The sequence below is a fragment of the Pollutimonas rozaliensis genome (genome assembly GCF_048751585.1).
GTDB lineage: Bacteria > Pseudomonadota > Gammaproteobacteria > Burkholderiales > Burkholderiaceae_B.
Map to the genome: position 1 here is coordinate 1 of NZ_JAZHOB010000011.1, position 113,624 is coordinate 113,624.

General features: G+C 60.0%; 111 protein-coding genes and 2 pseudogenes (1 of these 113 running past the window's edge). 61 read left to right on the top strand and 52 right to left on the bottom strand.

The genetic code is table 11. The features are described from left to right. Window positions 1-76: 76 nt before the first annotated feature. The 6 genes and pseudogenes from V0R37_RS23395 to V0R37_RS19490 all read right to left on the bottom strand — a co-directional run. Window positions 77-479 (bottom strand): annotated as a pseudogene (locus V0R37_RS23395) (transposase); the annotation flags it as partial. A 60-nt stretch (window positions 480-539) separates the two neighbouring features. Continuing rightward, a pseudogene (locus V0R37_RS23400) lies at window positions 540-701 on the bottom strand (IS3 family transposase); the annotation flags it as partial. Window positions 702-762: 61 nt separating this feature from the next. Beyond that, window positions 763-1,554, bottom strand: a complete 792-nt coding sequence (locus V0R37_RS19475; RefSeq protein WP_420376132.1) for an enoyl-CoA hydratase/isomerase family protein — start codon at window positions 1,552-1,554, stop codon at window positions 763-765. Continuing rightward, a complete protein-coding gene (locus V0R37_RS19480; protein WP_420376133.1) occupies window positions 1,551-2,555 on the bottom strand; it encodes a Bug family tripartite tricarboxylate transporter substrate binding protein in 1,005 nt (334 codons plus the stop codon). The genes V0R37_RS19475 and V0R37_RS19480 overlap by 4 nt, the downstream gene beginning before the upstream one ends. Window positions 2,556-2,665: 110 nt before the next feature. Further along, window positions 2,666-4,165: a tripartite tricarboxylate transporter permease gene (locus V0R37_RS19485; RefSeq protein WP_420376134.1), complete on the bottom strand. Its 1,500-nt coding sequence runs from the start codon at window positions 4,163-4,165 to the stop codon at window positions 2,666-2,668. Window positions 4,166-4,174: 9 nt separating this feature from the next. Next, window positions 4,175-4,627 (bottom strand): tripartite tricarboxylate transporter TctB family protein, encoded by a 453-nt coding sequence (locus V0R37_RS19490; RefSeq protein ID WP_420376135.1) that lies wholly within the window; start codon window positions 4,625-4,627, stop codon window positions 4,175-4,177. A 207-nt stretch (window positions 4,628-4,834) separates the two neighbouring features. Between V0R37_RS19490 and V0R37_RS19495 the strand changes: the two genes are divergently transcribed. From V0R37_RS19495 to V0R37_RS19520, 6 genes are read left to right on the top strand one after another with little or no spacing between them, the layout of a single operon-like run. Beyond that, window positions 4,835-6,298: an NAD-dependent succinate-semialdehyde dehydrogenase gene (locus V0R37_RS19495; RefSeq protein WP_420376136.1), complete on the top strand. Its 1,464-nt coding sequence runs from the start codon at window positions 4,835-4,837 to the stop codon at window positions 6,296-6,298. A gap of 26 nt (window positions 6,299-6,324) precedes the next feature. Beyond that, window positions 6,325-7,137: an HpcH/HpaI aldolase family protein gene (locus tag V0R37_RS19500; RefSeq protein ID WP_420376137.1), complete on the top strand. Its 813-nt coding sequence runs from the start codon at window positions 6,325-6,327 to the stop codon at window positions 7,135-7,137. A 33-nt stretch (window positions 7,138-7,170) separates the two neighbouring features. After that, the gene (locus V0R37_RS19505; protein WP_420376138.1) at window positions 7,171-8,358 is read left to right on the top strand and encodes an acyl-CoA dehydrogenase family protein; all 1,188 of its coding nucleotides are present in this window, start codon (window positions 7,171-7,173) and stop codon (window positions 8,356-8,358) included. Beyond that, window positions 8,355-10,121 carry an FAD-binding protein gene (locus V0R37_RS19510; RefSeq protein WP_420376139.1) on the top strand — a complete coding sequence of 589 codons (1,767 nt, stop codon included), beginning with the start codon at window positions 8,355-8,357 and terminating at the stop codon, window positions 10,119-10,121. The genes V0R37_RS19505 and V0R37_RS19510 overlap by 4 nt, the downstream gene beginning before the upstream one ends. Before the next feature lie 18 nt (window positions 10,122-10,139). Then, window positions 10,140-11,387, top strand: coding sequence for a CaiB/BaiF CoA transferase family protein (locus tag V0R37_RS19515; RefSeq protein ID WP_420376140.1), 1,248 nt, complete (start codon window positions 10,140-10,142; stop codon window positions 11,385-11,387). Further along, entirely contained in the window at window positions 11,388-13,082 is a 1,695-nt protein-coding gene (locus V0R37_RS19520; protein ID WP_420376141.1) for a GMC family oxidoreductase, read from the top strand. It begins immediately after the preceding gene. A gap of 21 nt (window positions 13,083-13,103) precedes the next feature. Here V0R37_RS19520 and V0R37_RS19525 read toward each other — a convergent pair whose 3' ends face one another. Next, window positions 13,104-13,892 (bottom strand): alpha/beta fold hydrolase, encoded by a 789-nt coding sequence (locus V0R37_RS19525; RefSeq protein WP_420376142.1) that lies wholly within the window; start codon window positions 13,890-13,892, stop codon window positions 13,104-13,106. A 156-nt stretch (window positions 13,893-14,048) separates the two neighbouring features. Here V0R37_RS19525 and V0R37_RS19530 point away from each other — a divergent pair, with 156 nt between their 5' ends. The 9 genes from V0R37_RS19530 to V0R37_RS19570 all read left to right on the top strand — a co-directional run bounded on the left by V0R37_RS19530 (window position 14,049) and on the right by V0R37_RS19570 (window position 23,629). Then, window positions 14,049-14,498 (top strand): Hsp20/alpha crystallin family protein, encoded by a 450-nt coding sequence (locus V0R37_RS19530; RefSeq protein ID WP_264131809.1) that lies wholly within the window; start codon window positions 14,049-14,051, stop codon window positions 14,496-14,498. 192 nt (window positions 14,499-14,690) lie between these two features. Then, complete coding sequence (locus V0R37_RS19535; RefSeq protein ID WP_420376285.1) at window positions 14,691-15,620, top strand: quinone oxidoreductase family protein; 930 nt, start codon at window positions 14,691-14,693, stop codon at window positions 15,618-15,620. Between the two features lie 158 nt (window positions 15,621-15,778). Further along, the gene (locus tag V0R37_RS19540; RefSeq protein WP_420376143.1) at window positions 15,779-16,804 is read left to right on the top strand and encodes an Ldh family oxidoreductase; all 1,026 of its coding nucleotides are present in this window, start codon (window positions 15,779-15,781) and stop codon (window positions 16,802-16,804) included. Window positions 16,805-16,840: 36 nt separating this feature from the next. Further along, window positions 16,841-17,488 carry a GntR family transcriptional regulator gene (locus V0R37_RS19545; protein WP_420376144.1) on the top strand — a complete coding sequence of 216 codons (648 nt, stop codon included), beginning with the start codon at window positions 16,841-16,843 and terminating at the stop codon, window positions 17,486-17,488. Between the two features lie 36 nt (window positions 17,489-17,524). Further along, a complete protein-coding gene (locus V0R37_RS19550; RefSeq protein ID WP_420376145.1) occupies window positions 17,525-18,259 on the top strand; it encodes an ABC transporter substrate-binding protein in 735 nt (244 codons plus the stop codon). A gap of 51 nt (window positions 18,260-18,310) precedes the next feature. Beyond that, window positions 18,311-19,228, top strand: a complete 918-nt coding sequence (locus V0R37_RS19555; RefSeq protein WP_420376146.1) for an SMP-30/gluconolactonase/LRE family protein — start codon at window positions 18,311-18,313, stop codon at window positions 19,226-19,228. 50 nt (window positions 19,229-19,278) lie between these two features. Then, complete coding sequence (locus tag V0R37_RS19560) at window positions 19,279-20,280, top strand: Bug family tripartite tricarboxylate transporter substrate binding protein (RefSeq protein WP_420376147.1); 1,002 nt, start codon at window positions 19,279-19,281, stop codon at window positions 20,278-20,280. A gap of 45 nt (window positions 20,281-20,325) precedes the next feature. Next, the gene (gene acnA, locus V0R37_RS19565; RefSeq protein WP_420376148.1) at window positions 20,326-22,959 is read left to right on the top strand and encodes an aconitate hydratase AcnA; all 2,634 of its coding nucleotides are present in this window, start codon (window positions 20,326-20,328) and stop codon (window positions 22,957-22,959) included. Window positions 22,960-23,065: 106 nt separating this feature from the next. Beyond that, window positions 23,066-23,629 carry a YkgJ family cysteine cluster protein gene (locus V0R37_RS19570; RefSeq protein ID WP_420376149.1) on the top strand — a complete coding sequence of 188 codons (564 nt, stop codon included), beginning with the start codon at window positions 23,066-23,068 and terminating at the stop codon, window positions 23,627-23,629. Between the two features lie 32 nt (window positions 23,630-23,661). Here the strand turns inward: V0R37_RS19570 and V0R37_RS19575 are convergent, their stop codons facing one another. After that, a complete protein-coding gene (locus tag V0R37_RS19575; RefSeq protein ID WP_420376150.1) occupies window positions 23,662-24,549 on the bottom strand; it encodes an ATP adenylyltransferase family protein in 888 nt (295 codons plus the stop codon). 223 nt (window positions 24,550-24,772) lie between these two features. Here V0R37_RS19575 and V0R37_RS19580 point away from each other — a divergent pair, with 223 nt between their 5' ends. From V0R37_RS19580 to V0R37_RS19650, 15 genes are all read left to right on the top strand, one after another. Beyond that, window positions 24,773-25,318: a hypothetical protein gene (locus tag V0R37_RS19580; RefSeq protein ID WP_420376151.1), complete on the top strand. Its 546-nt coding sequence runs from the start codon at window positions 24,773-24,775 to the stop codon at window positions 25,316-25,318. Between the two features lie 259 nt (window positions 25,319-25,577). Beyond that, complete coding sequence (urtA, locus tag V0R37_RS19585) at window positions 25,578-26,828, top strand: urea ABC transporter substrate-binding protein (RefSeq protein WP_420376152.1); 1,251 nt, start codon at window positions 25,578-25,580, stop codon at window positions 26,826-26,828. A 21-nt stretch (window positions 26,829-26,849) separates the two neighbouring features. After that, window positions 26,850-28,481, top strand: a complete 1,632-nt coding sequence (gene urtB / locus V0R37_RS19590; protein WP_420376153.1) for an urea ABC transporter permease subunit UrtB — start codon at window positions 26,850-26,852, stop codon at window positions 28,479-28,481. Beyond that, window positions 28,478-29,617, top strand: coding sequence for an urea ABC transporter permease subunit UrtC (urtC, locus tag V0R37_RS19595; protein WP_420376154.1), 1,140 nt, complete (start codon window positions 28,478-28,480; stop codon window positions 29,615-29,617). The genes urtB and urtC overlap by 4 nt, the downstream gene beginning before the upstream one ends. After that, window positions 29,614-30,459, top strand: coding sequence for an urea ABC transporter ATP-binding protein UrtD (gene urtD / locus V0R37_RS19600; protein WP_420376155.1), 846 nt, complete (start codon window positions 29,614-29,616; stop codon window positions 30,457-30,459). Before urtC ends, urtD begins: the two co-directional genes overlap by 4 nt. 1 nt (window position 30,460) lies before the next feature. After that, window positions 30,461-31,159, top strand: coding sequence for an urea ABC transporter ATP-binding subunit UrtE (gene urtE, locus V0R37_RS19605; RefSeq protein WP_420376156.1), 699 nt, complete (start codon window positions 30,461-30,463; stop codon window positions 31,157-31,159). Continuing rightward, window positions 31,156-32,004: an urease accessory protein UreD gene (locus V0R37_RS19610; protein ID WP_420376157.1), complete on the top strand. Its 849-nt coding sequence runs from the start codon at window positions 31,156-31,158 to the stop codon at window positions 32,002-32,004. Before urtE ends, V0R37_RS19610 begins: the two co-directional genes overlap by 4 nt. Window positions 32,005-32,042: 38 nt before the next feature. Beyond that, a complete protein-coding gene (locus V0R37_RS19615; RefSeq protein ID WP_420376158.1) occupies window positions 32,043-32,345 on the top strand; it encodes an urease subunit gamma in 303 nt (100 codons plus the stop codon). A 44-nt stretch (window positions 32,346-32,389) separates the two neighbouring features. Further along, window positions 32,390-33,010, top strand: coding sequence for a HupE/UreJ family protein (locus V0R37_RS19620; protein ID WP_420376159.1), 621 nt, complete (start codon window positions 32,390-32,392; stop codon window positions 33,008-33,010). A 35-nt stretch (window positions 33,011-33,045) separates the two neighbouring features. Next, window positions 33,046-33,351 (top strand): urease subunit beta, encoded by a 306-nt coding sequence (locus tag V0R37_RS19625; RefSeq protein WP_420376160.1) that lies wholly within the window; start codon window positions 33,046-33,048, stop codon window positions 33,349-33,351. After that, a complete protein-coding gene (gene ureC, locus V0R37_RS19630) occupies window positions 33,351-35,066 on the top strand; it encodes an urease subunit alpha (protein WP_420376161.1) in 1,716 nt (571 codons plus the stop codon). Before V0R37_RS19625 ends, ureC begins: the two co-directional genes overlap by 1 nt. Before the next feature lie 3 nt (window positions 35,067-35,069). Continuing rightward, entirely contained in the window at window positions 35,070-35,693 is a 624-nt protein-coding gene (ureE, locus tag V0R37_RS19635) for an urease accessory protein UreE (protein WP_420376162.1), read from the top strand. Continuing rightward, complete coding sequence (locus tag V0R37_RS19640; RefSeq protein WP_420376163.1) at window positions 35,690-36,388, top strand: urease accessory protein UreF; 699 nt, start codon at window positions 35,690-35,692, stop codon at window positions 36,386-36,388. Before ureE ends, V0R37_RS19640 begins: the two co-directional genes overlap by 4 nt. 10 nt (window positions 36,389-36,398) lie before the next feature. Beyond that, complete coding sequence (gene ureG / locus V0R37_RS19645) at window positions 36,399-37,076, top strand: urease accessory protein UreG (RefSeq protein ID WP_420376164.1); 678 nt, start codon at window positions 36,399-36,401, stop codon at window positions 37,074-37,076. A gap of 261 nt (window positions 37,077-37,337) precedes the next feature. After that, the gene (locus V0R37_RS19650; RefSeq protein ID WP_420376165.1) at window positions 37,338-37,709 is read left to right on the top strand and encodes a DUF4168 domain-containing protein; all 372 of its coding nucleotides are present in this window, start codon (window positions 37,338-37,340) and stop codon (window positions 37,707-37,709) included. Window positions 37,710-37,712: 3 nt separating this feature from the next. Here V0R37_RS19650 and V0R37_RS19655 read toward each other — a convergent pair whose 3' ends face one another. The 4 genes from V0R37_RS19655 to V0R37_RS19670 form a co-directional block, all read right to left on the bottom strand. Beyond that, window positions 37,713-38,378, bottom strand: coding sequence for an alpha/beta hydrolase (locus tag V0R37_RS19655; protein WP_420376166.1), 666 nt, complete (start codon window positions 38,376-38,378; stop codon window positions 37,713-37,715). Continuing rightward, window positions 38,379-38,537: a hypothetical protein gene (locus V0R37_RS19660; RefSeq protein WP_420376167.1), complete on the bottom strand. Its 159-nt coding sequence runs from the start codon at window positions 38,535-38,537 to the stop codon at window positions 38,379-38,381. It abuts the gene before it with no gap. 72 nt (window positions 38,538-38,609) lie between these two features. Further along, window positions 38,610-40,736: a methyl-accepting chemotaxis protein gene (locus V0R37_RS19665; RefSeq protein ID WP_420376168.1), complete on the bottom strand. Its 2,127-nt coding sequence runs from the start codon at window positions 40,734-40,736 to the stop codon at window positions 38,610-38,612. A 291-nt stretch (window positions 40,737-41,027) separates the two neighbouring features. Continuing rightward, the gene (locus V0R37_RS19670) at window positions 41,028-42,464 is read right to left on the bottom strand and encodes a YdgA family protein (RefSeq protein ID WP_420376169.1); all 1,437 of its coding nucleotides are present in this window, start codon (window positions 42,462-42,464) and stop codon (window positions 41,028-41,030) included. 152 nt (window positions 42,465-42,616) lie between these two features. On the opposite strand from V0R37_RS19670, the gene V0R37_RS19675 reads away from it, so the two are divergent. Continuing rightward, window positions 42,617-43,216, top strand: a complete 600-nt coding sequence (locus tag V0R37_RS19675; protein ID WP_420376170.1) for a 2-hydroxychromene-2-carboxylate isomerase — start codon at window positions 42,617-42,619, stop codon at window positions 43,214-43,216. Between the two features lie 79 nt (window positions 43,217-43,295). Here V0R37_RS19675 and maiA read toward each other — a convergent pair whose 3' ends face one another. From maiA to V0R37_RS19690, 3 genes are read right to left on the bottom strand one after another with little or no spacing between them, the layout of a single operon-like run. After that, complete coding sequence (maiA, locus tag V0R37_RS19680) at window positions 43,296-43,940, bottom strand: maleylacetoacetate isomerase (RefSeq protein ID WP_420376171.1); 645 nt, start codon at window positions 43,938-43,940, stop codon at window positions 43,296-43,298. Then, window positions 43,937-44,905, bottom strand: a complete 969-nt coding sequence (ispH, locus tag V0R37_RS19685; protein WP_420376172.1) for a 4-hydroxy-3-methylbut-2-enyl diphosphate reductase — start codon at window positions 44,903-44,905, stop codon at window positions 43,937-43,939. Before ispH ends, maiA begins: the two co-directional genes overlap by 4 nt. Further along, window positions 44,905-45,381, bottom strand: a complete 477-nt coding sequence (locus V0R37_RS19690) for an FKBP-type peptidyl-prolyl cis-trans isomerase (protein WP_420376173.1) — start codon at window positions 45,379-45,381, stop codon at window positions 44,905-44,907. The genes ispH and V0R37_RS19690 overlap by 1 nt, the downstream gene beginning before the upstream one ends. Window positions 45,382-45,431: 50 nt before the next feature. Here V0R37_RS19690 and radC point away from each other — a divergent pair, with 50 nt between their 5' ends. Further along, window positions 45,432-46,109, top strand: coding sequence for a RadC family protein (gene radC, locus V0R37_RS19695; protein ID WP_420376174.1), 678 nt, complete (start codon window positions 45,432-45,434; stop codon window positions 46,107-46,109). A 19-nt stretch (window positions 46,110-46,128) separates the two neighbouring features. Here radC and V0R37_RS19700 read toward each other — a convergent pair whose 3' ends face one another. The 11 genes from V0R37_RS19700 to V0R37_RS19750 form a co-directional block, all read right to left on the bottom strand. Beyond that, entirely contained in the window at window positions 46,129-46,836 is a 708-nt protein-coding gene (locus V0R37_RS19700; RefSeq protein ID WP_420376175.1) for an IclR family transcriptional regulator, read from the bottom strand. 84 nt (window positions 46,837-46,920) lie between these two features. Beyond that, window positions 46,921-47,808: an NAD(P)-dependent oxidoreductase gene (locus V0R37_RS19705; protein WP_420376176.1), complete on the bottom strand. Its 888-nt coding sequence runs from the start codon at window positions 47,806-47,808 to the stop codon at window positions 46,921-46,923. An 83-nt stretch (window positions 47,809-47,891) separates the two neighbouring features. Beyond that, window positions 47,892-49,367 (bottom strand): aldehyde dehydrogenase, encoded by a 1,476-nt coding sequence (locus tag V0R37_RS19710; protein ID WP_420376177.1) that lies wholly within the window; start codon window positions 49,365-49,367, stop codon window positions 47,892-47,894. Window positions 49,368-49,462: 95 nt separating this feature from the next. Further along, a complete protein-coding gene (locus V0R37_RS19715) occupies window positions 49,463-50,281 on the bottom strand; it encodes an N-acyl homoserine lactonase family protein (protein ID WP_420376178.1) in 819 nt (272 codons plus the stop codon). A gap of 4 nt (window positions 50,282-50,285) precedes the next feature. Further along, window positions 50,286-50,999, bottom strand: a complete 714-nt coding sequence (locus tag V0R37_RS19720; RefSeq protein WP_420376179.1) for an ABC transporter ATP-binding protein — start codon at window positions 50,997-50,999, stop codon at window positions 50,286-50,288. Beyond that, the gene (locus tag V0R37_RS19725; RefSeq protein WP_420376180.1) at window positions 50,986-51,768 is read right to left on the bottom strand and encodes an ABC transporter ATP-binding protein; all 783 of its coding nucleotides are present in this window, start codon (window positions 51,766-51,768) and stop codon (window positions 50,986-50,988) included. Before V0R37_RS19725 ends, V0R37_RS19720 begins: the two co-directional genes overlap by 14 nt. Next, the gene (locus tag V0R37_RS19730; protein ID WP_420376181.1) at window positions 51,765-52,739 is read right to left on the bottom strand and encodes a branched-chain amino acid ABC transporter permease; all 975 of its coding nucleotides are present in this window, start codon (window positions 52,737-52,739) and stop codon (window positions 51,765-51,767) included. The genes V0R37_RS19725 and V0R37_RS19730 overlap by 4 nt, the downstream gene beginning before the upstream one ends. 1 nt (window position 52,740) lies before the next feature. Further along, window positions 52,741-53,610 carry a branched-chain amino acid ABC transporter permease gene (locus tag V0R37_RS19735; protein WP_420376182.1) on the bottom strand — a complete coding sequence of 290 codons (870 nt, stop codon included), beginning with the start codon at window positions 53,608-53,610 and terminating at the stop codon, window positions 52,741-52,743. A gap of 15 nt (window positions 53,611-53,625) precedes the next feature. Then, the gene (locus tag V0R37_RS19740; protein WP_420376183.1) at window positions 53,626-54,795 is read right to left on the bottom strand and encodes an ABC transporter substrate-binding protein; all 1,170 of its coding nucleotides are present in this window, start codon (window positions 54,793-54,795) and stop codon (window positions 53,626-53,628) included. Window positions 54,796-54,877: 82 nt separating this feature from the next. Beyond that, window positions 54,878-55,729, bottom strand: coding sequence for an alpha/beta fold hydrolase (locus tag V0R37_RS19745; protein ID WP_420376184.1), 852 nt, complete (start codon window positions 55,727-55,729; stop codon window positions 54,878-54,880). After that, window positions 55,726-56,355, bottom strand: coding sequence for a hypothetical protein (locus V0R37_RS19750; protein WP_420376185.1), 630 nt, complete (start codon window positions 56,353-56,355; stop codon window positions 55,726-55,728). The genes V0R37_RS19745 and V0R37_RS19750 overlap by 4 nt, the downstream gene beginning before the upstream one ends. 20 nt (window positions 56,356-56,375) lie before the next feature. Between V0R37_RS19750 and kynB the strand changes: the two genes are divergently transcribed. From kynB to V0R37_RS19775, 5 genes are all read left to right on the top strand, one after another. After that, window positions 56,376-57,014, top strand: coding sequence for an arylformamidase (gene kynB, locus V0R37_RS19755; RefSeq protein WP_420376186.1), 639 nt, complete (start codon window positions 56,376-56,378; stop codon window positions 57,012-57,014). An 11-nt stretch (window positions 57,015-57,025) separates the two neighbouring features. Next, window positions 57,026-57,883: a tryptophan 2,3-dioxygenase gene (gene kynA, locus V0R37_RS19760; RefSeq protein ID WP_420376187.1), complete on the top strand. Its 858-nt coding sequence runs from the start codon at window positions 57,026-57,028 to the stop codon at window positions 57,881-57,883. 89 nt (window positions 57,884-57,972) lie between these two features. Continuing rightward, window positions 57,973-58,239 carry a type B 50S ribosomal protein L31 gene (locus V0R37_RS19765; RefSeq protein WP_420376188.1) on the top strand — a complete coding sequence of 89 codons (267 nt, stop codon included), beginning with the start codon at window positions 57,973-57,975 and terminating at the stop codon, window positions 58,237-58,239. 93 nt (window positions 58,240-58,332) lie between these two features. After that, window positions 58,333-60,087 carry an ArnT family glycosyltransferase gene (locus V0R37_RS19770; protein ID WP_420376189.1) on the top strand — a complete coding sequence of 585 codons (1,755 nt, stop codon included), beginning with the start codon at window positions 58,333-58,335 and terminating at the stop codon, window positions 60,085-60,087. After that, entirely contained in the window at window positions 60,084-61,496 is a 1,413-nt protein-coding gene (locus V0R37_RS19775) for an MATE family efflux transporter (protein ID WP_420376190.1), read from the top strand. Before V0R37_RS19770 ends, V0R37_RS19775 begins: the two co-directional genes overlap by 4 nt. A gap of 3 nt (window positions 61,497-61,499) precedes the next feature. Here V0R37_RS19775 and V0R37_RS19780 read toward each other — a convergent pair whose 3' ends face one another. The 4 genes from V0R37_RS19780 to V0R37_RS19795 all read right to left on the bottom strand — a co-directional run bounded on the left by V0R37_RS19780 (window position 61,500) and on the right by V0R37_RS19795 (window position 66,279). After that, on the bottom strand, window positions 61,500-62,693 hold the full coding sequence (locus V0R37_RS19780; RefSeq protein ID WP_420376191.1) for a quaternary amine ABC transporter ATP-binding protein: 1,194 nt from the start codon (window positions 62,691-62,693) through the stop codon (window positions 61,500-61,502). 1 nt (window position 62,694) lies between these two features. Next, entirely contained in the window at window positions 62,695-63,546 is an 852-nt protein-coding gene (locus V0R37_RS19785) for an ABC transporter permease (protein ID WP_420376192.1), read from the bottom strand. Window positions 63,547-63,654: 108 nt separating this feature from the next. Beyond that, window positions 63,655-64,716 carry an ABC transporter substrate-binding protein gene (locus V0R37_RS19790; RefSeq protein ID WP_420376193.1) on the bottom strand — a complete coding sequence of 354 codons (1,062 nt, stop codon included), beginning with the start codon at window positions 64,714-64,716 and terminating at the stop codon, window positions 63,655-63,657. Between the two features lie 309 nt (window positions 64,717-65,025). Then, window positions 65,026-66,279, bottom strand: coding sequence for a class I SAM-dependent methyltransferase (locus V0R37_RS19795; RefSeq protein WP_420376194.1), 1,254 nt, complete (start codon window positions 66,277-66,279; stop codon window positions 65,026-65,028). 210 nt (window positions 66,280-66,489) lie between these two features. Between V0R37_RS19795 and V0R37_RS19800 the strand changes: the two genes are divergently transcribed. The 14 genes from V0R37_RS19800 to V0R37_RS19865 all read left to right on the top strand — a co-directional run bounded on the left by V0R37_RS19800 (window position 66,490) and on the right by V0R37_RS19865 (window position 81,007). Next, window positions 66,490-67,635: a Bcr/CflA family multidrug efflux MFS transporter gene (locus V0R37_RS19800; RefSeq protein ID WP_420376286.1), complete on the top strand. Its 1,146-nt coding sequence runs from the start codon at window positions 66,490-66,492 to the stop codon at window positions 67,633-67,635. Between the two features lie 150 nt (window positions 67,636-67,785). Next, entirely contained in the window at window positions 67,786-68,022 is a 237-nt protein-coding gene (gene rpmB / locus V0R37_RS19805) for a 50S ribosomal protein L28 (RefSeq protein ID WP_420376195.1), read from the top strand. Between the two features lie 46 nt (window positions 68,023-68,068). Next, window positions 68,069-68,236 carry a 50S ribosomal protein L33 gene (gene rpmG / locus V0R37_RS19810; protein WP_003810296.1) on the top strand — a complete coding sequence of 56 codons (168 nt, stop codon included), beginning with the start codon at window positions 68,069-68,071 and terminating at the stop codon, window positions 68,234-68,236. Window positions 68,237-68,453: 217 nt separating this feature from the next. Then, window positions 68,454-71,111 (top strand): leucine--tRNA ligase, encoded by a 2,658-nt coding sequence (leuS, locus tag V0R37_RS19815; protein WP_420376196.1) that lies wholly within the window; start codon window positions 68,454-68,456, stop codon window positions 71,109-71,111. 20 nt (window positions 71,112-71,131) lie between these two features. Then, on the top strand, window positions 71,132-71,788 hold the full coding sequence (locus tag V0R37_RS19820; protein ID WP_420376197.1) for an LPS-assembly lipoprotein LptE: 657 nt from the start codon (window positions 71,132-71,134) through the stop codon (window positions 71,786-71,788). Window positions 71,789-71,791: 3 nt separating this feature from the next. Next, the gene (gene holA, locus V0R37_RS19825) at window positions 71,792-72,856 is read left to right on the top strand and encodes a DNA polymerase III subunit delta (RefSeq protein WP_420376198.1); all 1,065 of its coding nucleotides are present in this window, start codon (window positions 71,792-71,794) and stop codon (window positions 72,854-72,856) included. Window positions 72,857-72,930: 74 nt separating this feature from the next. After that, a complete protein-coding gene (locus V0R37_RS19830; protein WP_420376199.1) occupies window positions 72,931-74,220 on the top strand; it encodes a glutamate-5-semialdehyde dehydrogenase in 1,290 nt (429 codons plus the stop codon). Between the two features lie 10 nt (window positions 74,221-74,230). After that, the gene (locus tag V0R37_RS19835; protein WP_420376200.1) at window positions 74,231-74,647 is read left to right on the top strand and encodes a CopD family protein; all 417 of its coding nucleotides are present in this window, start codon (window positions 74,231-74,233) and stop codon (window positions 74,645-74,647) included. 11 nt (window positions 74,648-74,658) lie between these two features. Then, the gene (locus V0R37_RS19840; protein ID WP_420376201.1) at window positions 74,659-76,167 is read left to right on the top strand and encodes a THUMP domain-containing class I SAM-dependent RNA methyltransferase; all 1,509 of its coding nucleotides are present in this window, start codon (window positions 74,659-74,661) and stop codon (window positions 76,165-76,167) included. An 82-nt stretch (window positions 76,168-76,249) separates the two neighbouring features. After that, on the top strand, window positions 76,250-76,480 hold the full coding sequence (locus V0R37_RS19845; protein ID WP_420376202.1) for a hypothetical protein: 231 nt from the start codon (window positions 76,250-76,252) through the stop codon (window positions 76,478-76,480). Between the two features lie 164 nt (window positions 76,481-76,644). Beyond that, a complete protein-coding gene (locus tag V0R37_RS19850; protein ID WP_420376203.1) occupies window positions 76,645-77,160 on the top strand; it encodes an RDD family protein in 516 nt (171 codons plus the stop codon). A 131-nt stretch (window positions 77,161-77,291) separates the two neighbouring features. After that, complete coding sequence (locus V0R37_RS19855; RefSeq protein WP_420376204.1) at window positions 77,292-78,965, top strand: acetate--CoA ligase; 1,674 nt, start codon at window positions 77,292-77,294, stop codon at window positions 78,963-78,965. A 60-nt stretch (window positions 78,966-79,025) separates the two neighbouring features. After that, the gene (gene hslO / locus V0R37_RS19860; protein WP_420376205.1) at window positions 79,026-79,949 is read left to right on the top strand and encodes an Hsp33 family molecular chaperone HslO; all 924 of its coding nucleotides are present in this window, start codon (window positions 79,026-79,028) and stop codon (window positions 79,947-79,949) included. A 74-nt stretch (window positions 79,950-80,023) separates the two neighbouring features. Further along, a complete protein-coding gene (locus tag V0R37_RS19865; protein ID WP_420376206.1) occupies window positions 80,024-81,007 on the top strand; it encodes a TadE/TadG family type IV pilus assembly protein in 984 nt (327 codons plus the stop codon). A gap of 38 nt (window positions 81,008-81,045) precedes the next feature. Here V0R37_RS19865 and ftsB read toward each other — a convergent pair whose 3' ends face one another. The 5 genes from ftsB to V0R37_RS19890 form a co-directional block, all read right to left on the bottom strand. Further along, complete coding sequence (gene ftsB / locus V0R37_RS19870) at window positions 81,046-81,372, bottom strand: cell division protein FtsB (RefSeq protein ID WP_420376207.1); 327 nt, start codon at window positions 81,370-81,372, stop codon at window positions 81,046-81,048. 42 nt (window positions 81,373-81,414) lie between these two features. After that, a complete protein-coding gene (gene eno, locus V0R37_RS19875; RefSeq protein ID WP_420376208.1) occupies window positions 81,415-82,701 on the bottom strand; it encodes a phosphopyruvate hydratase in 1,287 nt (428 codons plus the stop codon). Between the two features lie 153 nt (window positions 82,702-82,854). Continuing rightward, a complete protein-coding gene (locus V0R37_RS19880) occupies window positions 82,855-83,280 on the bottom strand; it encodes a MarR family winged helix-turn-helix transcriptional regulator (protein ID WP_420376209.1) in 426 nt (141 codons plus the stop codon). Beyond that, a complete protein-coding gene (locus V0R37_RS19885; RefSeq protein ID WP_420376210.1) occupies window positions 83,273-84,889 on the bottom strand; it encodes an MFS transporter in 1,617 nt (538 codons plus the stop codon). The genes V0R37_RS19880 and V0R37_RS19885 overlap by 8 nt, the downstream gene beginning before the upstream one ends. A 153-nt stretch (window positions 84,890-85,042) precedes the next feature. Beyond that, on the bottom strand, window positions 85,043-85,327 hold the full coding sequence (locus V0R37_RS19890) for a DUF1330 domain-containing protein (protein ID WP_420376211.1): 285 nt from the start codon (window positions 85,325-85,327) through the stop codon (window positions 85,043-85,045). Between the two features lie 210 nt (window positions 85,328-85,537). On the opposite strand from V0R37_RS19890, the gene V0R37_RS19895 reads away from it, so the two are divergent. From V0R37_RS19895 to V0R37_RS19910, 4 genes are all read left to right on the top strand, one after another. Then, window positions 85,538-86,170, top strand: coding sequence for a helix-turn-helix transcriptional regulator (locus V0R37_RS19895; RefSeq protein ID WP_420376212.1), 633 nt, complete (start codon window positions 85,538-85,540; stop codon window positions 86,168-86,170). 63 nt (window positions 86,171-86,233) lie between these two features. Beyond that, window positions 86,234-87,112 carry an alpha/beta hydrolase gene (locus V0R37_RS19900; protein WP_420376213.1) on the top strand — a complete coding sequence of 293 codons (879 nt, stop codon included), beginning with the start codon at window positions 86,234-86,236 and terminating at the stop codon, window positions 87,110-87,112. Next, complete coding sequence (locus V0R37_RS19905) at window positions 87,109-88,110, top strand: Bug family tripartite tricarboxylate transporter substrate binding protein (protein WP_420376214.1); 1,002 nt, start codon at window positions 87,109-87,111, stop codon at window positions 88,108-88,110. The genes V0R37_RS19900 and V0R37_RS19905 overlap by 4 nt, the downstream gene beginning before the upstream one ends. Window positions 88,111-88,162: 52 nt before the next feature. Beyond that, window positions 88,163-88,576, top strand: coding sequence for a RidA family protein (locus V0R37_RS19910; protein ID WP_420376215.1), 414 nt, complete (start codon window positions 88,163-88,165; stop codon window positions 88,574-88,576). 82 nt (window positions 88,577-88,658) lie between these two features. Here V0R37_RS19910 and kdsA read toward each other — a convergent pair whose 3' ends face one another. The 3 genes from kdsA to V0R37_RS19925 all read right to left on the bottom strand — a co-directional run bounded on the left by kdsA (window position 88,659) and on the right by V0R37_RS19925 (window position 91,786). Further along, window positions 88,659-89,501, bottom strand: coding sequence for a 3-deoxy-8-phosphooctulonate synthase (gene kdsA / locus V0R37_RS19915; protein ID WP_420376216.1), 843 nt, complete (start codon window positions 89,499-89,501; stop codon window positions 88,659-88,661). Between the two features lie 2 nt (window positions 89,502-89,503). Beyond that, window positions 89,504-91,165, bottom strand: a complete 1,662-nt coding sequence (gene pyrG, locus V0R37_RS19920; RefSeq protein ID WP_420376217.1) for a CTP synthase — start codon at window positions 91,163-91,165, stop codon at window positions 89,504-89,506. Between the two features lie 201 nt (window positions 91,166-91,366). Further along, entirely contained in the window at window positions 91,367-91,786 is a 420-nt protein-coding gene (locus tag V0R37_RS19925; RefSeq protein WP_420376218.1) for a type II toxin-antitoxin system HicB family antitoxin, read from the bottom strand. Window positions 91,787-91,930: 144 nt separating this feature from the next. Here V0R37_RS19925 and V0R37_RS19930 point away from each other — a divergent pair, with 144 nt between their 5' ends. Beyond that, the gene (locus V0R37_RS19930) at window positions 91,931-92,743 is read left to right on the top strand and encodes an arylamine N-acetyltransferase family protein (RefSeq protein ID WP_420376219.1); all 813 of its coding nucleotides are present in this window, start codon (window positions 91,931-91,933) and stop codon (window positions 92,741-92,743) included. Window positions 92,744-92,843: 100 nt separating this feature from the next. On the opposite strand, the gene V0R37_RS19935 is transcribed toward V0R37_RS19930, so the two are convergent. From V0R37_RS19935 to V0R37_RS19960, 6 genes are all read right to left on the bottom strand, one after another. Then, a complete protein-coding gene (locus V0R37_RS19935) occupies window positions 92,844-93,536 on the bottom strand; it encodes an HAD family hydrolase (protein WP_420376220.1) in 693 nt (230 codons plus the stop codon). Between the two features lie 150 nt (window positions 93,537-93,686). Continuing rightward, window positions 93,687-94,643 carry a sensor domain-containing diguanylate cyclase gene (locus V0R37_RS19940; RefSeq protein WP_420376221.1) on the bottom strand — a complete coding sequence of 319 codons (957 nt, stop codon included), beginning with the start codon at window positions 94,641-94,643 and terminating at the stop codon, window positions 93,687-93,689. Between the two features lie 204 nt (window positions 94,644-94,847). Then, window positions 94,848-96,641, bottom strand: coding sequence for an aminopeptidase P family protein (locus V0R37_RS19945; protein WP_420376222.1), 1,794 nt, complete (start codon window positions 96,639-96,641; stop codon window positions 94,848-94,850). Between the two features lie 184 nt (window positions 96,642-96,825). Continuing rightward, window positions 96,826-97,479 (bottom strand): 3-oxoacid CoA-transferase subunit B, encoded by a 654-nt coding sequence (locus V0R37_RS19950; protein ID WP_420376223.1) that lies wholly within the window; start codon window positions 97,477-97,479, stop codon window positions 96,826-96,828. Then, a complete protein-coding gene (locus tag V0R37_RS19955) occupies window positions 97,479-98,189 on the bottom strand; it encodes a CoA transferase subunit A (RefSeq protein WP_420376224.1) in 711 nt (236 codons plus the stop codon). The genes V0R37_RS19950 and V0R37_RS19955 overlap by 1 nt, the downstream gene beginning before the upstream one ends. Window positions 98,190-98,310: 121 nt before the next feature. Beyond that, a complete protein-coding gene (locus V0R37_RS19960) occupies window positions 98,311-98,754 on the bottom strand; it encodes an acyl-CoA thioesterase (protein WP_420376225.1) in 444 nt (147 codons plus the stop codon). A 178-nt stretch (window positions 98,755-98,932) separates the two neighbouring features. Between V0R37_RS19960 and V0R37_RS19965 the strand changes: the two genes are divergently transcribed. Continuing rightward, window positions 98,933-100,579: an electron transfer flavoprotein-ubiquinone oxidoreductase gene (locus V0R37_RS19965; protein ID WP_420376226.1), complete on the top strand. Its 1,647-nt coding sequence runs from the start codon at window positions 98,933-98,935 to the stop codon at window positions 100,577-100,579. Between the two features lie 24 nt (window positions 100,580-100,603). Here the strand turns inward: V0R37_RS19965 and V0R37_RS19970 are convergent, their stop codons facing one another. The 4 genes from V0R37_RS19970 to V0R37_RS19985 all read right to left on the bottom strand — a co-directional run bounded on the left by V0R37_RS19970 (window position 100,604) and on the right by V0R37_RS19985 (window position 105,539). Continuing rightward, window positions 100,604-101,500, bottom strand: coding sequence for a DMT family transporter (locus V0R37_RS19970; protein WP_420376227.1), 897 nt, complete (start codon window positions 101,498-101,500; stop codon window positions 100,604-100,606). A 191-nt stretch (window positions 101,501-101,691) separates the two neighbouring features. After that, a complete protein-coding gene (gene acs / locus V0R37_RS19975; RefSeq protein ID WP_420376228.1) occupies window positions 101,692-103,671 on the bottom strand; it encodes an acetate--CoA ligase in 1,980 nt (659 codons plus the stop codon). A 126-nt stretch (window positions 103,672-103,797) separates the two neighbouring features. Continuing rightward, window positions 103,798-105,135, bottom strand: a complete 1,338-nt coding sequence (locus V0R37_RS19980; protein ID WP_420376229.1) for an MFS transporter — start codon at window positions 105,133-105,135, stop codon at window positions 103,798-103,800. After that, window positions 105,132-105,539, bottom strand: coding sequence for a GlcG/HbpS family heme-binding protein (locus tag V0R37_RS19985; protein ID WP_420376230.1), 408 nt, complete (start codon window positions 105,537-105,539; stop codon window positions 105,132-105,134). Before V0R37_RS19985 ends, V0R37_RS19980 begins: the two co-directional genes overlap by 4 nt. 365 nt (window positions 105,540-105,904) lie before the next feature. Between V0R37_RS19985 and V0R37_RS19990 the strand changes: the two genes are divergently transcribed. Then, the gene (locus tag V0R37_RS19990) at window positions 105,905-106,483 is read left to right on the top strand and encodes a C40 family peptidase (RefSeq protein WP_420376231.1); all 579 of its coding nucleotides are present in this window, start codon (window positions 105,905-105,907) and stop codon (window positions 106,481-106,483) included. Between the two features lie 40 nt (window positions 106,484-106,523). Here V0R37_RS19990 and V0R37_RS19995 read toward each other — a convergent pair whose 3' ends face one another. The 4 genes from V0R37_RS19995 to V0R37_RS20010 all read right to left on the bottom strand — a co-directional run bounded on the left by V0R37_RS19995 (window position 106,524) and on the right by V0R37_RS20010 (window position 110,909). Then, window positions 106,524-106,946: a DUF2325 domain-containing protein gene (locus V0R37_RS19995; RefSeq protein WP_420376232.1), complete on the bottom strand. Its 423-nt coding sequence runs from the start codon at window positions 106,944-106,946 to the stop codon at window positions 106,524-106,526. A 133-nt stretch (window positions 106,947-107,079) separates the two neighbouring features. After that, window positions 107,080-108,030: a CysB family HTH-type transcriptional regulator gene (locus tag V0R37_RS20000; protein WP_420376233.1), complete on the bottom strand. Its 951-nt coding sequence runs from the start codon at window positions 108,028-108,030 to the stop codon at window positions 107,080-107,082. A gap of 72 nt (window positions 108,031-108,102) precedes the next feature. Next, window positions 108,103-109,596 carry a CoA-acylating methylmalonate-semialdehyde dehydrogenase gene (locus V0R37_RS20005; RefSeq protein WP_420376234.1) on the bottom strand — a complete coding sequence of 498 codons (1,494 nt, stop codon included), beginning with the start codon at window positions 109,594-109,596 and terminating at the stop codon, window positions 108,103-108,105. Between the two features lie 101 nt (window positions 109,597-109,697). Continuing rightward, entirely contained in the window at window positions 109,698-110,909 is a 1,212-nt protein-coding gene (locus V0R37_RS20010) for an ABC transporter substrate-binding protein (RefSeq protein ID WP_420376235.1), read from the bottom strand. A gap of 188 nt (window positions 110,910-111,097) precedes the next feature. Between V0R37_RS20010 and V0R37_RS20015 the strand changes: the two genes are divergently transcribed. The 3 genes from V0R37_RS20015 to V0R37_RS20025 all read left to right on the top strand — a co-directional run. Continuing rightward, window positions 111,098-112,018 (top strand): LysR family transcriptional regulator, encoded by a 921-nt coding sequence (locus V0R37_RS20015; protein WP_420376236.1) that lies wholly within the window; start codon window positions 111,098-111,100, stop codon window positions 112,016-112,018. An 85-nt stretch (window positions 112,019-112,103) separates the two neighbouring features. Beyond that, window positions 112,104-112,712 carry a TetR/AcrR family transcriptional regulator gene (locus tag V0R37_RS20020; protein ID WP_420376237.1) on the top strand — a complete coding sequence of 203 codons (609 nt, stop codon included), beginning with the start codon at window positions 112,104-112,106 and terminating at the stop codon, window positions 112,710-112,712. Window positions 112,713-112,760: 48 nt separating this feature from the next. Further along, window positions 112,761-113,624: the 5' portion of an alpha/beta fold hydrolase gene (locus tag V0R37_RS20025; protein WP_420376238.1), read on the top strand. 81 nt of this gene lie beyond the right edge of the window; 864 of the gene's 945 nt are visible here — the first part of the coding sequence; its start codon is at window positions 112,761-112,763; the stop codon falls past the right edge of the window.

The window sequence follows — 113,624 nt, forward strand, 5'->3', positions numbered from 1 at the left end:
GCGTTGGCCATGAAAACCCCGGCCGAGGCATTTGCTTTAGCCGCATAATCTGAGCAGATTCTGCTGGGTCATTACACAGACGCTGATAGAAATATGTACTGCATGCCGGCTTTAGACCTTGCAGAAGTTGTGCAAGGGGATAGCGATCTTTGAGGGCATCAATCACCATCGTTTTTTCCCGGCTTGTCAGCCCGTGGAGGTTGATACCCATGTCTTTTTTATGAGTTCACTAGCCTTCTCCAGAATGTAGTGCTCCAGGCGAAGTTTGCGAACTCGGGCTTCCAGATCAGTTAACTCCTTGAGCAGGTCATCGCGCTGTTGTGCTAGTGGAACCGTATTTGTTTTGTTTGGCATGGGCTTCAAAGAGGCATGGCCAAGTAGCTGATGGTGCCAACTATATAACGTTTCCCGGGTCACACCGGGGCATCAGCCACCTCCTTTGCTGAGCCGAAGCGTGTATTCAACGCGATAATGGCCTGCTGCTTCGTGGCACGAGGCCGAGGCATATTGTGCGGCGTACTACTACCGGTGATTACCCGTTGATAGCCTCTGCGAAGATCCCGATTCTGTTCAAACGCCGCACACCAGGCCTTGAGCGAATTCTTGTTGGAATATCCCAGTTGACGCAACGTGGCATTTATCCGACGGCCGAGCTTCAAGTAGAGCATTACGGCGCGCAGACGATCCTCGTATGAATACATGAACTACTCCCAAAGTAGTCCGAGATTTTGTCCGCATCCCCGTTATCCACAAGAAGAAAACTTAATCATAGTCTTGCTGCCAACAAGGCACGCGCTTTTCGAAGAAGGCACGGTATCCTTCGTGCGCATCGGGTAATTGATATGCCTGCACAAACCGTTCAAGCTCGAATTTCAAATGCTCACGAAACTCGTCTCTGTAGCGGTGATCGGCAAGCTCGGTCAGAGTACGGATAGATGCAGCTGGCTGTTGCGCAATTTGAAAAGCCAGCTCTTGCGTCCGAGCATCGAGAAGCTCATCTTCCACGACTTCATCCACAATGCCCAAGGCCAGAGCTTCCTGAGCATTCAAAACTTCCCCTGTATACAGCAGACGCTTGCTTGCCGATGGGCCAATCAGCCGGGTGAGCAGGGCGACTCCCCCCGTTCCCGGCCATACACCTCGATTCACTTCTGGAAGCCCCAACCTGGCAGACTTCCCTGCTATTCTATAGGTACAAGCTAGTGCCAGTTCAAGCCCTCCCCCCATGCAGGCCCCGCGCAAGGAGGCGATGACGGGCGTATCAAGCTCCATCAAAGCCAATATCATACGATGTGCGTTCTTGCCATGAGCCAGTGCTACATTGGGGTCAAAGCGATCAGAAAATTCTTTTAAGTCAGCCCCCGCACAGAAGGCCTGCTCTCCGCTTTCCCAAATAACGCAGCGAACAGTAGCATCGCTCTTCACAGCATTGAAAAGAGTTCCCAGCTCTGCACGTATCACTTGCGTAAGAAGGTTCAGCGGTGGTTTATTGATCGAGCACCTCAATATGCCACCGTTTTTCCGTACCTTCAGTGTTGTAGAGTTTTCGATCATGTCTTCAGTAGATCCAGACCACGCAGCACGGGTTCCATTCTGGTCCCAAATGCATTGAAGTACTGCGCAAGGTCATCGCCAGCCTCCCAGACTTTTATAAAGCCTCGTTCTTTCAAGAAGTCGCTAAAGGCCTTCGACTCTTGGGCCTTTTTTGCTGATGCAATTAGTCTTTCCGTGACATCCTTAGGCATGCCTGCAGGGCCGACCAAGGCCATCCAACTACTCATCTCCCAATCTGTTCCATATATTTCCTTCAAGGTCGGCACATTGGGAAACATGTCGACACGTTCGCTATGTGTTAGCGCTAGTGGACGCACACGGCCAGCCTCGATTAGCGATCGGCCTTCGGCCGGAGATGCAGTGACAATATCGATACTACCGGCCATCAGCTCCTGATAGGCTGGGGCTGCTCCCTGGCTAGGTACCCATCTTAGGTAGTTGGGTTCCAATCCTATCGAACGCATCCAACCTCCCGCGTTTATATGCCAGCTGCCTCCGACACCTACGCCGGATGCCGTAAACGTGCCTTTCGGAGCCTTTTTAATCGCTGTCACCAGTTCTTGTATGGTTTTATAAGGCGAGGTCGACGAAACGGAAATACCGCCGGGCACAAAGCCCATGCGCGCAATAGGAGTAAAGTCGGCAGGCGTTATGTTCGCAAGTCCCATGAACTTGTAGAGCGTGATTTCCAACGTAGCCATGCCTAACGTATAACCGTCCGGTGCCGCATTGACGATTGCCGTATGCCCGACGATCCCCCCTCCCCCCGAGCGGTTCACAATATTAATAGGCCTATCCAAATCGCGCTCAAGCTCGAAACCCACTACACGTGCAATAGCGTCAGTCGCCCCCCCGGCTCCCCAAGGAACAATCATGCTGATGGGGCGATCTGGCCAGGCGGCATAAGCCGATCCGGACCATGCGAGTGTTGCTGGAAGCGCTGCTGCAAAACCTGCCTGCTGCAGGAAACGACGTCGGCTTGGAAGATGCTGTAGTTTCATTTTTTGTCTCCTTGAGTTTTATTGAAGTTGAATATGCGCAATCATCGAATCAGCCCGGCATTGCGCGTCAGGCAACATGTGTCTGGAAATAATTACATCAAATTGCGACATCAGCTTATCGGCGCAAAATCTTTGGACAAACCTTGGCGCAGGGCTTTTAGCAAAGGCAGAAGCCATATCAACGCACATACGGCCGCAAGAGCCGCTGCAATCGGTCGCTCGACCAATCCGAGCACGCTGTCGGACTTGATCATCGACGTGATGAAAGACTGCTCTAACAACGGCCCTAACACCATGGCCAAGATGGCTGGCGCTACCGGAAAACCATAGCGCTCCATACATAAGCCTATGACACCGAATACCAGCATCAGAACCACGCCATAGTTGGAGTTGGTGGACGCGTAGCCGCCGACAATGCAGAACAACAAAACCAATGGCATAAGCGCACTGTATGGGACGGAAAGAATATGCCTCGCGGCCTTGATCAACAGCCATCCAAGCGGAATCATCAATAGATTGGCAAGTATGAAGATCAAGAAAATCGCATACATACTTTCTGGATGATTGATAAACAAGGTCGGCCCAGGATTCAAACCCTTCATAAAGAGCACGCCGATAACGATGGCGGTAATGGAATCACCCGGGATGCCGAACACCAAGGCAGGAATCCAGGAGCCGCCCAACGCTGCATTGTTAGCCGATGTGCTTTCTATAATCCCTTCCACATGTCCCTTACCGAATTTCTCGGGAGTTTTAGAGAATTTTTTGCTAACGGCATACGCCACCCACGCCGCCACATCGGCACCCGCTCCGGGCAGTGCACCAATGAGAGTGCCTGTTATGTTGCCCCTGATCTGCTGACGCCAATATGTCTTCGCAAGAGTCCATGTGCTCTTAAAAATATTGCCGATATGCTGCTGAATAGGCGCAAGGGCGCTGTGATCGCTCATGGCATAGCGCAAGACCTCGGAAACGGCGAACATGCCTATCATGGCCGGTATAAATTCAATACCTGCAATCAAGTCCGTGTTGCCCATCGTAAAGCGAGGCGTACCGGCCGGATTATTAATGCCAACCATTGCAACCAGAAGGCCAAAGCAAAGACTAACGAGACCCTTGATGGGGTCCGCCCCAGCCATGAATGCAGCACACGTTATGCCCAGCATGGCAAGCCAAAAATACTCGAAAGAACTGAATTTTATGGCCACTTCCGCCAAAGCTGGAGCGGCAAAAATCAGCACAATGGTGCCAAAAATCCCCCCAAGTGCCGAAAAAATGACATTTGCGCCCAGCGCCAGGCTGGCTTGGCCATTGCGTGTCATTGCATACGCTTCGTCTGTATAGGCGGCAGAAGCTGGGGTGCCTGGCATGCGCATTAGGGTTCCCGGCACATCACCGGCAAAAATGGCCATGGCCGAGCAAGCCACCATGGCCCCCACAGCCGCGATAGGCTCAAGAAAAAAAGTAACAGGAACAAGCAAGGCCATGGCCATGGTTGCAGTCAGGCCAGGGATGGCGCCTATAAGCAGGCCAAACACCGAGGCCAGCACAAGAACAATAAGCGTTTGAGTCTGAAACACGATTGGAAGAGCATCTATTAACGGATTCATGGCTCTTTCCTACCAGCTAACGGTGCGAAGAATGCCCCAGGGAAGCGGCACTTTAAACAGGTTGTAGAACGTCAAATGAGTCACGATCACGGCAACTACTGCGGTAAGCAGAGACGACGTTATGCGTCGTGAAAATGCATAAATCAATATCGCTGTGCCTACGCCAGCCGTCAGGTGAAACCCAACTATGTCAGCCAGGGTTATATAAGCCACCAGCATGGCGACGATCAATACTCCTCCCAACCAATGTAACGGCGCCGGACGCAACGCTTGCTCGCCGGTTCGGTAAAAAGTACGCAACGCCAATGCCATTCCGGCAACGATCAATACGCCCGCTACCAAAGCCGGTAAAAATCCCGCTCCGTAAGATTGCCCTGGTGTCAATGGCATGCTGACCGCTCCAATCAGGAAGGCGCTTCCTAGCGCCACCGCCACGCCTGCCGACATCAAATCCTGCTTCATAGTGTCTCCTTTCTAAAATGACCTGTATTTCTTATTTGTGGACAAATTTTAGATTTAAATAAAATATAAATCAATGAATGTTTACAACATACACTAAAATTATCTTGATTAAATATGGCGATTGTTTACACTTTAACGAAATTCAGGAACAATGCAAGAATAAATTAGACGCCTTAACGGGCCACTCAAAACATATGGAGGATGAGCATGGAGCTTCAGGATATTTACACCAACCAAGGCCAATTGATTGGTGGCCATTGGGTGCAAGGCTGCGGTGAAACAGCACAGAACCAAGATCCGGCCACTGAGGAAAGTCTGGGTAATCTGAAGCAAGCTTCAGTCGCTCAAGTCCAAGAGGCGGTTGCGGCTGCGGACAATGCGCGCAATGCGATGCGGGCCCTTACCGCCTGGGATCGCTCAACTCTACTGCGCCATGCCGCCACCTTGATTCATCAGCGTGCACCCGCCATAGGTCGCCTAGTTGCTCTGGAAACGGGCAAGCCGATCAGTCAAGCAATAGGAGAAGCCAAGGTTGCATCGGAATCAGTGGATTGGTTCGCCGACGAAGCGCGCCGAATATTTGGCCTAAGTTATGAAAGCCGCGTGAAAGGCGACCGTTATCTAATCCATTACGAGCCATTGGGAGTAGTGGCGGCATTTGTGCCGTGGAACTTCCCGCTCGTTCTGCTGGCACGCAAACTTGCACCTGCCCTAGCCGCCGGCAATACAGTGGTAATACGTCCGTCCAGCGAAGCCGCCGGTGCGACCATGGCATTGGTGCAATGCTTTGTCGATGCAGGCTTTCCACCAGGAGCTATTAATTTAGTCATTGGCAATCCCGCCGACATTACACCAACCATCATGGATGATGCTCGCGTCGCAAAAGTAAGCTTTACCGGCTCGGTGTCGATCGGACGCCAGATTGTCGCAGCCTCAGCCCGAACATTGAAAAAAGTAAGCATGGAGCTCGGAGGACATGCGCCGGTCATCGTGCATTCGGATGCGGATGTCGAAGCATTCGTCGCCATGGCCGCATCTGGAAAGTTCCGCAATGCAGGGCAGGTCTGCGCCTCTCCTACACGTTTCTATGTACATGAATCCATTATTGAAGACATCGGCCAACGATTAACGGATGCCACTCGTGCCCTGCGCATAGGTACCCCCTTGGACAGTGGTACTGATATAGGCCCTCTAACCACCAATCGTCGCCGCGACGCCATCGAATGCTTGATCGACGAGGCGCGTGACGGCGGCGCAAAGGTTCTATGCGGCGGTGCACGGCCATCCCAAATCAAGAAAGGCTTTTACTACGAACCTACCTGGCTGCTCCGGCCCTCTGAAACGCTACGCATCATGAACGAAGAGCCATTTGGGCCAGTAGGCACCCTTACCCCTTTTTCGTCACTCGACGAGGTGGTCGAACAAGCGAATCGCCTGCCGTTTGCTCTAGCCGCATACGTTTTCACCCAGTCTCTTCGCCTTGCACACCTTACAAATGAAAGAGTCGAAGCCGGCGTAATTGGAGTCAACACCTTTGTTGCATCAAATGCGGAAACGCCGTTCGGTGGCAACAAAGATAGCGGGTTCGGGCGCGAGGGTGGCCCCACAGCTATTCGCGATTATCTCAACACCAAATTCATCAATCTGTCCCTGCCAGCCGAAAGAGCCTGACTAAAACACATTAAGGAAGCATCGCAATGAAAGTTGTCCAAAACTATGCAAAACAAAAATTGGCCCAAGGCAAGCTGGCGCTAGGAATGGGCTTGCGCCAGGCGCGCACGGTAGATATCGCCCAGATAGCCAAAAGCTGCGATTTCGACTGGCTATTCATTGACATGGAGCATAATTCGATGAGCATGGATACCGCCGCGCAGATTTGCGCTGGCGCATTGGCAGTCGGCATCGCCCCTCTCATTCGCGTACCTTCGCATGAATCATTCCACTCGACACGCTTGCTCGATACAGGAGCCCAAGGGATTGTCATCCCGCATGTGAACAATGCCAAGGAAGCCAGGCTCGTCGCTGATTTTTGCCGTTTCCCTCCTTTAGGCCATCGATCCATTCCAGGCGGCTTGCCACAAACCTATTTTGCGACGCTGCCGGTCACGGAAACGGTTAGGCTCATCAATGACGAAACCTTAGTGGTGGTCATGATAGAAACCCTAGAAGGCCTGAAGAATGTCGATGAAATTGCCGCCGTCCCCGGTGTCGATGCGCTCTTAGTCGGTTGCACGGACATGGCAGCGGAACTCGGCGTCACCGGGCAATTGGGTCACGCCTCGCTTCGCAATGCAATTGACGCCGTCAACAAAGCCTGCCAGAGCCACGGCAAAATAGCCGGAGTCGGCGGCGTATACGACGAGGCCCTGATGGCCGAATACGTAAATAAAGGAGCCAGACTAATTCTTTCCGGCTCCGATCTGGCATTTATGATGGCCGGTGCCAAAATGCGGTCTGCCGCACTGCGGTCTATCGAATCGACAATGCAAGCCGAGTGCAAGGTCGCCTGATTAACAACCTTCCCCGACCAAGGAAATATATTCATGAACCCGCAATACATCCTCGCTATGGTGGACCGCGCTGATTTGCGTCCCTATCTTAACGACGAGCATTTTGAGTTTCGCCGTAGCGTGGCGCGCGTACTCAGCAAACATGCAAACGCCGATTACATCCGCGAATGCGATGAGCAAAAGCGCTTTCCAGAAGAACTCATACGCGTCGGCGTCGAACAAGGCTGGTTTGCGCTGACCCTTCCCGAGGAGTATGGCGGAATCGGAGACTACCTGGATATGACGGCATTCCTGGAAGTCGCCGCCTATCACAGCATCGCACTTAGCCGCTTTTGGAACGCCAATATCAACATGGTGGGCGGTGCCGTCGCCCGCTTCGCAAATGAAGATATCAAAAGCGAAATCCTGCCCGACCTCGCAACGGGTCGAGGCTGGCTGGCCTTTGCCCTGAGCGAGAATGGGTCGGGCTCCGACGCGGCATCGCTGACCACCCGCGCCGTCGAAAGCGGAGATGACTTCATTATCGATGGAACCAAAATGTGGATAACCGGCGCGCTGCAAGCCAAATACATCTTGACCGCAGTACGTACAGACAAAGACGCCACGAAACATGATGGCATCAGCCTCTTACTCGTGCCTACCGACGCTGCAGGACTGGAGATTCGCCCGATAGACTTATTAGGCGGCAGCGCGATACGCACCTGCGAAGTCAATTATGTAGGCGTTCGAGTACCCCGCCGATTAATGGTCGGCGAGCTGCATTATGGCTGGAGGCGATTGACCGCCGTGCTTGCCAAAGAGCGGGTCGCTTTAGCCGCCATGTGTGCAGGCGCGGCACAGGCGGCCGTCGACCTGGCACGCTGGTACGCCAATGATCGCAAGCAATTCAGTCAATCCATCATCGATTTCCAGGCCGTCTCCCATATGCTTGTCGATATGCAGACACAGGTGGATGCTGCGCGGATGATGGCCTATCGAGCCGCCAAGATGCTGGCCGATGGCCTCCCCTGCGACAGCGAATCCTCACAGGCAAAGTACTTTGCTTCAGATGTTTACGTCAAAGTAGCGACCGACGGCTTGCAGATCATGGGAGCCAACGGCTACGCCATGGAATATCCAATGCAACGCCACTACCGCGAGTCCAAATTATTTCAGATATTCGGCGGCACCAATCAGATTCAACGCAACATCATTGCGCGCACATTAAAGGAACGAGCATGAGCCTGGTTCAAGAATTGAACAGCCTGGGCCTGGAAACCGAAGAATTGCACACAGATGTCGTAATCGTCGGCGGTGGAGGCGCAGCCTCGCGTGCGGCGCTCTCCGCTAGGCTTGCGGGAGCTAATGTGCTGCTGCTAGCCAAAGCTCCTTTAGGAGTGGGGGGTAGCACTGTGCACGGGGCAAGCGAAATCATGAGCATGGGAGCTTCGGGCTACGGTAGCAAAAACGATAGCCCCGAAATCCATTATCGCGATACCATGTCCGCTGCTGCCGGTTTTATAGACCCCAATCTGGTCCGGGTTCTGGCCGAAGATGCACCAGCCCGAATAAAAGACCTAATTGATTATGGCGTTGCATTCGATAAGGCCGGCTACGGAGCCATCCACGGCGCACAACCCGGCGAAGAGCGGGATTACAAGTTAATCCGAAGCGACTTCGGCAGCTACGCGAGAGCAATGGGCGTTTCTGGAAAGACCGGGAAAGCGTTCGTGACTGCTCTGGCGGAACAGGCCCTGATGCGAGGCGTCGTTGTCCGGACACCGGCGGCGCTGATCGATCTATTGTTCGATACGCAGGGCCATGCTGCAGGAGTCCTGGCATTCGACAGTGAAAAAAACCGCTGGCTGGTTGTACATGCACGTTCAGTAGTGCTGGGTACCGGCGGTGCCCATGGCCTGTTCTCGCAGCAGGTTTCCACCTCGGAAATGACGGGCGATGGCCAGGCCGCTTGTTGGCGCGCCGGTGCTGAGCTCGTCAATATGGAGTTCCATCAATTTGGTCCTGCCCTTATATATCCCTATATCCAGTTATTCAGTAAGGCTTGTTTCGTCCTCCATCCCAAGATGACCAACGCCTTGGGCGACGAGTTCCTAGCCGGCTATCTGCCTTCTGGCACGAGTATCAATGAGGTGCATGACGAGAAAGTATTCCCGTTCACGGTCAGCAATGCATCCCGATGGATAGACATCTCCATAGCACGGGAAATAGCTGAGGGGCGAGGAACCGCCCGGGGAGGCGTGCACTTTTCTTTCTCTCATGTAGATACCGAGCGACTGGAAAAGACGATGCCTAACACTAGCCGCTGGATGAACGAACGCGGACTGGATCCCCAGAATGACCTCTTGGATGTCGGCATCGCCTTCCAATGCCTGAATGGCGGGGTGCGCATGATGGATGCCGACGCTCGCACATCGCTTGCCGGTGTGCATGTTATCGGCGAGTTGGCGGGCGGGATTCGCGGACCAGATAGGCCTGGTGGCAATTCGCTAGCCGAAGGACAGGTATTCGGCCACCGGGCGGGTAGTGCAGCCGCAAGAGATGCGCTCGAATCCGGGCCGCCGCGGGTACCTGTCGCCGATGGCATTGCCGACAGGCTGCATCGCGCATTGAAAAAGAATGCCGGCTTCGATGCGGAGCATGCAGTTCGTGATTTGCAAACTGCAATGCAGCGCCATGCGCTGGTCGAGAAAAATGAATCGGGCCTACAAAAAACACTCGATCTCGCAGAACGGATCGAGCACACGCTCAGCATAGGCGGCAACGCCTCAACAAACCAACTGCAGCAGGTTCTTACTCTAGACAACATGGCGACGACCGCTCAAATAATCCTGCGGGCTTGCCTGGAGCGGCGCGAAACCCGCAGCGGACATTATCGTACCGACTACCCGGAACGCGACGATACCAAGTTCGGCCATGCCCTCTCCTTAAAACGCTTAGACAATACGTTCACTTTTAGCGCTATTGCATACCCAGCGCACACCTGAAGAGACCAGGAGATACACTTGAACAACCCAGCGAAACCCAGCCCGATGGGCGGAATACGTATTCTGGACCTGACCGTCATGACGGCCGGCCCGGTCGGAACAATGCTATTGGGCGATCTTGGCGCCGACATCATCAAAGTCGAAGAACCCACGCACGGCGACTTGGCTCGCGATCTGGGCACACAGTTCGTCAACGGCGAGAGCGTGCAGTTTCTTGCCCAGAATCGCAATAAGCGCAGCATACGCCTGAATTTGAAATGCGAAGCCGGCAAGGAGGTCTTCTTGCGGCTCGCAAAGAACGTCGATGTCATCGTCGAGAATTTCCGGCCTGGAACGGTAGATCGCCTGGGCATCGGGTACGACGCAGTCAAAGCCATCAATCCGCAGATTATCTATGCGAGTGTCTCGGCTTTTGGCCAAACCGGACCTTATTCAGGGTGGCCTGCGAACGACCCGATCGTACAGGCCGTGTCTGGTTTGATGGACATGACCGGCGAAGCCGATGGGAGGCCAACCCGGGTAGGCGCGCCTTTACCAGATTTCGGTGCCGCAGCCATGCTGGCCTTCGGCATCAGCGCCGCCCTGCTCCATCGCGAACGCCACGGAGTAGGCCAGCGACTGGATACATCGCTACTCGGCGCATCGCTATTTAGCACTATACCGCGCGATGGCGAGGCCATCCGCAGCGGCAAGCCGCCGGCACGTTTGGGTAGCGGGCATCCCACTATGGCGCCCTATCGCAATTATCAGGGGTCCGATGGAAGGTATTTCTTCGCCGCAGCTTTTACGGAAAAATTCTGGATAAATCTGTGCAAGGCCATCTCACGGCCGGACTTGCTTGAGGATGCCCGATTTGCAAGCAATACAGCCCGCACGACAAATCGAGAAGCGTTGGACGGCATCCTAGAAGGTATCTTTATCCAGGCTCCCGCTGCTCAGTGGGTGCAACTCCTTTCGGAACGCGATGTACCGTGCGCTCAAGTCCAGGACTACCACACAGCCCTGACCTCGGATCCGCAGGTTTGCCACAGCGGAGCAGTCATGCATTTTCACCACCCAGTCGCCGGCGATATGACCAATCTAGCCAATCCGGTGAATCTGCATGCCAGCCCGGCCACCGTTTACCGCCCTCCCCCGATCCTGGGTCAGCACACCGAGGAGGTCCTCCAGGAGCATGGCTTTAATACGGACGAAATTTCGGAACTATTGCATACAGGCATTGTGCAAGGCTCGCGTATAGAAGTGGCTAAAGGAGCGAATAACTAAATGAACGATCGTACCGAAGAACCTGGGGAGGTCATTAGCGCAGACTACGTGATTATCGGAGCAGGTACAGCAGGCTGTGTACTGGCCAACCGCTTGTCTGAAAATGGGCGCTATCATGTCTTGCTGATCGAAGCAGGTGCGCGTGACCTTCATCCGTTAATACATATTCCAGCGGGCTTTCTACGCCTGCTGGATCATCCCAGTATCACCTGGAAATACAGGACGGCGCCTGAACGTCATGCGGCAGGGCGAGAAATTGTTTTTCCACGTGGCAGGGGATTGGGAGGCTCCAGCTCGATTAACGGCCTGCTCTATGTAAGACCCTTTGCTGAAGATATCGATGCATGGGAAAAATCCGGGGCTAAAGGATGGAGTTTTTCCGAATGCCTGCCGTATTACAGTCGATCGGAGACATGGACCGAAGATCAACATATAAACCGTGGCAGCAATGGGCCGATACAAGTTGCCCGCGTATCAGCGCCGCCACAGGTATGTGATTATGTCATGTCGGCAGGCCAAGAAATGGGGCTGGAGAAAATCGATGACCCCAATGCGGATACCCGTGGCCCATCAATCTGGTACTACCAGCAAACGCGCGATGGCCGCCGCAGATCGAGCGCCGCACGCGGATACCTAAAACCGGCCAAGGGTCGCCGCAATCTGCGGATACTGACCAATGCTTACGTCAAACAGCTCATTCTCGAAGACAAGACTGCAATAGGTGCTTTATGTCTTCAACACGACGGAAAACAAATAGAAGCGAAAGCAACGCGCGAGGTCATCATCTGTGCGGGCGTTATCGGTACCCCAAAATTATTGGAATTATCCGGCATCGGCGATCCCGATGTGTTGGACAATGCAGGCATTCGCACACATCACGTTTCGCGAGAGGTTGGAAAAAACTTCCAGGATCATTACGTCGCGAGACTATGCTTCCGCCTTAAAGACACGAGTACAGCCAACGAGCGATCACATGGTATGGCGCTACTAAAGGAGTTAGGCAAATACGTGCTGTCAGGACAAGGAATCCTGACCTATAGCGCAGCCGTGGTCGGCGCTTTTGCTTCCACCGGCTTTTCCAACCGTCCCGATGTGCAATACGTTATTGCTCCTGGCAGTTTCCAAAGCGGGCGAATCGGCGAACTGGAGAAAGAACCCGGTATTTCCTGCGGCGTATGGCAGATGAGACCGGAGAGCCGCGGAACCGTCCATATAGGAAGCAAGCATCACTCCGCCGCTCCGGTGATTATGGCCAATTATCTTGACAATGAAATCGACGGTCGTAGCCTGGTGGCAGGCTTGCAAATAGGTCGGAAACTATTCGAACAATCGTCCATAAGCCGCTATGTCATCAACGAAACAGTGCCCGGTAAGCACGCAACAAGCGATGCTGAACTTCTGGAGTATGTGCGCGAGAATGGCTCCACCGTGTACCACGGTGTAGGAACTTGCCGCATGGGTGGCGATCCAGATTCAGTAGTGGATGAAAAATTGCGTGTAAGAGGCATCAAGCGATTACGCATCATCGACGGCTCAATCATGCCGACAATTACATCAACCAACACCAATGCGACGGTATTGATGATAGCCGAGCGAGCCGCCGACTGGCTGCTGGAATCCGCAACCGTTCCACTTGACGAATCTCAACACTCGATAGCCTCAAATAACGACACGGGCCGCTGCAACGGAGACTGAAACAAAGCCGGCAGTATGGCGCTACCGCGCCAAGAACTCCTTTACCAAACGCACGAATTCATCGGGCCGCTCCAGCGGCGCCAGATGTCCGGTTGGCATTTCGGCGTAGCGCGCGCCCGGCACGGCGGCGGCCAGCGCCCGCGCATGAGACGGCGGCACCATGTGGTCGTGCGTGCAGCCTATTACCAGGGTGGGCGCGACGATGCGCCCGACGTAAGCGCTCATATCCAATGTCAGGTCCAGCTCGACCTGGCGCAGCATGCCTTCCCACCAGTTGGTGGCCATGATCATCTCCAGCGTTTCATCGACCTGCTGCCGGCTCCAGCCGGCCAGAAAATCGGGACTGAAGCCCGTTAGAAGCACCATGCGGGCCAGGGCCCGACGATCCGTGGCGATAAGGTCGCGCCACAGTTCGAATTGCAGCTTCAGCCGGCTGTCGGCGCCCGCCGCCAGGCCGGCCAGCAAGACCACCGACCGGACCTGCTCGGGATGCTCGGCCGCGATGTATGCCGCGATGCAAGCCCCCAGCGAATACCCCACCAGATCGAAGGGCGCCTTTCCGCCCGCGTTGGCCGCCCCCAACACCTGATCGGCCAGCATTGGCAGCGTCAGGACGCCGTCGCCGTCCCGCGTTTCGCCCGAGCCGGAATAATCGGGGCGGACGACCGTCCATTGCCCGGCAAACTGGCCCACCAGGTGCCCCCAGTTGGTCTGCGAATCCGCGCCGGTTCCATGCACCAGCACCAGCGTGGGTCCTTCCCCATCCACCCGGTATGCGACTCGCGCGCCCGCCACGTCGACCATTGCCATCCTGTTTTTTCCTCTTGAAATTTTTGCGGCCGATCTTATATATCACAACAGGAGGCGGGATGTCTTTCCCGCCCTGCGGAGCAAGGCTGCGTTCCCTGGAATCGGGCCCGTGCTCTGTGGATATCAAAGGTAAGTCATCTTATAGCGAGGTTGAAAATGGCAAACAATCTGATGCGCTTCAATCCATTCGGCGAACTTTCCCGTTTCGACGCATTCCGCGACTTTGACGAGATGTTCAAGAATTTCCGCCTGAGCGGCCCGCTAGGCGAGCAGGCGGCTCCACGCATAAACCTGGACGTTTCCGAAAGCGAGCAGGCTTACAGCGTGAAAGCCGAAGTGCCCGGAGCCCGGAAGGAAGATGTAAAGGTCACGCTGGACGGAAACACGGTCTCGATCCGCGTCGAGACGCGAAAGGAAAGCGAGCAAAAAGACGGTGAAACCGTCCTGCACAGCGAACGCTATTACGGCGTGCAATCGCGCAGCTTCGTGCTGGCGCAGGACATAGACGATGCCCAGGCCAGCGCTCGGTATCAGGACGGTGTACTGGAGCTGACGCTGCCAAAAAAGTCGGGCGAGAAAGGCGCGAAAGTGCTGGAAATAGCTTGATCGAAGCCCCGCGCCGGGACACTGGCGCGGGCCGGCTTCTGACCGATCTATCTCTGTGTTTCAAGTAAAAAGCGGTAAAGTTGGCCGATGCCGTCGAAAGCATCGGCCTTTCTTTTCGATAACAACAATGGAGCGTAGACAGTGTCCAAAACAAGAGTAGTCAGAATCCAGGACTTCGGTCCCGAGTCGGTCATGCAGGTGCTAGAGGAAGACCTGGCTGCGCCCGCGGCGGGCCAGGTTCAGGTTCGCCAGGAAGCCATCGGCTTCAACTACATCGATATCTATCAACGCCAGGGCGTCTATCCGCTGCCTCTGCCTACCGGTCTCGGCCACGAAGCCGCCGGCGTGGTCGTGGCGGCCGGCCCGGGCGTATCCGATTTCAAGGCGGGCGATCGCGTGGCCTATATGAACGCCGGCGTGGGCGCCTACGCCAGCCTGCGCAATGTGCCGGCTGACAAGCTGCTGGCCCTGCCGGACGATATCTCCGGCGAGGATGCGGTGGCCGTGCTTTTCAAGGGCATGACGGCTCAGTATCTGCTGCACAAGACCCACCGAGTCCAGCCTGGCGATATGGTGCTTGTGCACGCGGCCGCCGGCGGGGTCGGCCAGATACTGTGCCGCTGGGCCAAGCATCTGGGCGCCTTCGTCGTGGGAACGGCCGGCTCCGCGGAAAAGTGCCGACTGGCGCGCGAGGCCGGCTGCGACATCGCCATCGACTACAGCTTGCCCGACTGGCCTGCAACGCTATTGGCCGAAACGGGCGGCCGCAAGGCGCGCGTCGTCTACGACTCGGTGGGCCGCGATACCTTCCTGCACTCGCTCGATTGCGCGGCGCCCTTCGGCCTGGTCGTTTTGTACGGTGCGGCGTCAGGACCGGCCCCCGAAATTTCTCCCGAATTGCTCAACAAGAAAGGATGTCTCTTTCTGACCCGTCCGTCGGTTTTTCCCCATAACGCCGATCCGGCGACGTTTCGGGCGAATGCCAGGGTGCTGTTCGACGCGATGTCTTCGGGCGCTGTGCAGGCCGGCATCGGCGCCCGTTATCGCCTTGACGATGTGGTGCAGGCCCATGAAGCCGCCCAAGCGCGCCGGACCAGTGGCGCCATCGTTCTAATCCCCTGATTTCCCGCCCCGGCTTTCCCGGATTTCGAGAGCAACTTGAATTCGGGAAAAATCCGGGGCATAATTTCATTCGTTTATGTATACAAAAGAATTCATCCACACACAAAATAAGAATACGGATTTCACATACCTATTTTCAACTTGAAGAAGAGCTATTGATGACGCTGGAACGAGTAGAACAAAGCCGCCTGACCGATATCACGGTCAAAGCCCTGCAAACCTATGGGCTCAGCGAGCCGGATGCCCGCAGTACCGCCGAAATCCTGGTGCTGGCCGACATGTTCGGCTTGCATACCCACGGGGTCAGCCGCGTGGAGTCGTACGGCGAGCGCCTGGATTTGGGCGGCATCAAGGCATCGGCGGAAATGAAGATTGAAAAGTCGGCCCTCGCCATCAGCAAGGTCGACGGGGACAACGGCATCGGCCCCCTGGTTGGCCAAACCGCCTTGAAAGAAGCGATGGCATTGGCTCAGCAGACCGGCGTGGGCGTGGTTTTTGCGCGCGGCAGCAATCATTTCGGGCCGATTTCCCCCTACGCCTTCCTGGCGGCCCAGCAAGGCTATGCCTCATTCATCTGCAGCAACGCCACGACCACCATTGCGCCATGGGGCGGCCGCGAGGCGCGGCTGGGCAACAGTCCGCTGGGTTTCGGCATACCCAATCCCGGCGGCGACCCTTTCCTGCTCGACATGGCGCTAAGCGTCGTGGCCAGGGCCAAGATCCGGCAGGCCTTGCAGCAAGGCGCCTCCATCCCATCCACCTGGGCAACCGACAAGGAAGGCCGCCCCACCACCGACCCCAAAGCGGCGCTTAGCGGTTTCCTGATGGCTATCGGCGGCCACAAGGGCTACGGCCTGGCCCTGGTCGTCGATCTGCTGGCGGGCCTGTTGTCGGGCGCCTCCTATCTGACCCGCATCCAGTCATGGGTCGACAACCCCGAGGCGCCGCAAGATCTGGGCCACTTCTTCCTGCTGATCGACACCGCGCGCCTGGGCGGCGCCGATTGGTTGAGGGAAAGGATGGAGGATTTTCGCGGCATTCTGCACGACACGCCCGCAGCCGATCCGGCCATGCCCGTCATCGTCCCCGGCGAGCTGGAGCTGAACAAATATCGACTGGCGCAAACCAGCGGCGTCGAAGTCGAGAAGGCCTCTATGGAACACCTTTTAAAGCGAGTGGCGTGATAATTGGGGCGACTCAATCTTCAAGCGACCAATTCCATGCCTATAAAGAAAAGCAACACGCAGGCCGGCCAGGCCTACATCGAACTGAAGCAGCGCATCGTGTCGGGCGAATTCGGTCCCGAGGACAGGCTGCGTGAAGTCGAACTGTCCGAGCGCCTGGGCATGAGCCGGACCCCCGTCCGCGAGGCGCTCAAGCGCCTGGAGGACGAGGGCCTGCTTACGCACCAGCCCCGCAAGGGACTGCTGATCACAACGCTGGACCAGCAGTCCATCACACAGCTGTATTCCTTGCGGGAAATCCTCGAAGGCGGCGCGGCGCGCTTCGCCGCCAAGCATGCCGACGACATCGAAATCGACAATATGCGCGCCATACTGGAAGACAGCAAGAACGGCGCGGATCCGATCAAATCGAACTACGATTTTCATCAGGCCATTTATGCCGCGTCGCATAACCAGTTCCTGATCAAAGCCATCAACAACCTGATCGATTCCACCGCGCTGCTCGGCCAGAGCACGCTGGCGCATACCGGTCGGCCGGCGCTCGCCTACCAGGAGCACATGACGCTGTTTAACGCCATTGCGGCACGCGATGCGGACCATGCCGAACAAGAAGCGCGCAGCCATATCAGGCAGGCTCTGCTGGCCCGCCTGAAACAGCAACGGTCAACCCCCGCCGGCGGCTGACATACAAACATTAACTTTCCAGCCAGGAACCATTCCATGAACACCAATCTATCCGACGCCCGCGCCGTATTGCTGCCTACCGGCAAACTCAGAGCCGCCATCAATTACGGCAATCCGGTGCTGGCCCAGAAAAACGCCGCCGGCCAGCCTCAAGGCGTTTCGGTCGCTCTAGCCAAGGCCCTGGCGCAGCGGCTGGATGCCGAACTGGAAATCGTCGCCTTCCCCGCAGCGGGCAAGGTGGTTGATGCCGCCAAGGACGACGTCTGGGATATCGGCTTCCTGGCCATCGACCCGCTGCGGGCCGAAGAGGTCATGTTCACATCGCCCTACGTCATCATCGAAGGCACTTACCTGGTCAAGCAAGACAGCGGACTGAATGCGCTGGAAGATGTGGATGCGGTCGGCCTGCGCATCGCGGTCGGTAAAGGCGCGGCCTACGATTTGTTTCTTAGCCGCGAACTGAAACACGCCGGCATCGAGCGCGCGGAAACCTCGGCGGGCGCCGTGGATTTATTCCTGGCGCAAGGGCTGGACGCCGCCGCAGGCGTCCGCCAGCCGCTGGAGGCCGCGGCGCGGGAGCACGCAGGGCTGAAGGTGCTGCCCGGCTACTTCACAGCCATCCGCCAAGCCATGGCCACCCCCGTCAAGAACAAGGCGGCGCATGCCTACCTGCAATCCTTCATCGAAGAAATGAAGGCCAGCGGCTTCGTGGCGCAGGCGCTACAGGAAAGCGGCCAGGGAGAGGCCACAGTGGCTCCCGCCGGGAACTGACATCTGCAAGGCCTTCAACCAGAAACATTCAAACCGAATCAAGGCACACCTATGTTCGCTGCTCCTCCTGAAACCACCGCGCGCGTTTTTGCCACCTTACCCAAAGAGCTCGAAGGCGACGCACGCCAGTCGTATTGGCTGCAACAACAGCACAAGGGCCGCCAGCTTCCCGCCTTTTTCGAAGGCCCGTCCTTCGACAGGGAAGGCAATCTTTACTGCGTCGATGTGGCCTATGGACGCGTCTTCCGCATAAACCCGCAAGGCCAGTTCCACCAAGTCGTTCAATACGACGGCGAACCCAACGGCCTGAAAATCCATCAGGACGGCCGTATTTTCATCGCCGACTACCGGCATGGAATCATGGTGCTCGATCCGCATAACGGGCGCATAGAGCCTTACTTCACACGCCCGATGTTCGAACGGTTCCGTGGCGTGAACGACCTTCATTTCACGTCCAACGGCGATCTCTACTTTACCGACCAGGGCCAGAGCGGACTGCAGTCTCCCAACGGCCGCCTGTTCCGGCTAAGCGCCGGCGGCAAGCTGGACTGCCTGTTGAACAACATTCCCAGCCCCAACGGCCTGACCTTCAACGCCGCCGAAACCGATCTGCTGCTGGCCGTTACCCGGGCCAACGCCATCTGGCGCGTGCGCTTCTTCCCCGATGGCAACGTTTCAAAATCGGGAACCTTCATCCAGATGTCGGGCGGATTGGCCGGACCGGACGGGCTGGCGCTGGACGAACAGGACAACCTGCTGGTCTGCCATATGGGCATGGGCAGCATCTGGAAGTTCAGCCGCCTGGGCGAGCCCGTGCTGCGCATCCGATCACCCAAGGGCATTCTTACCAGCAATTGCGCCTTCGGCGGGAAGGACAACAAGACCTTGTTCATCACCGATTCGGAAACCGCGTCGATACTTGCCGTCGACCTGGATGTTCCAGGCAGGAAAACCTACGCGCTAAGTTAATTTCACACCTCATTCCATATCGAATCGCCTTAGATTTCAGGACATCCAATATGAAACATTCCACACTCATTGCCAAACGCAAACTCCTGGCAGCCGCCATGGCCGGCTGCCTGTTGGCCGCGGCGCCCGGCCTGGCTTCGGCCCAGGGCTCGTATCCGGACGGCCCCATCACGCTCATCGTGCCCTTCCCCGCTGGTGGCGGTGTGGATGTGGTCGGACGCATCCTTGCCAAAAGCCTGGCAGCCGAACTGAAGCAATCGGTCGTCGTCGAAAACAAACCCGGCGCCAGCGGCATGATAGGCGCCGGCTACGCGTCCAGCGCGAAACCGAACGGACAGACGCTGCTCCTGGCCAGCTCCGGCGAGGTCGCCATCAACCCGCATCTATACAAGAAGATGTCCTACGACCCGGCGACCAATTTGGCCCCCGTTACCCTGGTTGCCAAGATCCCGAACATTCTGGCTATCAGCAACAAGCTGCCGGTCGACAATCTGGCCGAGTTCGTCGATTACGCAAAGAAGAACAGCCAGGACCTGTCCTACTCGTCCAGCGGCATGGGCAATATCCAGAACATCTCCGGAGAATTGTTCAACAAGCTGGCCGGCACCCAGATTCTTCACGTTCCCTACAAAGGCTCTGCGCAAGCCGTGGCCGATGTCGCGGGCGGGCAGATCAGCGCCACGTTCGCCAGCGGAGCCGCATTGCTGCCGTTCATACAGGCCGGCAAGGTCAAGGCCGTGGGTGTTTCTTCGGACAAACCCATGAGCGCGTTTCCGAATGTCCCACCCATCAGCAGCATCCCGGGGCTGCAGGATTTCGTATTGGTCAACTGGTTCGGCTTGTTCACCACAGCCGGTACTTCGGATGCGATCATCGCCAAGCTGAATGCCGCCACGGTAAAGGCTCTTAACGATCCAGAAGTCGTGAAGACGCTGGAGAACCAGGGCGCGCAACCGGCACCGATGACTCCCGCCGAGTTCGGCAAATTCCGCGCGGAGCAGTCGGAGCTTTTTGGCCGGATCATCAAGGATGCCGGCATCAAGATCGAATAAGCACCACCACCCACGCCGCCCTATCATCCACGCCGTAGTCTCATCATGCATACAACACCCGCTCGCTATCGACAACAGATCGACATTGAGGGAGACGCCTACACCGCCGTCGACTTCCGTGGAATCGACCCGGCATCGCTTGCGCGCTTGCCCACTGTCCTTCTGCTGCTGCTCGAAAATGTGTTGCGCAATACGCAGGGCGAGGATCGCGACCAGGCCGTCTCCGCGATACTGGCCTGGCTCGATCAGGGCAGCAGCGTTGCAGAGGTTCCCTTTCTGCCGAACCGGGTGTTGATGCACGATACGACGAGCACACCGGCGCTGGTCGATATCGCAGCCATGCGAGACTACCTGGCGCGCGAAGGCGGCGATCCGTCCGCACTGACGCCTACCCTGCCGGTCGATGTATCCATCGACCATTCGCTGGCGGTCGAGGCATTCGGCCAGACCGATGCGGCGGAATTGAACATGGGGCATGAAATCCGGCGCAACTCGGAACGCTACCGTTTCCTGCGCTGGGCATCATCGGCCTTGCCCACGGTGCGCATCAATCCGCCCGGCACCGGAATCATGCACACCATCAACCTGGAGCAGTTGGCCACCGTGGTGACAACGCAGCAACGGGAAGACGGCACATGGATTTTCCCCGATATGCTGCTAGGCACCGACAGCCATACGCCCATGATCAATGGCATAGGCGTGCTGGGCTGGGGTGTGGGTGGTCTGGAAGCACAGACCGTGATGTTCGGCATGCCGACCATGCTGCGCATCCCCGATGTCATTGGGGTGCGCCTGATTGGCGCGAAGAACGACGTGGCGCAAGCCACCGACATCGCCTTGGCGGTGACGGAGCGGCTGCGCAAACTGGGCGTGGCCGGCGAATTCGTCGAGTTCCATGGGCCGGGTGTCTCCACCTTGTCCGCGGGGGACCGCGCCGTGATCGCCAACATGGCGCCCGAATACGGAGCGACCACCGGATTTTTTCCCGTGGACCGGCACACGCTGGACTATCTGCGAACAACCGGGCGCAGCGAAACGCACATTCGGCAAGTGGAAAGCTATATCCGGCAAATGGGACTATGGTTCGACCCAGACCGCCGGCCCACATACACCCAAACCATTGAGATCGACCTGAGCGCCATCGGCATATCGGTGGCCGGTCCCCGACGCCCGCAGGATCGCCGCGATTACTCCGAAACCGCGCAGGCCCTGGCAGAGATTGCGCATGACTTCGCTCCGGACCAGGCGAAAGAACTGCCCAGATACCCGGTGGGATTGGCGGCCATCACCAGCTGCACCAACACGTCGGATCCGCGCCTGCTGATCGCCGCCGGCCTGCTTGCCAGAAAGGCGCGGCAGCTTGGCCTGAAGGTGCCTGGCTGGGTAAAGACATCGCTGGCGCCCGGCTCGCCCGCCGCCGCCAGGTATCTGGAGCGCGCCGGCCTCTTGCCTGACCTGCATGCGCTGTGCTTTGACATCGTCGGCTACGGCTGCACCACCTGTATTGGAAACTCGGGACAGTTGCTGCCCAGCGTGCAGCAGGCGATGGATCTGAACCAGGCCAGGCCCGTCGCCATCCTGTCGGGCAACCGGAATTTCCCGGGGCGGGTCCATCCGGACCTGGATCTGGGCTTCCTGATGTCTCCGGCACTGGTGGTGGCCTTCGCGCTGCATGGCGATGCCAAGGTCAATCTGCGCGAACAGCCTGTGCAAATCACCGATGAAGGGCGGGAGATTTATCTGAAGGATATATGGCCCTCTGAGCAAGAGGTGTCCGAGGCGCTGCGGCTTTCGCAAGATCCCGGCGATTACGCATCCGCATTCCGGCAAGCTTCGCACAACCCCTTGTGGGATGGCCTGGAAGCGCCTGAAGGCCAGCTTTTCCCCTGGAGCGATGACTCGAACTATCTGCAGCCTCCTCCCTTTGCGGCAATGCGCGGGCAAAGCTTGCTGGGCCGCTATACGGCCTACCCCTTGATGATGGTGGGCGACGATGTGACCACGGATCATATTTCGCCGGCCAGCGCCATACCGTCCAAGAGCTTCGTGGCCGACTACCTGGTGGAGCGCGGGGAAAACCGCGCAGACCTCAATGTGTTCGCGGCGCGGCGGGGCAACTGGAAAGTCATGCTGCGCGGCGCCTTCCATAGCCGCGCCCTGAAGAACCTATTATGTCCGGAATGCCCGGTCGGCCATACGCTGCATATTCCCAGCGGGAAAATCCGCCCCCTGCACGAGGTGGCTGATCTCTACAAGCAGGATAAGCAATCGACGGTGCTGATTGCCGGCGAACGCTATGGCACAGGATCCTCGCGCGATTGGGCCGCCAAGGTTCTGCGCTTGCTGGGGGTGCGCGCGGTGCTGGCCCTTAGTTTCGAACGCATACACCGCTCCAATCTGATCGGCATGGGCGTCGTCCCCATCAAGCTGCCCAAGTCCTTGTCCGAAGGACCGTTGCGGATGATGCCCGGCGATACCGTGGAGCTGGATCTGGATCCCGCGACGCTCAAGCCGCGCTGCGCCCTGCAAGTCCTGATTCGGCGCGTCAATGGCACCACGGAAACGATCAAGGCGACCGCCGCCATTGAAACCATGCTGGAACGGGATTTCCTGCGTATCGGAGGCGTCATGCCAATGATACTGGACCGGGCTTTCAAGGAGCACGCCGCCCAGGACTAGAACATTCGCATACCGGCAAGCGGGGCTGATTTACCGAAATTCCGGTATAGTCACGGCATGCATATTGCGTGAATTGATCACGCTTGCACTTGCACATTGCCCGACCATGACCGATAAGCGCAAACGCCCTGCGCAACTGACTGTTACCGGCATCGACGATGCCCGGATCAGCCTGGCCGGCACGACCATCACGGCCGCATCCGGAGTTCAGGCACATCCCCTTCCTTCCAGAATCGCCTCGCGGCGGCGCGCGGCGGCGAACGATACGTCCGCGGCCAACCCCTGCCTGAGCTGCGGCGCCTGCTGCGCGCACTTCCGTGTCTCTTTCTATTGCGGCGAAGTCGCCGGCGAAAGCGGCGGCACCGTGCCGCCCGAACTGGTCAGCCAGGTCGGGCCCTTGCGCGCCTGCATGAAAGGAACCGAATACGGCGGACAGCGCTGCGTCGCCCTGCGCGGAGAACTGGGTCAGGAAGGCATCCATTGCGCCATCTACGAACAGCGCCCATCACCCTGCCGGGAATTCCCCGCCTGGATGGAAGACGGTTCGCCCAATCCGGATTGCCAGCGGCTGCGCAAAGCCATAGGCTTGCCGCCGCTGCCGCATCGCTCGGACGATGACGACCAGAATCCTACCAACACGCCTCCGCGCCGCGGCGACGTAGCGGCATAGCCATCAACGCTGGCTGCATGAAGCCAGCAGGGTTATGACCCCGGGATCGGCGCATGGCCCGCCAACGCCAGCACCGCCAGCGGTCCGACTGATCGGATGGGCTCGACTTGCTCCGGATGGCGGACGTAAAGCGTTCCGCCATACGACAAGGCATTGACTGAAACGTCGTAGGCGTGTTCGCGGCTACGCGGCACAATCAGCAGCCAATCGTCCTCGGCCAGCATATTGCAGGGCGGCAGCAGGCCGGCCTTGTCCGGCAGCAGATCAAGCTTACGACATGCCTTGTCAAATGCCGCATGCATGCTGGCGGCGGATTCTTCGACATCCCTGCCGGCCCCGCAAAGCGTACGCACAAAAAGATGCCTGGCCCGCAGCTCGGACTGCATGGCCGTCGCCAACCGCTCCGCTGCTTGCGGCAAATCACGCGTCAGGTAATGCAGGCTGGCATTGCCTGGCGCGGAAGGTATCCACTGAACATGCTTGTGACGCTGGCTTGCACCCGCCTCGGGGCCGCCGTTATAGAAACCCAGCCCGCCGGAATCCGACATGACCGTCGCAAGCGCCTTGAAGTCGTCCAGGGTCAAGGGCAGGCGCTGCTCTTCGAATTCGCGTCGGGCCAGCACCAAGTGGCGTTCGCAAACAGGGAACTTGTTCAAGATGGCCAGATGATATTCCCCGACAGGCCCGACGGTCAGGGCCGGTTCAGGCGACAGGAAAGGATTGAAATCCGGGTCGCGCGGGCCGCCGGGCATGGCGACTTTTGCCGCATCCTTGGCCGACAGCGAAGACACCCACCGCAAGGTAAAAGGCAGGTCCCGATCGTGCATCAGTATTTCTTGCGCATCGATGGGCTGCAGCGCGCCCTCGGCACGCGCCTGGGCGCTGCATCGGTCGACGGTTCGCATGAAAGCGGTGGCCATGTTGTCTCCCTTTCCGGTTGTTTATGGATGCCGGGGCATTGTAGGCCAGCGTGGCGGCTTTTGGAGCCGTCCCGGCTGCGGAGCTTGCCAGTCCGGCTTACCGATTCCCGAGAACGGCACCCCGTATTAACCCTGGTTTTCGCGCGTACAATTCTGGATTCCGGTGCGTCTTCGTCTTGTTTGGCCCGCCGGATTCAGACAACATTTTTGGAAGCAATGCATTTTGAGCACAAAACGAAGTAAACGCTGGAACGGCGAACTGGACTCGCTGGCACCGGAGTTCCTGAAAGAGGTTCTGGGCAAAATGGAAGCCTACGGCGATCGCGTACAGTTCGAGCAGCCGAACAAATCACCCCGCCCCAATTATCAGGTCATCAATCCATCGAACCGAAAGATGGGATTCGACGCCAAGCATCTCTTGCTGCGCCTGAATGAAGAGGGCAATGTGGGCGAACATCTCTCGTCCGAATTCACATTGGAAGCCATAAAGGCGGCGATCAGCGGCGCCGGCAGGAAGCCGGCAAGCAGCCGGACCTCAGCCGTTGCCCGGCGGCCCGCCGCAAGCGGCGGCGCCTCCCGCGCTGCGCCGGTTACGGCCGCCGCCGCGGCGGCGGACGAAATCGAACGCGGCAAGTACGCTTACTTCAAGACGAACCGCGAGTACCTTCCCGAAGGCATCACCCAATACTCGCAGCAAATCAGCGAGCTGATGCGGGGCGGAATGTCGGCGGAAAATGCCTTCGACACCATCGTCAAGCAGAACTTCTGACGTAGCGGCTCCAACGCGACACCGACCCGCTGCACCGCGCAGCGGGTCCATGCTCCCCGCCACGCACCGTTCCGGCGCGCGCCTGATGTCCCTTCTCCCTGTTTTGCACCACCACGACGCATAACGCGGCGCGGCTCGATGCCGCAATGTCCACGCAAACCAAGCTCCGGCTCCGTATCACAGCAAATAAAAAATTGGCACGGCTTTTGCTTTAAGCCTTGGGGAACACCACCGATCCCTTTTCCTATCCGGAGCCAAAATGAAACGCAGATTCATCCTTAAGCAAATCGCCGCCGCCAGCCTGCTTGCCGCCTCGGGCTGGGTGCCCCAGGCGCTCGCCGCCGACACGATCAAGGTGGGCATACTCCATTCCCTGTCCGGAACGATGGCCATATCCGAAACGTCGCTGAAGGACGTGGCCCTGATGACCATCGAGGAAATCAATGCCAAGGGCGGGGTCATGGGCCGGCAACTGGAGCCCGTCGTTGTCGATCCCGCATCCAACTGGCCCCTGTTCGCCGAAAAAGCCCGGCAACTGCTTGCGCAGGACAAGGTGTCGGTCGTTTTCGGGGCCTGGACATCGGTATCGCGCAAGTCGGTGCTTCCGGTCTTCAAGGAACTGAACGGATTGCTGTTCTATCCCGTGCAATACGAGGGTGAAGAGCTGGAGAGGAATGTGTTCTACACCGGCGCGGCGCCTAACCAGCAGGCCATACCGGCGGTGGAGTATTTGATGAGCGAAGACGGCGGCGGCGCGAAGCGCTTCGTCCTGCTGGGCACCGATTACGTCTACCCGCGCACCACCAACAAGATCCTGCGCGCCTTTCTGCACTCCAAAGGCGTAAAAGACAGCGATATCGACGAGGTCTACACCCCTTTCGGCCATTCCGATTATCAAACAATCGTGGCCAACATCAAGAAATTCGCCACCGGCGGAAAGACGGCCGTCATATCCACCATCAACGGGGACTCCAATGTGCCCTTCTACAAAGAGCTGGGCAATGCCGGACTGAAGGCGACCGACGTGCCGGTCGTTGCCTTCTCCGTCGGCGAAGAAGAGTTGCGCGGTGTGGATACCAAGCCGCTGGTCGGCCACCTGGCCGCCTGGAATTACTTCCAGTCGGTCAGGAACCCGGTGAACGCGGACTTCATCGCCAAATGGAAAGCCTACGCCAAAGCCAAGAACCTGCCCAATTCCGACACTGTGGTCACCAACGATCCGATGGAAGCGACCTACATCGGCATCCACCTGTGGAAGCAGGCCGTCGAGCAGGCAAAGTCGACCGACGTGGACAAAGTCATAAACGCCATGGGCGGCCAGACATTCGTTGCCCCCGACGGCTTTACCATCCAGATGGACAAGACCAACCACCATTTGCACAAACCTGTCTATATCGGCGAGATCAACGGCGATGGCCAGTTCAATATCGTGTGGAAGACGAAGGGCCCCATCAGGGCGCAGCCGTGGAGTCCGTATATCGCGGGCAACGAAAGCAAACAAGGGCTCTGAATGCGCGGGCTCTCCGGAGGTATGGAAACACTGCGCATGGTCGGGCTGCGCCTGGCCCTGGCGCTGCTGATGCTGATTCCGGCGCCCGCCGCGCTTGCGCTTGATGCCGGTTCGATCGACCAGGCGGTGCTTGCCCCGCTGATCGACGGCGATACCGCAGCCAGGCTGGAGATCATTTCCCGGCTTGGCCAGTCGCCCCTGCCCATGGCGGCCCAGGTACTGGAAGCGCTGGGCGGCGGCATGGCCTACGCCGATCCCCAAGGCCGGTTTCTGGTGCTGGACGCCGACAAGCTGGCAACGGACCCGGAAACCGGCCGGAGGACGGAACTGCCCGCCGACGCCAACGCCGTCATCGTCAACAATCGTTTAAGGCGCGCCATCAGCCAGGCCCTGGCCCTTGCGCACTTATTCGCGGCCGATCCGCAAGTACGCCTGTCCGCGGCGCGCCGCATGCAGCATGGCGGCGACCCGTCGAATATAGGCCTTATAACGCAGGCGATGGACAAGGAAGCCGACGGCGAAGTGAAGAAGGCGCTGCTAGTCGCACTGGCCAGCCTTGAGCTGAAGAGCCCCGAGGCGGAGGTACGCCTGCATGCCGTGCAAACGTTGGGAAATACCGGCAATGCCGAGTTTCGCCCCATCATGGCCAACCTGCTGGCCCGCCAGGATGCCGGCGCCTACACCGAAAGCAGCGAGGCCGTACGCGCCGCGGCGGCCGCCGCGATCGAGCGTATCGACAGCCGCCTGAAAAAAATCGAATGGGCAGGAAATCTTTTCTACGGCATCAGCCTGGGCAGCGTGCTCCTGCTTGCCGCGCTGGGGCTGGCCATCACCTTTGGCCTGATGGGGGTCATCAACATGGCGCATGGCGAGCTGCTGATGATAGGCGCCTACAGCACTTATGCCGTTCAGGTCTTGTTCCGGCAGATGGCTCCCGCATGGATGGACTGGTATGTTCTTGCCGCGCTCCCTGTCGCCTTCTTCATTACCGCGCTGGTCGGGATGGCGCTGGAACGGACCGTGATCCGCTGGCTGTACGGCCGCCCGCTGGAAACGCTGCTGGCCACATGGGGCATCAGCCTGATCCTGATGCAAGCGGTCCGGACCCTGTTCGGCGCGCAGAATGTGGAAGTCGGAAATCCTTCATGGATGTCGGGCGGCGTGACAGTGCTGGGCGGGCTGGTGCTGACCTACAACCGCATCGCCATCATTGTCTTCGCCTTGCTGGTCGTGTTCCTGATATGGCTGCTGCTCAATCACACCCGCCTGGGCCTTTTCGTCAGGGCCATTACCCAGAACCGCCGGATGGCCGATTGCGTGGGCGTGCCTACCGGCCGTATCGACATGCTTGCCTTCGGCCTGGGATCAGGCATAGCCGGGCTGGGCGGCGTAGCGTTATCGCAGCTCGGAAATGTCGGCCCCGACCTGGGGCGCAGCTACATCGTGGATTCCTTCATGGTGGTCGTCCTGGGCGGTGTCGGCCAGCTTGCGGGCACCGTGATCGCCGCGCTGGGCCTGGGAAGCGTGAATAAATTCCTGGAGCCCTGGACGGGTGCCGTCCTGGCAAAAATTACCATATTGGTGCTTATCGTGCTGTTCGTTCAAAAACGCCCGCAAGGGCTATTCGCTCCGCGCGGCAGGAGCGTGGAATGAGCGCCCTGCCAGCCTTCCCGCCGCCGCATTCCCTTCCCGCGGCGCGGCGGCGCCTGTTTTCGCCGCGCATATGGACAGGCCTGATCGCCGCGATGGTCTTCCTGGCGCTGCTGCCCTTGCTTAACCTGGTCTTTCCGCCCGGCCATCCCTTGCACATCTCGTCCTACGCCGTGGCCTTGATGGGGAAATTCATGTGCTATGCCATGGCGGCGCTGGCGCTGGATCTGGTCTGGGGATACACCGGCATCCTGTCGTTGGGGCACGGCCTGTTCTTCGCGCTGGGGGGCTATGCTCACGGCATGTACCTGATGCGCTCCATCGGCGGCGATGGCGTCTACAAGAGCCACGTGCCGGACTTCATGGTCTTCCTGGACTGGAACGACTACCCCTGGTACTGGGCGTTTACCGATCATTTCCTGTACGCCATGCTGCTGGTGGTCCTGGTCCCGGGCATCCTTGCCTTTGTCTTCGGCTATTTCGCCTTCCGCTCGAGAATCAAGGGGGTCTACTTTTCCATCATCACGCAGGCCTTGACCTTTGCCGCCATGCTGCTCTTTTTCCGCAACGAAACCGGCTTTGGCGGCAATAACGGCTTTACCGATTTCAAGCGCATTCTGGGCTATGACATTACGGCATCCGGCACACGCGCCGCGCTGTACTGGATCACCTTGGCGCTGCTGGCGGCTTCTCTGATATTTGCGCGCGCGCTCACCCAATCCAAGCTTGGGCGAGTCCTTACCGCCATACGGGACTCCGAAAGCCGCTTGCGCTTCATCGGCTATGAACCCCTGGGATTCAAGCTATTCATCTGGACGGTATCAGCGGTCATGTGCGGTATCGCGGGCGCTTTGTACGTCCCACAGGTCGGCATCATCAATCCCAGCGAAATGTCCACCGAAACGTCGATTGAAATGGTGATATGGGTGGCGACCGGCGGCCGCGGCACTCTGATAGGTCCGATCATCGGCGCCGGCGCGGTCAATGGCCTGAAAACCTGGTTCACCAGCGTGCTGCCGGAATTCTGGCTCTATGCCCTGGGCCTTATTTTTGTACTGACGACACTGTTCCTGCCTCAAGGCCTGGTGGGGCTTGCGCGCCAACTGCGCGTCCGGTATCTTAAGAGAAGCGCTATATGAAACTGCTTAGTGGAAATAAACCGGCGCCGGCGCCCACGGACGGGCCTGGCTCCGATGCCGCCTACGGTCATGTGGCGCAGCGCGACGTGGACCTGCGCCACGGGGTCATCCTTTATCTAGAGGGCATTACGGTCAGCTTCGATGGATTCAAGGCGCTGAACAAGCTCGACCTGGACATCAGTACAGGCGAATTGCGCTGCATCATTGGACCCAACGGGGCGGGCAAGACCACGATGATGGACGTAATAACCGGCAAGACCGCGCCGACGGCGGGCAGCGCTTTTTTCGGGCAGAACATCGACTTGACCAAGCTGGACGAGTCCCAGATTGCGCGCGCCGGCATCGGCCGGAAATTCCAGCGCCCCACCGTCTTTGAAAATCATACAGTCTTCGAAAACCTGGAACTGGCCCTGAAGACCGACAAAGGCGTTCGGCCCACGCTGTTTTCCCGGATTACCGCCCAGCAAACGGATGATATTCACGCCACCCTCGAACTCATACGGCTCAAGTCCGAAGCCCGGCGTCCGGCCGGGCTGCTTTCGCACGGACAAAAGCAATGGCTGGAGATCGGAATGCTGCTGATGCAGAAACCTTTGCTTTTGCTGCTGGACGAACCCGTCGCCGGCATGACCGACGCTGAGACCGAACGCACCGGAGAACTGCTCAACGAATTGAAAGGCCGCCACTCGCTGGTCGTCGTCGAGCACGATATGGATTTCGTCGCCAATATTGCCGGCGAAGGCAAAGTCACCGTGCTGCACGAAGGATCGGTGCTGGCCGAGGGTTCCATGGCGCAGGTGCAGGCCGATCCGCGCGTCGTCGATGTCTACCTGGGGCGCTGACATGCTTAACGTCCATAACATCAATCAGTACTATGGCGGCAGCCATACGCTGCGCGGGATTTCGCTAAGCGTGCGGCAAGGCGAATGCCTGGCTTTGCTGGGCCGCAATGGCGTCGGAAAGACGACCTTGCTCAAGTGCCTCATGGGTGTTCTGCCGGTTGCATCGGGCGGCATTGAGCTTGCGGGCGCCGACATTACCCGAATGGCCCCGCATCAACGAGCCGCGCTCGGTATCGCCTATGTTCCCCAGGGCCGCGAAATCTTTGCGCGGCTGACCGTTGAAGAAAACATCCTGATGGGCATGGCCGGCAAGCCGGCGTCCTCCGCGCGACGAATCAAAGAAGATGTCTTCGAGCTCTTCCCCGTGCTTAAAACCATGCTGGCACGCCGTGGCGGAGACCTTTCGGGCGGACAGCAGCAGCAATTGGCTATTGCGCGGGCCCTGGTGCAGGAACCCAGGCTCATCATCCTTGACGAACCCACGGAAGGCATACAGCCTTCCATCATCAAGGATATCGCCAAGGTCATACGCTTGCTGCGCGAACGCGGCGATATCGGCATTTTGCTGTGCGAGCAATACTTCGATTTCGCCCGCGGGCTGGCGGATCGCTTCATCGTTCTTTCGCGCGGCGAAGTGGTGGCGCAGGGAGACCGAACTGAAATGGACGGCGATGACGTGCGCAGGCATCTATCGGTATGAACATGCGTGAATGGCACGGCAAGCTGACGCTTGCTTTCTCGTATCCGAATTCGCGCGGCACCGTCCTTTCGGAGCGCCGGCACGAAGGCCCCCTGCTTGTACAAAAAGCCCTGTACCCCGAAGGCCCCGAGATCTGCCATGTAACCATACTTCACCCCCCTTCCGGTATTGCGGGCGGAGATTTATTATCAATCGACATTACGGTGCAATCGGGAGCCCATGCCTTGCTGAACACTCCGGGAGCCACGCGTTGGTACAAGGCGAACGGCAAAAGCGCTACCCAGAACACGAACATTGTCGTGAAGGCCGGAGCCTGCCTGGACTGGCTGCCGCAAGAGAATATTTTTTTCGAACAGGCCGATGCCCACACCAGCACACAGGTCCATCTGCACACAGGGGCGCGCGCAATAGGATGGGAAATCGTCCAACTGGGCAGCATAGAAAAATCTTCGCATTGGGATGAAGGCCGGATCTTGCTGAACACCGTGCTGACCCTGGATGAATGCCCCCTGTGGCAGGAAATCGGAGAGCTGCATGCGGATAGCGCCGTGCGCCACAACGTGAACGGCTTGGCCGGCTTCCCGGTACTGGCCACCTTATGGGCTTTCGGCCCCGCCATCGGCCGCGACGAGGCCGACCGCCTTTCCATGGATCTGCCATGGCAGGAAGAACTGCGGGCCGGCTTGACCCATATGCCGCTGTCCGACGGGCAAGGCCTTAGCCTGCTGCGTGTTCTTGGCACGCATGCGCAAGACGTGAAGGGGCTGCTCATCGCGCTATGGATGCAAATGCGCCCCTTGCTGCTGGGCGTCCAAGGCCGCCATCTGCGACTGTGGAATACCTGAAAAAAACCCGATAACCTTACCTGCGCGAGGATCGCATCATGAACCTGACCCCAAGGGAAAAAGACAAGTTGTTGATTTTCACCGCGGCTCTGCTGGCAGAGCGCCGCAAGGCGCGTGGTGTAAAGCTCAACTATCCCGAGTCGGTTGCCCTGATCACCGCCGAACTGATGGAAGGAGCACGCGACGGCCGCAGCGTGGCCGACCTGATGCATTACGGCACCACCATCCTGACGCGCGGGGACGTCATGCCAGGGGTCCCGGAAATGATCACCGATATACAAGTCGAAGCCACATTTCCGGACGGCACAAAGTTGGTGACCGTGCACAATCCCATCGTCTAAATGTATTCCAAGCCCTACGAAGCCACTTTCATCAGGAGCCTCAGATGACTACTCGTTCCACCTTGCAAACAGCGGGCCTGCATGCCGTCCGCATTGTCGCTCTTGCCCTGCCATCGAGCGCCACCCTCGCGCATCCGGGGCATGAGTCGGTCATGGGCGGCAGCATGTTCGCGGCGGGCATGCTTCACCCCTTGACGGGAACCGACCATCTGCTTGCCATGCTGGCGGTGGGCTTATGGGCTGCCCTGGCTCACAAGAGCCTTCGAGAGGCCATCTGGACGCCCATAAGCTTTCTTTGCCTATTGCTGGTGGGCGCGCTGGCGGGCATTGCGGGCATGAGCCTGCCGGCCGTCGAACCCATCATCATGGCGTCTTTGCTGGTGCTTGGCCTGCTGACCGCAAGCCGGATCGCCCTACCCGGCTGGGCGGGCGGCGCACTGGTCGGCTTCTTCGCCCTGTTCCACGGCCTGGCGCATGGCGCCGAACTGCCTGCCGGAAATGGCGTGGCCGCCTACATAGCCGGCTTCATGCTGGCTACGCTGATGCTGCATGCCGCCGGCCTGACCGCGGGCCTGGCTCTGAAAGGGCGCGCCGCCTGGTTGGCACGCGCGGCCGGCGCCGGCATCGCCGCATACGGCGCGGCCCTGTACACCATTGCAAGCTGATCCACGATCATCAATATCTCGCCAGGACGCACGCCATGATACCCGGAGAAATTCTTGTTGAAGACGGCGACATCGAACTGAACGCGGGGCGGCCCACCTGCGCGGTCGATGTCGTCAATACCGGCGACCGCCCCGTACAGGTCGGTTCCCACTACCATTTCGCCGAAGTCAACGCGGCGCTCAAGTTCGATCGAAAAGCCGCCCGCGGCTTTCGTTTGAACATTGCGGCCGGAACGGCCGTTCGCTTCGAGCCGGGCCAGAAAAAAACCGTCGAGCTGGTGGCGCTGGCCGGCGAACGCAAGGTTTACGGTTTCAACGGCGACATCATGGGAGCACTGTAATGCCTGTCATATCACGCCTCGCCTACACGGAAATGTTTGGACCCACCATCGTCGGCGGAGTGGGCGACCGCATCCGCCTGGCCGATACGCAATTGCTGGCTGAGGTCGAAAAGGACTACACGCTCTTTGGCGAAGAGGTGAAATTCGGCGGAGGCAAGGTCATACGCGATGGAATGGGCCAAAGCCAGCGCGACAGCGTCGACTGCGCCGATACCATCATTACCAACGCCCTGATCATCGATGCGATAAGCGGCATCGTCAAGGCCGACATAGGCATCAAGAACGGCCTGATTTCCGGCATAGGAAAGGCCGGAAATCCCGATATCCAGCCCGCCGTCACCATCATTGCGGGGCCGTCCACCGAAATCATCGCGGGCGAAGGCATGATCGTCACGGCCGGCGCCATCGACACCCACATCCATTTCATTTGCCCCCAGCAGTTCGACGAAGCGCTGGCCACCGGCACCACCACGCTGATAGGCGGCGGCACCGGCCCGAGCGCGGGTTCGTTCGCCACCACCTGCACGCCGGGGCCCTGGCATATCCATTCGATGCTATCGGCGCTGGACGCCTTCCCGATCAATATCGGCCTGCTGGGCAAGGGAAACGCCAGCGTACCGAGTCCGCTGTTCGAGCAGATCGAAGCAGGCGCCATTGGCCTGAAGCTTCACGAAGACTGGGGATCCACGCCGGCCGCCATCGACAACTGCCTATCGGTGGCCGACCAAACCGACGTGCAGGTCGCCATCCATAGCGATACCTTGAACGAATCGGGTTTTGTCGAGGACACCTTCAAGGCCTTCAAAGGCCGCTGCATCCACTCCTTCCATACCGAAGGCGCCGGCGGCGGCCACGCTCCCGACATCATCAAGGCGGCCGGGATGCCCAACGTATTGCCGGCCTCGACCAATCCCACCATGCCGTTCACCATCAACACCATCGACGAGCATCTGGATATGCTCATGGTGTGCCATCACCTGAACCCGTCCATTGCGGAAGACCTGGCGTTTGCCGAAAGCCGCATACGCCGCGAAACCATCGCCGCCGAAGACGTCCTGCACGACTTGGGGGCATTTTCGATCATGAGCTCCGATTCGCAAGCCATGGGGCGCGTGGGCGAAGTGGTCTTGCGCACCTGGCAGACGGCCGACAAAATGAAAGCGCAGCTAGGCACGCTTGAAGGCGACAGCGCTCGCTCCGATAACGAACGCATCAAGCGCTATATTGCCAAGTACACCATCAACCCCGCACTGGCCCACGGCATTGCCCACAAAGTGGGCTCCATCGAAGCGGGCAAGCTTGCCGACCTGGTGCTGTGGCGCCCCGCCTTCTTCGGTGTAAAGGCCCATATGGTGCTTAAAGGCGGAATGATCGCCGCAGCCGTCGTCGGCGACCCTGGCGCATCGATCGCCACACCTCAGCCGGTTCATTTTCGGCCCATGTTCGGCAGCTTCGGCAACGCGCTCAAGACCTCGCTGACCTTCGTGTCGCAAGCCGCAATGGCCAATCCCGCCTTGCATCAGCTGGGCCTGGGTAAAACGCTGGAGGCTGTGCATGGATGCCGCGACCTGGGCAAGAAGGACATGGTGCGCAACAACTGGCTGCCTCATATTTCGGTGGATCCGCAAACCTACCAAGTCATGGCCGACGGCAAGCTGCTGACGTGCGAGCCGGCCTCGATATTGCCCATGGCCCAACGTTATTTCCTGTTCTAAGCCATGCGTATCGTAAAAAAGCACCTTAGCGGCACGAGCATCGCCAAAGCCCTGTTGCGCAGCGCCCCGACAGCCGCACTGCCTTACAGCTTGCGGCGCCGCAGCCGCCAGACAATAACCCTGAACGACGGCGAGCAGATCGGGCTGGTTCTGGAGCAGGGAACCATCCTGCGGCATGGAGACGCGCTGCTGGCCGAAGACGGGCGGCTTATTCTGGTGCAGGCTGCCCCGGACGACGTATTGCGCATTACCGCCGAGAGCGATAGACAGTTGACGCGAGCCGCCTACCACCTGGGCAACCGCCACGTTGCGCTGGAAGTGGGCGAGGGCTATTTGCAGCTGGAATACGATCCGGTGCTGCGGGATATGCTGCGGCGATTGGGCGACGTGTCCGTCCGCCGGCTGGATGCGCCCTTCGAACCTGAAAGCGGCGCTTACGGCGGAGGCCACAAACATGGCCACGACGAAACCTTCAGCGAAGACTACGCGCTCGCCCAGGCCGCCTATGCGGCCCATGACCATCCCCATACACACGGACACGAGCACATGGAGGACCCTGATCATGAACACGTTCATGGCCAGGATTGCAATCATGGCGCCCACCACCGCCCGAAAGAAAATAGATGAGCGACATGCAAGCAAGCCAGCTCGCCGCCTTGCTCCAGTTGTCGTCGCCAGCCCTTCCGATCGGCGGATACAGCTATTCGCAAGGTTTCGAAGCCGCGGTCGACCATGGCCTGGTCAACAACGAAGACAGTGCGGGCCGATGGATAGCCCAACAACTGAATTGGGTGATGGCGCAAGGCGAAGCCCCGGCATGGATACTGTTGTTCGATGCCTGGTCGGACCGCGATTGGACGCAGGTCGCGCACTGGAACGACTGGTTTCACACAACACGCGAATCGCAGGAACTGCGCCAGGAAACCGAGCAAATGGGATGGTCGCTGGTCAAGCTGGCGGATCAGTTGAACTGGGGCGAGGCACCGGCCAGGCAGCAATTGCTCAGCCAAGCCAATATCGTCTATCCGGCCGCGCACGCTTATTGCGTCCATGCCCTGGATATCGCCAAACCCGCCGGGCTGGCCGCCTACTTGTTCACCTGGCTGGAAAACCAGGTCATGGCCGCCATCAAAACCGTTCCTTTGGGGGAGATGGCGGGCCAGCGTATATTAAATGATGTGCGCTCGCACATTCCGGCGGTGTGCGACGAAGCTTTTTCCCGCGCCGCCCATGCGCCGCCCCGCCTTGCTACCCTGGCTCCGCAACTGGCCATCGTGTCGGCGCGCCACGAAACGCAGTATTCCAGATTGTTCCGCTCCTGAGAGGCTCCTCATGCGTTCAACCCAACATGACACATCTACCGCCCCACTGCGCAGCAAGTCCATGCCTCCCTTGCGCGTCGGAGTCGGCGGTCCCGTCGGCTCCGGCAAGACCACCCTGCTTGAAATGCTGTGCAAGAGAATGTCGGCCAAGTATGATCTGATCGCCATCACCAACGACATCTATACCAAGGAGGACCAGCGTCTTCTGACGATTTCCGGAGCCTTGCCGGCCGAGCGCATCATGGGAGTCGAAACCGGAGGATGCCCGCATACAGCCATACGGGAAGACGCCTCGATCAATCTCGAAGCCATAGACCGGATGCTGCGGAAGTTTCCCGATGCGGACATTGTGTTCGTGGAATCGGGCGGAGACAACCTGGCCGCCACATTCAGTCCCGAACTTTCCGATCTGACCCTGTATGTGATCGATGTGGCCGCCGGAGAAAAGATCCCGCGCAAAGGCGGACCGGGCATCACCAAATCCGACCTGCTGCTGATCAACAAGACTGATCTGGCGCCTTATGTCGGCGCGTCGCTGGAGGTCATGCAAGCCGACGCTAAGCGCATGCGCGGCAACCGCCCTTTTGTGATGGGCAGCATCAAGGACGGAAACGGCCTGGACGAGATCGTCGCCTTCATCGAAAACGAAGGATTGCTGGCTCTGGAAAAACACCCGGGCGCGGATTGAAGCGCTGGATCGGCAAAACCGGACAGCCTGGCCGGAGAGCTCCTGACTTATCCACACAGACTGTGAATAAGCCTGCGTACAACTCGTGGGCATGTTGCTGAAACGTAATAAATACGCCGAATTCCGACGGTTGGTCAGAGACTACCCACACCTCGGTAACGTCAGGTTTCCCCTGGATATGTCTTTCCACAGGATACGCTTGAAATCTCGTCAGTTGTTGTCATGATGAAAGCTCACAGACCGCAATTTGAAGGAGATCGCATGCATAAACGCATCACCATCGCCATTTCTGCAGGCCTGCTGGCTCTCAGTGGGGCCGCCATGGCGCAACAGCAACAAGCACCCGCCCCAAGGCCGGGCATGACCGTGCCCACACCCAATTACTCCGACGCCCAGCTCGAACGCTTTGTAAGCGCCTCGCAAAAGGTGGCAATGATTTCCCAGGAATACACGCCCAAGCTGCAGGCCACGCAGGACGAAGCGACGAAGAAAAAAGTATTTGAAGAAGCCGACGGAAAAATGGTCAAGGCCGTTCATGACGAAGGCATGACCGTCGACCAGTTCAACGGGATCAATCAGGCGCTGCAACAGGATCCCAAGCTGGTGCAGCGCATTCAGAACATGGTGAAGTAAGAACTAGCTTCCACTCTTGCTTGCGACGGCCGTGGTCCAGCGCACGATTTCATCAATGGAGGCGGACGGCGCGCCCAGATGGGAAGCGTTCGGCTCGTAGAGCTTGGTCAGCGGGTTGCGAGGCAGCGAGTGGAACATGGCTGTCTTGTTTCGCAGCAAGCCTTTATAGTCGCCCGTGGGCCCCACATACAGGACTGGCGTTTTGGGGTCCATGTTTCTTGCGGCGATACCGTAGTTCATGGCACCGTCGGGCTCGAACCAGCCAAAGTAGATGGCGGCGGTGGTGGTAACCGGCGTCAGCCCTTTGCTGCCTTCATAATCGAAGAACTTTTCTTTGGCGGCCCCCTGCCCTTCCGCAATCATCTTCTTGGCCAGTTGGACCGATGGGCCCAGCTTGCCGACGAAGGTTTGTGATCCAGCGTCGCCTCCGGGCGCTATGGCGATGATTCCATCGACCCGATGCTTGTTGCCGTAATGCAGCGCAAACAGGCCGCCCTGACTGTGGCCCGCCACAAAAAGCGTTTTCGCGCCCCGGTTGCGCAAATCTTCGAGCGCCGCGTCGATTTCCTTTTCGGCGCCTGCGACATCCACGTCGTAATCCCGATTACCCGACCAGGGCATCTGAAGATTGGCGACGGCATAGCCTTTTCCCTGCAAGGATGAGGCCAATCAAGAAACATGGCGCGTGGGCGACCCGCCTTTGCCATGCATGATGACGATCCCCATTCCGTTCGAAGCCACACTGGACGATGATGTGGTAGCGCAGCCGCCAAGACCGGCCATGATGACAGCGCCGGCCATGACAGCGGCGATACGAGCTTTGGTCATACTTCCCCCTACGGCTTATCGATAAGCCTTGTTGTTGCTGTTGATGAACCTTTGCAGCGTGCTTATAAGAAATCAAGCCAGGCGCAGCTTCGCTCCCGCGGGGATATCAACCGAGGATGCCTCTTGCTCGCGATGATCCGAAGCCAGCATCTGCTGCTCGGGCTCTTGCATATCGAGCACCACATTGGGGCTGTTGGCGATTTTGAAGACCGACACGGCGTCAGCCAACTGCCGGGCCTGATCTTGCAGGGATCCCGCGGCGGCGGCGGCCTGCTCGACCAGGGCGGCGTTTTGCTGGGTGACTTCATCCATTTGCGAAACAGCCAGGTTGACCTGATCGATGCCGGTGGACTGCTCTTCGGAGGCGGCGGATATTTCCTTCATGATCTCGGTGACGCGCTGGACCGAAGCAAGCAGCTCTTGCATGGTGTCGCCCGCGCCTTCGACTTGTTTCGAGCCGTCGGAGACCTCGGTGATCGATGCCTCGATAAGCTTCTTGATCTCTTTGGCCGCTTCGGCGCTGCGTTGCGCCAACGATCGGACCTCGGACGCCACCACGGCGAAGCCGCGGCCCTGCTCGCCCGCCCGCGCCGCCTCGACGGCCGCATTCAATGCCAGGATGTTGGTCTGGAAAGCAATGCTGTCGATAACGCCGACGATCTCGCCGATCTTGCCGGAACTGCCTGAAATACGCTGCATGGTGCTCACAACATCGGTAACGGCCTGTTCCCCGCGCTGCGCAACCACGGAGGCGCTCGTGGCCAGCGTGTTGGCCTGGCGCGCATGTTCCGTATTCTGCTTTACCGTCGCGGCAAGCTGTTCCATGCTGGCGGCGGTTTCCTGCAAAGACGCCGCCTGCTCTTCGGTGCGGCTGGACAAGTCGGTATTGCCGGCGGCAATTTCAGCGGAGCCGATATTGATTTCATCCACGCCGGCCCGCACTGCGGCGATGGTGCGCGAGAGCGCCTGTTGCGTTCGCCGGACATAGTTGAACAGCACATGGACTTCGTTCTTGCTTTGCGCCGGAACCTGGGGAATGCGAGCAGTCAGGTCGCCCTGGCCAAGTTTTTCCATGCCTTCAATGACTTGGCGCACGGGGCGCAAGGTCATGGCCGCCAGCCAGCCCACCAGCAAAGAGATCAGCAAGGTTCCGATCAGCATCAAGCCCAATTGATAGGCCAAGTATATGTAGCTTTGCATCAGGAATTCGTCTTGATCACCCATGCCATATATAAGCCAGTCCCAGCCTTTGGCCGTATCCCAGGCGACAAACTTGGAACCGGCACTCTCGCCTTGGCCCAAGGCCACCTGCGCGAAGCCGGTCTGGTTCTTGTATAAGGCTTCCAGCGTGGCGACATCTTCCGCCGACATTTCGGTGCTGAGAGGGGCGCCAGCCTTACCTTGGGCTCCTGCGATCCGCACCCAGCCCTTGCCGTCGGCGCTACGGCGCAGGACGCCCAGAATGCCGTGGTCGGCCACCCGGGTTTTTGAGACCCATTCAAGCAAGGCACCCACCTGCTGGTCCACGTCGACGCGTACGGAGAAACCGCCATAGACCGCGCCAGATTCATCCTTAAGCGGCTGGATGCTCATGGCATACCATTTGCCGTTGCGCTGGACCACGCCGCTATAGGGCTGGCCCGAATCCAGAGTCTTGGCCAGCAAATCGTTGGCATCGACCGTGCTGCCCAAGCGCACATTGCCTTGCGCATCGCGCAACAGCGTCGCGGCGCGGACCCATTTATCGCCCGACCGCACGATGACTGCCGGATCTGCACCGGTATTTTCGTTCATGCGCATCAAGGTGTCGATGTCGCCGTTGACAATATGATCTTCGACCACCAGCAGCGGCACGGCCCCTCCTTCTTCGGTATCGGTGGTATTGCCGTCCAATACCGGAACTCCACCCAGTTCGCGCTCCAGGACCGGTATGAGCTGCCTGCCCTTATCGCTGGCGTTGTCGAAAACCAATTGCAGAGATTGCTCGACCCCGTGCAAGGCCGAGGTCATCTCGCGCTGTACCGTTTCAATGGCGGTGCTGCGACTTTGCCAGGCCATGACCGCCGCTATGGCAGCCATGACGACGACGGTTACAGCCGATGTGGCCAAGAACAGTTTGACAGCCAGGGAACGTCGAGCCAGCCATCCGCTGCTCATCGATGCGTCTTTGGAATGAACGCGTGTTGTTGTCTCCATCATGGCCCCTTTTTTGTAAGCCTATGCTTCTTATAAATAGCTTAACGTCTTGGCAGGACAAATCTTTACGGGCCCAGGCTTAGGTGATTTCCCGTAAATCGCGTGGATCATCCGGCCGATACAAGAAAGCCCAAAAAGATGCATTCATTTACATTATGCATATTTCAAGAAAATGCGCATCGGTATTTACGTATAGCTGGGGCTTACGTCGCATTAAAACGCAGCGGCCCCGAAAACAGGAGGAAAATCCAGTCTTCGGAGCCGCTGCTAAAGGCGGGGAATGGGCTGGGAAGCCTACATGGCCACGCTCAGGACACGCTGCATGAACTCGGTCACGGACATGGCCTGCCCATTGACCGTGACACCGTTGTTTTCATACAAGACGGAGGATGCTGCCGTATCGCCATCGACCCGGACCAGTCCGGCACCCTGCAACCGCGCCATATATTGATCGTAGATCATGGCGCCCATCATTTCCATCTGCAAGCGCTGTTGCGGGTCTGCTTGCGCCTGCCCGAACACCCCGATGAACATAGGCTTGAGCAGGCTGAAATCCAGTTGGACCTGCTTGAGTGCCTGTGTAAGCAGCACATCGGCATTCTTCTCGTCGGTGTCGGCGGGACGGGTCAGGTCGACCCGCAGGCTGGCCTTGCTCTGGCCGTCGACGTTCTTCCAGACGAGCTGCTCGATGGCGACCGACGGGTCGCTGGCCAGGACGGCCATCAATTTTTCACGCAGCACACGCTCTTCGTCGTCGCTGAGCACCAGATCCTGATCGTCCTGCCCGCCGTGCCTGAGCTGGATGGCGTCGTATTCGCCGGCCAGGGCCGACAGCGCGGCCACATCCAGGCGATTGGCCCTGACACCCAGAGACAAGCTGCCCAAATCCATGGGACCAACGGCAATACGGCCGAAATCGTAGCGTAGCGCACCATCCAGAATGTCGCCGGTCTGAACATTGTCCAGCTTGATGGCCAGCTTTTCGATGGCGACCGCCTCGTCCTTGGCATTATCCATGGTCAGGGTATCGGCGGTGGCGCTGCTATGCACTTGCATGCTGCTTTCGTCGCCGATGTCCGTCTTGCTGTCCAGGCGGATATTTTCTATTCGCAGGCTTTCGCCGGTTTGCGTGTTGGCCAGGGAGAAAGAATCGAATTGCCCCGTCGCCGAGCTGCTGTTGAAATCCTTGCCGAAATCAATGCTTATCGCCCCGCCGCTGAAACTGAGGGTATCGCCATCCTCGGCAAGTTCAGTGGGCGAGAATGTCCAGACGGAGTGGCCGCTGCCGCCGAAGCCGACACGGGTTTCCACATTAAGGGGCGATTCGCCCTTTTGGCTATCCATCCAGGCCTGAGTGGCAGGCGTGGCCGCAAGCCGCGCTCGGCTGTAGGCCAGCAACGGCGCCACATAGCCCGCCTGCAAGGCGCTCAAGGGGAAAGGACCATGCTGCAGGTGATCGTGCAGCGCGAGGTCGAGCGGCTTGCCGTCCGGATCTTTCATATGCACGGTATAGACCACATCGGAGGAGAAAAAACCGCGCTGGTAGTCGGCGATGCCGATTTTCACGCCGCCGTCCGTATCCGGACCCAGGTATCTGGCCAAGCGCGTATTGGCCTGCGCCACAGCGTGTTCTATGGTTTTCTGGGCTTCTTTTCCCACATACCATGTGGCGCCCAGATAGGCGACGCCCAGGACCACCACAACGCCGATCACCCCTGTACTTTTTTTCATTTTTACCTTGTATGCTGAAACCGAATCCACACTGTCATTTAAACATGAAAGCGCAACGGCGAAATGGCGTTCGCATTGCATGCCGGCCGAAACCTGCCTACCATACAACGCTGACCGATCCACAGCGAAACAGCACAAGAGAAAAACCGTCCATGACCAAGAATTTCGATTTTTATTTTGATTTTTCCTCGCCCTACGGCTACTTGGCCAGTACGCAAATCGAGGCGCTGGCCGCCGAGTTCGGTCGGCAGGTGAATTGGCATCCCATCTTGCTGGGCCCCCTGTTCAAGACCATGGGCTCGGCGCCGCTCACCGATATTCCCCTGAAAGGCAAATATGCCTTGCACGACTTCGAGCGCAGCGCCCGGCTGTTCGGCATTCCCTATTCGCAGCCCAAGGATTTTCCGATAGGCACGGTGGCGGCCGCGCGTGCCGTCCTGTATTTGCAGCGCAGCGCACCTGAAAAGGCTGTGGATTTCATCAAACGGCTGTACCGCGCCTATTTTGTGGAAGGACGGAATATCGGCGAGTCCGAAACAATGCTGGCCCTGGCGGCGGAAGAAGGCATCGACACAGCGGAACTGGCTAACGGCATCGCCCAGGAAGAAACCAAGAACCTGCTGAAAAAAGCCGTTTCGGACGCGATGGAGCGCGGCGTATTCGGCTCGCCATTCGTCTTTGCCGACGGCGAGCCGTTCTGGGGTTTCGACCGCTTCGACCATATCCGGAAGTGGTTGCGCAACCGTTCCTAAAAACGTGGCGGTAACAACGGGCTGGGGGCAAGATCCGCCCCCAGCCCGTTAAACCGATTAAAAACCAGTCACCAAACGATTATTCGCTGTCTGGCTGGTTGGACGGGGCCGCCTGCTGGAAGGCGGCAAGCTCGGCACAGGCCGCATCGATGCGAACTATGTTCGGAAAAGCGCTTTCATCGCAGCCGAAGCGGCGCGCATTGAAAAGCTGCGGAACCAGGCACAGATCGGCGAAAGTGACTTGATCGCCATGGCAGTAGCGGCCGGTTTCAGAACTGGCGGCCAGCATGGCTTCCACGGCTGCCAGGCCCTGCGCGATCCAGTGCCGGTACCAGGCGTTCTTGGCTTCTTCGTCCACGCCCATCTGGTGCTTCAGGTATTTGAGCACGCGCAGATTGTTCAAGGGATGAATATCGCAGGCAATGGTTTGCGCAATCGCGCGCACGCGGGCCCGCCCTTTGGCATCGCCGGGCAGCAGCGCCGGCGACGGATGGGTTTCTTCCAGGTATTCCAGGATAGCCATGGACTGGCCCACCGCCAGGTCGCCATCGACCAGCGTGGGCACCAGGGCCGTTGGATTCAGCGAACGGTAGCTATCCGACAATTGCTGTCCGCCATCTTTCATCAGATGGACAGGCACTGTTTCGTAGGCCAGGCCTTTCAGGTTCAGGGCTATGCGCACGCGGTAGGCGGCGGAGCTGCGGAAGTAGCTGTACAGCTTCATGGCGTGTCCTTGATCTTTCGGGATAGCTCTTTGGGCAGGGGGAAAGAGACATTTTCCGGCGTGCCGTCCAGGGTGCGCACGGAAATGGCGCCCAGCTCTTTCAAGCGCGCAATGACCTGATGGACCAGGACATCGGGCGCCGACGCCCCTGCCGTGACCCCGACACGCCTGGCTTGCGCCAGCCAGGCCGGATCGATCATGTCGGGCGTGTCGATCAGATAGGCCGCCGCACCCTTGCGTTCGGCCACTTCGCGCAAGCGATTGGAATTGGAACTGTTGGGGCTGCCCACGACCAGCACCAGGTCGCACTCGGGGGCCATGATCTTGACGGCGTCCTGGCGATTCTGGGTGGCATAGCAGATATCGCTTTTCTTGGGCTCCACGATGCTCGGAAACCGCGTGCGCAAAGCCTGGGCGACCACCGCCGCATCGTCCACCGACAGGGTGGTCTGGGTTACGAAAGCCAGATTGCCCGGGTCGCGCACTTGCAGGGCGGCCACGTCTTCCGGCGTTTCCACCAGATACATGCCGGCATCGGCCTGTCCCAGCGTGCCTTCGACTTCGGGATGGCCGCGGTGGCCTATCATGATGATCTCGCGTCCCGCCGCGCGCATGCGGGCCACTTCGATATGCACTTTGGTCACCAAGGGGCAGGTGGCGTCGAAAACCTTCAGGCCCATGGTTTCGGCCTCGGCCCGCACGGCCTTGGCGACGCCATGCGCCGAAAACACCACGATGGCGCCAGCCGGCGCCTCGTGCAGTTCGTCGATGAAGATGGCGCCCTTTTGCTTCAGGTCCTGAACCACGTAGCGGTTATGGACGATTTCATGCCGCACGTAGATGGGTGCGCCATGCAGTTCCAGCGCACGCTCGACGATATCGATGGCGCGATCGACGCCGGCGCAAAAGCCTCTGGGCTGCGCAAGCACGACTTCCATGCCGCTTTCCGGACTGTGTCCCGACATTACAAAACCCCCAACAAGGAAACTTCGATATGCAGATCCGCCCCCGCCAGAGGGTGGTTGAAATCGAACAAGACGGCATCGTCGCCGAACTGCTTCAGAACGCCCGAGTAGCGCCCGCCATTGGGCGCCGTGAACTCAACCATGTCGCCGGGCTGGAACTGATGGTCGGGATCGGCATGCTGGGCCATCATGCCGCGCGACACCCATTGCAGCAGGTCCGGATTGCGGTCGCCATAAGCTCCCGAAGCCGGCAGATCGAAGGCGAAACGCACACCCTCTTCACGCCCCAGCAGGCATTCTTCCATGCCGGGCGCCCATTGTCCCGCACCCATCTGCAAAGTGGCCGGCCGGCCGTCGAACGTGTTGGCGAATACGGATCCCGCCGCCGGGCCGGACCGGAGCTCGATGCGGTAATGCAGGGTCAGGTAGGAGTCCGGGCGGACAAAAGCTTTCACTGGATCGGAGGTAGAAGTCAAAATCTGTCACCGTAGAGGATTGTTGCCATTGCCCTATTTTAGAGCCTCTTATGCCCACACACATTCCAGGCGCGAAACCCGAGCGTCCGCGCGAGCGCTTGCTGGCCCACGGCGCCCACGTCCTGACCTCGCCCGAGCTGCTGGCCATCATCTTGCGCACCGGAATCAAGGGCTGCGACGCCGTCAGCCTGGGGCGCGGCCTTATAGAGCGGTTCAACGGCCTGCGAGGCCTGCTTTCGGCCGACGCCCAGACGCTGCTGTCCATACCCGGGCTGGGCATGGCCAAGACCTGCGAGCTCCTTGCCATCAATGAACTGAACCGCCGGGCCCTGGAAGAAGACCTGAAGGCCGGCCAGGCTCTGGACCAGCCTCAGCGCGTCAAGCACTATTGCACAGCCACACTGGGCCACCTGCGGGTCGAGCATTGCATGGCCCTGTACCTGGATAGCCAATTCCGGCTGATCATCGCCGAGGAAATCTCGCGCGGCACCCTGACGCAGGCGTCGGTCTATCCGCGCGAAATCATCAAGGCGGGCCTGCGGCATCATGCGGCGGCGCTCATACTGGCACATAATCATCCGTCCGGCATCGCCGAACCCAGCGAAGCCGACCTGGCGCTTACCCGGCACTTGAAAAACGCCCTGGCCCTGGTGGACATCCGCCTGCTGGATCACCTTATCGTCACCCCCGGCGGCTCCGTCTCGCTGGCCGAACGCGGGCAGATCTGAAGCTCCCCCGACCGGCCGGTCAGCGGGGAAAGCGTCCGCCCAGCGCCTCCGTGGCGGACCGGGCCGCGTCCACAACCATGCCGTTCATGTTCTGTATTGCCGCGTCGCTGAACCGTTCTTTCGGCCCCGACAACGAGATCGCGCCGCAAAACTCATTGTCCGCGCCAAACACCGCACAGGCCACGGCGGCGCAATTGGGATCGCGTTCGCCCATGGACAGGGCCAATACATTGTCCCGCGATGGCGCCACACCCGTGCCGTAAAACGCCGTTATCAGCCTGCCCGCTGCGCCGCGATTCAGCGGCAGCAAGTCGCCTTCGCGTATGCGATCCAGGGTCGAATGGTTGGAATCGACACGCAATACGCATATCCGGGAACTGCTGTCGTGGTACACATGGAAAGACGCGCTTTCGCTGCCGCGGCCCACCATTTCCCTGAGCAGGGGCAACAACACTTCGGTCAAGCGATAGGTGGCTTCGTAGCGGCGGCCGAGCTCATGGGCGTATGAACCCAAGGCATAGCGGCCATCGCCGCGCCGCACGACCAGCGACGCCCTTTCAAGCGACCTGATCAAGCGCAGGAGCGTGCTTTTATAAAAACCGGTCGCGCGCGAGAGATCGGCCAGCGTGATGGGCTCCGCCTGCTGGGCAATCGCCCCGACAATGGCCAGGGCGCGGTCTACGGCAGCTACGCCACCTTCGGTTTCCGATACGGGTGTTGAGCTCATGGTGCGTCGGGTGGACGGTTGAATGTGACGGACGATTATGCCATGCCCGGCGGCAAATGCCTTAACGCAAAAGCGCCGGCCGGACTATCGGCCCTCAAATACCAGGCTGATGGCCGGCGCATATTTTTCGCCATGCCCGGCCGCTATCGCCTCGTCGAAACACGCAATCAGATTGCGGGCACCCGTCGCGTCGACACCCACTTGCTCGGCCAAGGCAACGGCGTAAGCCAGATCCTTCTTGGCATAGGTGACCGGGAAGGCTTTCTCCGGGAAATTCTGTGGTGCAATAGCCTTCATGCCATGATTGCGCAAGGCAAAACTGTCGGCCGAGCCCTGCGACAAGGCCTGAAACAGACGATCCGGATCCACGCCCGCGCGTACGCCGATCGCGCGCGCCTCGGCCAAAGCCAGCACGGTTTCATAAAGAACCATATTGTTCAGTATCTTGACGACCTGGCCCGCGCCGATACCGCCCACATGGTTGACGTCCGATGCAAACATGGCAATGAACGCCTGGATGTCCGCAAACACAGCATCGTCGGCGCCCACAGGCACGGCCAGCGTACCCGCTTCAGCCGCGGCCCGCGTGCGCATGACGGGCGCATCGGCAAACAGGATGCCGCGCTCGGCCATCTTGGCCGCCATGGCACGGGTCAGATCAACGGGCGATGTGCTCAGATCCACGATGACCTGGCCGCTACGGCACAGTTGCAACAGGCCATTGCCGCCATGCCCTTCGACCACGCTGCGCACGATCTCGCCGGATGGCAGCGACATGAAGATCACATCGGCGTGCTCGGCGATTTCTTCGATGGTGGCCGAAACCACCCCATGGCCGGCCAAGCGCTGCAAGGGTTCGGCATTACGGTCGTTGGCCATGACGCGCACGCCGCTTTTGGTGGCCAGATGCCGGCAAATTGGCTCGCCCATGACGCCGACGCCGATAAAACCCAGGGTATTGAATGTAGGCATTGAAATGATTCCTTCAGATAAAACCGTACTCGCGGCGGCCGCCCGCCTAAGCAGGTGGGCGCCGCGCCTTGAAAATAGAGGCATCACGCCATATTGCGCGGATCCATGCTCCAGTAGATGCCCTTGCTTTGCTGATACAGGCGCATGCCGGAGACACCCTTTTCACGCCCGATGCCGCTGTCCTTGTAACCACCGAACGGGGTCGATATGGAAAGCTGCTTGTAGGTGTTGATCCAGACCAGGCCGGTTTCGAGTGCGCGGGCCACCCGCCAAGCGCGCTGGTAATTGCCCGTCCATATACCCGAAGCCAGGCCGTATGCGCTGTCGTTGGCCTGGGCAATCAGGTCTTCTTCGTCGTCGAAAGGCAGCACGCAAAGAACCGGCCCGAAGATTTCCTCGCGCACGGCGGTCGCCCTGTTGTCCAGGCCGCCAATGATGGTGGGCAGGAAGAAAGCGCCTTTTTCGAATTCCGCAGCCTCCGGCCGCTTTCCACCCAGCAGGATACGGCCGCCTTCGGCTATGGCCGACTCGACGAATTTCTCGATGCGGTCGCGGTGCCCAAAGCTGGCGACGGGTCCCATTTCGGCGCCTTGCGTCATCGGCAAGCCCAGCTTGATCTTGCCGGCGCGTTCAGCCAGCAAACCGACCAATCGGTCATGCACGCCTCGCTGGACGAACAGACGCGAACCGGCCACGCAAGACTGCCCGCTGCCTTCGAAAATACCGCCCATGATGTTTTCCACGGCCGCATCGAGATTCGCATCGTCGAACACAATGTGCGGCGATTTTCCGCCCAGCTCCAGCGCCGCCGGAATCAGGCGCTGCGCCGCGACCATGCCTATGGCGCGGCCGCTGGCCGTACCGCCCGTGAACGACACCATGCGAACGCCGGGATGCTCGACCAGCGCCTTGCCGGTTATCCGCCCATCGCCGGTCAGAACATTCAGTATGCCCGCAGGCAAGCCAGCCTGCAAAGCGACCTCGCCCAACAGCAGGGCCGCGGAAGGCGTGACTTCAGACGGCTTCAGGATGACCGCATTGCCGGCGGCCAGGGCCGGCGCGACCTTTTGCGCCTCCATGGTCAGGGGTGAATTCCAGGGCGTGATCGCCGCAACGACGCCATAGGGCTCATAGGCTGTCATGGAAAGATAATTGCCGCGAGGCGGTGTAACTTCCGCTCCCTGGGTCTCACATACCGCCGCGAAATAGCGGAAGGTCGCGGCGGCGCTGCCGGCCTGCGCCTTGCATTCGCTCCATACCTTGCCATTTTCCAGCATCTGCGCCCGAGCAAACTCTTCCGCGCGCTCGGTGATCAGGGAAGCCATGCGCAACAGAATCTGGGCGCGCACATGCGGCAACATGTCTCTCCATGCGGGCTGTCTCGATGCCGCCCGGGCGGACGCCACCGCGGCATCGACGTGCTCCGGCAAGGCAATGGACACATGGTAATTGAGCTCGCCTGTGGCCGGGTTGACTGATTCGAAGAATTCCCGGCTGTTGGAAACCCATTGGCCATTGATCAAAAATGGTTTGGGGCCTGAACCCGATTGCTGCGACATGGTGTATTGACTCCGTAAGAAACTAAATCGCCCTATATTCGCCGGAAGCGAACTGTCGTTCTTCCGGCGTACCGCTTGTTCTGCTGTCGAGAAACCTATTTTTCAGGATAGATTTTCCGGGGCGGGACATGCAGCAATACGGTATCCGGATCATTCTCGTGGGCCGGGTACCGTGCCATGACCATAGGATCGTGCCCCGGTATGATGTGTTCCGGGCTTGCCGCCGCAGACTCAAGGCGCGCATAGCCCGACAACATGTCGGCAACGTTATGCACAATGGGAAACGGCCGTTGGCGTTCCATGTTTTCGTAGTAATGCGAAGCATCGGAGGCCAGAACCAGCCAGCCGCGCCGCGTATGCACACGGACCGCTTGCAGGCCCTTCGTATGGCCTCCGATTTTCAGCAGGCTCACCCCCGGCGCCAGGTCGGCGTTGCCATCGTGGAAGACGACACGGTCTTCATAGACATTGCGAACCAGGGTTACGACATCGTCGACCGAGTAGGCGTGCCGCATCGGTTCGAAACACATGCAGCGGCCGGTCGCATACTCGACTTCCGCGTCTTGTATGTGGAATCGCGCGTGCGGCAGCCTGTCCAGGTTGCCCGCATGATCGTAGTGAAGATGGGTAATGATGACGTCGCTCACGTCTTCCGGGCGGGCGCCGATACGCTCCAATGCGCCTATCGGGCAGCGCAGGAGGTCCCGGTTACGCTTCTTCGCGGTGTCCGCGTTAAAACCGGTGTCCACCAATATCAATCGCTCCGGCGCTCGCAATAGCCATACGAAAAAATCCATGGGCATGGGACCATCATGCGGATCGCCTCCGATGAAATTGTCCCGCCGCACGCGCGGCATGTGCGCATAGCGCAGGGCAAAGACTTCATACTCCGGCAATTCAGTCAGGCCGCTCATTGCATTAAATTCCAAGATACGATTTTTGAATGAATGGATCGGCCAACAGTTCCGCCCCCTTCCCGGCCCGGATGATCTCGCCGTTCTCCAGCGCATAGGCGTTGTGCGCCAGGCGCAATGCCAGTCGCGCATTCTGCTCGACCAGGACGATAGACATGTTTTTCTCGCGGTTGATGCGCTTGATGGCTTCAGCGATCTCAAACACGATCTTGGGTGCGATACCCAGCGAAGGCTCATCCAGCATCAGCAGCTTGGGGTTGGCCATCAAGGCGCGGCCTATGGCCACCATTTGCTGCTCACCGCCCGATAAGGAGCCGGCCAATTGCCTGCGGCGCTCCTGCACCCTTGGAAACAAGGTATAGATTTCATCGAGCATGCGGGCGACCACCTGCCTGGAGGCCACACCATGCGCGCCAGCCAGCAGGTTGTCCAGTACGGTCATGCGTCCGAACAGGCGCCGTCCCTCGGGCGACAAGGCTATACCGGCCTGGACTCTCGCGGCCGGTCCCATCGTCGTGATGTCCCGTCCCTCGAAACGCAGGGTGCCCGATGCCGGCATCATAAGACCGATGATCGACTTCAGGGTCGTGCTTTTGCCCGCGCCGTTGGAGCCGACCAGGGCCACGATCTGGCCTGCTTCGACAGAGAAATTGATCTTTCGCACGGCCTCCAGGCGGCCATACGATACGGTAAGGTCTTGCGCTTCAAGCATGGGCATAATCGGGAGCTCCCAGGTAAGCCTCGATGACGGCCGGATTTTGGCGGATTTCCTCGGGTGAGCCTTCGGCGATTTTCTCGCCCTGCACCAGCACAACGATCCGCTGGCACAGCTGCATGACCAGAGCCATATGGTGCTCGACCAGCAACAGCGTCAATCCGTGCTCGTCGCGCAGGCGATGCAACAGCTTGGCCAGGTCGTTGCATTCCTCATGATTCAGGCCCGCCGCCGGCTCGTCGAGCAGCAGCATGGTCGGCCGCGTCGCCATCGCCACCGCAATCCCCAGGATTTTCTGCAAGCCGTAAGGCAGGCTGCCCGCCGCGGTATCGCGCCAGGATGTCAGGTCGGTCATCTTCAGGATCTCGTCGATTTCGGCGGAGATCCCGGCTTCGGACAGGCTGCGTTCGCGGCGCCCCGCGAGCAGGCCGACGATAGAGCCGGAAATCCGCGAAAGCAGGCCCCGATACACGTTCTCCGCCACGGTCTCCCGGGGATAGGTGGACGTGGACTGGAAGGTGCGCGCCAGCCCGGCCACCACAACCCTGCTGGGCGGTCCGCCGGAAATGTCCCTGTCCTGGAACACGACACTTCCCGACGAAGGGCGGATAGTGCCTGTGATCAGGTTGAAGGCCGTGGTCTTGCCCGCCCCGTTTGGGCCGATCAAACCGACAATTTCGCCCTGCCGGACATTGAATGACAAGTTACGGACAGCCACCAAGCCGCCGAACTTGCGGGTCAACCCCCGTACGCGCAATAAGTCCTGGCTCATGCTGCCTCCTTGCGGCCGATCTTGCCGATGATGCGGGGAATGGCCGCCAAGCCGCCGGGCAGGAAGCGCAGAATCAGGATCAATGCCGCCCCGTAGAAAATATGCTGAGTCTGCACCGCGCCGCGGAACAGCTCGGGCAATGGGGTCAGCACGGCGGCGCCGACCAAAGGCCCCCATGTCGAGCTTCGCCCGCCAATGACCAGCATGACGATCAATCCGATCGAGATGCCGCTGTTGTAGGACTCCGGCGAGATATAGCCAATGTAGTGAGCCTGCAATATGCCGCCCAAAGCCGCCAGGCCGCAGCCCAGCACAAAGGAAAACACCTGCAGGCGATGCACGCCCAGCCCGGTCGACTCGGCCAATGCCGGGTTATCGGCCACCGAATCGATGGCGCGTCCGATCGGGCGCTGGAACAGGCGATGCATGAACAGCGTCGAGGCCAGCGCGACGACCAGCGTCAGGCCATAGACGCGGCTGCGGGTATCAAAGACAAATCCCAGTATTTCGACCGGTGCTATCCCTGTAATGCCATTGGCGCCGCCGGTCAGATTGGAGAAATCCAGCAGCACCAGGCGCACCAGCTCGCCAAAGGCGAATGTCACCAGTACGAAGTACACGCCGCGCAGGCGCAGAATGATCCAGCCCAGGATCAAAGCCACCAGCATGGTGGCGGCTATGCCCACAGCGGCCGAAGACAGGAAGGACAGGCCCGCCAGTTTGCCGATCAGCACGGCGGCATAGGCGCCGATGGCCATGAAAGCCGCGTGGCCAAGCGACAGCTGCCCCGAGCGGCTGACCAGCGCCAGGCCATTGACGATGATGATGTTGAGCATGGTCAGCACGGCAAGGTGCAGGACAAAGGGACTGGAAACCCAGGGCGCGGCAACAGCCAATAAAAGAACCATGAGACATGGAATCAGCCATCGCCTGCGCGTGGGCGACATTGCAACGGAATTTGCGGCGCTCATATCAGGCCTCCCCTTGTCCAAGCAAGCCTTTCGGGCGAACCACCAGCATCACGATCACAATCAGGAATATCAACATATCGGCTGTGCTGGTGCTGAAAAACAGACTGCTGTAGCTTTCTATCAGGCCCAGCGCAAGGCCCGCGACCGCGGCGCCGGGTATGCTTCCCAGTCCACCAAGAATCACCACGATGAAAGCCTTGAGCAATGGCGCGGCTCCCACAAAAGGCGATACCGAAAACAAGGGGGCCATCAAGGCGCCGGCTACGGCGGCCAGGCCAACCCCGATGCCGAAGCCCAAGGGGTAATAGACGCGCGACCGTATGCCTTGTATCGAGGCAATTTCAAAATCCTCGACCACCGCGCGCAGTGCGCGGCCAGGCTTGGAATGCTTGAGGAAAACATACAACAGGCACAGCACCACCAAGGCGAAGATCACCACGTAGATCCGTGAAGTCGGAATGGCGATCTGGCCCAGCCGTGTCGCCCCTTTCACCACAGCGGGCATGGAATGGGGATCGGGGCCGAAGAACATCAAGGCGAGGTTTTGAAGAATCATGGCAAGGCCGATGGTGGCGATCATGCCATTGAGTTCATCATGCCTGAACGGCTTCAGCACAGCCCATTCCAGGGCGGCGCCGAACAAAACCGCTCCGGCAAAGGTGATGGCCAATGCCGGTAAAAACGGCAGGCCCAACGTCGCTGTAAGGAAGTAGGCGCCGAATGCACCGAGCATATAGAACTCGCCATGGGCGAAGTTGACCATGCGCATCACACCGAACACCAGCGTGAACCCCACCGCCATCAATAAATACAGCAGGCCGACGATCAAACCATTGACCGTCGCCTGTGCAAGCAGAATGCTCCAGTCCACAAGCGCTCCCCAGGGTCAGTTGCAACTGGACACGTTGCAGGTTGCTCGTATGACTTCCTTGCCGCCGATCACTTCCGCGACATAGAAAGGCGCATTCAACTGGTGATTGATGCCATAGACCTCTTGGCCCGTCCAGTTCAAAGTACCCAGGGCGCCCGGGAAGTCCTTGATCTCTTCCATCGCCTTGCGCACCGCGTCCGTATCGGTCACCGTGCCGGCGCGTTTCATCGCTTCAAACAGCATATTGGTGCCGTCGTAGAAGGCGGGGCTGAAGCCGTTCATTGCATGCTTGTAGCTGGCGGCATACAGATCGGCATAGGCTTTGGTGGAGGCCAGCTCGGGATTGATGGGCGTATGGACGAACATGCCCTCCGCCGCTTCCACACCGGCAACGTTGACGATTTCCTGCGTCGCCGGGCCTCCGGTACGGATGATCTTGCCGGTAAAGCCGATTTCGCGGGCCTGCTTGACGATCAGTCCCGCCGTGGTGGGAGAATTCCCGTCCAGCTCGATCGCATCGATGCCGCGCGCCGCCATGCGTGTCAGCAAAGGCACAAAGTCGACACGATCGCGTTCGAAGAACTCGGTCGCCGCCAAGTCGGCGCCGGCCCGTTTATAGGCACCCGCCAGATCCTTGGCGATCTGCTGGCCGGTTTCGTCATTGGGGAACAATGCCCCTACCTTCTTGATGCCTTGGCTCTTGACCAGCCATTGGATTTGAGGGTCCGCGACCTCGACTGTCGTCACATTGGGGCGGAACGTGTAGGGCTTGTCTTTTTCCAGCGCCTTGGTGGTAAAGCCCAGGGTAATGACGATGACCTTGTTCTTCTCGGTGATGGGCTGTATGGCCAGGACGGGCGCGGAACCCACCGGACCGATGATGTACTGCACCTTGTCTTCGAACACCAGCCGGTTGGCAACCGTTACCGCCTCATTGGCTTGATACTTGTCGTCATAAGGGATGACTTCGACTTTGTATTTCTTGCCGGCCACCTCAAGCCCGCCGTTCTTGTTTACCTGGGCCGCGGCGATCTCGGCGGCGTTCTTCATCCCTTGCCCCCAAGCCGCGCCGGCTCCCGACAAGGTGACAAGAGCGCCGATCTTCAAGGTTTGCGCCTCTTGCGCGGTAACGGACAACGGCGCCGCCAAGGTCGCCAACAGGGTAATGACAGGGGTAAGTTTCATGGAAGTCTCCTCAAGGATTTATGCTGCGGCATACCCGGCAAGGTTGCCGGAAATTATTGATATGGATCGGCAGGCCGGGCCGTCATCCGTTTTTATGGATCTCATTCAGCACCGGCATGATGTACTTACGGAATTGCGCGGGATTCTCGCTCATGGGGAAATGGCCCAGCTCTTGCATTACCGCCACTTTTGCACCCGGAATGGATGCGGCGGTGCGCAGGGTATCTTCGGGTGAACACGAAAAATCGTATTCGCCCGTCAGCAGATACAAGGGGCAAACCTCTGTGCGAATATCATTCAAGCGTCCGCGCAAGTCGCTGTCGACGCGATAGAAATACAGATCTCCCTTGAAGACGCCCGGACCGCTTTGCATGTACTGCCAAAGCGTCTCGTGGCGATAAAGGTCGGGAGACTGTGGAGCAATCAGTCCGGACACCAGCGCCGCGCAGACTTCGCCGCCATGCACATCGCCGCGATGCAGCCACGAGGTGTCATACCAGGGCTTTTGGTAATCCGCCCCTTCCACGCCGATCAGCGCGCGGAATTTATCCGAATGCTTGTTGGCCAGGTGCAGCACGATGCGTCCGCCGATGGAGCAGCCGATCAAGGCGGGCTTGTCCAGCTCAAGCGCTTTGCAAAAGGCCAGGATGGTTTCGGCATAAAGCTCCGTCGTCAGGCGATACTCGCCGCCCTGCCACCCCTCGGGCGGATAGGACTTGCCATGCCAAGGCATGTCGAATGCCAGCACGCGATAACGCGATGTGATTTCCGGATCGCAAAGCATGTGCCGATACTGCCGGCTGTCGGCGCCAGCCGTATGCAGGCAAACCAGCGGAATACCCGACCCGGCCTCTTCGACGTAGACGCGGCAGTTGCGTCCGGCAATCTCAAAGGAAAGATAGCGCCCGACTATAGGCTCGAATGTTGTGCTCATATCCGCTCCCGGCGTCCGACAGCCAGCAAATCCTTGACGTATTGAAGATTGGCCATGAAAGGGTGCAGGTTTCCCTCGATGGTCATGTCGCCATTGCGCGCAAGCGCAAAGATGTCGTGGCTACCGGCCCTTGGCACGGCCTGCCAAAAACGATTCCATGCATCGGCGCCGGCCTTGATGGAAAAATCAAAGCTCGCCAGCGGGGGCAAGCCGGCAATGTCGACGACCTGGGCAACCTTGCCTTGCCGTATATGGGTCAGCAGGCCGACACGGCCAAACTGGACCAGCAGCGTGAGATCAACTTGGCGATGGCTCCGCAGGGACGGAGCGCGGCTGCTGAATCTGTGCGCAAGCTCGGAATCGCTTGGATTATCCGCAAGCGGGGCCGTGGGATTGCTTTCTTCATCGGACATGACAGCCATCTCGCCTCCTGTTTCTTTATCTTTACGGTTCTTGTAGGCAGAACATTTATTCTTTCTGAGAGAATATTCTATACAAACCTTTTTACGCGTGTCAACAGCTTCATCCTTCCCGGCAGCGCAAAAAGGGCTGACATTAAAAAAACAAATCGTATAAGCTTCAATTAACTCTTCAGCCAGGGCGCGCCTTCCTAAGCGGCGCGCCAAATCACGTCACGCCAAGCGCCATGCAACAACTATGGGATATCTCTCCGCCGGTTTCGGCGCAATCCCCGGTCTTTCCCGGAGACACGCCGTATAGCCGGATCTGGAACGCCACCATCGGCCCCAAATGCCCGGTCAATGTCAGCCAGATATCGCTGTCGCCGCATGTAGGCGCCCATGCCGACGCCCCCCTGCACTACAGCAACCAGGGCGCCGCCGTTGGCCAACTGGGGTTGGAGCCCTTTCTTGGACCCTGCCGCGTCATCCACGCCTTGCATGGACGGGCCTTGATCGCCATCGAGGACCTGCTGCCTTTCCTGGAACAGGCCCCGCCACGCATACTGGTGCGCACCTGTGAACAAGCCAACATCTCCGCCTGGAGCGACGACTTTGCCGCTTTTGCCCCCGAGACCATCGAATTCCTGGCCCGCCGCGGCGTCCTGCTCATCGGCCTGGACACGCCCAGCATCGATCCGGCCGACAGCAAGACGCTGGACAGCCACCAGACCATACTGAAGCACGACATCCGTGTGCTGGAGAACCTGGTCCTGGACCAGGTTTCCGCTGGCGACTACGAGCTGATCGCCCTTCCATTGGCCCTGGCGGACGCCGACGCCAGTCCGGTGCGGGCCGTCCTGCGCAGCCTGCCGCCAACTTATTGAGCCTTCAAGACATGAGCAAATTTCATAGCGAACCCGATGGGCAGGCCATCATCCGGCAGGAAAAAGCCCAGCTCGATTTCTCCAAGGACATGAGCTACGGCGACTACCTGCACCTGGACGCCCTATTGAGCGCCCAGCATCCCTTGTCGCCGGAACACAATGAAATGCTGTTCATCGTCCAGCATCAGACCAGCGAGCTGTGGATGAAGCTCATGCTGCACGAGTTGCGCGCCGCCATGCAGAACCTGGCTGCCGACCGCCTGCAGCCCTGTTTCAAGATGCTGGCCCGGGTCAGCAAGATCATGGAGCAACTGGTGCACGCCTGGGACGTCCTGGCCACCATGACGCCGCCGGAATACTCCGCGCTGCGGCCCTACCTGGCCCAGTCCAGCGGATTCCAAAGCTATCAGTACCGGCAGATCGAGTTCGCCCTGGGCAACAAGAATGCCGCCATGCTCCGGCCGCATGCGCACCGGGCCGACCTGCTGGCGCAGGTGCAACGCGCCTACGAAGCACCGTCGCTGTACGACGAGGCCCTGCGGGCCCTGCACCGCCAGGGCCTGGCCGTGCCGGCCGACTATCTTGACCGCGACTGGACGCAGGCCTACGCCGCCAGCGCCGAAGTCGAAAAGGCGTGGCTGACGGTTTACCGCCACCCCGAGCAATACTGGGACCTGTACCAATTGGGCGAGAAGCTGACCGACCTGGAAGATGCGTTCCGCCTGTGGCGATTTCGCCACGTCACCACCGTCGAGCGCATCATCGGCTTCAAACGGGGCACCGGCGGCACTTCAGGGGTGTCCTATCTGCGTAAAATGCTGGATGTCGTGCTGTTTCCCGAGCTTTGGAAGTTGCGCACCGATTTATAGTGCGCTAGAATTCTTAGTTACCTTGGATACGTGGCTACCCTTTTATGCTAGCTGGCGACCCGCCCTTATTGGAAAAACAGGAATCGATCATGAAAGAAGGCATCCACCCCGAATACCGCGAAGTGGTGTTTCTGGATCAGCAGACAGGCACGAAATTCGTTTCGCGTTCTACGCTACACAGCCGCGAAACCGTTGAACTTGACGGTAAAACCTACCCTTTGTTCAAATGCGACGTGACCTCGGAATCGCATCCGTTCTACACCGGCGCGCAAACGCGCATCGTTGAAACCGGCCGCGTCGAAAAATTCCGCGCCCGTTTCGCACGCACCACTGGCACCACGCGCAAGGCTTCGTAAGCTTTTCGGTTTCCAGTCCAGCGTATGCAAGGCAGCCTCTTGGCTGCCTTTTTAATTTAAGATACGCCCATCCTCATCCTGAGCGCGCCGCCTGTGTCACCCAGCAACTCCCTTTCCACCCCAGCCCGCCTGACCGCTACGGCAACCGTGAAGCTCCCCCGGCTTTTTCTGCTGGTCGTCGGTGTAATTTACATCCTGGCTGGGCTGTTCTTCAGGGACCCCTGGAAAACCGACGACGTCGTCGGCCTGGCGACAATGATGACCGCGCTGAACGAAGGCGGCCACGCCTGGCTGCTGCCCCAGATCGGCACCCTGGCCCATGCCCAGGACGGTCCGCTGACCATGTGGGTGGGGGCTTTCTGCATCTGGGCGTTTTCGCCCTTCTTCGAACTGTTCACCACCCCGCTGGACGCCGCCATCATTGCCTCGCGTCTGCCCAACTTCTTGTGGTTCGGCCTGCTGACCAGTTCAATATGGTACGGCACCTATTTGCTGGGCCGCCGGCCCGAACCGCAGCCGCTGGCCTTGCCCTTCGGCGGCGAACCCACGGTGCAGGACTACGGCCGCATGATCGCCGATGCGGCCCTGCTGCTGATCGTGGCAACCGTAGGCATCGTATGGCGCATGCACGAGACCTCCGAAGTGCCGGCCCTGATCGCCTTCCAGGCCTTGGCCTACTATTCGGTCGCCCGCATGCTGGACCATCCCGCCTCCGGCTCCATTACCCTGGGCATTGCGCTGGCCGCCGCTTTCCTGACACGCGGCTGGATAGGCGCCCTGCCCATCATGCTGGCTGTCCCGTTCATCTTCATGCCGCGCAGCGCCTTGTGGCGCCAGAAAAAATGGCTGATCGCAACAACCGCAATCTGTGTCGGCCTCATCCTGATGTGGTGGATACCCGCCCGCGACGCCGGCGATTACTGGGTGCACAACTGGCTGCTGTGGAATACCAGCGCCTTTGGCTGGCCGCGCTACCAGGAAGTCTTGAGCACCCTGCGCGATCTGCCGTGGTTTCTGTGGCCGACCTGGCCCTTCGCCTTGCTGGCGGTATGGCGCTGGCGCTCATGGCTGACATCTCCGCACATCTGGATACCGCTGATGTTCGCCGCATTGCCGCTGGCCTCCATGCTGTTCCAGGTCGATGCCTTCGAGCCGGAATACAGCCTGCTGGCCCTGCCGGCCGCCGTTCTGGCGGCGTTTTCCCTGCCCACGCTGCGCCGGGGCGTGGTCAATTCCCTGGACTGGTTCGCCGTGATGTGCTTTTCATTGACCACCGCCACCGTATGGCTGGGCTGGATCGCCCTGCAAACCGGATGGCCGCGGCAGATTGCGCACAACATTGCGCGCCAGACCCGAGGCTACGACGTCTATATTTCATGGCCCGCCGTGTTTGTGGCCGCCCTGGGCACAGTGGCATGGCTGTCGCTGGTGCGCTGGCGCCTGCACACCAAGCCCGCGGGCCTGTGGCGCGGCACGGTATTGTCCGCCGGCGGGCTCATCGTCACCTGGCTGCTGCTGGTGACCTTGTGGATGCCCGCGCTGGACTATGTGCGCAGCTACCGCAGCGTTTCAGCCCAGTTGGCCGCCGCCTTGAGCACCTATGGCCAAGCCGGAGAATGCGTGCGCGCCCAGGGCGTGGGCACAGGCCAGCGCGCGTCCTTCCTGGTCTTCAACGGCATCGATTTCAACTACGACTCGGCTTGCTCCCTGGTCGTGCAGCAGACCTCGCCGCAAAGCATCGAGGACGGCACCGCGGCCTACTCCGACGCGGCAACGGTATTGTGGGTAGGCAAGCGCGGTGCGGATCGACATGAAATGTTCCGTCTTTTGCGCATTAGCCGTCCGTGAACACCTCCGTCACCCAGAAAAACAAGCCCGCTTCGTACGTCAAGGAAATCCTGCGCCAGGCCTGGCCCGTGCTGGTCAGTTCCTGGGCCAGCCTGATATTCGGCGTCCTGGACACCGCCATGGCGGGCCACGTCAGCGCCGCGGATCTGCAAGCCATGGCGCTGGCCGCGTCCATCTACATTACCGTGTTCGTCGGCCTGATGGGCGTGATCCACGCACTGATACCCATCATTGCGCAACATTACGGCGGCCAGCGCTATCTTGAAGTGGGCCGGGCCTGGGGTCAGGGCGTCTGGCTGGCCCTGGGCCTGTCGCTGGCGGGCGCGGCCGCAATGCTCTTTCCCGACACTTGGCTATCACTGTCGGGAAACGTCGATCCCGACGTGCGCAACAGTATCACCTGGTACCTGCGGGCCCTTATCCTGGCTCTGCCGGCGACCTTGATATTCCGCACGATCTATGCGCTGGGCACCGCCGTTTCGCGCCCCAAGACCGTCATGGTCATCAACCTGGGCAGCGTGGCGTTCAAGTTCTTCTTCAATTGGGTATTCATGTTCGGCAAGCTGGGCATGCCGGCGATGGGCGCTGCGGGTGCCGGTCTTTCGACCGCGCTGGTCGGATGGATGACCTTTGCAGCCGGGCTATGGGCCATCTACCACGACCCTTACTACTTGCGCTTCAAGCCGCGCCTGGGCAGGCCCGATTGGGCCAGCCAGAAAGAACTGCTGCGGCTGGGGCTGCCCATGGGCGGCTCCTACCTGATTGAAATCTGCGCCTTCAGTTTCATGGCCCTTCTGGTGGCGCGTGAAGGCATGTATGTAACCGGCGGCCACCAGATCATGGCCAACCTGGCGGCGCTCAGCTACATGATGCCCATGGCCGTGGGCATTGCGACGGCGTCGCTGACAGCCCAGGCCATCGGCGCCCGGGACGCGCAAAAGGCCCGCGCCACAGGCGCGGCGGGCATAGGCATCGTCGTCGTCGGCGCCGCCTTGACCGCCACCCTGCTCATCCTTGCCCGTACGCCGATCCTGGGCGCCTACACCGACGATCTGAAGGTCGCGGCCGTGGCGGCCGCCTTGCTGCAGATATTGCCATGGTTTCACTTATGCGACGCCATGCAATGCATAGGCTCGTACCTGCTACGCGCCTACAAAGTGGCCGTCGTGCCGCTGATCCTGCAGGTGGTGGCCCTGACCGGCTTGGGCCTGATCGGCGGCTGGTGGCTGGGTTTCGGTCCCGCGGCGGGCATGCTGCGTCCGGTCGTCCAGGCCATCGCGCCAGGCGCCCCCTTGGGCGCCGGCACCATGTGGCTGATGGCCCTGTCAGGACTTGGCCTGTCCGCCGCCTTGCTGTTTGCATGGTACGGACATGTGGTCAGGGTGCAGGCGCGTCTGCTTAAGTCCTAGTTCTCAAGCCGCATCGCCGGCTTCGATGACCGGTGTCACCAGTTCCACGACCTTGCTGCGTGACAGCATGCCAAGAAACTCATCGTTGTCGCCGGTGACGGCCAAAGGCTCGGTGCTGCGCAGCATGCGGCCAAGGACTTCATCCAGGCCCGCCGTGGCCGGCACCGATGCCATGTCCTCGACATAGCGCGCCACGTCCCGGGCGCCGTCGCGCACCGCCTGTTCGGCAGCCGTCCTGCTCAGGACTCCGGCCAGCCGCTTGCCGTCCAGCACCACGGTGTACTCGAACTCCATGGCCGCCATGCGCTCCAGGGCGTGGACAGGGCGCGAGCGCATCGTCAGCGTCAGCGAAGGCTCGTTGCAGGCATGGGCGGCATTGAGCACCTTGCCGCGATTGACGTCCTGCAAAAAGGCCTGGACGTAATCGTCGGCGGGCGCCAGCAAGATGTCTTCGGGCGTGCCTTCCTGCACCAACTCGCCATCCTTCAGAATGGCGATGCGGTTGCCCAGGCGCAGCGCCTCGTCCAGATCGTGGGTGATGAAAACGATAGTCTTGTTCAACTGCGCCTGCAATTGCAGCAACTGGTCCTGCATCTCCCGGCGTATAAGCGGGTCCAGCGCTGAAAAAGCCTCGTCCATCAGGAGGATTTCGGCATCAGTGGCCAGAGCGCGGGCCAGGCCCACCCGCTGCTGCATGCCGCCCGAAAGCTGATGCGGATACTGGTTCTCAAAGCCGGCCAGGCCGACCTGCTCCAGCCAGTGCCGCGCCCGCTCGCGGCGCTCCTTCTTGCCCATGCCCTGCACCCTAAGGCCGTAGGCCACGTTCTCGATGACGCTGCGGTGGGGAAACAAGCCAAAACGCTGGAACACCATGCTCATTTTTTGCTGGCGGAATTTCTCCAGGGCGGACTTGCCCAACGTGACCACGTCGACGCCGTCGACCAGTATCTGTCCCGCGCTGGGTTCGATAAGGCGATTGAAATGGCGGATAAGGGTGGACTTGCCCGAACCGGACAAACCCATGATCACATAGATGCTGCCCTCTTCGATGGACAGGCTGATGTCGCGCAGGCCCAGCGTATGGCCGCTTTTGGCCAGCAATTCTTCCTTGCTGATGCCGCCCTGCGCCGCCTCCAGCCAGCGCTCGGGGCGCGGGCCGAATACCTTGAAGATATTTCGTACTTCGATCTTGCTCATGTCAGGCTCCCCTTTGCTGGCGACGCCCGAACTGCTGCGTAATCCGGTCGAAGACGATGGCGATGATCACGATGCCCAGGCCGGCCAGCACGCCGCGGCCCACCTGCAAGCGATTGATGCCTTGCAAGACCTCGTAGCCCAGGCCCCGAACACCTATCATGGATGCGATAACCACCATGGCCAAGGCCATCATCGTGGTCTGGTTGATGCCGGCCATGATATTGGGCATGGCCAGCGGCAGCTGCACGCCGAACAATTGCTTGACCCGGTTCGCGCCAAAGGCCCGCGAGGCCTCGAGCACCTCGCTGTCGACCAGCCGTATGCCCAGGTCGGTCAGGCGTATGACGGGCGGCACGGCATAGATGATGGTGGCGATAATAGCGGCGATCTTGCCCAGGTTGAACAGCATGACGACCGGAATCAGGTACACAAAACTGGGCATGGTCTGCATCACGTCCAGAATGGGAAGCATGATGGCGCGCAGCCACTTGAAGCTGGCCATCAGGATGCCCATCGGTATCCCTATCGCCACCGATATGGCCACGGCCACGATCATCAATGACAGCGTTTGCATGGCCGCGTCCCACAAGCCAATGAAGCCGATCAGGCACAGCATGGCGCCGATGATCAGGGAGAAGCCGACACGGCGGCTGGCAAACCAGGCCAGCGCCATGATGGCCAAGACCACGGCCCACCACGGCGAGTAGCGCACGACCTGGTCCATCCAGATCAGCACGTCCAGCAAAGGCTGGGTCAAGGCACGCAGCAGGTCGGAATAATTGGAAACGATATTGCCGACGAAATCGTCGATCGGCGCCCGCAGAGCACGCGGGGAAATGAATTCGGGAAACATAAAATCAACTCCGTAAAACTCGTGAAGGCGGCGACCCATGTGGATCGACCGCCTGGAAAACCGCCGGCGCACGACCGGCCGCCCCTTGCGGGGCCGGATTCACGAATGCTAAAGAGCGGCTTTTACGCGTCCCGCCACATCGGTTGGCAGCCATTTGCCCCAGACTTCGCCCTGGTTCTGCAAAAACCACTTGGCCACGTCGACGGGCTCGGCTTCGTTCTCTTCCATGTAGGCCATGACCTTGTCCATGAGCGGCAGAGGCACCGACACCTTGGACAGGAATTCGGTCAGCTTGGGCGCATCCTGGCTGAACCGGGTGCTTACCGCGGTAAAGACCGGATTTTCGGGGTAGGCGCTGGGCTCGGGATTGGCGCAATTCGGGTCGGTCAAGCAGGCGTGCCTGGATTTGTCGTAGGCCGGCAGGTCCAGCTTGACCAGGTCCATGGAGCCCACCAGCGGAGTGGGGTACCAGTAGTAGAAAACGATGTTTTCCTTGCGCTTGTAGGCGGCGGTCAGGGCCGCTTTCTGGGTAGCCCCGGTTCCGGGGGAAAACAGGGTGAAGGTATCGCCCAGGCCCAGCGCCTTGAACAAGTTGCCGCTGACCACCTCGCAACCCCAGCCCGCCGGGCAGCCGTAGAAGCGGCCTTTGGTGGGTTCCTCGGGGTCTTTGAATTGGTCCTTGAATTTGGGCAGGTCGGCGGCTTTCTTCAGTTCGGGCAAGCGTTCGGCCGTATAGCGCGGTATGAACCAGGCTTCGCCGCCCATATAGATATCGCCTATGCGCTTGACCTTGCCGGTGGCCTCGGCCTTGGCCCAGGGCTCGGATACGCTGTTAAGCCAGATTTCTGTGTTGATGTCCAGGTCGCCGCGCTCCAGGGCGGCAAGCGCCGGCAAGGTTTCGGTGGGCAGGACTTCGGATTTGCACCCATAGCCTTTTTCGGCGATAAAGCGCTCGACCTCGACCAGGACCAGGTTGGATTCCCAGTTCATGCCGCCGAATTTGACGGGACGATCGATTTCGCATTGGGGGGTCTCGGCGGCGTGAGCGGCATTGCCCAAGCCATAAAAGCCGAAAAGCGCCGCCAGGCCTAGGCCCAGGGCAAGCCGCGAGAAGCGCGACGAGGCGTTCGACGAGAACGCGCGATGTGAAGGGTTCACATTGAAAGACATGGCTGTTTGCCTCCTTAAGTAACGTGGACGCAGCGATGCAGCAGCGTGCGCCAAGGCTAAGGGGGTGTGCGGAAGACGGAAGGCCGCCGATACATACCGACACTAGCGTGAAGAGTACGGGGTACTCGTTGACAGGTAATGGGGTCGTGGGGACCCACCATACGCCAGATTGAAAAAAACTATGAAGTTTGCAGCATTTTAAGAGAAATTGCCGTTAAATGTAAACCAGTAATAACCCTCTTGCCGAAAACGACCGTTTCCGCCACCCTAGGCGACGACCAAAAAAAGCGCGGCGAACCGCGCTTTTCATCATTTGTAAATGTAGTCCCGCCGCCAGGGGTAGGACAGGTCGGCCGGATGGTCAAGCTCGTCGTGGCGGCCATGGGTGCGCGGCTGCGCCAGCACCTGATGCAGGGCGATCCAGCCATGCTCGAAACCCATGGCGCAGCCGGCAAGATACATGCGGTAGGCGCGCAACGAGCGTTCGCCCTGCTCGCCCGGCAAGGCCTTGCGCGCCTCCGGCAGGCAGGCTTCCAGCGCATCGCTCCAGGCCCAAAGGGTGCGGGCGTAATGCGGACGCAGGTTTTCGATATCCAGGTCTTCAAGGCCGCCTTCGGTCAGGCTTTCCAGCACATGGCTGATATGGGTAAGCTCGCCGCCGGGAAAAATATACTTTTCGATGAATTCGCCCATTCCGGCGCCCAGTTCGGCATTGTCCACTCCGCCGGCGGTAATGCCGTGGTTCATGACCAGCCCCCCCGGACGGACCAGCCTCCTGAGCTTGGAAAAATAGCCTTCCAGTTGGGCGCGGCCCACGTGTTCGAACATGCCCACCGAGGCGATCTTGTCGTAGGGCCGGCTCTCGTCCAGCTTGCGGTAGTCCAGCAATTCCATGCGCACCCGCCCCTCCAGGCCCTTTTCCTGGATCAGGCGGTTTACGTGGGCGTGCTGGTTCTTGGACAGCGTGATGCCGGTGGCATCGACACCGTAATTCTCGGCCGCCCACAACAGCAGGCCGCCCCAGCCGGCGCCCACGTCCAGAAAACGCTCGCCCTGGCTCAGCTTGAGCTTGCGGCAGATGTGATCGAGCTTGGCTTCCTGGGCTTGCGCCACGGTCATGTCGGGCGAGCGGAAATAGGCGCATGAGTACACGCGGCGCGGGTCCAGCCACAGCGCATAGAAATCATCGGATAAGTCGTAGTGGAACTGAATCTGGCGCGCATCGCGGTCGATGGAGTGGCGCCATACCGACACCAGGCGCCGGATGAGTTCGGTCAAGCGGCCCACGCGCGCCGCCTCGATCGGCGAGCCCGGCAAGATGGCCGCTGCCAGCCGCATCAGATCACGCATCGAACCGTCGATGTCGAACTTGCCTTCGACGTAATCCTCGCCCAGCATGCCCACCTGTCCCGTGGATAGATGCGCCAGCGTGGAGCGATCCTTGACGGTAAGGCGGATTTCCGCATCGGGCGAACCCACTTTCTGGCCATCCGGCATGATGACCTGGACGGGCAAAGGCAAAGATGCCAACTTAGTTTCAACAACAGACAAGACCGAACTCAAGGCCGACTCCCCATGTGAAATTAGCGTGGTGAAAATAGTGCCACATATTCCCGCGGAAGGGAATTCGGTCTATACAAGCGTGCTAAGATGGCAGCCGATATCACCCAGGCACATCCACCGCTCCGCCGTGGCGGATCGCGCGATGCGCCCCCTCTCTTGATGCCTCCTGTACAAAGCTCCCTGACCGTCATCCCTCGCTGGCTCATCCTGATGGGCCTGCTGACTGCCCTGGGGCCCCTGGCCATCGACATGTACCTGCCGGCGTTTCCCGCCATCGTCCAGGGTTTGGGGACCACGCAGGGACACGTCGAACGCACGCTGGCCAGCTATCTGTTCGGCCTGGCGCTGGCCCAGATATTCTATGGCCCCTTCGCCGACCGCTACGGCCGCAAGCCGCCCCTGATCCTTGGGCTGGTCATTTTCATTGCCGCATCGATCGCTTGCGGCTTCACCCATGACATCGAACACCTGACCTTCTGGCGCATCGCCCAGGCTTTCGGCGGCGCCGCCGGCATCGTCATACCGCGCGCCGTCATACGCGATAATTTCGATACGCGGGATGCCTCCAAGGCGCTTTCCCTGCTTATGCTGGTCATGGGCGTCACACCCATCCTGGCTCCCATCCTGGGCGGCCAAGTGCTGGCCTTCGGAAGCTGGCGCGGAATCTTCGCCATCATGGCGGCCTGCGGAGGCCTGCTGCTGGTGGGAGTGGTATGGACCATGCGGGAAACGCTGAATCCCGAAAAAGTCATTCCGCTGGGCCTGGACATCATTGCCAGAAACTATCTGGCCCTGCTGCGCCACCGGCGCTTCATGTGCTACACCCTGGCGGGCGGCTTCGGCTCGGCAGGCATGTTCGCCTATATATCGGGATCGCCCCGCGTATTCATCGAGATTTTCCAGGTCGAGCCCCGGTATTTCGGGCTGCTGTTCGCCGTCAACGCGGCCTCGCTCATCATCGCCTCGCAAGTCAGCGCCCGCCTGCTCAACCGCCACACTCCGGAAGCGCTGTTGCGGATCGCGCAGCGCAGCCTGGTGATCATGACGCTGCTTGGACTGATTCTGACCTTGGCCGGCGTCATCAATCTGACGCTGCTCATGATCTGCCTGGCCGGTTTCATGGCCAGTCAAGGCTTCGTCAACCCGAACGCCGCCGCGCTGGCGCTGCGCGAACAGGGCAACCGCCTGGGCGTGGCATCGGCGCTTATGGGCACACTGCAAATGCTGTGCGGAGCAAGCGCCGGTCTGGCCATCAGCGCCTGGCAATCGACCACGGCGCTGCCGCTGACCGGTCTACTGGCCTTGTGCGCCTGCCTTTCGTGGCTATTTGGACGCATTGCACTAAAGGCAACTTGATAAAACAACCATTTTCGTATTAGAATGCTAGGCTTTACAGATACAACAGCCTGGTTGCCGGCACATACCACAGGGGGTAGAACCCCCAAGGGTTGGGCACAAGACCGAAGCAGATTAATCGTATCCAAGCAAATTTTAAGGGGTATTACCATGGCACGCGTATGCCAAGTTACCGGCAAAGGCCCAATGGTGGGCAACAATGTTTCGCACGCAAACAATAAAACCAAGCGTCGCTTTTTACCTAACTTGCAATCGCGCCGTTTCTGGGTTGAAAGCGAGAACCGCTGGGTTCGCCTGCGTGTTTCGACCAATGCGCTGCGCACCATCGACAAGAACGGCATCGATTCCGTTCTGGCCGATCTGCGTGCCCGCGGCGAACTGGCTTAATCAAGCCGGTTCAAGACGCTAGCGATCTAACCTTCAGGAGCTCAACATGGCAAAAGGTATCCGCGAGAAAATCAAGCTCGAATCCACAGCCGGCACCGGTCATTTCTACACGACCACCAAGAACAAGCGCAACATGCCCGAGAAAATGCTGATCAAGAAATTTGATCCCGTTGCTCGCAAGCACGTTGACTACAAGGAAACCAAGCTCAAATAAAGAGCTTGCCTGCGGCGCTTGCGCGCTGTCCGCACCGGTTCACCCCGGCCGGTTCTTGCAGTTGGCGCTTTGCCCGGATTCCTTGCGAACCCCGCCTCGGCGGGGTTTTTTATCGCCCGGCCGCCGGACGCAATCCAAACACGCCGCAAATGAGCGTGTGCGAAGCATCCTATAATGCATGGTTTGCACACAACCTCTCACGAACTTCCCGGATCCCATGCAGGAACGCTACAGCCCCAACGACGTCGAAAAAACCTCCCACCAGAATTGGGAGTCGCGCGACGCTTATCGTGTCACCGAAAACGCCAAAGCCGCCGACGGCTCGCCCAAGCCCAAGTTCTATGCATGTTCGATGCTGCCCTATCCCAGCGGCAAGCTGCACATGGGCCATGTGCGCAACTACACCATTAACGACATGATGACGCGCCAGTTGCGCATGCGCGGCTATAACGTCCTGATGCCCATGGGCTGGGACGCCTTCGGCATGCCGGCCGAAAATGCCGCCATCAAGTCGCAGGTACCGCCCGCCAAGTGGACCTACGACAATATCGCCTACATGAAGAAGCAGATGCAGGCGATGGGGCTGGCCATAGACTGGTCGCGTGAAATGTGCGCCTGCGATCCCAAGTATTACAAATGGAACCAGTGGCTGTTCCTGAAGATGCTTGAAAAAGGCATTGCTTATCGCAAGACCCAAGTCGTGAACTGGGATCCGGTCGACCAGACTGTACTGGCCAACGAGCAGGTCATCGACGGCCGGGGCTGGCGCTCCGGCGCGCTGGTCGAGAAACGCGAGATTCCGGGCTACTACCTGCGCATCACCGATTACGCGGAAGAGCTCATCGATCAGGTAAAGAACGGCCTGCCCGGCTGGCCCGAGCGCGTGCGCCTGATGCAGGAAAACTGGATAGGCAAAAGCGAAGGCGTGCGCTTCGCCTTCACGCACGACATCAAGGACGATGCAGGCCGGCTTATACAGGACGGACGCATGTACGTCTTTACGACGCGTGCCGACACCATCATGGGCGTCACCTTCTGCGCTGTGGCCCCCGAGCATCCACTGGCCACGCACGCGGCAAGCAAGAATGCGGAACTGGCTGCCTTCATCGAATCATGCAAACAGGGCGGCACCACCGAAGCCGAACTGGCCACGCGCGAAAAAGAAGGCATGCCCACAGGCCTGTCAGTCACCCATCCCCTTACCGGCGAACCTGTCCAGGTATGGGTGGGCAACTATGTGCTGATGAGCTATGGCGACGGCGCGGTCATGGGCGTGCCTGCACACGACGAACGCGATTTCGCTTTCGCCAAGAAGTACTCCCTGCCTATCAAGGACGTAGTTGCCGTCGAAGGCAAGACCTACTCCACCGATCAGTGGCGGGATTGGTATGGCGACAAGCAGCAGGGCCGCTGCATCAACTCCGGAAAGTACGATGGCCTTGCCCAGGCGCAAGCCGTCGATGCCGTAGCCGCCGACCTGGCGCAAAAAGGCCTGGGCGAAAAGCAGACCACCTGGCGCCTGCGCGACTGGGGCATTTCGCGCCAGCGCTATTGGGGCACCCCCATACCCATCATCCACTGCCCGGACTGCGGCCCCGTGCCGGTGCCCGAGAAGGACCTGCCGGTCGTGCTGCCCGACGATTTGATTCCGGACGGCAGCGGCAACCCGCTGGCCAAGCACGAAGGCTTTCTGTCCTGCCACTGCCCTAAATGCGGCGCGGCGGCCCGGCGCGAAACCGACACCATGGACACCTTCGTGGATTCGTCCTGGTATTTCATGCGCTATACCTCGCCCGACAACGACAACGCCATGGTTGATGAGCGCAACGATTACTGGATGCCGATGGACCAGTACATCGGCGGCATCGAGCATGCGGTCCTGCACCTGCTGTATGCGCGCTTCTGGACGCGCGTCATGCGCGACCTGGGCCTGCTCAAGTTCGACGAGCCGTTCACCCGCCTGCTGTGCCAGGGCATGGTGCTCAATCATATCTATTCGCGCAAGAACGAAAACGGCGGCATCGAATACTTCTGGCCCGAGGAAGTGGAAAATATCTACGACGCCAAAGGCGCCATAACCGGCGCCAAGCGTATTTCGGACGGCTCGGCGGTTCAGTACGGCGGCATAGGCACGATGTCGAAATCCAAGAACAACGGGGTCGATCCGCAATCGCTGATCGATTCCATGGGCGCGGATACCGCCCGCCTGTTCGTAATGTTCGCCAGCCCGCCCGAACAGACGCTGGAATGGTCGGACTCGGGCGTCGAGGGCGCCAACCGCTATTTACGCCGGCTCTGGTCGTTCTGCCACGCGCGGCAGGCCGACATCCGCAACGGCAACACCGGGGCCGCCGATTGGGCGGATGCCGACGAAGCCTCCAAGGACCTGCGCCGCGAAATCCATACGCTGCTCAAACTGGCCGACTACGATTACCAGCGCATCCAGTACAACACCGTCGTGTCCACCTGCATGAAAATGCTCAACGCGCTCGAATCGGCCACGCTTGCCGATACGGCGGTGGCCCGCCGCGCGCTGGCCGAGACCCTGTCCATACTGCTGCGTGTCCTGTATCCCGTCGTCCCGCACATTACCTGGCAATTGTGGCGGGACCTGGGCTACGACCAGGCTTATGGCGACCTGCTGGACGCACCCTGGCCGGCCGTCGACGAAGCCGCGCTGATCGCGGACCAAATCGAACTGGTGCTGCAAGTCAATGGCAAGCTGCGCGGATCCATCACGGTTCCCAATGGGGCCAGCAAAGATGATATCGAACAGGCCGCTCGCGGGCATGAAGCCGCCGACCGCTACCTGGAAGGCCGTCCGGCCAAACGGGTAATCGTCGTTCCAGGCAAACTCGTCAACATAGTCGGATAAAATCAGGCATGCACAGCCCTATGCTCACGTCCCAGCACTTCGTCCCGACCTCGCAGCGGTACTTGCGGGGGCTGGCCTGCATGGCGCTATGCCTGTTTCTTGCGGCTTGCGGCTTTCACCTGAAAGGCGCTGTGCCCTTGCCGTTCAGCACGATCTACACCAATATCGAAGAAAATTCCGAGTTCGGTTCGGGCATACGGCGGGCCATCGTCGCCAGCTCGCCCGCCACGCGCTTCGTGTCCGAGCCCGCCCAGGCGCAAGCCCGGCTGACCCAGTTGGCCAACACGCAATCGCTGCGCGAGCTTTCCCTTGATGCCCAGGGGCGGGTGGAAGAATACGAACTGAATCTGGAATTCGTGTTCCAGCTTACCGACGACAAGGGACACATCATTCTGCCGCCGACCACCTTGCGGTCTACGCGTGAAATTCCTTACGACGACTCCGTGGTCCAGGCCAAGCAAGGGGAAATCGGCATCGTGTTCAAGGAAATGCAGCAATCCCTTATAGACCGCGTGGTGCGCAGGCTATCCTCGCCGGACGTCGCCCATGCTTTCGCCAACGCCGAATCTCAGCCCGTGGACGAAACTCCCGGCGCCGCGACACCGGCCGCTCCCGCCATGCAGGCCCCCACGCCCTGGGGCGCTCCCCGTATCGTGCCGGATGCCGGCTTGTTCTAGGCCATGGGACGCCGCCTCGACGCAGACAGTCTTTTAAATCAGTTTAAAAAGACGCCTACGCCCAACCTGGATGCGCTGTATGTCGTGTCGGGCGACGAGCCGCTGCTGGCCATAGAAACCTGCGACGCCATCCGTGCTGCCGCAACGCAGGCCGGATACCGCGAACGCGTCAGCCTGGTGCTCGATGCGCGCAGCGATTGGTCCGCCCTGATCGGCGCCACCCAGAATGTGTCGCTGTTCGGCGATCAGCGCCTGGTCGATGTTGCCATACCCACAGGCAAGCCGGGCAAAACGGGCGGCGAAACCTTGCAGAAGCTTGCCGCCATGGTGGAAAGCCGCGCCTTGGCCGACACACTGGTGCTCGTCAATCTGCCCCGCCTGGACAAGGCCACGCGCAACGCCAAATGGGCGTCGGCTCTGTTCGACGTGGCCACCTCCATCGAGGTCGCGACGATCGAACGCGCGGCGCTGCCGCGCTGGATCGCGCAGCGCCTGGCCCGCCAGGACCAGCAACTGGACGCGGCGACGCTGGACTGGATGGCCGATAAAGTCGAAGGCAACTTGCTGGCCGCCTTTCAAGAAGTGCAGAAGCTGGCGCTTTTATACCCGCCCGGGAAGATCAGCGCGCCGGATGTTGAACGGGCGGTGTTGAATGTGGCCCGCTACGACGTATTCGGCTTGCGCGATGCCATGCTGGCCGGCAATGCCTCCAAGGCGCTGGCCATGCTGGCCGGCCTTAGGGCGGAAGGCGAAGCCTTGCCCCTGGTATTGTGGGCCATAGGCGAAGAGGTCCGTGTGCTGGCACGCCTGGCGGCCGTGCAGGCCGCCGGCCAGGATTTCCAGGCGGAACTGCGCCGGCAACGGGTATTCGGGCCGCGCGAACAGCTTTTGCGCCAGACACTGTCCAGGGTGCCGCAACGCGCCTGGCCCGCGGCTGTGCAGCATGCGCACGACATCGACCGCCTGATCAAGGGCTTGAAAGTTGCCGGCCGGCTGGACGACCCTTGGGAAGAGCTGGGACGCCTGGCCCTGCGCATCGCCGTCGTCCGGCAGACCGGGCCGCGCTGATCCTGCGCGAGGCGCCATGCCACGCATCCAAAATACTGGGATAATCCCTAAAAGCACGCAAACAATACACTGCCATGACACACCATACCGACACCTCCTTCGCGGCCGAAGACGCCATCACCGACATGAGCATTCTTGGCCGGCAAGCCCGCCAGGCGGCCCGGCTGATGCGTAACGCCCCGGGGCAGGCCAAGGCGCAGGCGCTGCGCGCCATGGCCGAGCGCCTGCGGCAAAACAAAACCGCCCTGCAAGCGGAGAACGCCCGCGACCTGGCCGCCGCCAAGAAGAATCAGTTGGCCCCGGCCCTGCTTGACCGCCTGACGCTGTCGGACAAGGCCATCGACACCATGGCCGCCGGCCTGCTGCAGATTGCCGACATGCCCGATCCCATCGGCAGCCTGGGCGCGACCACCATCCGGCCCAACGGCATGCGGGTCGCCCAGATGCGCGTCCCGCTGGGCGTCATCGGCATCATTTACGAATCACGGCCCAACGTCACCATCGACGCCGCCGCGCTTTGCCTGAAGTCGGGCAACGCGACGATACTGCGCGGCGGCAGCGAAGCCCTGCATTCCAACGTCGCGCTGGGCGCCATCATCGGCCAGGGCCTGGCCGATGCCGGCCTGCCGGCCCAGGCGGTGCAAGTGGTGGGCACCACCGATCGCGCCGCCGTCGGGCAATTGATCACCCTGACCGATTACATCGACGTCATTGTTCCGCGCGGCGGCAAGGGGCTCATCGCAAGGCTGGCGGCCGACGCCAAAGTCCCGCTGCTCAAGCACCTGGATGGCAATTGCCACCTCTACCTGGACGCGGCCGCCGACCTGGACAAGGCACACGACATCGCGGTCAACGCAAAGACCTACCGCTATGGCATATGCGGCGCCATGGAGACCTTGCTGGTCCATGCGGACATCGCGCCGCGCATCCTGCCGCGCCTGGGCAAGACCCTGTCCGACAAGGGCGTGGAACTGCGCGGCTGCGAACGTACACGCGCCCTGCTGCCGCAGGCGCTGGCCGCCACCGAAGAAGACTGGCTTACCGAATACCTGGCGCCCATATTGGCCATCCGCATCGTCGACAGCCTGGACCAGGCCATGGACCACATCGCCCGCTACAGCTCTGAACACACGGAATCCATCATTACCGAGGACCTGCGCGCGGCCGACCGATTCCAGCACGAGGTCGATTCCAGTTCGGTCTACGTCAACCTGCCGACCTGTTTCGCCGATGGCTTCGAATATGGCCTGGGCGCTGAAATCGGCATTTCGACCAACCGCCTGCATGCGCGCGGGCCGGTCGGGCTGGACGGCCTGACCACCCTGAAGTGGGTGCTGACCGGCGACGGCCAGTTGCGCGGGTAGTCGGCCAGCCATGCTCTGGATAAAGACATTCCATATTCTGTTCGTCACGTCGTGGTTCGCCGGCCTGTTCTACCTGCCGCGCATCTACGTAAACCTGGCGCAGGCCCAGGATGCTTCCGTCCAGGCCTGCCTGCTGGGCATGGCGCGCCGCTTGTACCGCTTCATGACGCCGCTGGCCGTGCTGGCCATCGCGTTCGGCTTGTGGCTGTTCGCCGGCTACGGCATCGGCATGGGGCAAGGCTGGATGCACGCCAAGCTGGCCGCCGTCGTCCTGCTGCTTGCCTACCATCTGTCTTGCGGCCGCATGCTGAAAAAATTCGAGCGCGGCGCGAACACGCACAGCCATCGGTTCTACCGCTGGTTCAACGAAATTCCGGTTCTTTTGCTGCTGATTGTCATTGCATTGGTAGTCCTACGGCCTTTTTAACTAGTTAAACCATGACTGACACCAAACCCGGCAAAACGCTTACGCTGAAGAAAAAGACGCCTGCCGCGTCCGACTCCGCCACTGACGGCGAACGCCGCAAACGCAGCGGCGCACGCGCGCGCCAGGTTGAACAACTGGAGCGGGAACGCGAAAAGCAGCGGCAGGCACGCGTTGCGGCGCCGGTGGCTGCGCCCCGCCCCGCCGCCGGCAAACCAGCGGATGCCCCGGCCCGGCGTCCCGGCAAGCCACGCGATGACGCCCCCGCCCCAAGGACCGGCCGGCCAGCCCCTGCCACGCAGCGGCAAGAGCCGGAACAGCGCGAACCCGTCATCCAGCGCAGCGCCACGCGCCGGCCCCGACACACCGCCAAAGCCGAAATCTTTCCCATATTCGCCCCCTGCCCGCAGGGGCTGGAAGAGGCTCTGGCCGCGGAAATGCAGGCGCTGGGGTTCGACGACGCCCAGCCCGCGCGCGCCGGCTGCCGCTTCCATGCCGACTGGACCGGCGTATTGCGCGCCAACCTGTATTCACGCCTGGCCACGCGCATACTGGTCCAGGTGGCTCATGGCCCCGTCCGGCACGAAGACGACATACTGGAATTGGCGCAGGACACGCCATGGGAACGCTGGTTCGGCGCCGAACAAACCCTGCGGGTCGATACCTCGGCCATACGCAGCCCCATGCAAAGCCTGCAATATTGCAATCTGCGCGCCAAGGACGGCATTTGCGACCGCCTGCGCGATCTCGAAGGCGAGCGGCCCAGCATCGATACCGTCAGGCCCGATGCGCGGGTGCATCTTTTCCTGGACGAGGACAGCGCCACCCTTTACCTGGACACGTCCGGCGAATCGCTCTTCAAGCGCGGATGGCGGCTTGAGAAAGGCGAAGCGCCTTTGCGTGAAAACCTGGCGGCCGGCCTGCTGGCCCTTTCCGGCTGGGACCCTGCGCAGGCATTGCTGGACCCATTCTGCGGCAGCGGCACCATACTTATCGAAGCCGCCTGGATAGCGCTGGGCGTGCCGGCGGGCATCTGGCGGCCTTTCGGCTTCGAAAGGCTGCGCGATCACGATGCGCGCCACTGGCGCGACATCAAGGACGAAGCGCGCTCGCACATTGCCACGCAACTGGAAAGCCCCATTGTCGGCTACGACCTGGATTCGCGCGCCATCGATGCCGCCCGGGCCAACCTGGAACGCGCCTGGCTGACGCCCGATTCCATACGCTTTGAAATCGGCGACGCCAGCACGGCGCCGCCCCCCGCCGACACCGGCTGGCTGGTAACCAACCCGCCTTACGGCGAACGCTTGCCCGACGACGATTCCGGCCTGTGGCGCGCCTGGGCCCAGAACCTGAAACAGCGCTACAGCGGCTGGCACGTCAATATCATTTCCAGCGATCTGGACCTGCCCAAGCAAATGCGTCTGAAACCTTTGCGGCGCTATCCTCTGCATAACGGCGGCCTGGACTGCCGCCTGTTCAGCTTCGAAATGGTGGAAGCCAGCTACCGGAAGGAAAAATAGTCGCTGCCGCGCCACGTTTTTTTGCATCGCAACATTGCCGCTTGCTTTTTACTAGGGTTAACCCGTATAATAGGGTTAACCCTTGAACGAAACGTTCAATTTTCATGTAAGAGGCCAAGCTATGATCAACGTAGGCAAAGACACCCGTTTAACCGACGAACTCGAGCGTCAATTGATGATGCGCGCCATTGAAGAACAATACCGCTTCAAGCCGGTCGCGGCCCTGAAAAAATTGTTCGCCAAGCTGTCTACCGCATCAAAAAGCGTACAGTCTCAGCCGCGCGCGACTGCCACGGCCCATTCCGCAGGCTAATTCCGGCCGCTGTCCCGCCTGAATCTCGGCCCACGCCGCAGGCAGGACGAATCGCCGTACCGCACCCCGAAAGCTGGATATGCTCCAGCATTTTGGGGTGTTTTACATGGCGCGCCCGGAATGCACGATAATAACGGCCATTGTTTCCCTCGGCTGTTATTGCAATGCATCATAATTCCCCCTCCCGCTCCGATTTTTCGACGCCCAGCCGCTGGCGCCGTTTCGCCTGCATGATGTATGAAGGTGTGCTGCTGTTCGGCGTGGTCTTCCTGGCCGGCTATCTGTTCGATACGCTTACGCAAAGCCGCAACGCGCTCATGCTCAGGCATGGCCGGCAAGCCATCCTGTTCATCGCCATAGGCGTGTACTTCATCATGTGCTGGCGCAAGCGCGGCCAGACGCTGCCCATGAAAACCTGGAATATCCGGCTGGTCGACCGCAACGGGGCCAGTCCGCCGGCAGGCAGGCTGGTTTTGCGCTACGTGCTGCTGTGGCCCATACCGCTGCTGGCCGCCCTGCTGGTGCTGGCCGCGTCGCGCGCCACCGGCTACAGTTCCACCGACCTGTTCATCGTCTTCACCCCCTTTACCCTGTTCATCTGGACCTGGATCGACAGGGACGGCCAATTCCTGCATGACCGAATTTTGGGAACCCGCCTGATAGATGTCCAAAAGCCATAGCGTTTCACAGTGGAAACCCTAATGTCATTCGCTTTCTGAAACGTAGGGATTGCACAGAATCGGCTTGTCGTTCATGCTTCGGGGTAAAAGGAGCTAGCGCCCTCCCCACGCCCTGTTGAATCCAAAAGACAATGAACGACCAATACTCGGAGCTGTACCCGTCTTACCAGTGGTTTGTCCCTTCTCAATTCAACATCGCGCAAGCGTGCGTACACCGGTGGGCGGAAAATCCCGTTGAAGGCCGGCGCATTGCCATTTTCCATGAAAACGAGCTTGGACAGCGCGAAGTCTGGACTTATTCACGCCTGTCCGAGACGGCCAACCAATTGGCCAGCGGCCTGGTCAAGATGGGCGTCATGCCCGGGGACCGCGTAGCCATCGTCATGGGGCAGCGCCCCGAAACCGTGGCGTCGTACATGGCCGCCTTCAGTGTGGGTGCCGTTGTACTGCCGTTATCGCCGCTGTTCGGCGCCGACGGCCTGGCCGTGCGCCTGAAAGACGCCGAGGCCCGCGTGGCCATCGTCGATGCCTCGACCGGACCCGAACTGCTTAAAGCGCAATTGCAATGTCCGGCGCTTACACAGATCATAGGCGTGGACTTCCAGCACGAGGCCATCCTTCCCTGGCGCTCGCTGCTGGCACGCCAGCCTACGGCCTTCCGCCTGGTGCCCACCAAATCCAGCAGCCCCGCGTTGCTGCTGTATACCTCGGGAACCACAGGCGCCCCAAAAGGAGCATTGTTGCCTCACAGCGCACTTATCGGCAACCTGCCCGGCTTCGTCGCGTCGCAAAACTGGTTTCCGCAAAAGGGCGATATATTCTGGAGTCCCGCCGACTGGACCTGGACCGGCGGACTGATGGACGCGCTGCTGCCCACCCTGTATTTCGGCCATGCCATCGTGGGCGCGCTGGGCCGGTTCTCGCCCACCCGCGCCTTCGAAATCATGGAACGCTACCAAGTCACCAACACCTTCCTGTTTCCCACTGCGCTCAAGCTGATGATGCAAGAGATCCCGCAGCCGCGCGAACATTACCGGCTGGCGCTGCGCGCCATGATGGCCGCCGGCGAAAGCGTGGGCCAGGTCGCTTTCGAATGGTCCCAGCAGGCGCTGGGCGTCACGCCCAACGAAATGTTCGGGCAGACGGAAATGAATTACCTCGTGGGCAATAGCCACCGCAAATGGATGGCCAAGCCCGGCAGCATAGGCCGGCCCTATCCCGGCCATCAGGTCGCCGTGGTCGATGCGCATGGACAGCCTTGCCCCGTGGACACCGTGGGCGAAATAGCCCTGAATCGCTACGATATCCACGGCCATCCCGATCCCGTCCTGTTTCTTGGATACTGGCGCAATGAGGCCGCCACGCAGGCCAAGTTCATCGGGGACTGGTGCCTGACGGGCGACCTGGCCTCCATCGACAAGGACGGCTATTACTGGTACGCGGGCCGCAGCGACGACGTATTCAAGAGCTCGGGCTACCGCATAGGCCCCGGCGAAATCGAAGACTGCCTGCTGCGCCATGCGGCCGTCGCCAACGTTGCGGTGGTACCCAAGCCCGATGCCACCCGGGGCGCCGTCATCAAGGCCTATGTAGTCCTGAAGCCTGAAGCGCGGCAGCACGACAGCGATGCTCTGCAGGCCGAACTGCAAGAACATGTAAAGCAGCGCCTGGCACCCTACCAGATGCCTCGCGAAGTCGAATTCGTCGACCAGCTGCCGCTGACCAGCACAGGCAAAATCCGCCGCCATGTCCTGCGCGCGCGTGAGCAGCAGCGCATCGCCGCGGCTGAAAAATCGGGCAAATAGTCTGGCGCCAGGCCCCGCCCGCCTCCATGGCGGTGAAACGATATGGGCTAAAATCAGCCTATGAAAGATCAATTCAAGAAGTACCTGCTACCCGACCACAGTGCGCGGATCCAGGCGGTAAGGCTGACCGAAGCCTGGCAGACCGGCCTTGCCCACCAATCCTATCCCGAATGCGTCCAGCGCCTGCTGGGCGAACTGCTGGCCGCATCCATATTGCTGGCTTCCAACATCAAATTCGATGGTTCGCTAGTCCTGCAGTTGCAGGGCGATGGCCCGATTTCCCTGATCGTGGTGGAATGCAATGCCGACCTTTCGGTGCGTGCCACGGTCAGCCTGCGCGAAGGCCACGACGTGCCGGCCGACGGCACCTTGCAGGCCTTGCTGAACACCCAGGGCAAGGGGCGCTTCATTGTCGTGCTCGATCCCAACCGCGAAACCACCGGCATGCAGCCCTACCAGGGCGTGATTCCGCTGGAAGGCGACTCGGTGGCGCATGTGCTGGAATCGTATATGCGCAATTCCGAGCAATTGGACACGCGGCTATGGCTGGCGTCCGACTCCACCCATGCGGCCGGCTTGCTGCTGCAGCGCCTGCCCACCCAGGGCGGAACGGAACCCATCGTCGAGCACTCGCCCGACGAAACCTGGAAAAGAGTGTGCCACCTAGCCTCCACGGTCAAGCAGGAAGAGTTGCTTGAACTGGATACCGACACCCTGATCCATCGCCTGTTCTGGGAAGAGAACCTGATCGCCTACGAGCCGCAGGACGTCCGCTGGCACTGTCCCTGCACACGCGAGCGCGTCGCCAACATGCTGCGCGGGCTGGGGCGCGAAGAGATCGAAGAGATACTGACCGAACAGGAGCAGGTGGATATCGTCTGCAATTTCTGCGGCAAGCCTTATCACTTCGATGCGGTCGACTGCGCAAGCCTGTTCGTGGACAACCTGGGAACCTCGTACGACGGAGACGATTCGGTCCATTAGCACCTGTTCACCTTGACAGGCCTTAAGCACTATCCACAATCGACGCCGTACCGGCGCATGGATACATTGCGTCCATGTGCCCCAAGCGTCCTTTCCCATTTATCCCCGGCGCCCGCGCGCCGCGCCAATCCGGCGCCAGCCTGATCGAATTCTCCATCGTGGCCATACCGATACTGCTGGTGGGGCTGGGCAGCGTCGACATCGCCGCCTGGTTCTTCACACGGCAGGCGGCCAGCCTGGCGCTGCTTGAAGCCGGCCGCGCGGGCATCGTCGGGCACGCCCATCCCGATGCCATGGTGCAGGCCTTCGAACAGGCGCTGCTGCCGCTCTTTCCCGACTCATCCAGCCAGGCCAGCCGGCAAAAATTGCAGAACGCATTGCACAAGCGCAGCGTCGAAACCGGCGGGCCGCCCTGGCAAATCGAGATCCTGTCCCCCACACCCGATGCGTTTCGCGACTTCGCCGACGGCTCCGTTTCTGTGCGGGGCCAGGGCGCGCTGGCCGCCATCAACAATAGTTACCAGCAGGAACAAGACCTGAAGCGGCGTGGACAAGGTTGGGAACAGGGCCGGGGCCCCGCATCCGGGGCCTCGATTTTCCAGGCGAACACGCTGGTGCTGCGCCTGAGCTATCTGCACGAACCGGTGCTTCCTGGCATGAAAAGCCTGATACGCATGCTGGGAAGCGAAAATGGCTCATACCGCCAGCATGCGCTGGCGCGGGGCTATTTGCCCCTGGTTCGTGAAATCGCGCTGGGCATGCAGTCGCACCCGGTGGACTGGCCTCTGCCCCCTGGCGGAAAAATCGTCAGGGGGCAAAGCGCGGCATTGGCGCAATCACCCACACAACCAGGCTGCGCGGGCATCCAGTGCGGCGGCCCCGAAAGCCCTGTGCATGCCGGCCCCAGTCCATCCCTGCCGCTCGCTCCGATACAGCCCGATCCCGGCGGCACGGCGCACATCCCCGCAGGCAACGACCCGCCGCCCGGCAGCGAACATCTGGCGGTCTCGCCGGACGATCCGGCCTGTGGGGTCGTGCTGTGTTGCGCGCCCGCCTGACGGGACGCCTAGATGCAAAGAAACCGTGTCTTGCGGCCCTAATTGCCTTTCCGTTGCGGTATGGCCGGCGTTTTTATTTGCGGCTCGCGCTCGTGCGGGGCCAGTATCTGCACGTAGACCTCGCCTTGCTTGATCATGCCCAGCTCAGCCCGGGCGCGCTCTTCGATAGCGGCCTTGCCCGACTTCAGGTCCTGAACCTCGGCCTGCAGGGCATTGTTGCGCGCCAGCAGGGCATCGTTGGTCTCTTGCTGGCTGGTGACCTTTCTTTGCAGTTCCTGCACACGCAGCCAACCGCCCTTCCCCCACCACAATGGATATTGGGTAATGGCGGTCAGCAATACCAGGATAATAAGTAAAAGTCGCATGTATCGGACAAAAAAACAGCCCGGCCGGAGCCAGGCTGCCGATTAGCGCAGGTTATAGAAAGCGTCGCGGCCGGGATAGGAAGCCACTTCGGCCAGTTCTTCTTCGATGCGAAGCAACTGGTTGTACTTGGCCATGCGATCGGAACGCGACAAGGAGCCGGTCTTGATTTGCATGGCATTGGTAGCCACGGCGATGTCGGCAATGGTGGAGTCTTCGGTTTCACCCGAGCGATGGGAAATGACGGCCGTGTAGCCGGCGCGCTTGGCCATCTCGATGGCGGCGAAGGTTTCGGTCAGTGTGCCGATCTGGTTGATCTTGATAAGGATGGAGTTGGCGATGCCCCGGTCTATGCCTTGCTTCAGGATCTTGGTGTTGGTCACGAACAAGTCGTCGCCCACCAGTTGAACGCGCTTGCCCAATTGATCGGACAGCAGCTTCCAGCCGTCCCAGTCGTCTTCGGCCATGCCGTCTTCGATCGAGATGATGGGGTATTTATCGCACCAGGAGGCCAGCAGGTTGGAGAAGTCCTGCGGCGTCAGCGACACGCCGCCCTCGCCGGCCAGATGGTATTTGCCGTCGCGATAGAATTCGGAACTGGCGCAATCCAGGCCCAGCGCGATCTGCGAACCGGCTTCATAGCCGGCTTCGGAAATCGCTTGCAGGATAAGCTGGATGGCGGCCTCGTGGTTGGCCACGTTGGGCGCGAAACCGCCCTCGTCGCCCACGGCGGTGGACATGCCCTGCTTGTTGATCAGCTTCTTCAGGGCGTGGAAAACTTCGGCGCCCATGCGCAGCGATTCGCGAAAGCTGCTTGCCCCTATGGGCAGGATCATGAATTCTTGCAGATCCAGGGTATTGTTGGCGTGAGCCCCGCCGTTGATGACGTTCATCATGGGCACCGGCATCTGCATGGGACCGCTGCCGCCGAAATAACGGTATAGCGACAGGCCCGAATCGTCGGCCGCGGCGCGCGCCACGGCCATGCTGGCCGCCAGGATGGCATTGGCGCCCAGGCGGCTTTTGGATTCGGTTCCGTCCAAGTCGATAAGGGTGCGGTCGACGAAGGTTTGTTCCTGGGCGTCCAGGCCCATGAGCGCTTCGGAGATTTCAGTGTTCAGGTTCTCGACGGCGCGCAATACGCCCTTGCCCAGGTAGCGCTTTTCGTCGCCGTCGCGCAGCTCGATGGCTTCGCGCGCGCCCGTGGATGCGCCTGAAGGCACGGCAGCGCGCCCCATGGCGCCCGATTCCAGCAAAACGTCACATTCGACGGTGGGATTGCCGCGAGAGTCGAGAATTTCACGACCAATGATATCTACGATTGCACTCATGATTTGACTGTCCTGCTTGAAGATAAGGTTACGCTGAAAGGGCTGGCCAAGGCGCTTGCGAGAGCTGAATCCGACTGGAACAAGCGCGAACGCCCGATTGTACCCCGGTGCCGAGCGCTGGCGGGTTACATCAAGTTTAAATGATGGGAAATTTTACGGCTCCCGCCGCAAGCGTTCTTCCAGCGTGTGCAGCATGGCGCTCAGGTCGGCCAGTTGCTCCGCCGACAGGCCTTCGAATATATTTTCGATGAACGCCGTGCGTCGCGGCAGCATATCCTGGACGGCATTGCGGCCGCTGGGCGTCAACGTCACATTGGTCAGGCGGTTGTCGCCTGGATCGGTATGGCGCTCGACCCAGCCCATCTGTTCTATGGCCTTTATCTGGCGTGTCAAGGACGCCGGATCCATCGGAAGATCGCGCGCAAGCTGCTTCTGCGAGCACTCCCCCGAACGGTACAAGGCCAGCAGTATGCGCCAGCGGGGCATGGAGTGCCCGATGTCGGCTTCAAAAGCGGACATCAGTGCGCGATAAGTACGGCCCAGCTGCTGTATGGCCTGCAACTGGGGGATATCAGCCATTGGAAGCATCCTCCTGCCTTGCCGGCGGCGACGCACCCGCCGTCCGCGACAAACGGATCAGCGGCAGGCGATAGACCCATGCCAAAGCGATGACCGCCACCAGCAAGGCGGTGGCCAGGCCATGATGGACCGCCGACACCAGCGCCACCCGCGCCACTTCGATGAAGGATTCTCCCAGCAGGCCCTGGCGCTGTAAATGCGCCATGAAATCGCTTTGTATGGCATGGTTGACCAGCACCTGCGGATCCTCAAGCATGCTCAGCCATGACGTGCCCTGGCCTTGCGGCACCGCCTGGCGAACGCCGCTGACGTAGTAGTTCGTCACCAGGGTGCCGACAATAGTGGTGCCCAGCATGCCGCCTATCATGCGCACCGATTGCAGCATGGCGGTGGAAATGCCCAATAGCGAGCGCCCCGCCGTTTCCTGGGCGAACACGGTCAGATTGGGCATGACAAAGCCCAGGCCCAATCCGGCCAGGATCATGTACAGAACGACCAGCAGCTTCGGCGTGGACTGCTGCATCAGGACAATGCCCACACAGGCCAGAACCAGCAGGACGAAACCGGCATAAAGCATGTGATTGGGCTTGGAGAGTCGGACAATGATGCGGGCATTGGTGACGCTGCCCAGCGTAATGCATACCACCAGCGGCGTGATCAGCAGCCCGACCTGCTGCGGCGTCATGCCGAAACCGCCTTGCAGGAGCAGCGGTATATAAAACAGCAAGGCAAACATGATGAAGCCGACGAACAGCGATAGGCAAAATAGCGTGGCCAGGCTTTTGTTGCGGAACATATCCAAAGGCAGCAAAGGCTGCGGACAGCGCTTTTCCCAGTACAGCAGCGCGGCGAATACAAACAAGGACGAAACGCCCAGTAGCACCATGGACAGGCTGGCGCCTTGCGTGGGCAGCAGCTCGACGAACAGTTGCAGGCTGCCCAGGCCCAGCGCGATCAGCACGGCCCCCTGCCAGTCCAGGCGGATATCCTTCGATTGCGCCTGGCGTATATGGGGCAGGAAGCGCCAGACGAAATACAGGCTGACGATCCCTATGGGCAGGTTCACGAAGAATACCGAGCGCCAACCCGTGTATTGGGTCAGGAAGCCGCCCAATGACGGACCGAAGGCGTTGGCGATTCCAAATGCGGCGCTAAGCAGCATTTGCCAGCGCAGGCGCACGTGCGAATCCGGGAACAGGTCGGGCACACAGGCGAAGGCCGTGCCTATCAGCATGCCGCCGCCTATGCCCTGCAAGGCCCTGGCCAGGGCCAGTTGCAGCATGGTGTCGGCCATGCCGCACAAGACCGATGCCAGCATGAATACGATGATGGACGCGACGACAAAGGGCTTGCGGCCGTAGTAGTCGCCCAGCCGGCCGAAGATGGGAATGGTGATGACGGAAGTCAGCAGGTAGGCCGTGGCTACCCAGGCATACAGTTCAAAGCCATTGAGCTCGGCCACGATGGTGGGTAGCGCCGTGCCCACCACGGTCTGGTCGACGGCCACCATCATGGTCACAAAACACAGCCCCAGCATGGCCAGAAGCGACTGGCGCACGGACAGCACCCGTCCGGTTTCGGTGGATAGTGGAGCGGGCGTAGCTGGCATGCTTAACCTTGGACTTATCAATCATTGATAAGTCAATGATTTTAGCAAAGGCCTTGCCAAGGAGCAAGGTAAAGCAAGGAAGATTTCAGCCGCGAAGAACGGCAAAGCGCGTTTCGTGCCGCGCCTGTAACAGCCGGCTTGACCGTTAAAGGTTCAGGCCCCTTCCACGATGTACATATTCATGACGGCGGCGCGCTCGCGGGCATTGCGGGCCCGGCGGTACTGCGCGGAGTTATAGAAGGCGCGCGCGGCCGCCATGCTGGGAAACTGCAAAATCACCGTGCGGCCCGGATCGCGGCCCTCCAGGGTTTCCGTCTTGCCGCCCCGGACCAGCACCTTCACATCGTGCGCGCGCATGGCCAAGGTGGAGAAGCGGCGATATTCCTCGTATTTTTCGGGATTGGTCACAAAAACATTGGCGATCACATAGGCTGTCATAGGCAAACTCTTGTCAAAGCTGAAGCAACTAACGAACAAGCACTATACAAGAAAGAATTCGCCCTGGAACCGCCGCATGCGGCGCTCTACCCCCTGCCAGACGCGCCTTTGCACAGCGGCCGCTATTCATCCATCGTGGCGGCTTCAGGGTATTCCCCAAAATCGTCAAAACAAATTGACGTTTAGTATAGTTTTAGATAATATGTCTAAATGGATGAAACACAAGACACCGCCGGACAGGCCCTACTGCTCAGCCAGCTGGAAAAAATCGCCGAGGGCATAGCCGCCACCTTCGAACCCTTCTGCGAAGTCGTGGTGCATGACCTGACCGATCCGAAGCACGCCATCGCCTGCCTGAAGAACAACCTTTCAGGCAGGCAGGTCGGCGATCCCGCGACCGAGCTGGGCCTGGCCCGCATCCTGGACAAGGAGTATCCGCAGGTTCTGGCCAGCTACCCGAATCAGTTTTCGGACGGACGGCAAGTCAAAAGTTCCTCCATCGGCATCAAGGACATCAATGGCCGCTATGTGGCGGCGCTCTGCCTGAACATGGACATCAGCATGTTCCAGAGTCTGTCGGTCTTCCTGGACAAGCTTGTCTCCACGACCCCCACGGGCGCGCGGGACACCCTGGATCCCGGCAATGCCGCGTTGCTGCGGGCCAAGATCGACGAATTCTCGGCCTCGCTCGCGACCACCCCGCGCGCACTGAACAAGAAGGACAGGAAGACCCTGGTCCGTACGCTCAAGCAGCAAGGCTTCCTGGAGATCAGGAACGCGGCCGCCGTGGTCGCCCAGCATCTTGGCGTTTCGCGGGCGACCGTCTACGGCGATGCCAAATGATCGCGGGCCGCCGCGCACCGCTTTCATAGAGATCGCTTCCCTTCCACCCTACCCCACCGTGCCATGACGCAAACAGACATCGAACAGCAATTCAATCCACGAGTCTCGATATCCGCGGCCGAGGTCGACCGCTACGCCGCAAGGGCTTCGGCGCTGAGCCTGGCCACGCGCGAGCGGTGGTCGCAGCGCAAGGCATGCCGTCTGGATGTGCCTTACGGGGAATCCAGGCTTGCAACGCTGGACATATTTCCCGTCGCCGATCCCCGCGCGCCCCTTCATGTCTTCCTGCACGGCGGCTATTGGCGGGCCCGCGACAAGGCGGACTACAGCTTCGTTGCCGATGCGCTGGCGCCTCATGGCATTTCGACCATCGTCATGAACTACGACCTCTGTCCGGAAGTCGAGGTGGGCGCCATTGTCGAACAGGTCAAACACGGCTTCTCCTGGATCCGGGACAATGCCGGCGCTTTCGGCTGCCAGACCTCGAACCTGACGGCATCCGGGCACTCGGCCGGCGCGCACCTGATCGCCGCCGCGCTGTCCGATCCCGCCCACGACGCCGGGCCGCACGCGGCACTGCTGATCAGCGGCATCTACGAACTGGAGCCTGTGCTGCACATCTCGGTGAACGAGCAGATACGCTTGCGGCCGGAAGCGGTCGATGCCCTGAGTCCGCTGCGCCATCCCCCCCGCCGCCCTTGCAACCTGGCCATGGTGGCCGGCTCGGCCGAGCCGCCGGCCTGGGTGGCGCAGAGTCGCGATTTTGCGAACCTGTGCAAACAGGGGGGGCAGGACTGCCTGTATGGGGAACTGCCCGACGACAACCACTATTCCATCATGACGCATTTCGAGTCGCCCTCGGGCTGGCTCAGCCGGCTTGCCGCCGGCATGGCGCTGCGCGCCGCCGACTTTCCCCCAACCTACGGTGTCCATCAAAAATGAGAAACAGCCCATTACGACCTTTTGTCGCCAAAGTGTTTGCCACCGCTCTCATGGGCGCGGCCTTCCTGAGCCCCGCCAGCGCGCAGGACCAGTTTCCCCAGCCCGGCAAAAGCATCCGCCTGATCATCCCCTTCGCGCCTGGCGGCGTCACCGATACCAGCGGCCGGATCATCGCCGAGAACCTGTCCAAGCGGCTGGGCACCCAGGTCGTCGCGGAGAACCGGCCCGGCGCTTCCGGCAATATCGGCACCAATGCCGTCATGACCGCCGCACCCGATGGCTACACACTGATGCTGGCGCTCGATGGCAGCCTGGTCATCAATCCGCATGTCATGAAGAGCCTGGCCGGTTTCCATCCCAGCAAGAACCTGACGCCGGTCGGCAACATCGGCAATTCCACCATCATTCTGGTGGCCCACCCCAGTGTGCAGGCAAACACCTTGAAGGAAGTCATCGAGCTGTCCAAGAAAACGCCCGAAGGCCTTTCCTACGGCACCTCGGGCACAGCCAGCATCGTGCATATCGCGGGCGAGCTCCTGACACAGAAGACCGGCGCCAAGCTGGTACATGTGCCCTACAAGGGCGGCGCGCCGGCCGTCAACGATGTGGTGGCCGGCCACATCCCCCTGGCCTTCGTCTCCGCCGCCTCGGTCCAGGGCTACATCAATATGGGCCAGTTGAAGCCCATTGCCGTGCCCACCGCCAAGCGCTCCCCCTTCTATCCCAAGGTCGAGACCTTCCAGGAGAACGGCGTGGCTGATTTCAACGTCAGTTCCTGGGTCGGCCTGATGGCTCCGCCCAAAACACCGCAGGCCGTCGTCGACAAGCTCAATGCGGAATTGAATGCGGTACTAGCCGACGAAAACACAGTCAAGCGCCTGAACGGCATGGGCATAGAACCCTTGCCCGGCACAGCGCAGGACTTCGCCTCGATGATCGATGCCAACTTCACGCTTTTCGACAGTGTGATAAAAAGCTCAGGAATCAGCCTGGACTAGTCTTCATTGAGGGCTGGCAACCCCAGCCCTCAACCTTCAATTCAAGAGTTGCATGAATCAAAGCATTGACAAGCGCGCCATCCGCAGCGCCAACAGCACCGCCATTCCCGCTCCCGGAGGCCACTATTCCCATGTTTGCACCGCGGCGGGCCTGGCCCATATTTCGGGCCAACTTCCAATAGACGCCCAGGGCAAGCCCATGACTGGCCAGCCCTTCGAATCCCAGGCGCTACAAGTGCTGGCCAACCTGGAGGCCTGCCTGCAAGCGGTCCGCCTGACACCCCAGGACCTGGTCCAGGTACGCATTTACCTGACCGACATGGAAAACTGGCCCAGCTTCAATCAATACTATGCAAAATGGCTGGGCGAACACCGGCCGGCCCGCATCATCGCGGGCGTCGCGGCATTGCACTACGGTCTGGAACTGGAAGTGGAAGCCGTGGCGCTGGCGGCTCGGGAACAATAAATAAACAGGCCGGCTCGGGCGCCGGCCTGTGTCGGGGGCTGCCTGCCCCGACGGTTTTCCAACGATGGAATGGCCGAAAGCGCTACAGCGCCTCGGGCTTTGCCTTGACCACCCGATCAAGGGCCACCAGCGACTCCAGCAATGCCGCCATCTGCTGCAGCGGCACCGCGTTGGGGCCGTCGGACAGGGCCTGGTCGGGATTGGGATGGGTTTCCATGAACAGGCCCGCAATGCCCACCGCGACGGCGGCGCGCGCCAGGATGGGCACGAACTCGCGCTGCCCGCCAGAGCTGCTGCCCTGCCCGCCCGGAAGCTGCACCGAATGCGTGGCGTCGAACACCACCGGGCAATTGGTTTCGCGCATGATGGCCAGTGAGCGCATATCGGAAACCAGGTTGTTGTAGCCGAAGGAAGCGCCGCGCTCGCACACCATGATGTTGTGCCCGTCGCCCCCGGCGGCTATGGCCGCCGCGCGCGCCTTGGCCACCACCTGAGCCATATCGTGAGGCGCCAGGAACTGGCCCTTCTTGATATTGACAGGTTTCAGCGTGGCCGCGCAGGCGTGGATGAAGTCGGTCTGCCGGCATAGAAAGGCCGGCGTCTGCAAGACATCGACCACGGCCGCCACATCGGCGACCTGCTCGGTCGTATGCACGTCGGTCAGCACCGGCACATTCAACTGAGCGCGCACGTCGGCCAGTATCTGCAAGCCCTCATCCCGGCCCGGACCGCGATAGGACTTGTCCGAGCTGCGGTTGGCCTTGTCGAACGAGCTTTTGTAGATGAAGGGTATGCCCAGCTTGCCGGTCATTTCCTTCAGGATGCCCGCCGTATCGAAGGCCATCTGGCGGGACTCGATGACGCAAGGCCCCGCGATCAGAAAAAAAGGCTGGGTCAGGCCGGCTTCAAATCCGCATAGTTTCATGGCTATTCCTTGCTCTGGGCTTCCTTGCGCGTCGCCTGGTAATCGATGGCGGCGCGTATGTAGCTGGAGAAAAGGGGATGCCCGTCGCGCGGCGTGGAGGTGAATTCCGGATGGAATTGCACACCCATGAACCACGGATGGTTGGGCAGCTCCATGATCTCGGGCAGGTTTTCCGTGGGCGTGCGCGCACTGATGACCAGGCCGGCCTCTTCCAGGCGCGACACGTACACATTGTTCACTTCATAGCGATGGCGGTGCCGCTCGTTGACTTCGTTGCCGTAGATCTTGCTGGCGCGGGTGTCCGGCTTGACCGGGCAGCGCTGCGCGCCCTTGCGCATCGTGCCGCCCAGGTCCGAAGTCTGATCGCGTTTTTCAATCTTGCCTTCGCGATCCTGCCATTCGGTAATCAGTGCCACCACCGGATGCGGTGCGGACGGATCGAACTCCGTGCTGTTGGCGCCGCCCAGCCCGGCCACATGACGCGCGAACTCGACCACGGCAAGCTGCATCCCCAGGCAAATACCCAGGTAAGGCACGCCGTTTTCGCGCGCATAGCGGATGGCGGCTATCTTGCCTTCCGTGCCGCGCTTGCCGAAGCCGCCCGGCACCAGAATGGCATCCAGGCCCTTCAGGCAATCAGTGCCTTCGGATTCGATCTGCTCGGAATCCAGGTATTCGATCGACACCTTCGAATTGGTGTGTATCCCTGCATGAATCAGCGCTTCGCTTAGCGACTTGTACGACTCGGTCAGGTCGACATACTTGCCCACCATGCCGATGCGCACCTGGTGCTGGGGATTCTCGATGGCGTCCACCAGGCGATCCCACACGGTCAGGTCGGCGGGCGGCGGCGTCAGGGCCAGCGCATCGCACACCAGATTGTCCAGGCCCTGCTTGTGCAGCATGGCTGGAATCTTGTAGATGGAGTCCGAATCCCATACGGAAATCACGGCATCCAGCGGCACGTTCGAAAACAGGGAAATCTTGGCCCGCTCTTCGTCCGGAATCGGACGGTCGGCACGGCACAGCAAGGCATTGGGATAGATACCGATTTCGCGTAGCTTCTGGACCGAATGCTGCGTAGGCTTGGTCTTGAGCTCGCCCGCCGAGGCAATGAAAGGCACCAGCGTCAGGTGCACGAAAGCGGCATTGTTGCGCCCCAGGCGCAAGCTCATTTGCCTTGCGGCTTCCAGGAAAGGCAGCGACTCGATGTCGCCCACCGTGCCGCCGATCTCGACGATAGCCACATCGGTTTCGCCATTCCATGCGGATTTTGCGCCGCGCGCCACGAAATCCTGGATTTCGTTGGTGATATGCGGAATGACCTGTACCGTCTTGCCCAGATAGTCGCCGCGGCGCTCTTTGCGCAGCACGGATTCGTAGATCTGTCCGGTCGTGAAGTTATTGACCTTGCGCATGCGCGTGGAAATGAAGCGCTCGTAGTGGCCCAGATCCAGATCCGTCTCGGCCCCGTCTTCGGTCACGAAGACTTCCCCATGCTGGAAGGGGCTCATGGTGCCCGGGTCGACGTTGATGTAGGGATCGAGCTTCAGGAGGGTGACGCGCAGCCCTCGGGATTCAAGGATGGCGGCAAGCGAAGCAGCGGCAATGCCCTTGCCCAGGGAGGAAACGACGCCTCCCGTTACAAATACGTATTTGGTCATTGTAAATTTACATGCCCGGGGCTACCGGACAGGAGCAGGAAATTTGGATTATAGCCGGGACGGGACGGCTTGTTGGCGGGCGGGGGAGAATATTGCTGTTTTGGATTGGGCGGTGTTGTGGTTCCACACCGGGCGGTGAACCTGGGCCCGGGGACCCGGGCTATAGAGGATCAAGCGTTGCCCATCCGTGGTTTTTGCAACTTATGCGACGACGAATTCGAGATGTTTTCCTAAAGCCTTAAAGGCTTCGTTGATCGTATCGATCTTGGTGGCTTGGCGCACATTGACAATGCGATTGATCTGCGTTGGCGAGACATCCATCCGCCTGGCCAGCTCTGCTTGTTTGACACGCTGCCGGACCATTTCATTAAGCAATTGAACTTTGACCGCGATGCTGGCGGGAAGCTCGACATACTGTTCACCCTTTTTTACCCTGGATGGAGCAGGCACCTCTCGCAAGTCCTCGAAATAGAATTCGAGTGCGGTCAACAGAGCATCGTGAGCCATCTCGCGGGCGTGTTCCAGCGTATCGCCACAGGTGATTGCTTCCGGCATATCCGGAAATTGCACCATATAGCTTTCGCCGTCTGGAGTGATCTTGACTGGATATTTATTTGGCATGATGTTTCCGGCTCCTACATTCGCACAACTTGATGGGGGCTGTTGCACTTGCAGGCCTGCACGCACTTTGCAACTCTTGACCTAAAGTTGACTTGAAGTTTTACACTGGTTGTAGAAGTTTTTTCAATTAGTGAGAGCACACGAATGGACACTGATATTTCCGCCTACCTTGAACATATCCAGTACCACGGGCAACGCCAAGCCAGCTTGAAAGTACTTCACGAACTTCACATCAAACATACCCAAGCCATTCCCTTCGAGGCCCTGTCCCCTTTTACCGGCTTGACGGTAAGCCTGGACATCGATGCGTTGCTGGACAAGTTCATTAAGCAAAAGCGCGGGGGCTATTGCTATGAGCACAATTCGGTATTCCAGCATGTATTGCGGAATATGGGATTTACCGTGGATGGGCTTGCGGCGCGTGTCCGCCTGAACGCCGAGGACGGCGTCCTTACCCCGCGCAGCCATATGCTGCTGCTTGTCGAGGTAGAGGGCGAACAGTTTATTGCCGATACCGGATTCGGCGGCCTGACCCTGACAGCGCCGATTCGGTTTATGACCGATATCGTCCAGGACACCCCGCATGGACCGTATCGCCTGCTAGGCAGGGGCGATGCCTATTGCCTGCAAACCAAGACCAGGGGCGAATGGCAGGATCTGTATATCTTTGATCTGATGCGGCACTACCCGCCGGATTATGAAGTATTCAACTGGTATACGTCGACGCATCCAAGCTCCCACTTCGTCAACAACCTGATCGCGGCCCGCCCCGCGCCAAAAGGCCGGCATGCTTTGCTAAACAGGCAGTATTCGTTCTACCACTTGGAGGGCCGCGTCGAAAAGAAGCCGCTTGATTCGGTGGAAGACATCATCGACGTGCTGGAGAATGAGTTTCGGATATCGACTTCGGGGATACCCAATTTGAATGACAGGCTTGCAGCGATGATTGCCGCGTAGTGCCCTGCTCCTATTGGATGGCTATGATCGGTATCGCTTGCACCGGCAACAGCCCGGCGGCATGCCTGAGCGCCCGCCGGTCCCTTCAGTGCAACTTCATCTAGACGACGGCTGGCGACCATTCGGCCAGCAGCTTGGGCAAGTCGGCCATGCTGGTAAAGACCTGTGCCACGCCCACAGCCCGCAACGCTTCCGCAGCGCTGTGGCCCGCGGTGTCGGGGCTATAGCCGAATACCGTTGCTCCAGCCGCGACGCCGGCGGTGGCGCCTGTAACGGTGTCTTCAACAATAGCGCAGCGAGATGGCGCCACACCTACGGCTTGTGCGGCGGCCAAGTACACGTCGGGAAACGGCTTGCTGCGCGGCAGGTCCTGGCCACTGAAGACCCGTCCTGTGAAGCAATCCGCAATCCCCACTTTGGTCAGTTGCAGTTCGACTTTCTTTATGTCGGCGCCGGAAGCAACGGCAATGCGACCATCCAATATCTCATGCAAGGCGCGCACGGCTTCGGGTGCGCCGGCGATCTCGACCAGATCCCGGTCCAGCGCTTCGTTGCGGCGCTGGCGGAATTGCTTGGTCCACTTGTCGTCGATGCGGAATCCGGTGCGGGCTTCGATTAAAGCGGTTTCATCCCTGACAGCTTTGCCGGTGAAGATACGCATGCATTCTTCAAGGGTGATAGGCCAGCCCAACTCGTTGAGCATTTGGGTCAGGATGCGGTTGGTGATGGGTTCGGAGTCCACGAGGACGCCATCGCAGTCAAAGAGGACTGCATCGAAGGGGAAATCTGTCATGTTGATAGTTTAGAACGTCACGGCGGCGGTATGGAAATCGGCCAAAGGAAGTCTATCATCTATGTCGGCATGCGGCCCTGCGCGAAAGCTCACCGACTCTCCGAGAATGACAGGGAAAATATCTGTACCCGCAGGGCTCTCAACTGCAAACTAGGGCGCTTTGGCCTTGAACTGCACATGCTCAATGCGGTGCCGTCCGTTGTTCTTGGCCGCATATAGTTGCTGATCTACGGCTTTGATGAAGCCAGCAGGCCCGACCTGCCCATCTGGCACCACTGTGCCCGCGCCTATGCTGACAGTGACGCGCCTGCCATGCGGCGACAGTGCATGCACGATAGACTTCTTCTGGAGCAATCGCTGGCAGCGTTCAGCGACTTTCCGGGCCACCCCCGCATCGGCTTCGGGCAGCAGCACGACAAACTCTTCCCCGCCGTAGCGCGCAACAAGATCGCGAGGACCATCCAGTGCCAAATTCAGCGTCTGGGCGATATCCACCAAGCACTGGTCACCCTGAGCGTGGCCATACAAATCGTTGTACTGCTTGAAAAAATCCACGTCGAACAACAACATAGACAGCGGGTGGCGTTCGCTGCGCGCACGCTCCCACTCCAATTCGAAACTACTGTCAAAGCGACGTCGGTTGGCAATATTCGTCAAGCCATCCTTGAATGACAGGACCTCCAATTCTTTTTGCAAGCTCAACAGCTCCTGCTCGGTCTTCTTGCGTTCGGTGATGTCAAACATGAAGCCGACCAGCGCTTCGGCCTCGCCTCTGTCATTGCGCACCACATGCACAACGTCGCGAATCCACACATAGCCGTTGTCCTTGGTCAGCGCTCGGTAGTCCGCCTCATGATCTATGCCGGCTTGGGATTGGGTGACGCAGAAATTCACCACATATTCGCGATCCTCGGGATGCATGCGCATGGCCCAGTCTTCCACGCTAACCCAACTTTCGGGGATCCAGCCCAGCAACGCCTCAATCTGAGGACCGATATAGGCGAATTTCATCGTGGCCCAATCGATCTTCCAAGGAATCGCCTTGGTGGACTCCAGCAAGGTTCTGTACACTGCGTTGTCATCCAAAAACTTGCTGACGTCGGACATACCCTATCCTTCCTCGATCAATATTAACAAGCCACTTTAGCCTAAAGCCGTCGACCACGAAAATTTACTGGACGACCGTTTCTGGGCCGTTTCCAGACGCAGCGATATTAGTCATCCGTAGCCAAAGGCTCAACCGTAAGCTTGAATCCCATGATATGGATTACCTTAAACAGCGTATCAAAGCTGGGTGCGCTAGCAACGTAATTAAACCGCCCCAGTCCTCTCCAACAACCAATCCTTGGCCTGCCCCTCCACCAGCGGCAGCAACCTCGCCCTAACCTCCGAGTGATACTGATTCAACCAAGCCCGCTCCCCTTCCGTCAGTAAAGACAGCTCAATGCACCGCGTATCGATCGGACATAAAGTCAGCGTCTCGAACTTCAGGAACTCTCCGAACTCCGTCTCCACCGCCGGCACGGCCAGCACCAGGTTCTCGATACGTATGCCCCACCGGCCCGGCCGGTACAAGCCCGGTTCATTCGACGTAATCATCCCGGGCTCCATGGCCATGTTCGGGTTGACGACGGCCCTGTACGCAATCGACTGCGGCCCTTCGTGCACGTTCATGAAGTAACCCACGCCATGCCCGGTGCCGTGGCCGTAATCAGAACCCGTCTGCCAGATGGGCATGCGGGCGATGGTGTCCAGCAAGGGGGACATGGTGCCGCGCGGGAATACGGCCTGCGACAAGGCGATCATGCCTTTCAGCACGGCGGTGTAGTCGCGCTTCTGTTCCACGCTGGGCGTGCCCACAGGCACGACGCGGGTGATGTCGGTGGTGCCGCCCAGGTACTGGCCGCCTGAATCGATAAGCAGCAGGCCATCGCCTTCGATAACGGCGTGCGATTCTTCGGTGGCGTGGTAATGCGGCATGGCACCGTTGGCGTTGTAGGCGGCGATGGTGCCAAAGCTGGGCGTGATGAAATGGGGCCGCCGCGCGCGGGCGGCGGTAATCTTTTCGTCCACCGTGATTTCGGTGATGCGTTCCTTGCCCTGAGCCGCCTCGAACCACGCAAAGAATTCGCACAAGGCGGCGCCGTCCTGCTCCATGCTGCGGCGCACGTTGTCGGCCTCGGCGGCGTTCTTGCGCGACTTCAGCAGTTGCGATGGATTGATGGCTTCGATATTGTCGGCGAAGGCGGCAGCGGCCAGGGTGCCCACGGTGGTACGGGCCGGGTCGACCAGCAGGCTCTGCCCTTCCGGCAGGCAGGCCAGCGCGCCGGCGGCCTGGTCGTAGGGTTCGACGCTTACGCCGTCTTCCGCCAAGGCTGCGCACAAGGCGTCGGGAATCTTGCCGGGCGCAACGAACAAGCTCGCGGTGTCCTTGCCTATCAGGGCATGCGAAAGAAACACGGGGTTGTAGGAAACGTCGTTGCCGCGCAGGTTGAACAGCCAGGCGATGTCGTCCAGTGAAGACAGCCAGTGCCAGGCGGCCTTGTGGTCCTGCATGGCGGCGCGCACGGCCGCCAGATTCTCCGCCCTGCCGCGGCAGGCAAATGGCGGCAGGTGCTCGAACACGGTCCCCTGCGGAAGCGCGGGTCGTTCTTCCCAGATATCGGCGATGACGTCCGCATCGATGACCAGGCTGATGCCTTTGTCGGACAATGCCGTTTGCCACTGCCGATGGGCCTGCACGGCCAGCACCTGGCCGTCGATGTTGACGCGGGCGCCTTTCGCCAAATGATCTGCCAGCCATTGAGCGGGGCCGGGTACGTCGGGCGCGCCGGCGCGCATGGTCTGTATGCCGGTGCCGGCCAGGTCGCTGTCGGCCTGTTCCCAATAACGGCTGTCGGTCCACAATCCGGCGAAGTCGGCGGTAACGACCAGCGTGCCCGCGGAGCCGCCGAAGCCGCTAAGCCATTGCCGCGCCTGCCAATGCTCGGGCAGGTATTCCGACAAATGCGGGTCGGAAGACAGGGCCACGCAGGCATCCAATTTGCGCCCCCGCATGGCGGTGCGCAAGGCCTGGATGCGTTGGACAAAAACGGACGGATTCACGGCAATTCCTTCAAAAAAACGCCTGCTGGAGCGAGGAACGGTATAGAAAATTCAAGCAAAGAAAGCTCGAAGGCTCCTACCGCCCACACTCCCGGCACAAGCGCCGATAGATTTCATATGAAAAATGGCCTGGCAGTCCCGCCGTGCGGGATTGCTCAGGCCATCCTCTTGCGCATCGAGAAGATCAGGCGAGCGCCGACACATCCAGCGTGGCGCCGGTCTTGGCCTGGATTTCGTCGACGGTGACGCCGGGCGCCAGTTCGATCAGCTTCAATCCAGTCTCGCCGACTTCCATGACGCCCAAGTCGGTGATGATCAGGTCGACAACGCCCACGCCGGTCAGCGGCAGGTTGCATTCCTTCAGCAGCTTCAGGTCTTCGGTGCCGTCTTTCTTGCGGGCCACGTGTTCCATCAGCACCACGACCTTGCCGACGCCGGCCACCAGATCCATGGCGCCGCCCATGCCCTTGATCATCTTGCCCGGTATCATCCAGTTGGCCAGGTCGCCCTTTTCGGACACCTGCATGGCGCCCAGGATGGCCAGGTTGATCTTGCCGCCGCGTATCATGGCGAAGGAATCGGCCGAGGCGAAGATGGACGAGCCCGGCAGCGTGGTGATGGTCTGCTTGCCGGCGTTGATCAGGTCGGCGTCGATTTCGTCTTCCGTCGGAAAGGGGCCGATGCCCAGCAGGCCGTTCTCGGACTGCAGCCAGACCTCGACGCCCTTGGGCACATGGTTGGCCACCATCGTGGGCAGGCCTATACCCAGGTTCACATAAAAGCCGTCTTGCAGCTCACGGGCGGCGCGCGCCGCCATTTCGTCACGATTCCAGGCCATTATTTAGCTCCTTGCGCGTTGCGGACAGTGCGTTGTTCTATGCGTTTTTCCGGGCTGGCGTTCAGCACGATGCGGTGCACGTAAATGCCCGGCAAATGAACGTGGTCTGGATCGAAAGTGCCGGTGTCGACGATTTCCTCGACCTCGACGATGGTGATCTTGCCGGCCATCGCCACGTTCGGATTGAAGTTGCGCGCTGTTTTACGGAACTGGAGGTTGCCGCTGCGGTCGGCCTTGTAGGCCTTGACCAGCGAAACGTCGGGAACGATGGAGCGTTCCATGACGTATTGCTCGCCGTCGAATTCGCGAATTTCCTTGCCGTCGGCCACGATGGTGCCCACGCCGGTGCGGGTGAAGAAGGCGGGAATGCCTGCGCCGCCGGCGCGCAGCTTTTCGGCCAGCGTGCCCTGGGGCGTGAATTCAAGCTCCAGCTCGCCCGCCAGGAATTGACGCTCGAACTCTTTGTTCTCGCCCACATACGAGGCGATCATCTTCTTGATCTGGCGGGTGGACAGCAACTGCCCCAAGCCGAAGCCGTCGACGCCGGCGTTGTTGCTGACGCAGGTCAGGCCCTGGACGCCCGAATCGCGCAAGGCGGCGATCAGGGCCTCGGGGATGCCGCAAAGGCCGAAACCGCCGACCGCGATGGTCTGACCGTCGGCGACGGCGCCTTTGAGCGCTTCTGCGGCGCTTGCATAGACTTTATCCATTACTCCTATCCTTATTCAATATTTCATGCGATGGCAGCCGGCCCGCAAGGGCTGGTGCCGTAAGTGATGAACCGAAAAAAGCAAAGAACGAAAAATCAATCATAAAGCGGGCGCGTCCGTGTCATTGTCGAGCAAACAAGGCGGAAAGCCGCTCCAGTTCCTGCGGCGTCCAGGGCATGGATTTACCCGTTTCCGCAGCCGCGCCAACCATGACTTGGCGGCCTTTGGCATAGGCTACGCCCGGCTCGCCCTCGCGTTCGATCAGGGTATCCATGGCCAGGCTGGAGCGGCCCACGCGGGTAAGCACCTGGCTGACAACGACTGTCGCAGGATACAAAACAGGTTTCAGGAAATCGCAGGATACATGGGCAAGCACGGTTACCCTGTTCGGCGCAAGCACAGAGCCCGCCTGGGCGAACAGCTGGACCCGGGCCTCTTCGAGGTAGCGGAAATACACCGCGTTATTGACGTGATTCAGGGCGTCCAGGTCGCCCCAGCGCACCGGCATGGACCAACGAAAGACGCCGCCCACCGGCGGCACGGAAATCGATTCGACATCTTGCATCGGCCTGCGCCCCTTTTGCCAAATGTATCGCAGCACCAAGTATAACGTGGCGGCGGCATGAGGCACGGCGCGGTCCATCCGCCCCGCCGTCCCAGACTGCAATACAATTAGGCCGGAAAATCGAATGCCCGCATAGGGCCGCAGGCTGCACCAGACAGAACATACGGGAGATCTCTACATGGCTGAACGTGAATCAATGGAATACGACGTCGTCGTGGTCGGTGCGGGGCCGGCCGGCCTCGCCGCCGCGATCAGGCTCAAGCAATTGGCCGCTCAGCGCGAGCAGGAAATCAGCGTCTGCGTGCTTGAAAAAGGCGCCGAAGTGGGCGCGCACATCCTGTCCGGCGCCGTCATGGATACCCGTGCACTGACCGAGCTCATTCCCGACTGGAAAGAAAAAGGCGCTCCGCTGGAAACCGAGGTCACCGAGGACAAGTTTCTGTTCCTGACCGAAAAGGGTTCGCGCGCCACGCCCAACTGGCTGCTGCCCGAATGCTTCCAGAACCACGGCAACTACATTGTTCAGTTGGGCAATGTCGTGCGCTGGATGGGCGAGCAGGCCGAGGCCCTGGGCGTGGACCTGTTCCCCGGCTTCGCCGCAGCGGAAATCCTTTATACCGACAGCGGCGCCGTCAAGGGCGTGGCCACCGGTGACATGGGCGTGGCCCGCGACGGCACGCACACCGAGCACTACCAGCCCGGCATGGAACTGCTTGCCCGCTACACCGTCTTCGCCGAAGGCTCGCGCGGCCAGTTGGGCCGCCAGTTGATCGAACGCTATCAGCTCGATGCCGGGCGCGATCCGCAAAGCTACGGCATAGGCATCAAGGAAATGTGGGAAGTTGACCCATCGCAATCCCAGCCTGGGCTCGTGGTGCATACCGCCGGCTGGCCGCTCGATTCCGATACCTACGGCGGCTCCTTTCTTTATCACCTGTCCAACAATATCGTGGTGGTGGGGCTTGTGGTGGGACTGGACTACGCCAATCCCTGGCTCTCGCCCTTCGAGGAGTTCCAGCGCTACAAGACCCATCCCGCCATCCGCCCCACTTTCGAGGGCGGCAAGCGCATTGCCTACGGCGCCCGTTCGCTGACGGCGGGCGGCCTGCTGTCCCTGCCTAAACTTTGCTTCCCCGGCGGCGTCATGGTGGGCTGCGAGGCCGGCGTGTTGAATGCATCGCGCATCAAGGGCAGCCACTCCGCCATCAAGACGGGCGCGCTGGCCGCCGAGGCCGCCTTCGACGCCATCGTGGCCGACCGCCGCCACGACGAACTGACGGCCTACCCGGCCGCATTCGAGAATTCCTGGCTGCACGCCGAGCTGAACAAGGCCCGCAATTTCAAGCAGTGGTTCAAGAAGGGTCGCACCGTCGCCACCCTCATGACCGGTGTGGAGCAATGGCTGCTCAAGGGGAAAATGCCCTGGACGCTGCATCACAGCAAGCCCGATCACGCCTGCCTTCAACCCGCGGCGGAATGCGCCCGCATCGACTACCCGAAGCCCGACGGCAAGATCACCTTCGACCGCCTGAGCTCGGTGTTTATTTCCAACACCAATCATGACGAGAACGAGCCCGTGCATCTGACGCTAAAGGATGCGTCGATCCCGGTGTCGGTCAATCTGGCGAAATACGGCGGCCCCGAAGCACGCTACTGCCCGGCCGGCGTATATGAGTTCGTCAAGACGGACACGGGCGAGGACCGCCTGCAGATCAATGCGCAGAACTGCGTGCACTGCAAGACCTGCGACATCAAGGACCCCACGCAGAACATTGTATGGGTGGCCCCGCAAGGCGGCGAAGGCCCCGTCTACAACGGTATGTAATACAGTCCGAAAGGCCTTGCGGCGTCAGCGCCGCAAGGCCTTTCGCCTGGGTCCGGGCAGGTTCACGGCCACCAGTCCCGCCATGATGAAGGCAACGCCGATCAGCTCCAGCACGGTCGGGCGTTCCGACAGCAGTAGCCAAGCCAGGATCACGGTCAGCACCGGGACGCCCAGGCTGGACATGCCCGCCACGGTGGCGCTGACACGGCGCACGACCGACAGCCACAACCACCAGCCCAGGCCCGAAGCGATGATGGCCATATAGGCCACTCCCCAGAACAACACAGGTTCCCAGACGATATCCTGCTGGGGAAACGCCAGAGTGATCGGCCAGGTCAGAATGGCGCCCAGCAGCATCTGCCAGGCGGTCAGGTTCAGCACATTGGGCGTATGGCGCTGGAACATCATCTTAGCCAGCACCGTACCGATGCCCCAGCATGCGCCTCCGGCCAGGGCCAGCAGCGATCCCGTCATCGAACCCAGCCCTTCCCACGGCGCGATGATGGCGACCAAGCCCAAAGCTGCCAACCCAAACGCCCACAGATGGCGCCGGGTGGGCCGGTCGCCCAGCAATATCCAGGCGAACAGCACCACCCAGAATGGCATGGTGTAGGCCAGCATGACCACATGCCCCGCCCCGCCGCTGACCAGCGCAAGCTGGCACAGGCACTGAAAGGCCGTGGTCTGGAAGACGGCAATGCCCACGGTCAGCCAAAACGGCGGGAATTTCAATGACTGCCGCGTGACCACCAAGGCGACGAACAGAACGAGAAAAGCGATGGCGTAGCGCACCATGACCAAGTCGAAGGGTCCGATGAAGCTGGACAGGTGCTTCATGATTATCCAGCTGAATCCCCAAAGGGTAACGGTCAGGCCCATTAACAACATGGCGCCCCGGTCGGACGGGTTCGATTTCAACATACGCTCCGCAGTACGGATTTTTTAGTTCGGGAAAAGAAAAATCAGGCCGCAGCCTGATTTTTCGGTCTGTACATCAGCGCCTTGACCGCCTGTTTGGCTAAAACCAAAAAGCAGACAAGGCAGCAGGCGACACAATATATCACCCCGGCCCGCCCCTGCCATCTGCCAGGAGCAAGCCGCCGGCGCGAAAACTAGTGCGCCTGAGACAACTGGTCGAGAATGGCCGGATTTTCAAGCGTGGAGACGTCCTGGGTGACCTCTTCGCCCTTAGCCACCACCCGTAACAAGCGCCGCATGATCTTGCCGGAGCGGGTCTTGGGCAGATTCTCGCCAAAACGTATGTCTTTGGGTTTGGCAATGGGGCCGATTTCCTTGGCTACCCAATCGCGCAACTGCTTGGCAACAGCATTGGCTTCGTCACCCTCGGGCAGCGAGCGCTTAAGCACCACAAAGGCCACGACGGCTTCGCCGGTGGTGGCATCGGGCCGCCCGACCACAGCGGCTTCGGCCACCAGCTCGTGCGCCACCAGGGCCGACTCGACTTCCATGGTGCCAAGACGGTGACCCGACACATTCAGCACGTCGTCGATGCGGCCCATGATCCAGAAATAATCGTCGCTATCGCGCTGGGCGCCGTCGCCTGCCAAGTAATAGCCTTTGAGTTCGGGCGGGAAATAGCTTTTCTTGAAGCGCTCGGGGTCGTTCCAAATCGTGCGTATCATGGCGGGCCACGGGCGCTTGATGACCAGGAAACCACCCTTGCCGCGCCCCACCTCTTCGCCGGCCTCGTCGACCACGGCGGCCTCGATGCCCGGCAGCGGCAAAGTGCAGGAGCCCGGTTTGAGCGGCGTTACGCCGGGTAAAGGAGTGATCATGTGGGCGCCGGTTTCGGTCTGCCACCAGGTATCCAGCACCGGGCAGCGCTCGCGCCCCACATTGGTGTAGTACCACATCCAGGCTTCGGGGTTGATGGGCTCGCCCACCGAACCGATAATGCGCAGGCTGTTTAAATCGTATTCACGCGGATGGTATTCCGGCGCCGCTTCGGCCGCCTTGGTCAGCGAGCGGATGGCGGTGGGAGCCGTATAGAACACAGTCACCTTGTGGCGCTGGATCATGTCCCAGAATCGGCCGACGTTCGGATAGGTGGGCACGCCTTCGAAGACGACCTGCGTCAGGCCGGCGGCCAAAGGCCCATAAGTGATATAGGTGTGGCCGGTCACCCAGCCCACATCGGCCGTGCACCAGAAGACATCGCTGTCCTTGGCGTCGAAGGTCCACTTGACCGTCAGCAGCGACCACAGCAGGAAACCCGCCGCCGCATGTTGCACGCCCTTGGGCTTGCCGGTAGAACCCGAGGTGTACAAAATGAACAAGGGGTGTTCGGCATTAAGCGGAACGGCCTCGCAGACCGGGGATTGGTTGGCGCAGACATCGTGCATCCACAGGTCGCGTCCTTCGTTCCATTGCATCTTGCCGCCGGTGCGCTTGTACACGATGACGTGGCTGACGGCCTCGCAGCCGCCCATGGTCAGGGCTTCGTCGACAGCGCTTTTAAGCGGTATCGACTTGCCGCCGCGCACCTGCTCGTCGGCGGTGATGACCAGCGTGGCGCCTACGTCTACGGTGCGCTCGTGCAGGCTTTTAGAGGAAAAGCCGCCGAAAACCACTGAGTGGATAATGCCCAGGCGCGCGCATGCCTGCATGGCCACCACGGCCTCGATCGACATTGGCATGTAGATGATGGCGCGTTCGCCGGTCTTGTGTCCCAGGGCCTTGATGCCGTTGGCGAACTCACAAACCCGGGCATGCAATTCTTTATAGGTAACCTTGCTTACCTTGCCGTCGTCCGACTCGAAAATAAGCGCCGTTTTATTGGCGGTTGGGGTGTCCAGATGCCTGTCCAGGCAATTGGCTGAAACATTCAGCTCGCCATCGCCAAACCAACGATAAAACGGCGCTTCCGATTCGTCGAGCACCTTGGTGAAGGGTTTGTCCCATTTCAGGTTTTCACGCGCCAGGCGCGACCAGAAGGCATCGGGCGATTTTTCCGCTTCGGCGCACAGGGCCTTGTAGCCCTCCATGCCCGATATGGCGGCGCCTTCGACCAGATTCTGGAAGGGGGGAAAGACCCGGTTTTCTATAAGTACCGATTCAATTTCATTCGACATTGCTGCAGGCTCCTTTTTTTAAAGTGTGTTGTTCGAGTTATCCGCCCACCGTAGCTGTTCAGACTTACTGCATGCTGACAAATCCGGGCAAAATCAATCAAACATTGTCACAATTGCGGGAATTATTCATGCAGACATAGTATCGCGCACCCGCGAGCCGCGAGCAAAATCCAGCCTTGAGAGTACGGCCAATCCGGCCACGAAGAACAAGCCGGTGCAAAGCAGCGCCAGGCGATGATTGCCGCCGGTCAGCCAGGTAACCAGCCCGTAGCACAGCGGCCCCACCACCGCCGCCAATTGCGTGGCGAATGTCCATAGGGAATAGAACTCGGCCAGCCGCTGCCTGGGCGCCAGCGCCCCCACCATGGCGCGGCCGGCGCTTTGGCTGGTGCCCATGCAAAGGCCCGCCACCATGGCCGCCAGCCAGAAAACCCAGGCCTGGACCGCCGCGTATGCCAGTCCTATCATGACGATCCAGCCCACCAAGGTGATGGAAAGCGCTAGCTTGTGGCCGATGCGGTCTTGCGCGTAGCCGAACAGGAAGGCGCCGGCGGCCGCGGCGATATTCACCGTGAAAACCAGCAGCATGGTCTGCGCCATGGTGAAGCCCATGGCTTCAGTGGCGTAGACCGCCGACAAGGTAATGACCACGGCAATGCCGGCCTGGTAGCAAGCGCCGCACATCAGCAAAAGGCGGAAATCGACGAAATCCCGTTTGGTTTCATGCCATGCGGCCAGCAGGCGGGCCAGCATGCCTTGCTTGGGTCTATGGGTGGGCGGTGTGCGCTCTCGCAGGAAAAGAAAGGATGGAATGGCGGCAATGGCGAATATGACCGCCGTAAGGACCATGACATAGGGTACGTACTGGCTGGCGGGCTCGTTATTAGCGCTGGCCCAGGACACCACCGCCAGCGATAGCCCCAGCGTCAGCATGCCCCCGAAATAGCCAAAGCTCCAGCCCCATCCCGATACGCGGCCCAGGCCTTCGGGCCGGGCGATTTCGGGCAGAAAGGCCGCAACGATGGATTCGCCCACGCAATAACAATAGTTGGACAGGGCAATCGCAAACAGGCCCCAGGCAATATCCCCCGGGCCGGTGAATGCCAGCAGCAAAGTGGCCAGGACGCAGCCCACTGTGCTGGTGAAGAGCAAGCGCCGCTTGCCCGCCCTGGCGTCGGCGCGCGCACCCAGCGAGGGCATGGTCAGCATGATCATCAGGTAGGAAAAAGACAGGGCGGCGGTAAACGCCAAAGTACCCCATGACTTTTCCGCGGCCACCACGCCCACGAAGTAGGCGCTGAACACCGTGGTCAGGACGACGGTGGTATAGCCCGAATTGGCGAAGTCGTACATGGCCCAGGCCCAGACCTCGCGCTTGCCTATCCCGGGATTCAGGATGGAACCGCCGGCGGTCGCCGGCGGTTCCGCCCCGGCATCCGATACCGGTGCCGGGCGCTGCGTCATAGTTTCAAAGCGGCAATCCCGGCACGGGCGACTTCGACGTCTTCCGTGGACTTCACGCCCGACACGCCCACGGCGCCGACCACCTGGCCGTCGACGATAACCGGTACGCCGCCTTCAAGCATGCCTTCCAGGCCCGGGGCGGACAGGAAGGACACGCGCCCCTGATTGATGGTTTCTTCGTAGATGCGCGATTCGCGGCGGCCCAGGGCGGCAGTACGCGCCTTGGCCGGAGAAATCTGCGCCGAGATGGGTGCGGCACCGTCCAGGCGCTGCAAGCCCAGCAAATGACCGCCATCGTCGACCACGGAAATAGTCACCGGCCATTGCTGCTGGACCGCGTGTTTTTCGGCGGCGGACAAAATCGCTTGGACATCGGCAAGGCTTAATACAGGCTTGGTTTTCATGCGTTTCCCTGGAAATGAATCAATTAATGACAATGAATAAGGAAGGTCGGAGTTCGTTTCGGCCTATAGACTAGCCCGCCCCGCGCATGGAGTAAAGCCCCAACTTTTAGATAAAACTCCTTTACGCCAATGGCATGAACCGTTAAACTCCCGGGATTGCTCACGTTCAGTTTGCGCAAAACCCGCTGTTTTTTAGTGGCAACTTGCCGTTAAATGTTATCGATTTGACCTCTATTTGATACAAAATCGAACATTCGGCAAGCTGGCTTTGTGCAAGCGAAAACCCTAAGACTATGCCGCCGCAACGACTATTTCGCCTATCCCCGTACATCAGTTCCTCTACCTTCTTGCGCGGCGCAAAGTCTGTGGTGCTTGTTGCGACGCTCGTATTGGCCGGCTGCGCCACCAATGCAAACAAGCAGCTTGCCGAAACCAATCCAAGCCGCATAGCACGCGACAACTATCTTTCCTACACGCAGTCCGATCCCCTGGGCAAGTATCTTTCGAACCAGGAACAGGCCTACTCCACCCCTCCCAAGACCACCCGGGCACTGGCCAGCACCGCGCTAAGCGTGCTGGGCATCAAATATCGCTATGGCGGTGAAGCGCCCAATACGGGCTTCGACTGCAGCGGGCTGGTCATTTACGCCGCTGAAAAATCCCTGGGACTCAAGCTGCCGCGCCGTTCGGCCGAAATCGCCCGGGAAGGCACATCGGTCAAGCGCGACGAACTGAAGCGGGGAGACCTGGTGTTCTTCAACACCCGCGGCCACCGCTACTCGCATGTGGGTATTTATCTGGGCGACCGCAAGTTCGTCCATGCGCCTCGCAAAGGCTCGGTCGTACGCATCGAAGACATGGACATCGCCTACTGGAAAAAGCGCTACAACGGCGCCCGCCGACTGGCCAGCAACAACGCCACAGACATCCTGTCGGCCAAATAAAATAGGCGCAAGGGTTCTTCCGGGAACCCATGTGCGCTGGCTATCTTGGCCTTACGCGGCCGCCTGACATCCCACGCCCGCCACCGCCTTCAGCGGCCATCTGCTGCGCCCCCCTCTTCATCTGCTGATTGCCGCCCGCTTGCTGGGGGCTGGAACATGCTTCACAGTAGCCGCACTGATTCAAGGCCTGCTTCACGCTGCATACGGAACGCCGGCAGGCCAACACGCGTATTCCGGCCTTTTGCGCCGCGGCCCGGAATGTCTTCATGACATTGTGGCCCAGGAAATCGGTAAGCAATATCAGCAACTCGGTGCCCGAGGGCAGTTGCAAGGTCTTTTTCTGATGAGAGGGATCGCGGCCGCTGATGTGGTGGCGGATGGCGATATTGTGACCCTTGAGCAGATCGGGGATATTTCCCAGGCGATCGGCTCCTACGACTACAGCGCTGACGAATTGGGACATGACGGCTCCAGAACAAGAAAAAGTGTTCCGTAACGATAATCATTCTTATTATCATTGTCAACAGAAAATAGACATGAATTATCCCTGGTCCAATTTCTTCCGGAGGCCCGCCCTCTCGCCCCCGGCCCGCCGTTCAGTCGGCTTTGGGGCTCTTGTCGATGGCTTCCTGAACGACTTCGCGGGTAAGTTCAGGGGCCAGCATTTCCAGCAGCACATACACGTAATCGCGCAGGAATACGCCTGATTTGACCGCCACGCGGGTGACATGGGTTCCGAACAAATGGCCGGCGGGCAGGCCCACCAGGCCCTTGTCGCGCCGGGGATCGAAGGCCATGCCCGCAATAATCCCTATGCCCAGGCCGACGTCGACATATGTCTTGATGACGTCGGCGTCAATGGCTTCCAGGACGATGTCGGGAACGATATCCGCGGCGGCGAATACCTCGTCTATGGTTCCACGGCCCGAAAACGCGTGATCGTAGGTAACGATGGGGTACTGGGCCAACTGCTTCAGGGTGATCGCCTTGGCGGCGCTGGACGTAAGCTCGGCCAAAGGGTGGTCGGGCCGCACCACGATGGTGTGTTCCCAGGAATACACTGGCATGGCGGCCAGGCCGGGCGTCAAGGCCAGGGTTTCGGTGGCTATGGCGACATCGGCCTGCTCGTGCAGGACCATTTTCGCCAAATGCGGCGGGTTCCCTTCCGCCAGCGAGACCCGGACCTTGGGAAAGCGTTCACGGAAAGCCGGGATGACCCGAGGCAATATGTAGCGTGCCTGGGCGTGTGTGCAGGCGATGGTCAGCCCGCCCTCGTCGCGCCGGGCGAATTCGTCGCTGACCTTTTTCAGGTTGTCGACCTCGCGCATGATGCGGTCGATGACCTGCGCCACCACGTGCCCCGGCTTGGTCAGCCCTTTTATGCGTTTGCCGTGCCGTTCGAATATCTTGACCCCCAGCTCGTCCTCGAATTCGATGATGGCTTTGGACACGCCCGGCTGCGACGTATACAGCGTGCGAGCCGCCTCGGTCAGATTGAAATTGCGCCGTATCGTTTCGCGGACAAAGCGGAATTGCTGGAGATTCATAAAAAATAGCCCTATAGGAAGGGCTATTATATGTAATATAGAAATTAAAATATATTCTTTCTAGTTATAAGCTTACTTCATGGAAATGGTGGTGTTCACCCCTGAAGCATGAGCCGACCAGCGCGCGGTGACGGTCTTGGTCTGGGTCCAGAAATGCACCGCCTGCTTGCCGTTGGGGCCCAGGTCGCCAAGCTTGGACGCCCGCGATCCGGTAAAGCTGAACCAGGCGACCGGCACGGGAATGGGGATGTTTATGCCGATCTGGCCCACATCGATGTTGTTCTGGAAATAACGCGCCGCGCCGCCGTCCTGGGTAAAGACCGCCACGCCGTTGCCGTTGGGATTGGCATTGATGAACTCCACCGCTTCTTCCAGGGTATCGACGCCCACCACGCCCAGCACCGGCCCGAAGATTTCCTCGCGATAGATCGACATATCGGACTTCACGCCGCTGAAGACGGTCGGCCCGACAAAGTTGCCCTTCTCGTAGCCCGGCACATTCAGATTGCGCCCATCCAGTACCAGTTCGGCGCCTTCATCCACGCCCTGCTGTATCAATCCCTCGACACGCTTCTTGGCGTTGGGGGACACCAGCGGCCCAAGATCCGCATCGCGATCGGAGCCTATGCTGACCTTGAGCTTCTTGGCACGCTCGATGAAATCGGGCAGCCAATCGCGTGCCTCACCCACCAGGACCGCGACCGATGTCGCCATGCAGCGCTGTCCGGCCGCGCCGAAAGCGGCGCCTACCAGCTGGTTCAAGGCCACTTCGCGATCCGCATCCGGCAGGATGACGCAATGGTTCTTCGCGCCCATCATGGCCTGGCAGCGCTTGCCGGCCTCGGAAGCCCGGCGGTAGATGGCCGTGCCCACATGGGTCGAGCCGATGAACGAAATAGCCTTGATGTCGGGGTGGTCGCACAGGCCGTTGGCAATGTCGGGACCGCCATGCACCACATTGAGCACGCCGGGCGGCAGGCCGGCTTCCAGCGCAAGCTGGGCCAGCATCAGCGACGAGCTGGGATCCTGCTCGGACGGCTTCAATATGAAGGTGTTGCCCGCCGCGATGGCCATGGGGAACATGAAGCAAGGCAGCATGATGGGGAAGTTGAAGGCCGTGATGCCGGCGCACACGCCCAAAGGCTGGATCAGCGTGTAGACGTCGATGCCCGTGGCGGCGTTCTCGGCATACTCGCCAAGCTGCAGGGATGCCATGGCGCAAGCGTGTTCTATGACCTCCAACCCGCGCCCCACTTCGCCTTCGGCGTCAGGCAGGGTCTTTCCATGCTCCAGCGAAATCGATTTCGCCAGCGCGGCGGTGTTGTCGCGCACCAGCTTCTGCAAATTCAACATGATGCGGGTGCGCGCACCCTGGCTGGTGCTGCGCCATTTCTGGAAAGCCTCTTTGGAATTGGCCACAACCATATCCAGTTCTTCCCTGGTCGCAAAAGGCACTTGCGCAACGACTTCCTGCGTCGCGGGATTGATGACGTCCCGCCACTCGGTGGTCTTGGACTGCACAAGCTTGCCGCCGATAAGCAGCGGGATACGGGGTACGGCACTCATTTACGTCTCCTTGGCGCATTCATGATGCAAAATACAAATTAAGGCAATCGCGGAACGCCCATGCGCCAGTACAGCGAGCATGGGGCATGCCCGGATCAGGTTCAGCTTTTCTTGACCAGAGGGCATGTCGAGCTGGACAAAGGCTGGAACGCCTCGGCCGCGGGTATTGTGGCCACCAGCTTGGACAAGTCCCATTCGCCCTTGGATTCCGCCGGCGTTTTCACCTCGTACAGATACATATCGTGTATTACACGGCCATCGGGGCGGATGGACGCGTTATGCATGATGGGATCCTTGATGGGAAGCTCGCGCATCTTGTCGGCCACTACCTTGCCGTCCGTGGACTGCGTCGCGGCGACGGCCTTCAGGTAATGAAGCACGCTGGAATACACGCCGGCCTGCGTCATGGTCGGCTTCAGGCCACCGAAGGCCTTGGCGAAGCGATCGGACCAGGCACGCGTGCCGTCGTCGAAGTCCCAATAAAAACCGTCCACATAGGTCAGGCCCTGGGCATTCTCCAACCCCAGCGCACGCAAATCGGACAGGAATATCAGCAGCGAAGCCAGGCGCTGCCCGCCTGCCACAATGCCGAACTCGCGCGCCTGCTTGATGGCATTCACCACGTCGGCCCCGCCATTGGCCAGCGCCACGACCTGGGCCTTGGAGCTTTGCGCCTGAAGCAGATAAGAAGCGAAGTCAGGGACATTCAGGGGATGCAGCACCGACCCCACCACCGTCCCGCCCAATTCCTTGACCATGTCTTCGGAGCCCTTCTGCAACGAATGGCCGAAGGCGTAATCGACGGTAATGAAGAACCACGACTTGCCGCCCTTGTTGACCATGGCCCGCACGCCGCCGACCGACTGGGAATAGACATCGAACATCCAGTGAAAGCCCACCGGCGAGCAACTGTCGTTGGTCAGGCCCGTGGTGGCGGGCCCGGAAAACATCACGACCTTGTTCTTTTCCTTGGCGATGCCCTGCACGGCGAGCGCCACGGCGGAATTGGTCAGGTCAGCAATGGCACTGACGCCCTCGCGGTCGAACCATTCCCGAGCCTTGGCGGCGCCCACATCGGCCTTGTTCTGGTTATCGGCCGACACCAGCTGGATGTCCATGCCCTTGCATTCGGCCGCCAGGCAATCGGCAATCGCCAGCTTGGCCGCCGCCACCGAACCGGGCCCGCCCATCGAGGCATAGGTGCCGGACATATCAGTCAGGATGCCGATCTTTACAGGCGGCGCCTTGGCGGCGGCGCCAGCGGCCACCCCCATGCAAAGGCTGGCCGCCAGGGTAAGCGTAAATTTCTTCATGGCTAGTCTCCGATCTTTATAGTTTTAGTGCATCTGGGAGCATGATGGCGGAATAGTTTTGCCTGCAAAACCACCTGTCCGGCCCATATTGCGCCGCTCCTTGGCACTTTTGCAGTGTAGTTGTGTAAAAAACTTATTTCCACGACAATATTTGCACATTCATTGCTAAAAAATGCACAACAAACTCGATGCTCGATTGGGACGGCCTGCGGTATTTCCTTGAAGTCGCGCGCACCTCGCGCGTCAGCGCGGCGGCCCTGCGCCTGGGCGTGCAGCACAGCACCGTTTCACGCCGCATCCAGGCCCTGGAACGCGAGCTGGGCACCCTGCTGTTCGACAAATCCAAAGCCACGGGCTTCACCCTGACAGAGGACGGCCTGCGCTTTTTCGCCTATGCCGAGCAGATGGAGGGCGCGCTGATCAATGCCCGCGAAGACATCCTGGGGCAATCCCAAACCCTGTCCGGGCACCTGCGCGTAGGCTCCACCGAGGGCTTCGGCAACTATGTCCTGACACCGCTGATGGTGGATTTCCAGCGGCGCTATCCGGCCATCACCCTGGACATCATGCCCGTGCCGCGCTTCATAAGCCTGTCCAAGCGCGAAGCCGATATCGCGATATCGCTGGAGCGCCCCCAGCGCGGCCCCTATCTATGCACCAAGCTGCTGGACTATTCGCTGAAGCTGTACGGCAGCACCGATTACCTGGCGCGCAGCGCGCCCATACGAAGCCTGTCCGACCTGGGCAAGCACAGCTTCATAGGCTATGTGGAAGAACTTCTGTTCAGCGACCGCCTGCGCTACCTGGACGATATCGTCGCCACCGACCGCGTCATCTTCAAAAGCACCAGCGTCATCGCCCAATACCACGCCGCCCTGCAAGGCCAGTCGCTGACCATTCTGCCCTGCTTCATGGCCGCTCAGGACCCGCGCCTGCGCCCGGTGCTTGACGATGAAATCGTCGTAACCCGCAGTTTCTGGATGCACTGCCACGAAGACCTGCGCCACTCCAACCGAGTGATGGCCCTGTGGGACTTTTTGAAAAAATCCGTGCAATTGAATACGCCGTTGCTGCGTGGTGAGGCGAATAGCTTGCAATACCTGCCCTGAGCACAGCGCTCGTGCCACTCCCGCAGAGGCTGCTTAATTAGTTGTGCCGCTTGATTAGGAAACGATTGTTTCCTATAATAATCCCATGAATCAAAAAACCGAAGTTCCTGTCGGCCCTGGTCGGCCTCGCGAGTTCGATACGAATGCTGCCCTGGACAAAGCAATCACTCGCTTTAGCGAATATGGGTACCACGGCACCTCCATCTCGGACCTGAATGCATGCCTGGGCTTGACGTCAGGCAGCATCTACAAGGCATGGGGCGACAAGCGGGGGCTTTTTCTAGCGGCGCTTGATCGCTACATGACACAGCGCAGCAAAGCGATTGCTGCTTGCTTGGCCAGCGAGCTTTCCGGCAAGAAAAAAATCGAGCTTCTACTTACTCAGTATGCGCTACTGAGTAGTGAAGTTGCCGGCCGCACCGGATGCTTGGTTATTGAGAGTGCCGTTGAACTTGCTTTGGCCGACAAGGAGATTTCCGATTTGATCGCTGCACAGCAGACTAAACAAGAAGAACAGTTCCTGCGCCTCATTGAAGAAGGTCAGATGGACGGTTCCATTCGTACGGAGGTCAATGCCGCCAGCATGGCGAAGCTCCTCCTGGCACTTCAACAAGGTATGCGGATACTCGGGAAAACAGGATCAGACACCAGCGCTATGCTCGGAATGGTTGCCGAGTTAATGCGCTTGCTCTAAAAAATTTCATCAATTAGGAAACGATCAATTCCATTTTAGGGAGCAGTTATGAGTATTCATTCAAAACAAGCCGAGCATGTCGGTGCGGATTTCATGATGCGTACGGATTTCTGGCAACGATTTCGCCATGCCAGCGCTCGGGTTGGTGACGTCAACCTTCATTACGTGGAGGGGGGCGAAGGCCCTCCCGTTCTACTGATTCCGGGCTGGCCACAGAGCTGGTATGCATGGCGCTACGTGATGCCCCAGCTGGCTGACGCCGGTTATAGGGTCATTGCAGTCGATCCTCGAGGTATGGGGGAAAGTGACGCGCCAGCGGGTAATTACGATATGGCCACAGTCTCCACTGAACTGCACCATTTTGCAGCGAAGATCGGGCTGTTCGAGAACGGACCAATCGATGTCGTGGGACACGACGTAGGCAGTTGGATCGCCTATGCATGGGCCGCTGATTGGCGCTCCGACATTCGTCGCGTCGCAATGTTTGACGCTCTAATACCGGGACTTTCAGCAGCGCGCAGTGATCTGCCCGCCGAGGAGGCAAACCTGCGCAGTTGGCATTTCTCTTTCAACCAACTCGATGAGCTTCCTCGGTTACTAATAGCTGGGCGCGAAGAGGTTTTTCTAACTTGGCTGTTTCGCGCGAAAGCGCTTCAGCCCTGGGCAATTACAACCGAAGACATCGCGATCTATGCGCGTCAGCTAGCGGCTCCCGGGGCATTGCGAGCGGTAACCGGCTACTACCAGTCAGCGCTTTCACCCGCGGGAGTTGCCGCAAACCGCCGTCGCGCCGAGAAGCGACTAGACATTCCAGTGCTGGCTGTGGGAGCAGAGCGAGGAGTCGGAGACCGTATCGTGGATGCATTGAAGTCTTTGGCGGACGATGTGCAAGGTGACGTGATCTTGAACGCC

Excerpts from the sequence above, each read along its gene's own strand:
- V0R37_RS20020 (WP_420376237.1), top strand. The coding sequence starts at position 112,104 with ATGAATCAAAAAACCGAAGTTCCTGTCGGCCCTGGTCGGCCTCGCGAG.
- V0R37_RS19950 (WP_420376223.1), bottom strand. The coding sequence starts at position 97,479 with ATGGCCTGGAATCGTGACGAAATGGCGGCGCGCGCCGCCCGTGAGCTG.
- acnA (WP_420376148.1), top strand. The coding sequence starts at position 20,326 with ATGCATACAACACCCGCTCGCTATCGACAACAGATCGACATTGAGGGA.
- V0R37_RS19910 (WP_420376215.1), top strand. The coding sequence starts at position 88,163 with ATGAATCAAAGCATTGACAAGCGCGCCATCCGCAGCGCCAACAGCACC.
- V0R37_RS19675 (WP_420376170.1), top strand. The coding sequence starts at position 42,617 with ATGACCAAGAATTTCGATTTTTATTTTGATTTTTCCTCGCCCTACGGC.
- V0R37_RS19720 (WP_420376179.1), bottom strand. The coding sequence starts at position 50,999 with ATGCCCATGCTTGAAGCGCAAGACCTTACCGTATCGTATGGCCGCCTG.
- urtA (WP_420376152.1), top strand. The coding sequence starts at position 25,578 with ATGAAACGCAGATTCATCCTTAAGCAAATCGCCGCCGCCAGCCTGCTT.
- V0R37_RS19495 (WP_420376136.1), top strand. The coding sequence starts at position 4,835 with ATGGAGCTTCAGGATATTTACACCAACCAAGGCCAATTGATTGGTGGC.
- kynA (WP_420376187.1), top strand. The coding sequence starts at position 57,026 with ATGAGCAAATTTCATAGCGAACCCGATGGGCAGGCCATCATCCGGCAG.
- V0R37_RS19550 (WP_420376145.1), top strand. The coding sequence starts at position 17,525 with ATGAACACCAATCTATCCGACGCCCGCGCCGTATTGCTGCCTACCGGC.
- V0R37_RS20015 (WP_420376236.1), top strand. The coding sequence starts at position 111,098 with ATGCTCGATTGGGACGGCCTGCGGTATTTCCTTGAAGTCGCGCGCACC.
- V0R37_RS19890 (WP_420376211.1), bottom strand. The coding sequence starts at position 85,327 with ATGACAGCCTATGTGATCGCCAATGTTTTTGTGACCAATCCCGAAAAA.
- V0R37_RS19840 (WP_420376201.1), top strand. The coding sequence starts at position 74,659 with ATGACTGACACCAAACCCGGCAAAACGCTTACGCTGAAGAAAAAGACG.
- V0R37_RS19480 (WP_420376133.1), bottom strand. The coding sequence starts at position 2,555 with ATGAAACTACAGCATCTTCCAAGCCGACGTCGTTTCCTGCAGCAGGCA.
- V0R37_RS19980 (WP_420376229.1), bottom strand. The coding sequence starts at position 105,135 with ATGACGCAGCGCCCGGCACCGGTATCGGATGCCGGGGCGGAACCGCCG.
- V0R37_RS20010 (WP_420376235.1), bottom strand. The coding sequence starts at position 110,909 with ATGAAGAAATTTACGCTTACCCTGGCGGCCAGCCTTTGCATGGGGGTG.
- V0R37_RS19670 (WP_420376169.1), bottom strand. The coding sequence starts at position 42,464 with ATGAAAAAAAGTACAGGGGTGATCGGCGTTGTGGTGGTCCTGGGCGTC.
- ispH (WP_420376172.1), bottom strand. The coding sequence starts at position 44,905 with ATGTCGGGACACAGTCCGGAAAGCGGCATGGAAGTCGTGCTTGCGCAG.
- V0R37_RS19475 (WP_420376132.1), bottom strand. The coding sequence starts at position 1,554 with ATGATCGAAAACTCTACAACACTGAAGGTACGGAAAAACGGTGGCATA.
- V0R37_RS19625 (WP_420376160.1), top strand. The coding sequence starts at position 33,046 with ATGATACCCGGAGAAATTCTTGTTGAAGACGGCGACATCGAACTGAAC.
- V0R37_RS19820 (WP_420376197.1), top strand. The coding sequence starts at position 71,132 with ATGCTCACGTCCCAGCACTTCGTCCCGACCTCGCAGCGGTACTTGCGG.
- urtE (WP_420376156.1), top strand. The coding sequence starts at position 30,461 with ATGCTTAACGTCCATAACATCAATCAGTACTATGGCGGCAGCCATACG.
- ureG (WP_420376164.1), top strand. The coding sequence starts at position 36,399 with ATGCGTTCAACCCAACATGACACATCTACCGCCCCACTGCGCAGCAAG.
- ureE (WP_420376162.1), top strand. The coding sequence starts at position 35,070 with ATGCGTATCGTAAAAAAGCACCTTAGCGGCACGAGCATCGCCAAAGCC.
- V0R37_RS19510 (WP_420376139.1), top strand. The coding sequence starts at position 8,355 with ATGAGCCTGGTTCAAGAATTGAACAGCCTGGGCCTGGAAACCGAAGAA.
- V0R37_RS19785 (WP_420376192.1), bottom strand. The coding sequence starts at position 63,546 with ATGTTTCCCGAATTCATTTCCCCGCGTGCTCTGCGGGCGCCGATCGAC.
- hslO (WP_420376205.1), top strand. The coding sequence starts at position 79,026 with ATGAAAGATCAATTCAAGAAGTACCTGCTACCCGACCACAGTGCGCGG.
- V0R37_RS19790 (WP_420376193.1), bottom strand. The coding sequence starts at position 64,716 with ATGTCTTTCAATGTGAACCCTTCACATCGCGCGTTCTCGTCGAACGCC.
- radC (WP_420376174.1), top strand. The coding sequence starts at position 45,432 with ATGCCCACACACATTCCAGGCGCGAAACCCGAGCGTCCGCGCGAGCGC.
- V0R37_RS19615 (WP_420376158.1), top strand. The coding sequence starts at position 32,043 with ATGAACCTGACCCCAAGGGAAAAAGACAAGTTGTTGATTTTCACCGCG.
- V0R37_RS19835 (WP_420376200.1), top strand. The coding sequence starts at position 74,231 with ATGCTCTGGATAAAGACATTCCATATTCTGTTCGTCACGTCGTGGTTC.
- V0R37_RS19705 (WP_420376176.1), bottom strand. The coding sequence starts at position 47,808 with ATGCCTACATTCAATACCCTGGGTTTTATCGGCGTCGGCGTCATGGGC.
- kynB (WP_420376186.1), top strand. The coding sequence starts at position 56,376 with ATGCAACAACTATGGGATATCTCTCCGCCGGTTTCGGCGCAATCCCCG.
- V0R37_RS19850 (WP_420376203.1), top strand. The coding sequence starts at position 76,645 with ATGCATCATAATTCCCCCTCCCGCTCCGATTTTTCGACGCCCAGCCGC.
- V0R37_RS19570 (WP_420376149.1), top strand. The coding sequence starts at position 23,066 with ATGACCGATAAGCGCAAACGCCCTGCGCAACTGACTGTTACCGGCATC.
- kdsA (WP_420376216.1), bottom strand. The coding sequence starts at position 89,501 with ATGAAACTATGCGGATTTGAAGCCGGCCTGACCCAGCCTTTTTTTCTG.
- V0R37_RS19880 (WP_420376209.1), bottom strand. The coding sequence starts at position 83,280 with ATGGCTGATATCCCCCAGTTGCAGGCCATACAGCAGCTGGGCCGTACT.
- urtB (WP_420376153.1), top strand. The coding sequence starts at position 26,850 with ATGGAAACACTGCGCATGGTCGGGCTGCGCCTGGCCCTGGCGCTGCTG.
- V0R37_RS19505 (WP_420376138.1), top strand. The coding sequence starts at position 7,171 with ATGAACCCGCAATACATCCTCGCTATGGTGGACCGCGCTGATTTGCGT.
- acs (WP_420376228.1), bottom strand. The coding sequence starts at position 103,671 with ATGTCGAATGAAATTGAATCGGTACTTATAGAAAACCGGGTCTTTCCC.
- V0R37_RS19610 (WP_420376157.1), top strand. The coding sequence starts at position 31,156 with ATGAACATGCGTGAATGGCACGGCAAGCTGACGCTTGCTTTCTCGTAT.
- V0R37_RS19540 (WP_420376143.1), top strand. The coding sequence starts at position 15,779 with ATGACGCTGGAACGAGTAGAACAAAGCCGCCTGACCGATATCACGGTC.
- V0R37_RS19710 (WP_420376177.1), bottom strand. The coding sequence starts at position 49,367 with ATGTCGCAGCAATCGGGTTCAGGCCCCAAACCATTTTTGATCAATGGC.
- maiA (WP_420376171.1), bottom strand. The coding sequence starts at position 43,940 with ATGAAGCTGTACAGCTACTTCCGCAGCTCCGCCGCCTACCGCGTGCGC.
- V0R37_RS19575 (WP_420376150.1), bottom strand. The coding sequence starts at position 24,549 with ATGGCCACCGCTTTCATGCGAACCGTCGACCGATGCAGCGCCCAGGCG.
- rpmB (WP_420376195.1), top strand. The coding sequence starts at position 67,786 with ATGGCACGCGTATGCCAAGTTACCGGCAAAGGCCCAATGGTGGGCAAC.
- V0R37_RS19895 (WP_420376212.1), top strand. The coding sequence starts at position 85,538 with ATGGATGAAACACAAGACACCGCCGGACAGGCCCTACTGCTCAGCCAG.
- V0R37_RS19715 (WP_420376178.1), bottom strand. The coding sequence starts at position 50,281 with ATGAGCGGCCTGACTGAATTGCCGGAGTATGAAGTCTTTGCCCTGCGC.
- V0R37_RS19660 (WP_420376167.1), bottom strand. The coding sequence starts at position 38,537 with ATGACCAAAGCTCGTATCGCCGCTGTCATGGCCGGCGCTGTCATCATG.
- V0R37_RS19865 (WP_420376206.1), top strand. The coding sequence starts at position 80,024 with ATGTGCCCCAAGCGTCCTTTCCCATTTATCCCCGGCGCCCGCGCGCCG.
- urtD (WP_420376155.1), top strand. The coding sequence starts at position 29,614 with ATGAAACTGCTTAGTGGAAATAAACCGGCGCCGGCGCCCACGGACGGG.
- V0R37_RS19725 (WP_420376180.1), bottom strand. The coding sequence starts at position 51,768 with ATGAGCCAGGACTTATTGCGCGTACGGGGGTTGACCCGCAAGTTCGGC.
- V0R37_RS19855 (WP_420376204.1), top strand. The coding sequence starts at position 77,292 with ATGAACGACCAATACTCGGAGCTGTACCCGTCTTACCAGTGGTTTGTC.
- V0R37_RS19905 (WP_420376214.1), top strand. The coding sequence starts at position 87,109 with ATGAGAAACAGCCCATTACGACCTTTTGTCGCCAAAGTGTTTGCCACC.
- V0R37_RS19555 (WP_420376146.1), top strand. The coding sequence starts at position 18,311 with ATGTTCGCTGCTCCTCCTGAAACCACCGCGCGCGTTTTTGCCACCTTA.
- V0R37_RS19780 (WP_420376191.1), bottom strand. The coding sequence starts at position 62,693 with ATGAGCAAGATCGAAGTACGAAATATCTTCAAGGTATTCGGCCCGCGC.
- V0R37_RS19940 (WP_420376221.1), bottom strand. The coding sequence starts at position 94,643 with ATGTCCGACGTCAGCAAGTTTTTGGATGACAACGCAGTGTACAGAACC.
- V0R37_RS19935 (WP_420376220.1), bottom strand. The coding sequence starts at position 93,536 with ATGACAGATTTCCCCTTCGATGCAGTCCTCTTTGACTGCGATGGCGTC.
- V0R37_RS19930 (WP_420376219.1), top strand. The coding sequence starts at position 91,931 with ATGGACACTGATATTTCCGCCTACCTTGAACATATCCAGTACCACGGG.
- V0R37_RS19490 (WP_420376135.1), bottom strand. The coding sequence starts at position 4,627 with ATGAAGCAGGATTTGATGTCGGCAGGCGTGGCGGTGGCGCTAGGAAGC.
- ftsB (WP_420376207.1), bottom strand. The coding sequence starts at position 81,372 with ATGCGACTTTTACTTATTATCCTGGTATTGCTGACCGCCATTACCCAA.
- V0R37_RS19985 (WP_420376230.1), bottom strand. The coding sequence starts at position 105,539 with ATGAAAACCAAGCCTGTATTAAGCCTTGCCGATGTCCAAGCGATTTTG.
- V0R37_RS19535 (WP_420376285.1), top strand. The coding sequence starts at position 14,691 with ATGCAGGTGCTAGAGGAAGACCTGGCTGCGCCCGCGGCGGGCCAGGTT.
- leuS (WP_420376196.1), top strand. The coding sequence starts at position 68,454 with ATGCAGGAACGCTACAGCCCCAACGACGTCGAAAAAACCTCCCACCAG.
- V0R37_RS19965 (WP_420376226.1), top strand. The coding sequence starts at position 98,933 with ATGGCTGAACGTGAATCAATGGAATACGACGTCGTCGTGGTCGGTGCG.
- V0R37_RS20000 (WP_420376233.1), bottom strand. The coding sequence starts at position 108,030 with ATGAATCTCCAGCAATTCCGCTTTGTCCGCGAAACGATACGGCGCAAT.
- rpmG (WP_003810296.1), top strand. The coding sequence starts at position 68,069 with ATGGCAAAAGGTATCCGCGAGAAAATCAAGCTCGAATCCACAGCCGGC.
- V0R37_RS19925 (WP_420376218.1), bottom strand. The coding sequence starts at position 91,786 with ATGCCAAATAAATATCCAGTCAAGATCACTCCAGACGGCGAAAGCTAT.
- ureC (WP_420376161.1), top strand. The coding sequence starts at position 33,351 with ATGCCTGTCATATCACGCCTCGCCTACACGGAAATGTTTGGACCCACC.
- V0R37_RS19560 (WP_420376147.1), top strand. The coding sequence starts at position 19,279 with ATGAAACATTCCACACTCATTGCCAAACGCAAACTCCTGGCAGCCGCC.
- V0R37_RS19960 (WP_420376225.1), bottom strand. The coding sequence starts at position 98,754 with ATGCAAGATGTCGAATCGATTTCCGTGCCGCCGGTGGGCGGCGTCTTT.
- V0R37_RS19485 (WP_420376134.1), bottom strand. The coding sequence starts at position 4,165 with ATGAATCCGTTAATAGATGCTCTTCCAATCGTGTTTCAGACTCAAACG.
- V0R37_RS19900 (WP_420376213.1), top strand. The coding sequence starts at position 86,234 with ATGACGCAAACAGACATCGAACAGCAATTCAATCCACGAGTCTCGATA.
- V0R37_RS19665 (WP_420376168.1), bottom strand. The coding sequence starts at position 40,736 with ATGATGGAGACAACAACACGCGTTCATTCCAAAGACGCATCGATGAGC.
- V0R37_RS19995 (WP_420376232.1), bottom strand. The coding sequence starts at position 106,946 with ATGTCCCAATTCGTCAGCGCTGTAGTCGTAGGAGCCGATCGCCTGGGA.
- V0R37_RS20005 (WP_420376234.1), bottom strand. The coding sequence starts at position 109,596 with ATGAGTGCCGTACCCCGTATCCCGCTGCTTATCGGCGGCAAGCTTGTG.
- V0R37_RS19500 (WP_420376137.1), top strand. The coding sequence starts at position 6,325 with ATGAAAGTTGTCCAAAACTATGCAAAACAAAAATTGGCCCAAGGCAAG.
- V0R37_RS19520 (WP_420376141.1), top strand. The coding sequence starts at position 11,388 with ATGAACGATCGTACCGAAGAACCTGGGGAGGTCATTAGCGCAGACTAC.
- V0R37_RS19800 (WP_420376286.1), top strand. The coding sequence starts at position 66,490 with ATGGGCCTGCTGACTGCCCTGGGGCCCCTGGCCATCGACATGTACCTG.
- V0R37_RS19830 (WP_420376199.1), top strand. The coding sequence starts at position 72,931 with ATGACACACCATACCGACACCTCCTTCGCGGCCGAAGACGCCATCACC.
- V0R37_RS19745 (WP_420376184.1), bottom strand. The coding sequence starts at position 55,729 with ATGAGCACAACATTCGAGCCTATAGTCGGGCGCTATCTTTCCTTTGAG.
- V0R37_RS19620 (WP_420376159.1), top strand. The coding sequence starts at position 32,390 with ATGACTACTCGTTCCACCTTGCAAACAGCGGGCCTGCATGCCGTCCGC.
- V0R37_RS19955 (WP_420376224.1), bottom strand. The coding sequence starts at position 98,189 with ATGGATAAAGTCTATGCAAGCGCCGCAGAAGCGCTCAAAGGCGCCGTC.
- V0R37_RS19650 (WP_420376165.1), top strand. The coding sequence starts at position 37,338 with ATGCATAAACGCATCACCATCGCCATTTCTGCAGGCCTGCTGGCTCTC.
- V0R37_RS19640 (WP_420376163.1), top strand. The coding sequence starts at position 35,690 with ATGAGCGACATGCAAGCAAGCCAGCTCGCCGCCTTGCTCCAGTTGTCG.
- V0R37_RS19525 (WP_420376142.1), bottom strand. The coding sequence starts at position 13,892 with ATGGCAATGGTCGACGTGGCGGGCGCGCGAGTCGCATACCGGGTGGAT.
- urtC (WP_420376154.1), top strand. The coding sequence starts at position 28,478 with ATGAGCGCCCTGCCAGCCTTCCCGCCGCCGCATTCCCTTCCCGCGGCG.
- V0R37_RS19700 (WP_420376175.1), bottom strand. The coding sequence starts at position 46,836 with ATGAGCTCAACACCCGTATCGGAAACCGAAGGTGGCGTAGCTGCCGTA.
- V0R37_RS19765 (WP_420376188.1), top strand. The coding sequence starts at position 57,973 with ATGAAAGAAGGCATCCACCCCGAATACCGCGAAGTGGTGTTTCTGGAT.
- V0R37_RS19530 (WP_264131809.1), top strand. The coding sequence starts at position 14,049 with ATGGCAAACAATCTGATGCGCTTCAATCCATTCGGCGAACTTTCCCGT.
- V0R37_RS19740 (WP_420376183.1), bottom strand. The coding sequence starts at position 54,795 with ATGAAACTTACCCCTGTCATTACCCTGTTGGCGACCTTGGCGGCGCCG.
- pyrG (WP_420376217.1), bottom strand. The coding sequence starts at position 91,165 with ATGACCAAATACGTATTTGTAACGGGAGGCGTCGTTTCCTCCCTGGGC.
- V0R37_RS19545 (WP_420376144.1), top strand. The coding sequence starts at position 16,841 with ATGCCTATAAAGAAAAGCAACACGCAGGCCGGCCAGGCCTACATCGAA.
- holA (WP_420376198.1), top strand. The coding sequence starts at position 71,792 with ATGGGACGCCGCCTCGACGCAGACAGTCTTTTAAATCAGTTTAAAAAG.
- eno (WP_420376208.1), bottom strand. The coding sequence starts at position 82,701 with ATGAGTGCAATCGTAGATATCATTGGTCGTGAAATTCTCGACTCTCGC.
- V0R37_RS19885 (WP_420376210.1), bottom strand. The coding sequence starts at position 84,889 with ATGCCAGCTACGCCCGCTCCACTATCCACCGAAACCGGACGGGTGCTG.
- V0R37_RS19730 (WP_420376181.1), bottom strand. The coding sequence starts at position 52,739 with ATGAGCGCCGCAAATTCCGTTGCAATGTCGCCCACGCGCAGGCGATGG.
- V0R37_RS19970 (WP_420376227.1), bottom strand. The coding sequence starts at position 101,500 with ATGTTGAAATCGAACCCGTCCGACCGGGGCGCCATGTTGTTAATGGGC.